Raw genomic sequence first — 115,343 nt, 5'->3', positions numbered from 1 at the left:
GAGGCTGTGAGGCGCGTCCCGGGCCGGACGGACCCGTGAGGACGCCGGACCCGGCCGGGACGGACCCGTGAGGACCGGACCGCGACGAGCCGTTCACCTGGCGGTTCGCGCGACGGCATAAACGTCTGCGAGAATTTGTTCCGCTGACTTACATATGGCATATGGCATATGGCGAGAGCCGTTGCCGGGCGCCCCGTGGGCCCGGCAACGGCTCCCTGCCGTGCGCCCTCCCCGCGTCACGCGCACGCACCGCGTCCCCGCACCGCCACCGTCCCCGCACCACCGCGAAAGGTTCCTCCCCATGCCCCTGGCCCTGCTCGCCCTGGCCGTGAGCGCCTTCGGCATAGGCACGACCGAGTTCGTCATGATGGGCCTGCTGCCCAACGTGGCGGACGACCTCGGCACGTCCGTGCCCACCGCCGGATACCTCGTGTCGGCCTACGCGATCGGCGTCGTCCTCGGCGCGCCGCTGCTGACCGGCCTCGGCTCACGGATCCCGCGCAAGCGGATGCTCCTGCTCCTGATGGCCGTCTTCACCGTCGGCAACCTCGCCTCCGCGCTCGCCCCCGACTTCGGCTGGCTGCTCGCCGGCCGGTTCCTCGCCGGACTGCCGCACGGCGCGTTCTTCGGCGTCGGCGCGGTCGTCGCCGCCCGGCTCGTCGCCGAGAACCGCCAGGCGCGGGCCGTCGCGACGATGTTCCTCGGCCTCACCGTCGCCAACATCATCGGCGTCCCCGCCGCGACGCTGCTCGGCCAGCACCTCGGCTGGCGCGCGACCTTCCTGGTCGTCGCGGCGATCGGACTCGGCGCGATGGCCGCCCTGGCCCGCCTGGTGCCCCGCATCCCCCTCGAGGCGCACCAGGACGTCCGCCGCGAACTGCGCGCCCTCGGCGACCGACAGGTCCTCCTCGGCCTGCTCACCGCCGTCTTCGGCTTCGCCGGGGTCTTCGCGGTGTACTCCTACCTCTCGGCCATGACCACGAAGGCGATGGGCTTCGGCGAATCCTCCGTCACCCTCGTCCTGGCCCTCTTCGGCATCGGGATGACCGCCGGCGCCCTGGCCGCCGGGCCCCTCACGGACCGGGCGCTGCGCCCGACGCTGTACGGATCGCTCGGCGCGCTCGCCGTGGTCCTGGCGGCCTTCCCGCTCACCGTGCACGTGCAGTGGGCGGCGCTGGTGATGGTGGTGCTGCTGGGCGCGGTCGGCTTCATGACGACGACCCCGCTCCAGATGCTCGTGATGAACAAGGCGAAGGACGCCCCGACCCTGGCCTCCGCCTCCAACCACTCGGCGTTCAACCTCGCCAACGCGGGCGGCGCCTGGCTCGGCGGCGTCGCCATCGCGGCCGGCTGGGGCTGGACCTCGCCGGCGCTCGTCGGTGCGGTGCTCGCGGTGATCGGCTTGGCGACAGCGGTCACGGCGGGCTTCCTGGACCGCGGCCCGACGAAGGCGTCCCGGGTGGTGGCGGGGGCCGGTCCGGCCCGTCCGGCGCAGGCGGACGAAGACGGCCACCGGACGCCTCCGGTGGCCGCACACCCCGCTACGACGACTCGCGCCACCGGTTCGTGATCGGCAGCCGCCGGTCCTTCCCGAACCCCTTGGGCGAGATCTTCGTCCCCGGCGGGTACTGCCGCCGCTTGTACTCGGCGGTGTCCACCATCCGCAGCGTCTTCGCCACCAGCTCGGCGTCGAAGCCGGCCGCCACGATCGCGTCGAGACCCTGGTCCCGGTCCACGTACAGCTCCAGGATCGCGTCCAGGACCTCGTAGTCCGGCAGCGAATCCGTGTCGACCTGGCCGGGCCGCAGCTCCGCGCTGGGCGGCTTGGAGATGGACGCCTCCGGGATGGGCGGGGTCTGGCCGCGCTCCTCGGCGGCGCGGTTGCGCCACTTCGCGAGCCGGAAGACGGACGACTTGTAGACGTCCTTGATCGGCCCGTACGCGCCGACCGCGTCCCCGTACAGCGTGGAGTAACCGACCGCCAGCTCCGACTTGTTGCCGGGCGCCAGGACGATCTGGCCCTCCTGGTTGGACAGGGCCATCAGCAGGGTGCCGCGCAGCCGCGCCTGGAGGTTCTCCTCGGCCAGTCCGGTGAGCTCCAGCGACCCCATGTACGCGTCGAACATCGGCTCGATGGAGACGGTACGGAAGTTGAGCCCGGTGCGCCGCGCCAGCTCGGCCGCGTCGCCCTTGGAGTGGTCCGAGGAGTACTTCGACGGCATCGAGACCCCGTACACGTTCCGCGCGCCGAGCGCGTCGCAGGCGATGGCCGCGCAGAGCGCCGAGTCGATGCCGCCGGACAGGCCGATCAGCACGCTGCTGAAGCCGTTCTTCGCCGCGTACGCGCGCAGTCCGACGACGAGGGCCGAGTAGACCTCCTCGTCGTCGTCCAGCCGCTCGGCGTAGCCGCCCGCCAGCTCCGGTTCGTACGGGGGCACGGGCCCGTCGGAGAGGACCACGTGGTCGATGCGCAGCCCGTCGTCCACGACGCCCGACGGGGCCTCGGGAGCGGCGGCCGGCAGGTCCAGGTCGAGGATGACGCTGCCCTCGGAGAACTGCGGGGCACGCGCGATGACCTCGCCCTCCTGGTCGACGACGATCGAGTCGCCGTCGAAGACCAGCTCGTCCTGCCCGCCGATCATCGCCAGGTAGGCGGTGGTGCAGCCGGCCTCCCGCGCCCGCTTGCGGACCAGTTCGAGCCGGGTGTCGTCCTTGTCCCGCTCGTACGGCGAGGCGTTGACCGACAGCAGCAGCCCGGCTCCCGCGGACCGGGCGGCGGGCACCCGTCCGCCGTCCTGCCACAGGTCCTCGCAGATGGCGAGGGCCACGTCGACGCCGCGGACCCGCACGACGGGCATCGAGTCGCCGGGCACGAAGTACCGGAACTCGTCGAACACGCCGTAGTTCGGCAGGTGGTGCTTGGCGAAGTTCAGCGCGATCTGGCCGCCGTGCAGCACGGCCGCCGCGTTGCGCGGCGAACCGGCCGGCTGCCCGTAACGCGCCGCCCCGTGCTCGGAGCGGTCCAGGTAGCCGACGACGACCGGCACCTCGCCGAAGCCCTCCGCGTCGAGCCGGGCGGCGAGCGCGCGCAGCGCCTGACGCGAGGCCTCGACGAAGGACGACCGCAGGGCCAGGTCCTCGACGGGATAGCCGGTCAGCACCATCTCGGGGAACGCCACCAGGTGGGCGCCCTGCTCGACGGCGTGCCGGGTCCAGTGGACGATCGCCTCGGAGTTGCCGGCGAGGTCGCCGACGGTCGAGTCGATCTGATTCAGTGCGAGGCGTAGTTGAGGCACGCGGCCAGTGTAATCGTCTTTCTGACGCGATGTCCCGGCGGGCCGGACGCGAACCGGTCCGGCCCGCCGAAGACGCAGGTCAGGACCGGTGCCGAGGCCGTCATCCACCAAAGCCCGCGCGGCCGGAGCCGGCCGCGCGGGCGGCCCCGAGCCACCCGGGGCGCGGGGCGCGGGGCGCGGGCGGGAGCCGGGCGCGGGGCCGGGCGGCGGTCCGGGCGGCCGAGGCGGGGCGACGGGAGCGACGGGGGCGGGGCGACCGGCGCGCGGGACGGGTCAGCTGCGGGAGTAGACCTTCTCCGCCCAGCCCGCGATCTGCTCCTCGGTGAGGTGCTGGGCGAGATCGGCCTCGCTGATCATGCCGACCAGCTTCTTGTTCTCGACGACCGGGAGCCGGCGGATCCGGTGGTTCTGCATCTCCTCCAGGACCGCGTTCACATCCGCTCCCGCCTCGATCCAGCGCGGCGTGCCCTGGGCGAGGTCGCCGGCCGTCACCTGCGACGGATCGTGGCCCATGGCCACACAGCCCACGACGATGTCGCGGTCGGTCAGGATGCCCACCATCTTGTCCTGGTCGCCGTTCTCCGAGATGGGCAGCGCGCCCACGTTGTGCTCGCGCATCAGCTGCGCCGCACGGTCGAGCGTCTCGTGGGCCGGTATCCAGCGGGCCCCGCTGTGCATGATGTCTTTGGCGGTCGTCATGGCGGATTTCCTCCTGCGTGCCGATGGCACTGCCGTACGGCCCCGAGCGGAACCATCGTCCGGGGCCCGCCCGGCGCGCGCGACCGCAATCACCCGTTCGGGTGCGCCCCCGCGCTGACGCGCGGTTGACGCACCCGTCGGTCCGGGGCGCGCGCACGACGGCCCCGCCCGCTCCCCGCTCCCCGTTCTCAGGGCTCAGGCGCGCGGCTCGGCTCCGCGTGCCGCCAGCATGTCGCGCATCAGCCGCATCTCGGACCGCTGGCCCTCCACCATGCCCCGGGCGAGCCGCCGCTCGGCCGGGACCGTGCACAGCGACACACAGCCCTCGGCCATCGCGACGCCGCCCTCGTGGTGGTCGGTCATCAGCTGGAGGAACAGGATCTCGGCCCGCTCACCGCTCAGCGAGCCCAGCCGCGCCAGCTCCTGGCGGCTCGCCATCCCGGGCATCAGCACCCCGTCGGTCTCCGCCGGGGCCTCCGTCCCGGCGGACGCCCCGTGCCCGGAGTGCTCCCCGTGCTCGGACGCCATCCACGCCATGGGCTTCCCGCCGCCCGGAGCGACCTTGGGCAGCTCCCACAGGTCCAGCCAGCCGAGCAGCATGCCGCGCTGGTTGGCCTGCGTGTTGGCGATGTCGTAGGCGAGCCGCCGCACCTCCTCGTCGCCGGTGCGGTCGCGGACGACGAAGGACATCTCCACGGCCTGCTGGTGGTGCACGGCCATGTCCCGGGCGAACCCCGCGTCGGCCGAGTCCGCCGCCGGAGCGCCCGCGACCGCGCCCCGGCCGGGCTCCGCGCCGCCGCGCGCCGAGGCGACCGTGGCCGCTCCCGCGAACAGCAGCGCCAGCGCCACCGCGCCCCCGGCCGCCCACCGCACGCGGCGGGTGCGGCGGCGCTCCTCGTCCGGACCGCGCCCGGCCTCCCGCACCGCCGTCACCGGGGCGCCCTCGCCAGCCCGCCGGTGCAGGGCGCGCCGGGCTCCGGGGTCTGCGCGCCCTGGACGTACTGCGTGAAGAACCGGTCCACGCGCGCGTCCTCGGCGTCGTCCACGGTGAGCTGCTTGCCCCAGGCGGTCAGCACGATCGCGCCCTTCTGGTCCGCGTACGGGCTCATCATCGAGAACGGCGTGCTCCCGACCCGCGCGGCCAGCTTCCTCACATCGGCGTCGGCGGCCCTGCCGCTGTAGGTGACCCAGACCGATCCGTGTTCCAGGGAGTGCACCGCGTTGACGTCCGGGACGGCCCTCTCGTACACGTCGCCGTCGCAGTTCATCCACGTCGGGTTGTGGTCGCCGCCCACCGGGGGCCGCATGGGGTAGTCCACCGGGCCGGACGTGTGGTCGCGGCCGAGCTTCGCCGCGTCCCAGGACTTCAGGCCCTTGATGGCGACGTCCGCGCCGCCCTTCTCCGCGTGCTGGTGCTCACCGGGCCCCTTGGCGTCCTGCGCCGCCACGCCCTCGGGGCCCTTCTCGTTCGCCTCGGACCGCTCCAGCAGCACGTACGAGCCGAAGGCCACCAGACCTGCCACGACGGTGGCGCTCAGCCCTATGGCGAGGGCGCGGTTGCGCGTGCCGCGCGCACGGTCGTCGGGCTGCGGGGCGGGGGTGCCGTACGGGGAGTCGAAACTCATGGCGTCGAGTCCTTCTGCGAAGGGACGGGAGGGGGGTGGACGGTACGGAGACCGATGCGCGCAGGCGGGCGGGAAGGCCGCCGCCGTCCCTGCGTGCCACGGTCGCCGATCGTAGTGGGTGGCCGAGTGCTCTCTCTCACACCGTGTGCGTAATCTGGGGGAAATCCCGGGTCGTGATACTGAAGTGTCCCCCTACCCCGGGCGGTGGTGCACGGACCGTCTGAACTGCAAGGATGTGGCTATGGACAAGCAGCAGGAATTCGTCCTCAGGACCCTTGAGGAGCGCGACATCCGCTTCGTGCGGCTGTGGTTCACCGACGTCCTCGGGTTCCTCAAGTCCGTCGCCGTGGCCCCGGCCGAGCTGGAGCAGGCCTTCGACGAGGGCATCGGGTTCGACGGCTCGGCGATCGAGGGATTCGCCCGGGTGTACGAATCGGACATGATCGCCAAGCCGGATCCGGGCACGTTCCAGATCCTGCCCTGGCGCGCGGAGGCCCCCGGCACCGCCCGGATGTTCTGCGACATCCTCATGCCCGACGGTTCGCCGTCGTTCGCCGACCCCCGCTACGTGCTCAAGCGCATCCTCGCCAAGACGTCGGACCTGGGTTTCACCTTCTACACGCACCCGGAGATCGAGTTCTTCCTGCTGAAGAACAAGCCGGTCGACGGCAGCCGCCCGACCCCGGCCGACAGCTCCGGCTACTTCGACCACACCCCGCAGAACGTCGGCATGGACTTCCGCCGACAGGCCATCACCATGCTCGAATCCATGGGCATCTCGGTCGAGTTCAGCCACCACGAGGGTGCGCCCGGCCAGCAGGAGATCGACCTGCGGTACGCGGACGCGCTCTCCACGGCGGACAACATCATGACGTTCCGGCTGGTGATGAAGCAGGTCGCGCTCGAACAGGGCGTGCAGGCCACGTTCATGCCGAAGCCCTTCTCGGAGTACCCGGGTTCGGGCATGCACACCCACCTCTCCCTCTTCGAGGGCGACCGCAACGCCTTCTACGAGTCGGGCGCGGAGTACCAACTCTCCAAGGTGGGACGCTCCTTCATCGCGGGCCTGCTCCGGCACGCGGCGGAGATCTCCGCCGTCACCAACCAGTGGGTCAACTCCTACAAGCGGATCTGGGGCGGCTCCTCCCGCGCCGCCGGAGCGGGCGGCGAGGCCCCTTCGTACATCTGCTGGGGCCACAACAACCGCTCCGCCCTCATCCGCGTCCCGATGTACAAGCCGGGCAAGACCGGCTCGGCCCGCGTCGAGGTCCGCTCCATCGACTCCGGCGCCAACCCGTACCTCACTTACGCGGTCCTGCTGGCCGCGGGCCTCAAGGGCATCGAGGAGGGCTACGAACTCCCGGCCGGCGCGGACGACGACGTCTGGGCCCTCTCCGACGCGGAACGCCGGGCGATGGGCATCGAACCGCTCCCGCAGAACCTGGGCGAGGCGATCTCGCTGATGGAGAAGAGCGAACTGGTCGCGGAGACGCTGGGCGAGCACGTCTTCGACTTCTTCCTCCGCAACAAGAAGCAGGAGTGGGAGGAGTACCGCAGCGAGGTCACGGCCTTCGAACTGAAGAAGAACCTGCCGGTGCTGTAACTCCGGGCAACGCCAGGCAACTCCCGGCCGGCGGGCGAGTCGGCCCGGTCAGCCTGCCGCCGGGTTCCGGCCGCATTCTCCCCGAGCCGATGCGGCCGGAACGAGCGCAACCGCTTTGGTCGGAATCTTGATGGGCTTCGCGCTGCCGAGTTCCAGCAGCAGGATCTGCCCCGCTGAGCTTCCCAGCGAGAGGTAGGCATCCCGGAAGTCCAGCCGCCCTCCTTCGGACGGAATCTCCTTCGAAGGGACGACGGGGTCGACGCACGTCCACTCCGGCTTGACGCCGAAGTACGGTGGGGCCGCGGTACCTCGCTTCGCGGCAAGCGCGGTCTTCGAAGCCGCTTGTCCGGCTGATTCGGCGGACAGGAAACCGCATCCAATGAGCAACGCTGAGAGCAGTGCCCCGTACAGCATCAGGTTGAACTGGTCTCCCGTTCTCACCAGATGGAAATGGCGAGCGAATCCCCATGCGGCAGGAACGATGAGCAAGAGGACAAGGGTGGACAGCAGCTTGAATGCAGAGATCGCTTGCCAGAGGCCGGGGACCTCCAAGTCCGCGGCGGAGATGGAAAGCTTTTCCGCGTACCAGGCATGAAGGACCGGCGCTGCTCCCACAAATGACGAGAGGAGCAGCGTGACAGCCAAAGGCGCCGCCCAGGCGACCCACTCTCCCCAAGTCCACTGCCTCACGATGAGCCAGACACCGTAGAGAATGAATGGCAACAAGGGGAGGGATATCTGCTGGATCACGGAAAATCGATTGAGGTCGGCGAAAAAGGATACCGCCAGCATGCTGAGGGTTCCCATGAGGAGCAGGGCCGGCATCGCCTTGTCCACATCGTTGCTGCGTACGTCTGCGGAGGCGAACATTCCGAAGACCGACCCGATCGCGGGAAGTATGGCGGCGAGGTCTTGGCGCCCGGCTATCGCTGCCGGAAGGACTCCCAGGGTGAAGCCCATGGCGACCATGAGTGCCCGCCCCCGGGGTACCGTCTCGCCCCAGATCGAGGTATCACTCCACGCTCCTCCCCGCACGGGGCGAATCGAGGCGCCAGGCGAGGGCCCGTCCGGTGCGGTCCGCCTCGCCAGGAGCAGGGCTTCGACGGGACGCCCCGACACATGGGGCCCGGTGTCATGGAGCCCCCAGGCCGTTCGGAGTCGCGTGAGGGCGGATCGTGGGGGCCGAGTCGCATGAGCAGGCACCAACCGCCAGTCGAAGGACGGCTTATGGCTTGACTCGATCAAGTCCGAGCGCCTGACGCTCATGGGCAACCGATACGTCCTGGCCGCTTGTTCGACTTGCCAGGCCGCCCCGGTTTCCGCTCGGTACGCGGCTCCGTAGAGGCGGACTTCGATGCGGTAGACGCGAATGGACGGGTCGACGTCGAGAGTTCCGGCGGTGGGACCTTGCCCCGCGGGGTGATGATCGACAACTGGCCAGCCTTGAGCTTCGAAGACCTTCTCGGCCTCGGCCCAGTCGCGTTCACCACCTGCGACCTCCACCAACGCGAGCACCCGCTGGTCGTAACGAACCCTCCGCACTGGCCACCCCCATGAGGCACTTCCGGTTGTACGTCGAACGCTTGCGTCAGCCTATGTTCGTCGCGTTCCCGGCAGGCGGTCATCCGTCCCGTGACGCCCGCCGTCGGCGTGGTCAGCGCGCCCCGGGCCGTGCGGCGGGGGTGAGGCCGCCGGCCCGCCACAGGTCGCGGAGCAGCGCGATCTCCGCCATGTGGTGGACGAATTCGAGGTTGGCTCCCCACAGCACGGCGACGAAAGGGTCCTCGCCGTGCGAGCCGTACGGATACTGGGAGAGGCCGACCGTGTCGAGCTGGGCCTCGGTGAGGGCGCCGACGTCGGCGCGCCAGCGGTCGATCACCGACCAGAAGCGGTCCAGGGTCACGGCCGCAGAAGGAGAGAAGTCGACCATCTGCTTCGGGTCCTGGCGCCGTTCGCCGAAGGTCCATTCCCAGTCGCCCGCGAACTCGTAGTGCAGATGTCCCAGCCGCCACGCGATGGTCGTGACCGGCACGGCGTCGGGCTCCGGCTCGCCGGTGTGGGCGAGGACCTGTTCGACCCGCTGGACGCTCACGCTCCAGTCCTCGGCGATCCTCTCCACCGACATGCCCTCGGCCGCCTGCCGGGCGACCTCCGCGTACTCGCTCGCCGGGATGTCCGGGGCGCCCAGGTCGAGCACCCACTCGCCCGGCCCGAACGCACGCGGGGTCACGGCCTCGCCCCGGCGCCGGATCGACCAGCAGTCGGCCACCGGCTCCCACAGGTACTCGTCGTCACTGAGCCCCGTCAGCCGCACCTGGGCCGACTCCCTCGCCTTGTCGAACTGGTCGAGCAGTAGGCCCAGACGGTCGGTCCGTGCGCCGTCGGTCTCCATGAACGACTCTCCTTCGCGGTCGCGTGCCGTACCTGATGGTGTTCCGGCGGACGCTAACCGCTCCCGTCGCGGAGAACGACCGATTTCCTCGCCCACGAAGCCGTTGCAGCACCTCCCGCATGGTCGCAGCTGTGCCGGCCGCCGGACCCGTTGTCAGTGCCCGTTCGTATGCTCCTGTCATGACGGAGGCGGAGATTGCGGCACCACGCGCGCAGGGCGGAGCCTGGTCGTTCCTCGTTGCTGGAGACGAGACCCAGTTTCAGGGGAACGCCGGTTACGAGGACGTCGTCGAGGAGTCCTACAGCTACGACTCGACCGTGGGGAACTACCGGCGTGTCGCGGTGGGCGACCTGGTGGTCGTACGGAACGGCAGGGAAGCCCTCGGTGTGGGCTATGTGGAGGCTCTGCAGGTGCTGCCAGACCAGGAGAAGGTGCGTAGCCGCTGCCCCTTCTGCCGGAACACCGGCTTCAAAGAGCGAACCAGAGAACTGCCCCGCTACAAATGCAGCCCCTGCGGAAACGCGTTTGATCGTCCGACCCGTGAAACCGTGGAGGTCACGGCCTTCCGGGCGCACTACGGGGGGACCTGGCAGCCTCTGGACGGGTGCCTGGACAAAGGGCAGTTGAACGAACTCAGCCTGAGCCGGTCCGATCAGCAGTCGATCAAGAAGATGGACCGGACGAGGACCTTGGAGGCGATCACGTCCCGGGGAGTCCGGATGCCGAGTCCGCGTGAATCAACCGGTACGGGAGGACATCGCCCGGCGGAGCTGCCAGGAGGGCATCGGCGGACGTGGGCAGCGCTGCGGCGTGGACAGAGCGGCTTCCGCAGGGCTCTGGTGCGGCAGTACGGACTGATCTGTGCCGTGACCGGCGCGGCTCCGGCGGAGGTCCTGGAGGCAGCTCACCTCCGTCCCTTTGCCGAGACGCAGAGCCATCGCGTGGAAGAGGGGCTGATGCTTCGGTCGGACGTGCATCGCCTTTTCGACAGTGGTCTGCTCGCCATCGATGCCGGCCTCGTTGTCCGTGTGGCGCCGAGCCTGGCAGGTCACGAGCTGTACAGCGCCTTCTCCGGTACGCGTCTGCGGATTCCGTCTGACGCACCGATAGACCGACGTGTCCTCGCGGACCATCACGCGGCAACCGTCGCCACTTGGTGACGCCTTCGGTGGCACTCCACCAGCGCCCCCGCCGCCGGACCCGGCGCTCGTCCGTGACGGTGCGGGCCCGGCGGCGGAGGTGGGGTGCGGTCAGACGGGCGGTGTTCCCGGTGGGGAGGGAGGCGGGGGCGGGGTGGGGAGTGGTGGGCCCGGGTCGGGCGGGGTGCGGGGCGGGCCGCTGCCGTGCCTGCCGTCGTTCAGGACCTTGCCGTCGTTCAGGACGTTGTCATCGTCAGGGACCCCGTCGTCGGCAGGGGACTTGACGTGGTCCAGGACCTTGCGGGCCGTCAGGCCGTAGACGCCGAAGGGCGGGAAGAGGTCCACGCGGCGCGGGTAGTCGCCCTGTGCGCACTCCTCGCAGAGCAGGTCGCGGCCGGCCGCCGTGTGCCGGGCCGCGGTGGCAGGGGCGTTCCAGCACGCCTCGCACGTACGGACGTCCGTCGCGGAGAGGGCGATCATCCGGGCCTCCCCGGTGGTGCCGGTAAGGGCTGGCGGGTGGTGCGCATGCGGTGCCTCCTTCGCTGGTGGATGGGTGGCGGCCGGGCCCGGCCGCTGTCCTGCCGGAGGGGTGGGCGGTCGGGCCGGGGGTCGGGGGCGACGGCCCGGGTTCGCCTCGGGGTGCGTCGATCCGGGGTTCGCCTCGGGGTGTCGGGCCGGGGCCGTCCGTCTCAGGGGGCGCGTCGGTCCGGCGGCTCCGGGCCGTCGTCGAGGGGGAGCCACCGGCCGTGGGCCCGGTCGACCCAGGTGATCGGCGGGCCGTTCCAGAGGAAGACCGGGCCGTGCTCCGCCTCGTACGCGGTGGAACCGAGTTCGCCCGGCCCGGCGTCGCCACGGGCGGACGGGCCGTCCTCGGCCGGAGCGTCCCGGTCGGGCCGGCAGCCGGCCGTCATCGGCGGGCCTCCCGCCAGGCGCGGACGAGCCTGGTCGCCGTCGGGCAGGCGTCGCCGGTCCGGCAGGCGTCGCAGGTCATCGTGTGGCTCAGCAGATCGCGGTAGGCCACGTCGGGGGAGTCGGTCGCTGTCATGGTCGCCTCTCTGCTGATCTCGGCCCAGACGTACTCGGTGGTGCGCGTGAGGGTGTGTCCGAAGTGGTCGGCCGTGGCCAGCGCCGCGAGGACCGCTGCGTGATCGGCCTCGGTCAGCTCGGTGGGGAGGTCCGCCTCGACGCGGACGAGGGTCCCGGTGTCGGCGACGCGCGGTTCGGTGCCGGTCACGGCGGCGAGCATCCCGGTCAGCGCCGCCGCCCGCGCTTGTGCTGAGCGCACACTTCTCCCCTGGTGAAGCCGATGTCACTCCATGTAATGCTGAGTATTCAGCTTCAACCTGATGGGTTAGCTTTGTCAATATCGAGCCCGGACCGACTCATCACTCACGGAGCCGCCCCAATGCCACGCGATACGCCGTACTTGCAGGTGGCCGACGCACTGCGCGCCCGCGTGCAGGCGGGCGAGTGGGCCGTGGGAGACAAGCTGCCGTCCCGGGCCCGGTTCGCCGAGGAGTACGGCGTCGGTCAGTCCGTGGCCCAGCGGGCGATGGAACGCCTGATCATCGAGGGCATTCTCGAAGGCCGCGCCGGATCGGGCACGTACGTCCGCCGGGCGCGGGAGCGCCGGCGCATGGTCCGTTCGCGCCACCGGGAGGCACGCGGCGGCAGCCCGTTCCGCGCCGACATGCGTGAGCACGACTGGTCCGGCACATGGGAGTGCGACAGCGAGGCCCGTGTTCCGGCGCCGCGCAACATCGCCGAACGGCTGGCGATCGAGCCCGGCGACCTCTGCGTCATGACGGACTACGAGTACCTGGCGGACGGGTTGCCCGTGCAACTCGCCAGGAGCTGGGAACCGATGGCGGTCACGGACGGCACGCCCGTCCTGCTTCCCGAGATGGGGCCGATGGGCAAGGTCGGCGTGGTCGAGCGCATGCGGTCGATCGGAGTGCGCATCTCCGGCGGCATCGAAGTGCCGCGCCCGGCCCGCGCCACGCAGGAGCAGGCGAATCTGCTCGGCATCTCCGTGGGCGACCTGGTGACCGAGGTGGAGCGCACGTACTTCGACGCCGACGGCCGCCCGGTGGAGACGGCCGACATCGTGGTGCCGGACATCCGGTGGGAGATCGCGTACGAGATCGTCGTCGACGACTCGGGGTTCTGAGCCCGGCCGGGCTCCGCGGTCGCGCTCGCGCCGGTCCGGCCGGACCGGCGCGAGCGCGACGGGCTCTCCGTCTTTTCGTCCGTCTGCCGGTGTGCCGGTGTGTCGGTGTCCGGGGGCGTCCCGGGTCATGCGTTCATTGGTCCGTGAGCACCCGAATGCGACTGGCGGGGTGGTACACAGGGCTGTGCGGGGTGGCTCTCGCTCCTCTGGCGCTCTGCCTCATCAATCTGGACCCGGGCCGTGGCTTCTGGGTCAACCTGTCCGTCGCCGCCGGCTTCGTCGCGTTGTCGCTCCTGGGTCTGCAATTTCTGCTGGCGGCTCGGTGGCCGCGGGCGACGACGCCGTTCGGAGCGGACGTCGTCCTGCAGTTCCACCGGCAGATGACCGCACTCATCGTCCTGCTGGCGCTCGGACATCCGATCGTGCTGTTCCTCTGGGACTCCCGCTTCCTTCACCTGCTCGACCTCGTCGACGCGCCGGTGCGCGCGAGACTGGCGGTGCTGTCGATCGTGGCGCTGCTCGCTCTGGTGGTCACGTCCCGGTGGCGGCGCGTGTTTCGCCTCAGCTACTCGACATGGCAGGCGCTGCACGCGGGTCTCGCCCTGATCGTGGTCGGCGCCGCGCTGGCCCATGTCCTGCTCATCGGCTACTACGTGGACCAGGTGTGGGAGAAGGCCCTCTGGGTCTTCTACACGGCGGCGTTCGTCTGGATCGGGTTCTGGGTCCGCGTGGTGAAGCCGTTCCAGCGCCACCGACGCCGGCTCACCGTCGTCGCCGTGCACGAGGAGGCGGGCGGAAGCCTCCGGCTGGAACTGCGGCCGGCCACGACGGCCGCACGGAAGGCCATGACGTTCTCGCCGGGGCAGTTCGCGTGGATCATGGTCGGCCGGTCGCCGTTCGCCATCACCTACCACCCCTTCTCCTACGCCTCCAGCGCGCTGCACACCGAGCGCCTGACCTTCATCGTGAGGGCGTTCGGGTCCTTCACCTCGGCCCTGGCCGATGTACGGCCCGGCGAGCCGGTCTACATCGACGGGCCGTGGGGGCACTTCAGCCCCGACCGGGTGGCGGCGAAGGGGTGGGTGCTGATCGCCGGCGGAGTGGGCATCACGCCGATGCTGTCGATTCTGCTCACCCGCCGGGACCGCGGCGACACCCGGCCGGCCTGGCTCTTCTACGGCGCCCGCGACCAGGAGTCACTCATCGCCTGGGAGCAGCTGCGCGCCCTCGCCGACGATCCTGCCGTCACCCTCGTGCCGGTGCTCAGCCGAGCGGGCGAGGGCTGGACGGGTGAACGCGGCCGTGTCGACGCCGGCCTGCTGCGCCGCCATCTGCCGGACGACCTGACGGGGCTTCACGCCTACGTGTGCGGCCCTCCGGCGATGATGGACGCGTCGTGCGAGGCGGCGGTCGACGTGGGCCTCGCGGAGCGGTCGGTGCACAGCGAACGATTCGCGATGGTCTGATGAGCCCGTCCCGCCCGCCGCGGTCCTCGCGAGAGCGCAGCACCACCCGCGCCATGCTCCTGTTCGGTCTCATCGTCCTGCTGGCGTGTGCGGGATGGGCCGTGCTCGTGCAGCACGCGGTACCCGACGCCTGCGAGGTGAGTCCTCCGCCGCCCCGTGCGCAGTATCTGCACTGCCCCCACTGATGAGGTCCGATGTCCGACGTGCAGCCGAACCCCGCCCGGCCGGAGAGGCTTTTCAGCCACGGTGAGCGGGTGGGCCTCATCGCAGCCGCTCTCGCCACTCTGGTGATCCAGTTGGACTACCTGACCGTCGGTGTGGCGCTGCCGACTACGGCTCACCACTTCCACCGTTCGTCCACGGATCTCCAGTGGGTGGTGAGCGCGTTCACACTGGCCTTCGGCGCCGCCCTCACGGTTTCGGGATGGCTGACCGACACCTACGGCCCTCGGCGGGTGACCGCGTACGGACTGGCGTTCTTCTCGGCCAGCTCGCTCGTGTGCGCGTTCGCTCCGAGCGTGCCCTGGCTGGTGGCGGGGCGCGCCCTGCAGGGCATCGGCGGGGCGATCGTGGTTCCGGGGGCGGTGGCCATGATCAGCAGTGCGTTCGAGGGGCGCAGGAAGCGGATCGGGCTCGCGTTCATGTGGGGGGTGGCCGGGGGAGGCGGAGCCCTGGGCCCGTTCATCGGCGGTCTGCTCGTGGCCGGATTCGGCTGGCGGTCCGTGTTCCTCTTCAATCTGCCGCTGTGCCTCGCGGCGGCGTTGCTGATCCGTCTGGACAGGACCGCCCGGCACCGGGCAGGTGCGGCGGCGCAACGTCCTCCGTACGTCAACGCCATCTGCGTGGTGGCGGGTTGGGTGACGCTGACGCTGGTGGTGGACCGGGGCACCGCGTGGGGCTGGTTCTCCGCCGGAACGATCGTGGCCGGCGTGGGCGGGGTCGCGCTGCTGGCCGCTTTCGCCTACAGGGAACGGCGCGGCCCGTCCCTGTACAGCCGGGCCCTCTACGGAGACCGGGTCGTCCGGCTGCTGACCGTCGTCGGCTCGCTGGCCGTCGTGGGATTCACCCTGCTGACGGTGTTCTCCATGTTCCTGCTCCAGGAGGCGCGGGGTCTCTCGCCGTTCGCGGCCGGCTGCGTGACCCTCGCCCTGCTGGCTCCCTACGCGGCGACCACCTACGCGGCGGGCCGCCTGGCCGAGGTGAAGCGCGTCCTCCTCCTGCTGGTGTGTTCCATGGTGTTCGCGGGTGCGGCCGTCCTGGGGCTCACCTTCGTCTCGACGCCCCCCGCGTACGCGGGGATGTTCGCGCTCTGCGGGATCGGCATGGGCCTCGGCAACGGGCTGACGAACCTTCTGGTCCAGCAGCGGGTCGCCGCCGGGATGTCGGGAGCGGCGATGAGCCTGACGCTCAGCGCGAAGACCTTCGTGGCCTCGGTCGCCGTGGCGCTGGCCGCCACGGGGGCGGAGTCGCTCAACGGCCGGGTGGCGGGCGCCGCGTACAACGCGTCCGCACTCGACGCCGTCCTGCGCGCGTGCGCCGCCGCGCTGTTCCTCGGCGCCCTCTGCCTCGCGCCTCGCGCGATCCGCCGCCCGGGACCGGTGACGGGCTCCGCGCCGGACCGGGACTGACCGGCTGTCCTGTCCGGCGGCCCAGTCCCGGCGACGGCTCCGGCTCTCAGGTGAAGGCCCGGCCCATCTCGTCCAGGATCTCGTCGATGACCTCGGCCGGTTCCCGGGCCAGGTCCTCCTCGATCCACATCCGCATCGCGATCCGCAGCGAGGCGAGGAAGCCCGCCGCGAGGACGATCGGGCGGACCTGGCCCGAGGCCGGGCGGGCGGCCACCGCGTCGGCCAGGTCGCGCTCCATCGCCGCGTGATTGGCCAGCTGGCGTGCCAGCAGCGACGGGTGACGCATCGCCAGCCGCGTACGCACCGCCCACTCGCGCTCCGGCGGTGCGACGCGCTCCGAGAAGCGGGCCACCGCCGCGCGCAGGGCCGGCCAGGCGGGCTCGTCGGCGGGGCGGTCGCGCACCGCGCCGACCAGTGCCCGTATCTGCTGCTCCTCGCCGTGGAGGAGGGCGTCCTCCTTGTTCGTGAAGTAGTTGGAGAACGTCCTGCGGGAGATCCCGGCCGCGTCCGCCACGGCCTCGACCGTCACGTGGTCGAAGCCCAGCTCCACGGTCAGGCGCAGGGTCGCCTCGTGCACGGCCTGCCGGGTGGCTTCCTTCTTGCGTTCCCGCAGTCCCACCGAGCTGCTTTCCATGGGGCTTTCCATGGGGTCATTATCCACCGGGCGCAAGATTATTGCGCAGTGTGCAAAATTGCTCAATGTGCATGTATGGTGAAGCCTTCTGCCAGCAGTCCGAACCTCCCGGAGGTTGCGCGTGAGCGCAGCACAAACGGCCGCCGCACCGACCGAGGCCGCCGCACCGATGGACCACCGCCACGTCCTGCGCGCCCTCAGCGGGCTGCTCATCGTGCTGTTCGTGGCGATGATCAGCACCACCGTGGTCTCGGTCGCGCTCCCGCAGATCATCGGCTCGCTCAACGGCACGCAGTCGCAGTACACCTGGGTCGTCACCGCGAGCCTGCTCGCCTCGACCGCCTCCACCCCCATCTGGGGCAAGCTCGCCGACCTGTTCAGCAAGAAGACGCTGCTCCAGGCAGCCATCGGCATCTTCGTCGTCTCCTCCGTCGCCTGCGGCTTCGCCCAGTCCACCGAGCAGCTGATCGCCTTCCGCGCCCTCCAGGGCCTCGGCATGGGCGCGCTCCAGGTGCTCGTCCAGGTGATCATCGCCGCGATGATCAGCCCCAAGGAGCGCGGTCGCTACAACGGCTACCTCGGCGGCGTCATGGCGGTGGCCACCGTCGGCGGCCCGCTGCTCGGCGGATTCATCACGGACGCCTCCTGGCTCGGCTGGCGCTGGTGCTTCTTCATCGCCGTGCCCTTCACGCTCCTCGCCTCCGTGATACTCGCCCGTACGCTCCACCTCGCCGAGGTCCGCCGCCCCGGGGCCAGAGTGGACTACCTCGGCGCCACGCTCATCGCCGCCGGGGTCAGCCTGCTGCTCCTCTGGGTCACCTTCGTCGGCGGCGACTTCGCCTGGATCTCCTGGCAGAGCGCCCTCATGGTCGGCGGCAGCGTCGTCGTCCTGGGCGCCGCCGTCATGGTCGAGGCCCGGGTCCAGGAGCCCGTCGTCCCGCTGCACGTCGTCCGCCGCCGCGACCCCGCCCTCGCCATCGTCGCGAGCCTCGCGGTCGGCATGGCGATGTTCGGCGGCGCGGTCTTCCTCGGCCAGTACTTCCAGATTGGCCGCGGCTACTCGCCCACCGAGGCCGGGCTGCTCACCATCCCGCTGATGGCCGGCGTGCTGGTCTCCTCGACGGTCGCCGGACGGCTCGTGTCGAAGACCGGCAAGGTCAAGCCGTACATCGTCGCGGGCGTCGTCGTGCTGGCCCTCGGCTTCCTCGGACTCTCCGCCATCGACCACGAAACCTCTCTGGTCCTCGTCTCGACGGGGATGCTCGCCGTCGGCATCGGGGTCGGCATGTCGATGCAGAACCTCGTGCTCGTCCTCCAGAACACCGTCCCGCTCAGCGAACTCGGCGCGGCCAGCGGAGCCATCACCTTCTTCCGCTCCCTCGGCGGCACCATGGGCGTCTCGGTGCTCGGCGCGGTCCTGGCCCACCAGGTCTCCGTGAAGATCGCCGACGGGCTGACGAAGCTCGGCGTCGACCCGGCCGCGTCCGGCTCCGGCGGCTCGACCCTGAACATCGCCGCCATGCCGCCGCAGATCCAGGAAGTGGTCCGGGCCGCCTACGGGGACGCGACCGGGGACATCTTCCTCATCTCGGCCGGCATCGCCGTCATCGGCGTCATCGCCTCGCTGTTCCTCACCCCGACGAAGCTGCGCGACAGCGTGGATCTGTGACCCCCGCCCGACCGGAGGTCTTTCGCCGCCCCGTGCCCTCGTGCCCCGCGCCCCGTCGCGTCGGCCACGGGGCGCGGGGCGCACCGTGTTGTAGTGTTGCCAGCCCCCGCACAGGGGCCGCCCGTACGGGGCCGCCCCGTACGGGAGCCGACCGAGGAGGTGAGACCCCTGACCGCTGGATCAGGCCGGGTGCTCACCCCGTACGACCGCGTCGAACGACCGGCATGAACGACCGCTGAGCGCCCATCGGCTTCCCGAAAGGCTTCGCTCGCATGCCGGTTCACCCCTCCGTCCCCCTCTCCGCCACCGCCGCCACGCTGCGCCGCGCCGGCTGCGTCTTCGCCGAGGACGAGGCCCGCCTCCTGCACGAGGCGGCCCGCTCCCCGCGCGAACTCGACACCCTGACCGAGCGCCGCGCCTCGGGCCTCCCGCTCGAACACGTCCTGGGCTGGGCCGAGTTCCTCGGCCACCGCTACGCCGTGGACACCGGCGTCTTCGTGCCCCGCCGCCGGAGCGAACTCCTGGTGCGGCAGGCCGCCGCACTCGGCCCCGGCCGGGCCGTCGTCGTCGACCTCTGCTGCGGTTCGGGCGCGCTCGGCGTCGCGCTGGCCGCCGCCCTGGACGGCGTGGAACTCCACTCCTGCGACATCGAACCCGCCGCCGTACGCTGCGCCCGCCGCAACCTCGGCGGCCTCGGACACGTCTACGAGGGCGACCTGTTCGCCCCGCTGCCCGCCGCTCTGCGCGGTCGCGTCGACCTCCTGCTCGCCAACGTGCCCTACGTGCCGACCGGCGACGTCGACCTGCTGCCGGCCGAGGCCCGCGTCCACGAACCGCGGGTCGCCCTCGACGGCGGCGACGACGGACTCGACGTGATGCGCCGGGTCGCCGCCGACGCCCCGAACTGGCTCGCCCCGGGCGGCAGCCTGCTGGTGGAGACCGGCGAACACCAGACGCCCGCCGCCGTGGAGGTCGTCGCCGCCGCCGGGCTGATCCCGCGCGTGGTCGTCTCCCCGGAGCTCTACGCCACCGTCGTCACCGGGACCGCTCCGGGAACCGGTACCGGGTCTGGCTGAACGGCTCGCCCTTGCCGAAGCCGAAGACCGTACGGGGCGACACGGCGAACACCAGGGCCCGGCCCGTCCCGCGGCTGTGCGTGAAGGCCCCGTCCTCGACCCCGAAGCGCCAGTCGCCGCCGTACTTCGCCTCCCACTCCCGCGCCAGCCCGGTCAGCCGTCCGTGCTCCGTCACCCGCTCCGCCCGGCCCTCGACCACCACGTCGAGTCCGGCGTCGAGGGTGTTCGCCCCGGTCGTCAGGACCGCCTCCGGGTTGGCCCGCAGATTGTGCGCCTTGCGCTCCTCCGGTCCGGTGGAGAAGTGCAGCGCGCCGTGCGACCAGACGCCGATCAGCGGTGTGACGTGCGGGCGGCCGTCGGGGCGGACCGTGGACAGCCAGTACAGCGGGGCCGAGGCCAGGACGGCGGCGGTCTCCGGCCACGGGCCCGGCCGGGCGTCCTCGCCGCTGTAGCGCGCGTCCAGCTCGACGACCGGGTCCTGCTCGTACGTGGGCATGGTTCCTCCCGGGATGCGGTGGTGCGATGACGGTGGGTGGACTCCGCGACCGTGCCGAATTCATCGCCGCGGCGGCGGGATCGCGGACCCGGGTGCGTACCGGCACCCTCCAGAACCTTCCCGCGATCCCTCCGGATCCGCGCGCGATGCCGTACGCGGTGCGTCGCGTGGCGGGGCCGCGCCCGCATACTGGGCGTACGCGGGTGCTCCGACGCGGCTGCGCGGTGAAGCGGCCGATCTCGCGCGCCCGGCAGGGAGCGCGGGACAGCCCTCGGGCCGGACGGGCTGTGGCGCACGCGCGTGCACGGAAATGGGTCGGCGGGCAGGGGAGCGCGGAATGACGACGGTGCCGGGGCGCAGGAGCAGTACGTTCACCAGGCTGCTGCGGCACGGGTTCACCGATCCGTCCGCCGCCGAGGACCTGCTGGAGATCGACGCCCTGTCCTCCGTCCGGTCCGATCCGGTCCTGCTGGAAGCCCTCGGCGCCACCGCCGACCCCGATCTCGCGCTGCGCGGCCTGGTCCGGATCGTCGAGGCCGAGGAGGAGGGCGAGCGGCAGGTACTGCTCGACACGCTCGTCACCGCCAAACCGCTGCGCGACCGGCTGCTCGGCGTCCTCGGCGCCTCGGAGGCGCTGGGCGACCACCTGGCCCGCCATCCGCGCGACTGGCAGGCCCTCGTCACCTACGAGGCCGCCGACCTGCACCCCGGGGTAGCGGACTTCGAGCGGGGCCTCGCCGAAGCCGTCGACCCGGACTCCCTGCGCGTCGCCTACCGCCGCTGCCTGCTCACCCTGGCCGCCCGGGACGTCTGCGGGACGACCGACCTGGCCCAGACGGCCGCCGAACTGGCCGACCTCGCCACCGCCACCCTGCGCGCCGCGCTCGCCATCGCCCGCACCGCCGCCCCCGAGGACGCGGCGCAGTGCCGGCTCGCCGTCGTCGCGATGGGCAAGTGCGGCGGGCACGAGCTGAACTACGTCTCCGACGTCGACGTGATCTTCGTCGGGGAGGCGGCGGCCGGGGCGGAGGAGACGGCGGCGATGCAGGCCGCCACCCGGCTCGCCGCGCACCTGATGCGGATCTGCTCCGACACCACCGTCGAGGGGTCCATCTGGCCGGTCGACGCCAACCTGCGCCCCGAGGGCCGCAACGGGCCGCTGGTGCGGACCCTGTCCTCGCACCTCGCCTACTACCAGCGGTGGGCCAAGACCTGGGAGTTCCAGGCCCTGCTGAAGGCCCGTGCGGTCGCCGGCGACCCGGAGCTCGGCGCGGAGTACGTGGAGGCCGTCTCACCGCTCGTGTGGCAGGCGGCCGACCGGGAGAACTTCGTCTCCGACGTGCAGAAGATGCGCCGCCGGGTCGTCGACAACATCCCCGCCGACCGGGTCGAGCGCGAGCTCAAGCTCGGCCCCGGCGGCCTGCGGGACGTCGAGTTCGCCGTACAGCTCCTCCAGTTGGTGCACGGCCGCAGCGACGCCTCGCTGCACAGCGGGACGACCCTGGAGGCGCTGCGGGCGCTCGCCGAAGGCGGGTACGTGGGCCGCGCGGACGCCGCGCAGCTCGACGAGGCGTACCGCTTCCTGCGCTCCATGGAGCACCGCATCCAGCTCTTCCGGCTGCGCCGCACCCATCTGGTGCCCGACGACGAGGCGGACCTGCGGCGGCTCGGGCGGTCGCTCGGCATGCGCACCGATCCGGTGGCGGAGCTGAACAAGGCGTGGCGGCGGCACGCCTCCGTCGTACGGCGGCTGCACGAGAAGATCTTCTACCGCCCGCTGCTCGACGCCGTCGCCCAGCTGGCCCCCGCGGAGTCCCGGCTCAGCGCGAAGGCGGCGGCGCTGCGGCTGGAGGCCCTCGGTTACGCCGATCCGGGCGCGGCCCTGCGCCATCTGGAGGCCCTGTCCTCCGGGGTCTCGCGCAAGGCCGCCATCCAGCGGACCCTGCTGCCGGTGCTGCTCGGCTGGTTCGCGGACTCCGCCGACCCGGACGCCGGGCTGCTCGGTTTCCGCAAGGTGTCCGACGCGCTGGGCAAGACCCCGTGGTACCTCCGGCTGCTGCGCGACGAGGGCGCCGCCGCCGAGAACCTGGCCCGGGTCCTCTCCGCCGGCCGCCTCGCCCCGGACCTGCTGCTGCGGGCCCCGGAGGCGGTGGCGATCCTGGGCGATCCGGAGGGGCTGAGGCCGCGCACCCGGGAGCACCTGGAGCAGGAGGTGCTGGCCGCCGTGGGGCGGGCGGACGGCGCGGAGTCGGCGGTCGCGGTGGTGCGCGGCGTGCGGCGCAGGGAGCTGTTCCGTACGACCGCCGCGGACATCATCGGCTCGTACGGCACCGAGGAGAACCCGGCCGAGCAGGACCACGGGGCCCTCGTGGACCGGGTCGGCTCCGCCGTCACCGACCTCAACGCCGCCACCGTCGCGGGCGCGCTGCGGGCCGCCGTGCGCGAGCGGTGGGGCGACACCCTGCCGACCCGGTTCGCGGTCATCGGCATGGGCCGCTTCGGCGGGCACGAGCTGAGCTACGGGTCCGACGCGGACGTGCTCTTCGTGCACCGGCCGCGGGACGGCGTGAGCGACGAGGAGGCGAGCCGCGCGGCCAACGCGGTCATCGCCGAGATGCGGCGGCTGCTCCAGCTGCCGACCGCGGACCCGCCGCTGCTGATCGACGCCGACCTGCGTCCGGAGGGCAAGAGCGGGCCGCTGGTGCGGACGCTGAAGTCGTACGCCGCGTACTACCGGCGGTGGTCGCTGGCCTGGGAGAGCCAGGCGCTGCTGCGGGCGGAGCCGATCGCGGGCGACGCGGAGCTGGGCCGGGACTTCGTCGAGCTGATCGATCCTCTGCGGTACCCGGCGGACGGGCTGGACGACGACGCGGTCCGCGAGATCCGGCGGCTCAAGGCGCGGATGGAGTCCGAGCGGATGCCGCGCGGAGCCGATCCGACGCTCCACGCGAAGCTGGGCCGGGGCGGGCTGAGCGATGTCGAGTGGACCGTGCAGCTGATGCAGATGCGGCACGGATCGGCGGAGCCGGGGCTGCGCACCACGCGGACCCGCCGGGCCCTGGCCGCGGCGTGCGCGGCCGGGCTGATCCCGGCGGAGGACGCCCGGACGCTGGACGACGCCTGGGTGCTGGCCTCCCGGGTGCGCAACGCGGTGATGCTGGTGCGCGGGAGGCCCGGCGACACGTTCCCGTCGAACCCGCGCGAGACGACGGCGGTGGGCCGGTACCTGGGCTACGAGCCGGGGCACGTCGGCGACATGCTGGACGACTACCGGCGGATCACGCGGCGGGCGCGGGCGGTGGTGGAGGAGCGGTTCTACGGCGCGGCGGGGTGAGCGCGGCGGCCGGGTCCCGGACGGACCCGCCGCCACGACCGTCCTGTCCGGAGGCCGGGTCCCGGACGCCGGGTCCCGGACGGGACCGCGCCGCTACGGGCGGCGGGCCGCCGCGTCCGCCTCCGCGGCCCGCACCCGCGAGGCCGCAAGGGGCCGTGGCCGGAGCTTCCGGCGGATACCGGTGAGGCGGTTCCGCCGTCCGTCGGAGGGGATCTGTTTCGGTAGATGGTGCGGGAGCGAGCCGTACCAGAGGCGGGAGACCGCGTAGCCGAAGGCGAGGCAGGCCATGCCGCCCGCCGCGTCCAGCCAGAAGTGGTTGGCGGTCGCCACGATCACGACCAGCGTGACCGTCGGGTAGAGCAGGCCCAGGATCTTCGCCCACGGCGCCGAGGCCAGCGTGAAGATCGTCAGACCGCACCAGAGGGACCAGCCGATGTGCATCGACGGCATCGCCGCGTACTGGTTCGACACGTTCTTGAAGTTGCCCGAGGCCATCGAGCCCCAGGTCTGGTGCAGCAGCACCGTGTCGATGAAGTTCCCGCCGCGCATCAGGCGGGGCGGGGCCAACGGGTAGAGGTAGTAGCCGAGCAGGGCCACGGCCGTCGTCGCGAAGAGGACGAGCCGGGTCGCCGCGTAGCGGCCAGGGTGGCGGCGGAAGAGCCAGACCAGCACCCCGATGGTCACCACGAAGTGCAGGGTCGCGTAGTAGTAGTTCATCGAGATGACCAGCCATGTCACGGAATTGACCGCGTGGTTGACCGTTTCCTCGAATGCCAGGCCCATCGTCTTCTCGGCCGACCAGATCCAGTCGGCGTTGCGCAGGGCCTCGGCCTTCTGCTCCGGGACGGCGTTGCGCACCAGTGAGTACAGCCAGTAACTGACCGCGATGAGCAGGATTTCGAACCAGAGCCGCGGGCGCCGGGGCGCTCGCATCGACCGGATCCTGTTCATCACGCGGTTCTCGCGCCGGGCCTCGGGGGCCGCCTCGTCCACGATGGGTGACGGGCTGGTCGCCGACCGGCCTTCGTGTTCTCTCACGTATGTCTCACCCATAGGCACAGAGTCTGCCAGATACGTCCCCCTCCGCTCGATCATCCTCCGGTCGGGTGCGGGCCGCACGTCCTGCGTCTCAGGGACGACTGTGCGACCCTGACGCGTGTCCGGGTCCGGAAGCCGTTGAACCGCGTACCACCAGCTCAGGCATGAAGACGAACTCGCTGTGCGGGGCCGGGGTTCCGCCGATCTCCTCCAGGAGCGTGCGGACGGCGGCCTGGCCCATCGCCGTGACCGGCTGGCGGATGGTGGTCAGCGGCGGGTCGGTGAACGCTATGAGGGGCGAGTCGTCGTAACCGACGACCGACAGGTCGCGCGGCACCTCGCGCGCGAGCCGGCGGGCCGCCCGGATCGCGCCGAGCGCCATCATGTCGCTCGCGCACACCACCGCCGTGCAGCCGCGCTCCATCAGGGCCGAGGCGGCGGCCTGACCGCCCTCCAGGGTGTACAGAGAGTGCTGGATCAGCTCCTCCACCTCCTCGGTGGAGAGCCCCAGCTGCTCGCGCATCGTGAGGTGGAACCCCTCGATCTTGCGCAGCACCGGCACGAAGCGCTTGGGGCCGACCGCGAGTCCGATCCGCTGGTGCCCGAGCGCCACCAGGTGCGTGACCGCCAGTCGCATCGCCGCCCGGTCGTCCGGCGAGATGAACGGCGCCCGCACTTGCGACGAGAAGCCGTTCACCAGGACGAAGGGGACTCCCTGTCCGCGCAGTTGCTCGTACCGCTGCATGTCGGCCGAGGTGTCGGCGTGCAGCCCGGAGACGAAGATGATGCCGGAGACGCCCCGGTCCACCAGCATCTCCGTCAGCTCGTCCTCGGTGGAGCCGCCGGGGGTCTGGGTCGCCAGCACGGGGGTGTATCCCTGCCGGGTCAGCGCCTGGCCGATGACCTGGGCCAGCGCCGGGAAGATCGGGTTCTCCAGCTCCGGCGTGATCAGACCGACCAGCCCCGCGCTGCGCCTGCGCAGCCGTACCGGACGTTCGTAGCCCAGCACGTCGAGTGCCGCGAGGACGGATTCGCGGGTGGCCGCCGCTACTCCGGGCTTGCCGTTCAGGACCCGGCTGACCGTTGCTTCGCTGACCCCCGCCTGAGTTGCGATATCGGCAAGCCGTGCGGTCATGGAAGGCGACTGTACCGGGCCGGTGTCGGATTGCCCACTGTGCCGGGGGCGGGGCGCGGGCCCGTCGCGGACGGCCCGGACGGCCCCGCCGCGAGGCCGCTCACCGTGGCTGGAAGCCGCCGTCGGAACGGTCTTCGCCGGGCCGGCTCCGGCAAACTCTTGCAAGCTCTTGCGGCCCCGGATCGCGGACCGAAGTCGGATCGTCGCACTGCGGATATGCCCAGCCCCGCCGGGCTCTGCCAGGGGGTGGCGGTTCTCGTCAAGGGGCTTGACGGCAACCTTGAGGACACGCGAATGTAACGATCGCCAGGGCTTGCAGAAATCTTCCGCAAGCTCTTTCGGTCGTCTTTCATCCTTGTTACGTTCACGTCGACCCGGCGCCGCGACGGAGCGGTACGGCAGTTGAAGGAGTTCAGATGCGACGTGGCATAACGGCCACCGCCCTGGTCGCGGCCCTGGCGCTCGCGGCGACCGCCTGCGGCAGCGACGACGAGGCCGGCGGCGGCAAGAGCTCGGGCGAGCTCTCGGGCACCGTGACCTGGTGGGACACCTCGAACGTCGGCAGCGAGGACAAGGTCTTCAAGAAGCTGGCCGAAGGCTTCGAGAAGCAGCACCCGAAGGTCGACGTCAAGTACGTCAACGTGCCGTTCGGCGAGGCGCAGAACAAGTTCAAGAACGCTGCCCAGGCCGGCGACGGCGCCCCCGACGTGATCCGCTCCGAGGTCGCCTGGACGCCGGAGTTCGCCGACCTCGGCTACCTGGCCCCGCTCGACGGCACCGCCGCGCTGAAGGACCAGGACGACTTCCTCAAGCAGGCCGTCGCCTCCACGAAGTACCAGGACAAGACCTTCGCCGTTCCGCAGGTCATCGACTCCATGGGCGTCTTCTACAACAAGAAGATGTTCGAGAAGGCCGGCGTCGAGCCGCCCAAGGACCTGGGCGAGCTGAAGACCGTCGCCGAGAAGATCAAGGCGAAGACCGGCAAGACCGGCCTCTACCTGCGCGGCGACGACCCGTACTACTTCCTCTCCTTCCTGTACGGCGAGGGCGGCGACCTGGTCGACGCCGCCGGCAAGACCGTCACCGTCGACAACGCCCAGGGCGTCAAGGCGTTCAAGGCCGTCAAGGACCTGGTCGACTCCGGCACCGCGAAGACGGACGCGTCGGACGGCTGGGAGAACATGATGCAGTCGTTCAAGGACGGCGACGTCGCCATGATGATCAACGGCCCCTGGGCCGTCGCCGACACCCTGACCGGCAAGGAGTTCGCCGACAAGGCGAACCTGGGCGTCGCCACGGTGCCGTCCGGTTCCGCCGCGCAGGGCGCCGCGCAGGGCGGCCACAACCTCGCCGTCTACGCGGGCTCCAAGAACCTCGACGCCTCCTACGCCTTCGTCGAGTACATGACGTCCGTGGACGCGCAGACCACCGCCGCCGGCGAGCTGAACCTGCTGCCGACCCGCACCTCCGTGTACGCCAAGAAGGAGGCCGTGAACAGCGAGATCGTCGGCTTCTTCAAGCCCGTCGTCGAGACCGCGGTCGAGCGCCCCTGGATCCCCGAGGGCGGCAGCCTCTTCGCCCCGCTCGGTGTCGAGTACACCAAGGTCCTCACCGGCCAGACCACGCCGGAGAAGGCCGCCAAGGCGACCGGCGACTCCTACCGCAAGCTCCTCAAGGGCTGGAAGTAACAGGAAGGTTGGCCGACTGATGGCTGTCCACACCAGCCAGTCGGTGGTGAAGGCCGCGGACGACGACGTCGTCCGCGGCCCGAGCCGCGGTACTGGCACCCCCCGGCCGCCGGGCAAGGTCCGGCGCTCCATGTCGACCCACTGGTACGCCTGGGCCATGGTCGCCCCGGTCGTCCTCGTGATCGGCGTGATCATCGGCTACCCGCTGGTGCGCGGCATCTACCTGTCGCTGACGGACGCCAACGAGCGCAACGTCGCGCGCTCCATCGGCGTCAACGAACTGCCCGCCACCTACGAGTTCGTCGGCGTGGACAACTACGTCGACGCGCTGACCGGCTCGCAGTTCCTCGGCACCCTCGGCTGGACGCTGGTGTGGACGGTCTCCTGCGTGACCATCACCTTCTGCCTCGGCATGGCGCTGGCGAACATCCTCAACCGCCGCATCGCCGGACGCTCCGCCTACCGCATGGCCCTCATCCTGCCCTGGGCCATCCCCGGCTTCGTCTCCGTCTTCGCCTGGCGCTTCCTCTACAACGAGGACCGCGGACTGCTCAACAAGCTCCTCGGCGGCGCGGGCATCGACGGCATCCCGTGGCTGAACGACCCCACCTGGGCGAAGTTCTCCGTCATCGCCGTCAACGTCTGGCTCGGCATCCCGTTCATGATGGTCGCCCTCCTCGGCGGCCTCCAGTCCATACCGTCCGAGCAGTACGAGGCCGCGGAGATGGACGGCGCCACCGCCTGGCAGCGCTTCCGCCACATCACGCTCCCCGGACTGCGGCCGGTCTCCACCACGGTGATCCTGCTCTCCACCATCTGGACCTTCAACATGTTCCCGGTGATCTTCCTGCTGACCCGCGGCGGACCCGGCGAAGCCACCCAGATCCTCGTCACCCAGGCGTACAAGTTCTCCTTCGAGATCAGCCCGCGCGACTTCGCGCAGTCCTCCACCTGGGGCGTGCTGATCCTCGTACTCCTGATGCTCTTCGCCGTGGTCTACCGGCGAGTCCTGCGCACCCAGGGAGACAACTGGTGAGCACCGTCACCGAAACACCCGGCCGGACCGCCGTCCGCAAGCCCCGGCTGCGCGGCCACCGCTCCCCGCTCGCCTCCGTCGGCCTGCACCTCACCCTGATCGTCGCCTCGGTGATCGCCGTCTTCCCGGTGCTGTGGGTCCTGCTGACCTCGCTCAAGCCCGCCAAGTTCGCCACCACCACGGACTTCTTCCGCGAGACGACGTTCGTCAACTACACCGACCTGATCCGGGACACCGAGTTCCTGAGCTGGTTCGGCAACTCCGTGGTCATCGCGGGGCTCTCCACCGTCATCGGCGTCTTCGTCTCCGCCACCACCGGCTACGCCGTCAGCCGCTTCCGCTTCCCCGGCAAGCGCGGGCTGATGTGGACGCTGCTGGTCACCCAGATGTTCCCGGTCGCCGTCCTCATCGTGCCGATCTACAACATCATGTCGACCATGGGCCTGCTCAACCAGCCGGCCGGCCTCGTCATCACCTACCTCACCATCTCGGTGCCGTTCTGCGCCTGGATGATGAAGGGCTTCTTCGACACCATCCCGCGCGAGATCGACGAGTCCGGCCAGGTCGACGGCCTCACCCCGTTCGGCACCTTCTGGCGGCTCATCCTGCCGCTGGCCAAGCCCGGCCTCGCGGTCACCGCGTTCTACTCCTTCATCACCGCCTGGGGCGAGGTCGCGTACGCCTCCGCCTTCATGGTCGGCGACGAGAACCTCACGCTCGCCGGCGGACTGCAGAAGTTCGTCAACCAGTACGGCGCCCAGTGGGGCCCCATGACCGCCGCCTCGGTGCTCATCGCCATCCCGGCCGCCCTGGTCTTCCTGTTCGCACAGAAGCACCTGGTCACCGGCATGTCCGCCGGAGCCGTCAAGGGCTGAGACACCCGCACCCACGACCGCACCCGTCACGGCGGCGCCGGCACCCCGACCCGGTCACCGGCGCCGCTCCCCACCCAGACACCCCAGGGACGACATGACCCAGCACCTCGCTGCCCCCTCCACCGGCACGTCCGACGACGGCCCGGGCCACCGCACCGGCTGGTGGCAGGACGCGGTGATCTACCAGGTCTATCCGCGGAGTTTCGCCGACGGCAACGGCGACGGCATGGGCGACCTCGCCGGCGTCACCGCCCGCCTCCCCTACCTCCGGGACCTCGGCGTCGACGCGGTCTGGCTCAGCCCGTTCTACGCCTCCCCGCAGGCCGACGCGGGCTACGACGTCTCCGACTACCGGGCCATCGACCCGATGTTCGGCAGCCTGCTGGACGCCGACGCCCTCATCCGCGAGGCGCACGGCCTGGGGCTGCGCATCATCGTGGACCTGGTCCCCAACCACTCGTCCGACCAGCACGAGTGGTTCAAGCGCGCCCTGGCCGAGGGCCCCGGGTCAGCCCTGCGCGAGCGCTACCACTTCCGCCCCGGCAAGGGCGCGGACGGCGAACTGCCGCCCAACGACTGGGAGTCCATCTTCGGCGGCCCCGCCTGGACCCGCACCGTGAACCCGGACGGCACCCCGGGCGACTGGTACCTCCACCTCTTCGCTCCCGAGCAGCCCGACTTCAACTGGGAGCACCCGGCCGTCGCCGACGAGTTCCGCTCGATCCTGCGCTTCTGGCTGGACATGGGCGTCGACGGCTTCCGCGTCGACGTCGCCCACGGCCTCGTCAAGGCGGAGGGACTTCCCGACCTCGGCGGCCACGACCAGCTCAAGCTGCTCGGCAACGACGTCATGCCCTTCTTCGACCAGGACGGCGTGCACGCGATCTACCGCAGCTGGCGCGCCATCCTCGACGAGTACCCCGAGAACAGGGGGCCCGAAGAGGCTTCGTCCAACGGGCGGTGGTGGGCGACGGGCGGGCGCGTCCTCGTCGCCGAGGCGTGGACGCCCACCGTCGAGCGCACCGCCAACTACGTGCGGCCCGACGAGATGCACCAGGCGTTCAACTTCCAGTACCTGACGACCGCCTGGGACGCGGCCGAGCTGCGCGAGGTGATCGACTCCTCGCTCGACGCGATGCGCCCGGTCGGCGCTCCGACCACCTGGGTGCTCTCCAACCACGACGTCACCCGGCACGCCACCCGGTTCGCCAACCCCGCGGGCCTCGGCACCCAGATCCGCACCCCCGGCGACCGCGGACTCGGCCTGCGCCGGGCCCGCGCCGCCACCCTGCTGATGCTGGCCCTGCCCGGCTCCGCCTACGTCTACCAGGGCGAGGAGCTGGGCCTGCCCGACGTCACCGACCTGCCCGACGAGGCCCGCCAGGACCCGTCCTTCTTCCGCGCCGAGGGCCAGGACGGCTTCCGCGACGGCTGCCGGGTGCCCATCCCGTGGACCCGGCAGGGCAGCAGTTACGGGTTCGGCGACGGCGGCAGCTGGCTTCCGCAGCCCGCCGGCTGGGGCGAGCTGTCCGTCGAGGCGCAGGCCGGAGTCGAAGGCTCCACGCTGGAGATGTACCGGTCCGCCCTCGCCGCCCGCCGCGAGCTGCCGGGCCTCGGCGCGGGCACCGGCGTCGAGTGGCTGGAGAGCGCCGAAGGCGTCCTGGCCTTCGCCCGCCCCGGATTCGTCTGCACCGTCAACACCACCGGCGCCCCGGTCCGGCTGCCGGTCCCCGGCCGGGTGCTGCTGTCCAGCTCGCCGGTCACGGTGGACGGGGCCGAGGCCGAGGTGCCCGCCGACACCACGGTGTGGTGGGCGGTGTGACGCTGCCCGCTCCCAGGACCGGCGCCGGGCCCCGGCTCTCCGACATCGCCGGACAGGCGGCGGTCAGCGAGGCGACGGTCAGCCGGGTCCTGAACGGGAAACAGGGCGTCGCGGACACCACGCGTCAGCGGGTGCTCGCGGCGCTCGACATCCTCGGCTACGAGCGGCCGGTCCGGCTGCGGCAGCGCAGCGCCGGACTGATCGGGCTGATGACGCCCGAACTCATCAACCCGATCTTCCCGGCGTTCGCCCAGTCCGTCGAGCAGGTCCTGGCCGGGCACGGCTACACCCCCGTGCTCTGCACCCAACTGCCCGGCGGCGCGACGGAGGACGAGCTGGTCGAGCAGCTCGTCGAACGCGGCGTCAGCGGCATCGTCTTCCTCTCCGGGCTGCACGCCGACACCTCGGCCGACCCGTCGCGGTACGCCGCGCTCACCGAGCGCGGCGTACCGTTCGTCCTGATCAACGGCTACAACGAACGGATCAGCGCGCCGTTCGTCTCGCCCGACGACAGCGCCGCGGTACGAATGGCGCTGAGCCACCTCGCCGAACTCGGCCACCGCCGGATCGGCCTGGCCATCGGGCCCCAGCGCTACGTGCCGGCCCGCCGCAAGCGCGACGGGTTCCTGGAGGCCGCCGTCTCGGTGCTCGGCATGGACCGGGCCGAGGCCGAACGCCTCGTGTGCTCCACGCTGTTCAGCGTCGAGGGCGGCCAGGTGGCGGCGGGCGCGCTGCTGGACGCCGGCTGCACGGGCATCGTCTGCGGCAGCGACCTGATGGCCCTCGGCGTGGTCCGGGCCGCGCGGGGCAGGGGCCTGCGGGTGCCGCGCGACGTGTCGGTCGTGGGCTTCGACGACTCGCAGCTCATCGCCTTCACCGACCCGCCGCTGACCACGGTGCGCCAGCCCGTGCAGGCGATGGCGGCGGCGGCGGTGGGCGCGCTGCTGGAGGAGATCGGCGGCAGCCCGGTGCAGCGCACGGAGTACGTCTTCCAGCCGGAGCTGGTGGTGCGGGGCTCGACGGCGGCGGTGCGCACCGGCTGAGCGCCGGAAGACGGGCAGCGCGCGGGCGCGCGCACGTACGGGAACACGTACAGGAGAGGCACCGGGAGTCGGCCCAGGACGGGCCGGCGGGGAGTTGAACGACTCCCGGGTGCCTCTCTTGTCGTGACCGGCCCGGCCGGCCGGGCGCGTGGGGTCCGGAACCGCGAGACGGGACCGGAACCCCCGGCCGACCGGACCGGAGTCGGATGCAACGTAACAGGCTCGCAATATCTTGCGAAAGACCTTGCAGAAAGAAATCTGCATCGTTTCGTGGATGTGAGCGGGAGATGTCCAAAGGGTTGACCGGCGACGGGCGGACTCGTACGGTCTGCTCCGCGGCAAGGTTGCATTCTTGCTGCAAGAACCTTCAGGAGCCTTGAGGGCATGGCGCGTTGCCGGCTGAGGCTGCACCGTCACCCGCGTTTCCCCCACCCGCAGGAGGAAAGACATGGCACGCAGACCCCTGTCTGCCGCGCTCGCCCTCGTGGCCGGCGCCGCCGCCCTCGTCGTCCCCACCGGATTCGGCGCCGGCGCCGCGCAGGCCGCCGCTCCGGGCGACAAGGACGTCACCGCCGTGATGTTCGAATGGAAGTTCAACTCCATAGCCAAGGCCTGCACCGACACCCTCGGTCCGGCCGGCTACGGATACGTCCAGGTCTCACCGCCCCAGGAGCACATCCAGGGTCCCCAGTGGTGGACCTCCTACCAGCCCGTGAGCTACAAGATCGCCGGCCGCCTCGGCGACCGGGCCGCCTTCTCGGCCATGGTGAACACGTGTCACTCGGCCGGAGTGAAGGTCGTCGTGGACTCCGTCATCAACCACATGTCCGCCGGTTCGGGCACCGGTACCGGAGGCTCCGCGTACACCAAGTACGACTACCCGGGCACCTATTCCGGGTTCGACCTGAACGACTGCCAGAGCGAGATCGTCAACTACGGCGACCGCGGCAACGTCCAGAACTGCGAACTGGTCGGCCTCGCCGACCTGGACACCGGCGAGGACTACGTGCGCGGCCGGATCGCCGGCTACCTCAACGACCTGCTCTCGCTGGGCGTCGACGGATTCCGCATCGACGCCGCCAAGCACATGCCGGCCGCCGACCTCGCCAACATCAAGTCCCGGCTGACCAAGCCGAACGTCTACTGGAAGCAGGAGGTGATCTACGGAGCGGGCGAGGCCGTCTCACCCTCCGAGTACCTCGGCAACGGCGACGTCCAGGAGTTCCGTTACGCGCGGAGCCTCAAGCAGGTCTTCCTCAACGAGAACCTGGCCTACCTGAAGAACTTCGGCGAGGGCTGGGGCTTCATGGAGTCGGGGAAGACGGGCGTCTTCGTCGACAACCACGACACCGAGCGCAACGGCGAGACCCTCAGCTACAAGAACGGCTCCGCCTACACGCTGGCCAACGTCTTCATGCTGGCCTGGCCCTACGGCTCCCCGGACGTGCACTCCGGCTACGAGTTCAGCGACCACAACGCCGGACCGCCGGCCGGCGGCCAGGTGAACGCCTGCTACAGCGACGGCTGGAAGTGCCAGCACGCCTGGCGCGAGATCTCCTCCATGGTCGGCTTCCGCAACGCCGCCCGCGGCCAGGCGGTCACCGGCTGGTGGGACAACGGCGGCGACCAGATCGCGTTCGGCCGGGGCTCCAAGGCGTACGTCGCCATCAACCACGAGGGCTCCGCGCTCACCCGCACCTTCCAGACCTCGCTGCCCGCCGGCGCCTACTGCGACGTGCAGAGCGGCAGGAGCGTGAACGTCGACGGCTCCGGCAGGTTCACCGCGACGCTCGGTTCGGGCACCGCCGTCGCCCTGCACGCGAACGCCCGCACCTGCGCCTGACCTCACCCTCATCACCCGGCGGGCCGGTGGCACAGCCACCGGCCCGCTCTCTGCCAGCCCGAGTCGAGGAGCACCCTCCCGTGTCCCGAACCATCCTCCGGCGGGGAGCCGTGGCCGCGCTGTGCGCGGCGCTGCTGCCCGTCGTCCCGGCGGCCTCCGCCGCAGCGTCGGCCGGACCTCCGGCCCCGCCCTCGGACGCCGCGCTCGCCCGCGAGGCGGCCCGGCACGACCTCACCCGCGAGCAGTTCTACTTCGTGCTGCCCGACCGGTTCGCCAACGGCGACGCCTCCAACGACCGCGGCGGGCTGACCGGCTCCCGGACGCAGACCGGCCACGACCCCGGCGACAAGGGGTTCTACCAGGGCGGCGACCTCAAGGGCCTGACCGGGAAGCTCGACTACATCAAGGGCCTCGGCACCACCGCGATCTGGCTGGCCCCGATCTTCAAGAACCGCCCCGTGCAGGGCTCCGGCAAGGACGCCTCCGCGGGCTACCACGGCTACTGGATCACCGACTTCACCCAGGTCGACCCGCACTTCGGCACCAACGCCGACCTGGAGCGGCTGATCGACAAGGCCCACGCCAAGGGCATGAAGGTCTTCTTCGACGTCATCACCAACCACACGGCCGACACCGTCGACCACGCGGAGAAGAAGTACGGCTACAAGCCGAAGGGCGCCTTCCCCTACCTGGACCGGGACGGCCGCCCCTTCGACGACCGCGAGGGCGTCGCGAAGGTCGACCAGGACTCCTTCCCGTACACCCCGGTGAAGACGCCCGGCACGGACCGCAAGGTGCCGTCCTGGCTCAACGACCCGACCATGTACCACAACCGCGGCGACTCGACGTGGGCCGGCGAGTCCAACGAGTACGGGGACTTCTCCGGGCTCGACGACCTGTGGACCGAGCGTCCCGAGGTCGTCGACGGCATGGCGAAGATCTACCAGAAGTGGGTCCGCGACTTCGACATCGACGGCTTCCGCATCGACACCGTCAAACACGTCGACATGGACTTCTGGACGCAGTGGGCCACCGCTCTCGACGCCTACGCGGCGAAGCGCGGCCGGGACGACTTCTTCATGTTCGGCGAGATCTTCTCCTCCGACACCCAGGTCACCTCGCCGTACGTGACGCGGGGCCGCCTCGACGCGACGCTCGACTTCCCGTTCCAGGACGCGGTACGGCAGTTCGCCTCCCAGGGCGCGAGCGCCGAGAAGCTCGCCTCGGTGTACCGCGACGACTACCGCTACACCACCGACAAGGCCAACGCCTACGAGCAGGTCACCTTCCTCGGCAACCACGACATGGGCCGCATCGGGACGTTCCTGAAGCAGGACAACCCGAAGGCGGAGGACGCCGAACTGCTCCGCCGCGCCCGGCTCGCCAACGAGCTGATGTTCTTCGGCCGGGGCAACCCGGTGGTCTACTACGGCGACGAGCAGGGCTTCACCGGCGCGGGCGGCGACAAGGACGCCCGCCAGACCCTCTTCGCCTCGAAGACCGCCGACTACCTGGACGACGACCAGATCGGCACCGACCGCACCCACGCCTCGGACGCCTACGACACCGGGCACCCCGTCTACCGGTCCATCGCGGAGCTGTCCCGGCTCACCAAGCAGCACCCCGCGCTGCGCGACGGCGTGCAGATCGAGCGGTACGCGAAGGGCTCGGTCCACGCCACCTCGCGCATCGACGCCGAGCGGCCCCACGAGTACCTGGTGGCCTCCAACAACGGCACGAGCCCGACCGAGGTCCAGCTCGCCACCGAGTCGGCCGGCATGGACTTCCGTACCCTGTACGGCGGTTCCGGCACCGTCCGCAGCGGCGCGGACAAGAAGCTCACCGTCACCGTGCCCGCCCTCTCCAGCATCGTGCTGCGGGCCGACAAGCCGCTCGGCGCCCCGGCCGCCGCGCCGGAGATCTCGCTGAAGGCCCCGGCCGCCGGAGCCACCGGCACCGTCGAGATCACCGCCGACGTGGACGGCGGACAGCTCAACCGGGTCGTCTTCGCCGCCCGGAGCGGCAACGGGAAGTGGCGCACCCTCGGCTCCGCCGACCACGCCCCGTACAAGGTCACCCAGTACCTCGACGCCTCGGTGAAGGCCGGGACCCCGCTGCGCTACAAGGCCGTCGTCGTCGACCGCACGGGCCGCACCTCCGCCGCGCTCGCCGACACCACCGCCGGCGCGACCCCGCCGCCCGCGAAGCCCGTCGCCGTCGAGCGCGACCGGGCCGTCGTCCACTACCAGCGCCCGGACGGCGACTACGAGGGCTGGCGGCTGCGGTCGGGCGACCGCAGCGCCGAGTTCATCGGCCGCGACGCCTACGGCGCGTTCGCCTGGATCGACCTGGAGAAGGGCGCGACCTCCTTCCCGTACACCGTCGAGAAGGACGGCGCCGCCGACGGGCCGCAGCGCACCGTCGACCTCGCCGCGACCGGACAGGTCTGGATCGAGCAGGGCAAGGACGGGCAGGAGGTGAAGGCCCCGGCCGCCGAGCCGCAGGACACCGGGAAGGCGGTGCTCAACTACCACCGCCCCGACGGGGACTACGACGGCTGGGGCCTGCACGTCTGGGCCGGGGCGAAGGAGCCCACCGACTGGTCCAAGCCGCTGGCGCCGGTCCGCAAGAACGCCTACGGCGTCACCTTCGAGGTGCCGCTCGCCGAAGGCGCCACCACGCTCAGCTACATCCTGCACAAGGGCGACGAGAAGGACCTGCCCACCGACCAGTCCCTGGACTTCGCCACCAGCGGGCACGAGGTCTGGATGGTCGGCGGAAAGCCCGGCTACCTGCTGCCGCAGACCGGCGGCGGCGCGGCGCCGGACCTCGGGAAGGCCGAGGCCCAGTGGATCGACGCCGACACCGTCGTCTGGAAGGTGAAGGCGACCGAGGCCACCAGCCAGCAGCTCGTGTACGCGCGGGACGGCGGCATCTCCGTCGTCGGCGGGGCGCTCTCCGACGAGGGCCGCTGGCTGCGGCTCGCGCCGGGCGCGCTGAGCGACGCCCAGAAGGCGAAGTACCCGCACCTGAAGGACTACCCGGCCTTCACCGTCGACGCCCGTGACCGCGACCGCGTCCGCGACTCCGTGCGCGGCCAGCTCCTCGCCACCCAGCGCGCCGCCAACGGGGCGCTGCTCGCCGCCACGGGCGTGCAGACGGCGGGCGTCCTGGACGACCTGTACGGGAGGAAGGCCGCGTCGGCGGCGCTCGGCCCGGTCTTCCGCGACGGCCGGCCCACCCTCTCCGTATGGGCCCCCACCGCCCGTACCGTCTCCCTCGAACTCGACGGCCGCACCGTCCCGATGCGGCGCGACGACCGCACCGGCGTCTGGTCGGTCACCGGCGGGCGGGACTGGCGCGGCAAGCCCTACCGGTACGCGGTCACCGTCTTCGCGCCGAGCGTGGCCCGGACCGTCACCAACAAGGTCACCGACCCCTACTCCACCGCCCTGACCGCCGACTCGGCCCGCAGCCTCGTCGTCGACCTGCGCGACCCGCAGCTCGCCCCGCGCGGCTGGTCCGCGCTGAAGAAGCCCGCCGCCACCCCGCTGCGCGACGCGCAGATCCAGGAGCTGCACGTCCGCGACTTCTCGATCTCGGACCGCACCTCCCGCCACCCCGGTGAGTACCTCGCCTTCACCGACACCGGGTCGAAGGGCATGCGGCACCTGAAGAAGCTCGCCGACGCCGGCACGAGCTACGTCCACCTGCTGCCCGCCTTCGACATCGGCACCATCCCGGAGAAGAAGTCCGGGCAGCAGAAGCCCGCCTGCGACCTGTCCGTCTACGCGCCGGACTCCGAGGAGCAGCAGGACTGCGTGGCGAAGGCCGCCGCCAAGGACGCGTTCAACTGGGGCTACGACCCGCTGCACTACACCGTCCCCGAGGGCTCCTACGCCTCCGACCCCGACGGCACCGAGCGCACGGTGGAGTTCCGGCGGATGGTCCAGGGCCTCAACGGCGCCGGACTGCGCACCGTGATGGACGTCGTCTACAACCACACCGTCGCCTCCGGCCAGGACGACAAGTCCGTCCTGGACCGGATCGTGCCGGGCTACTACCAGCGGCTCCTGGAGGACGGCTCCGTCGCCACCTCCACCTGCTGCGCCAACACCGCGCCCGAGAACACCATGATGGGCAAGCTCGTCGTCGACTCCGTCGTCACCTGGGCGAAGGAGTACAAGGTCGACGGGTTCCGCTTCGACCTGATGGGCCACCACCCCAAGGCCAACATCCTGGCCGTGCGCAAGGCCCTGGACGCGCTGACGCCCGCGCGGGACGGCGTCGACGGGAAGAAGATCATCCTGTACGGCGAGGGCTGGAACTTCGGCGAGGTCGCCGACGACGCCCGCTTCGTCCAGGCCACGCAGAAGAACATGGCCGGCACCGATGTGGCCACCTTCTCCGACCGGGCCCGCGACGCCCTGCGCGGCGGCACCCCCTTCGACGAGGACCCGGGCGTCCAGGGCTTCGCCTCCGGCCTGTACACCGACCCCAACGCCTCCCCGGCCAACGGCACCCCCGCCGAGCAGAAGGCGCGGCTGCTGCACTACCAGGACCTGATCAAGGTCGGCCTCACCGGCAGCCTCGCCGGCTACACCTTCACCGACACCTCCGGGCGCACGGTCAAGGGCTCGGACGTCGACTACAACGGCGTGCCCGCCGGATACGCGGCGGCTCCCGGCGACGCCCTCGCCTACTCCGACGCCCACGACAACGAGACGCTGTTCGACACCCTCGCCTTCAAGCTCCCGGCCTCCACCACGGCCGCCGAGCGGGCCAGGATGCAGGTGGTCGCGATGGCCGTCTCCACCCTGTCGCAGGGCCCCTCGCTCTCCCAGGCGGGCACCGACCTGCTGCGCTCCAAGTCGCTGGACCGCAACTCCTACGACAGCGGCGACTGGTTCAACGCCCTGCTCTGGGACTGCCGCGACGGCAACGGCTTCGGCCGGGGCCTGCCGCCGGCCGCCGACAACCAGGACAAGTGGCGTTACGCGAAGCCGCTCCTGGCCGCCTCCCCGGCCATCGCGCCCCGGTGCGGGGAGATCGACGGGGCCGCCGCGGCCTACCGCGACCTGCTCACCATCCGGACGACCGAGAAGGAGTTCTCCCTCGCCACCGCGGGGCAGGTCCAGTCGGCCCTCTCCTTCCCGCTCTCCGGAAAGGACGAGACCCCCGGTGTGATCACCATGCGCCTGGGCGGCCTCGTCGTCGTCCTCAACGCCACCCCGGACACCGCCGACCAGCGGCTCGCCGCACCGGCCGGGAAGACGTACGCCCTGCACCGGGTCCAGGCCGAGGGCGCGGACCTTACGGTCAAACGAGCCAGGTACGACGGGAAATCAGCCACTTTCACGGTCCCGGGACGGACGGTGGCCGTCTTCTCGCTGCGCTGACGCCGACCGGGGCTACGGTGTCCGCAGACGTCGGCGAACGCGCCGCGAAAGCCGGACACCGCGCACAGCCGCCCTGGTCACCACGGCCGCTCCCGGTCCCCTCCCCGTCACGGGGAGCGGGGCCGGGAGCGGGTGTGTTCGAGCGGCGGGAGGCCCTGTGCCCGTGGCCGCCGGGCCGCCGGCGTCAACTGCCCCAGCGTGCCGGACGGTGATGATGACCAAGGTGGGAAACCTTCCCGAGGAGACGAGCAGCTTCGTCGGGAGGCGGGCCGAACTGGCCCGGCTGGGAACCGCGTTGACCACCCGGCGGATGACCACACTGATCGGGCCCGGCGGCGTCGGCAAGACCCGGCTCGCCGTCCGGTCCGCCCGGAAGGCCGCCGACCGCTTCCCGGACGGGGCCTGGTGGGCCGACCTCTCCCCGCTCTACGACGAGGGGCTGCTGCTGCCCACCGTCTCGGACGCGGTCGGGCTCGCCGACCACAGCCTGCGGATGCCGGTCGAGGCGCTGTGCGAATGGGTCGCGGACAAGCGCATGCTGCTGGTCCTCGACTCCTGCGAGCACCTGCGCGCCGCCTGCTCGCACCTGCTGGCGGAGCTCCTGACCACCTCTCCTGGCCTCACCGTGCTGGTGACCAGCAGACAGCCCCTGGGCACGCGCGGCGAACACGTCGTGGAGGTGCCGCCGCTGCCGGTCGACGGAGCCGACGACGCCCTCCGGCTCTTCGGCGACCGGCTGCACGCCGCCGACCCGGAGACGGGCCTGCACGCTCCCGGCGACCGGGCCGCCGCCGCCGAGATCTGCCGCCGCCTCGAAGGCATCCCGCTCGCCATCGAACTGGCCGCCGCGGGCATCGGCCGGCACACCGTCGCCCAGCTCGCCGCCCGCATCGGCAGCCGCTTCGACGCCGGTACCCCGCCCCGCGCCGACGGGCGGACGCCCGCGTCCCTCCACGAGGGCCCGGTCACCTCGCGCCTCGACCTGCTGAGCGACCACGCGCTCTGGCCCCGGCGCCACCGCACGCTGCGCACCACCATCGGCTGGAGCCACGAGCTGTGCACGCCGCTCGAACGCCTCCTGTGGGCCCGCCTCACCGTCCTGCGCACGGACTTCGACGAGGAGACGGCCATCGAGGTCTGCGCCGGCGGCCCGCTGGGCGCGCACGACGTGGACCGGGCGCTCCAGGGGCTGGTGGCCCAGAGCGTGGTCCAGCGCGACGGCGACCGCTACCGGATGCTGGACACCCTGCGCGAGTACGGCCGCATGTGGCTCCGGGAGCTGGGCGAGGAGCGTGCCGCCGCCGACCGGCACGCCGCCAGCTTCCTCGGCCTGGCCCGCCGCGCCCACGACGGCTGGACCGGTCCCGGCCAGGTGTCGTGGTACCACCGGGTCGCCGACGCCCACCTCGACCTGTGCGCGGCCCTGGACCACCTGACCGCCCACGACATCGTGGGGGCGCAGGAGATGGCGGGCCGGGTCGGCTTCTTCTGGGCCTGCTGCGGCCATCTGTCGGAGGCCCGCGGCTACGCGCAGCGCACCCTGGACGCGGCCCCCGTGGACGGGCCGCACCGGACCCGGTTGCAGTGGGTGCTCGGCGTCGCGGCCCTGCTCCAGGGCGACTTCGCGACCGCCGAGAAGTACGGCGCGCTGTGCACGGCCGTCGCCCTGTACGACCGCGACGACGAAGGGATGCTCAGCGCCACCTACCTCTCCGGCCTCACCCAGCTGATGACCGGGCAGCCCGCCGCCGCGCTCGAAGCGGCCGAGCGGGTGCTGCGGATGACGGCGCAGACGGCTCCGGTCGAGTCGGCCCACCTGCTGCGCTGCCGCCTCATCACCGTCTTCGCCCTCACCGCGCTGGGCCGGCTCGGCGACTCCGCGCGGGCCGCCGCCGCCCTGCGCCGGTCTTGCGAGGCGCAGGGCGAGTACTGGACCCGCTCGTACGTGGACTACCAGCTCGCCCTGATCACCCTGCTCCAGGGCCGCCCGGCGGCCTCCGCCGCGCACGCCCGCTCCATGCTCGCGGGAAAGCACCTGCTGCGGGACAGCTTCGGCATCGCCCTCGGGCTCGACCTGCTGGCCGCCGCGATCGCCGCCCAGGGCGCGGGGGCCCAGGCCGCCCGGGTCTACGGCACCGGCCACGCGTACTGGCGGATGGTGGGCCACCCGCAGCGCGGCACGCCCGAGCTGGGTCCGGTCCGCGAGACCTGCGAGCTCCAGGCACGGGCGGCCGTCGGCGACGACGCCTACCAGCGGGCCTTCGAGCGCGGGCAGTCGGACAACGCGGAGGTCGGGCTCGCCGCCGCGCTCCGCGACGACCTCCAGCTCTGACCGGCCGCCTCCGCGAGGCCGCTGCCGGACGGGCCCGTTCCGGACGTGCCGGGCCCCGGGCTATCCGAACCTCCGCCCAGTGAGTTAGGTTAGGCATGCCTAAGTAACCGCTTGGGTCCTGTCTCCCCGACCGCTCCTGGAGAACTCGGATGCGTCCTTTCAGCGCCCGTGTCACACAGCCGACCCGCGCCGAGCGCGTCCGGTCGATCCTCACCGTCGCCCACTCGATGACGGTGGTGAGCGAGGGGGTGCGCACCGAAGTGCGCCGGCTCGACGGCACGGGGGCGATGGGCCACATCCATCTGCACGCCCCCACCGAGACCGGCCACGCGCCGACCGGCGAGCGGGTCCCGGCCCGGCTGGAGTTCACCGACATCGCCCCCACGCCCGTACGCGACCGGCTGCGGGCCCGCGTCACCGTGACCGGGCTGCTGACCGCCCCGTACAGCACGGACACCGAGCGCAGCACCTGCATGGAGTTCGGCCAGGCCGTCCTCCAGGACGCCGAGGGGCGTACGTTCGTCACGCTGGAGGAACTGGAGGAGACCGCGCCCGATCCGGTCGCCCCGTGCGAGGCGGGCATGCTGACGCACCTTATGGACGACCACGGCGAACTCGTCCCGCTGCTGCTCCGCCTCGTCCGCCCGCACCCGGACCGCGGGATGGTCCGCGCCGTGCCCGTGGCGATGGACCGCTACGGCGTCACGCTGCGCCTCGAATACCCGCGCGACCACCGCGACGTGCGGCTGCCGTTCCCGAAGCCGGTGACCGACATCGACCAGGCGGGCCCCCAGATCCACGCCCTGCTCAGCGCGGCCCGCCGCGTCTCCCACCGCAACGGCCTGCCGGCCTGACGCACCGCCGCCCCGAACCGCCCGGCACGTCCCGGGACAGCGCGGAGCGCCGGACCAGCAGCTCCCCGAACGGGCCGTCCGCCGGCTCCCGCGCGAGCACCCGCAGCACGATGCCCCGGCCCCCGCGCGAACGACGGCCGGGGCGGGGAGGGCCGGATCAGGGGGTGTACTTGTACCCCACCCGGCGCACCGTCTGGATCGAACGGCGGTGCTCCGCACCGAGCTTGCGGCGCAGCCGGGCCACATGGACGTCGACCGTCCGCCCGTCGCCCACATGCCCGTAGCCCCACACCGTCGTCACCAACTGGTCGCGCGTGTGCACCCGGTGCGGGTGGGCCACCAGGTGGGCCAGCAGCTCGAATTCGAGGTACGTGAGATCCATCGCGACGCCGTCCACCGAGGCGGTGCGCCGGGTGGTGTCGATCCGGACGGGGCCGACCGGCGGCTCCTCGACCGGCTCCGGCTCCGGGTGCCGGGCGAACGGCGTACGGTCCTGCCGGTCGGGCCGGGGCTGCTGCGAGGCGGCCACCGCCCCGGCGAGCGCCGGCTGCTGGTCGGCCGGTACGAGCACCAGGTAGCCGATCATCGGCGGCCGGCCGGGCAGGGCCGGCAGGGTGTGCTGGGGCGCGGGCAGCCAGGTCGCGCCCGGCGGCAGGAAGTCGGCCACGTCCGTCGGCCGCGCCACCTCGTCGCGGTCGACGGCGCGCAGGCGGTGGCGGTTGGCGGACGCGGGGCGGGCGGCCGTGTCGGCCGGGGCGGACGCCGCGGCGCCGGTCGACGCGGCGGAGAAGGTACGGGTGTTCGCCATGGTGGGTCAGCTCTTTCGCGCGAGGAGTCGTCAGGGACGGACTTGCGTCGTGCGCGCGGACCGAACGCCGGGTGAGCGGCTTTAGAGGGCCTGCGCGTTCCACGCGCGGCAACACACCCGGTCGAAGTCATGGTGCTGACGGGAAGGCCAGAACGGTTCGAGGTCGCTGCGACCCGACGCGAGGTGCTGGTGGCTGGCCATGGCTCCATTGAAGCAGACATCGCGGCCGTGCAGCAGGGCCCTCTCACCCGTCGATACGGACGCTGCCCGTCGGCCTCGTCACGGCCCCGCCCCGGCCGGCCCGCCGTGCCCCGGCCGCCGAACGAGCTTGCGGGGCCCACCGGTTCCCCGGGCGGGCCCCGCACGCGCCTCCGGCCCCGGTCGGGCCTGGCCCGCCTTCTCCAGCGCGGTGCAGCAGGTGTCCACGATCAGGCGCGTGACGACGTACGGATCGACGTTGGCGTTCGGGTGGCGGTCCTCGATGTAGCCCTTGCGGTCCTGCTCGACCTGCCAGGGGACGCGGACCGAGGCGCCGCGGTCGGAGACGCCGTAGCTGTACTCGTTCCACGGGGCGGTCTCGTGCAGGCCGGTGAGCCGGTCGTCGATGCCCGCGCCGTAGTTCTTGACGTGGTCCATCGGCTTGGAGCCCTCGCCCAGCGACTCGCACGCCGTGATGATCGGGTCGTAGTCCTCGCGCATCGCCCGGGTGGAGAAGTTGGTGTGCGCGCCCGCGCCGTTCCAGTCGCCCTTCACCGGCTTCGGGTCCAGCGTCGCGGAGACGCCGAAGTCCTCGGCCGTGCGGTAGAGCAGCCAGCGGGCCACCCACAGCTGGTCGGAGACCTCCAGCGGGGAGAGCGGGCCCACCTGGAACTCCCACTGGCCGGGCATCACCTCGGCGTTGATGCCGCAGATGCCCAGGCCCGCCGCCAGGCAGTCGTCCAGGTGCTTCTCCACGATCTCGCGGCCGAAGACCTCGTCCGCGCCGACACCGCAGTAGTAGCCGCCCTGCGCCGCCGGGAAGCCGCCCTCCCCGGGCAGCCTCGCAAGGGGCGGTTTCCCGTCCGTTGCCCGAGTGTGAACCCCGTGTTACCGAGGTTTCCGGCGCGCCCCGGGCGCCTTGTCCGGCCCTGTCCCGGGTTGCCCCGGCGCCTCGGAGAACCGGAACGCGGCCACCGCCCTCGCTCCGCGGCCCGTTCCGGGGACCGGGCACACTGGGCCCATGACCACTACCTCCACCCCCCTGCGCGTCGGCCTCCTCGGAACGGGCCCCTGGGCGCGCCACACCCAGGCCCCCGCGCTCGCCGCCCACCCCGGCGTCGAGCTGAGCGGCGTGTGGGGCCGCCGCGCCGACGCGGCACAGGCCCTCGCCGACACCCACCACACCCGTGCCCACACCGGCGACGAGGGGATCGACGCCCTCCTGGAAGCCAGCGACGCGGTGGCCTTCGCGCTGCCGCCGGACGTCCAGGCGCCGCTGGCGGTGCGGGCCGCGGAGGCCGGATGCCACCTGCTGATGGACAAGCCGGTCGCCACGACGGTGGAGGGCGCCCGCGCGGTCGCCGACGCGGCGGCGCGCGCCCAGGTCGCCTCGATCGTCTTCTGCACCCTGCGCTTCGCCCCGGAGACGTCCGCCTGGATCGCCGAACAGAGCGCACGCGACGGCTGGTTCACCGCCCGCGCCCTGTGGCTCGGCTCGCTGTACGCCCCCGGCTCCACCAGCGAGTACGCCGACTCGCCCTGGCGGCGGGACAAGGGCGGCCTGTGGGACGTGGGCCCGCACGCCCTCTCGGTGCTGATCCCGGTGCTCGGCGACGTCACCGGGCTGACCGCCGATCGCGGCCCCGCCGACACCACCCACCTCATCCTGCGCCACGCCTCCGGCGCGTCCAGCACGGTGACCCTGGGCCTGAGCGCCCCGGAGGCCGCGGGGGGCGTGGACATCGAGTTCCGGGGCGAGCACGGGACGGTCGCCGTCCCCGGCTGGGACGGGGCGGAGCCCGCGTTCCGGGCCGCCGTCGACGCGCTGGCCGAGGCGGCCCGCACGGGCGAGCCGCACCCGTGCGACGTCCGTTTCGGGCTGCGCCTGACCGAGCTGCTGGCCGACGCCGAGGCGCAGGCGACGTAGCGGCCGTCCCGTGGCCCCCGGCGGCCTGGGACTGCGTCACATCCCTTCTGGCCAGGGGCGATTGTCAGTGGGAGGCGGTAAAATGGAGGCAGTTCGTGAGGGTTCCACCACCGCGCCAGGAGGTTGCCGATGGCCGTTGCCGCAGTCACGACCGAGCCGCTCGAAGAGCCGCACCCGATGTCCTTCCACCCACCGCTCGCGACCCCGCCGCACCGCAGGCGGCTGCCCGCAGGCCGCCCCCGCGAGTGGTACGTCTCCCACAACCGCCGCCTCAAGGCGATGCGGCTGGCGATCGCCCTGCTGGACAGCGGCGTCTACCAGCCCTCCAGTGCCGGCAACCGCCGGATACGCCTCACCGCCGAGCGCCTCGGCGTCCACCCGCCGTCCGACACCACCTGCCGCATGGTCCGCGCCCTGATCCGCTACGGCCGCTGACCCGTCCCGCTCCGTCGCACCGCGTGTGCCCCCGGCCGGGCCGGGGGCACGCTCAGCGTCCGCGCGCGTTGCGGGGCTCGCGGGTCTGGTGGCCGTGGTGGTAGGTGAGCAGCCAGGGCGGTGGTTTGGGCAGGAAGGACGTGGTCTTCTCCGGGACGCGCACGCCCTGGGCGGCCAGCCGCCAGATGTCGTCCTCGGCGGGCGGGGCCAGCAGGACGAGGGTGCCGCGGGACGGGGTGGAGCCGGGCCCCTCGCCGTCGTGCGGGTGGCCGTCGCCGTCGTGCAGATAGCGGACCGGCCGCGGGCCGGAGGGCGGACGCCAGACCCCGTCGACGAACAGGCAGTGCAGCACGGCCGCGTCCAGCCGCCGCCAGGCTTCGGGGCGGCCGTCCAGGGCCCGCAGCAGCGGCTCCGGGCGCGGACGGGTCACGGAGTAGCGGCCGTCGCCGCCGACGAGGATCAGCTCCCCGGGGCGCGGCGGCCGGCGCGCGTCCGGGTCCAGCTCCTCGACGTCCGCCACGGCGGCGGCCCGCGCGGCGGCCTCGCGCGCCCCCAGGTCCGGCAGATGGCGGTGGATGGCCCGCAGCCCGAGCGGGGTGCGGGCGCTGTCGACGACCAGCGCCGGCAGCCGGTCCCAGGGCCCCGGGCGGCCGTCACGGCGGCGGCGCAGCTCCCACGCCGCCGCGTAGCGGTGGTGGCCGTCCGCGATCAGGACGCTGCGGGCGGCCAGGTCCGCGGCGAGCACCCGCTGCTGCCCCGGGTCGATCAACCGCCACAGGGCGTGCCGGGTGCCGTCGGGAGCGGTCACCACGGTGTCCGGCGCCGCCCGGGTCACCCGCCGCAGCACCGCGCCGGCGGCGGGGGCGTCGCGGCAGGCCAGCAGGACCGGTTCGGGGTTGCCGCCGACGAGCCGGGTGATCCGGTGCTGGGCCCGCACCTTGGCGGCGAGGACGTGCTCGTGCGGCAGGACCGCGCCGCGTGACGCGTCCAGGTCCAGCGCGCCGATCACCCCGCGCTGGAGCAGCGCGCCGCCCCGGCGCTGCTCCAGCACGTAGAAGGCGGGCGTACGGTCGCGGGACAGGGCGGAGGCGGAGCGCCGGATGCCCCGGAAGGGGTGCAGGACCGTGCCGGGCGGAGTCGTCCCGGCGGGGCGCTCGCCGGGGCCGCCGCGACCGGCCAGGAGAGCGGGCGGGCTCGGGTGCGTACTCACGTGTCGGACCCCCGCATCGCTATCCGCGCAGGGCGGTGAAGGCGTCTTCGACGCGTTTGAGCACATCCGCCACGTACGGCAGGCCCAGCGGGTCCGGTGACGCCAGCGCCTCTTCCTGCTGCTCGGCGGTCTCCCCGTACAGCATGCTGGTGGCCGCCTTGAAGCGCAGCGCGCCCTCGTCGTCGCCGAGGTGGTGGCCGGCCAGGACCAGCACGCCGTGGGCGTCGAAGAGGTGGCGCTGGAGGGTGGCGGAGTCGGTGACGCCGAGCGCGGCCAGGCGGTCCCGGAGCGGTTCGAAGTCCGGGTAGACGTAGAAGCCGCCGGTGGGCGGGCGGCAGAGCGCTCCGGCTCCGGTGACGATCCGGTGGACCTCGCGGGCCAGTACGCCGTGCAGGCGGGCGCTCGCGGCCAGCCGGGCGCGGATCTCCGGGGGCTCGTCGAAGGCGTACGCGGCGACCTCCTGCATGGGCCCGGCCAGCGTCGACCAGACCTCGCTGGCGACCGAGACCACGCCGTCGCGGACCCGCTCGCCCCACGCGTTGCCGGGCAGCCGGCAGGCGCCGATCCGCCAGCCGCCGAGCGCCAGGGTCTTGGAGAGGCCGGTGGTGACGACCGTGCGGTGCGGGGCCACCTCGGCCGGGCTCAGGAACGGGGTGGCCGGGTCGTGCACGATGTCGCGGTAGATCTCGTCGGAGACGATGACGAGGTCCAACTCCTCGGCGATTGCACAGAGTTCGCGTATCAGGTCCGGCGGGGCGAGCGTGCCGGTCGGGTTGTCCGGCAGCGTCAGGACCACGGTGCGCGGGTCGCCGCCCGCCGCGCGCGCGGTGCGGACCGTCTCGCGCAGGGCCGCCGGGTCCGGGACGCCGCCGCAGACGGTGGGGATCGGGACGCCGTACGCCTTCCGGCCCGCGAGCCGGGCCTGCGGCGCGTAGGAGTTCCAGGCCGGGCGGGGCAGCAGCACATCGCCGGGCAGGACGTGCTGAAGGGCCATCAGCAGCGGCTTGCTGCCGGGGCCGACGACGATCTGGTCGGCGGTGGTGGGCAGGGCCCGCCGCTCGAAGTAGCCGGCGACGGCCCGGCGGACGTCGGGGCCGCCGGCCACCGGACCGTAGGCGTTGCGGTGCGCGCCGCGCGCGAGCCGCTCGGCGAGCGGGCCGAAGGCGGGCAGCCGCGACTCGCCGAAGCCCAGGTGCACGATGTCCTCGCCGGCCGCCCGGCGTTCGGCCACGAGCTGGTTGAGCGCCAGGTTGGGCGAGGTGTGCCAGACCGGTGTCTCAGGCATGGGCCAGCTCCTCCTGGAGCTCCTGGTCCAGGAGCCGGTCGTCCAGGTGCGCGGGGAAGGTGGGCAGCGAGCCCTTGACGGCCGCCGCGATGTCGGCCGGGGTGTCGGCGGCGAGCCGGAGGTCGTCCAGCCAGGCCGCGGTCTCCGAGTAGTGCGCGCGGAACGGGCGGCCCACCAGGCGCGGGTCGCGGGCCTGGAGCATCCGCAGCTGGAAGAAGCGGCCCTGCGCGGTCTCCTCGATCCCGTCGACGAGGACCTTGCCGGGCGTCGCGGACATGACCGGCCCGCGGACGGTGCGCGCCAGGCCGGGGAGCGTGCGGTAGGCGGTGCGGAAGATCTCGTGCGCGCGGGCCAGCGGCACCTTGAAGTAGTCGTACGGGCCGGTGTCGCGCTCCACGAACACGTAGTAGGGCACCGCGCCGGCGGCCAGTTCGGCGCGCCACAGCGTGCTCCACGCCTCGGCGTCGTCGTTGACGTGCGCCACCATCGGGGCCTGGCAGTAGGCGAGCGCGCCGGTGGAGCGGATCCGGGCCACGGCGCGGCGCGCGAGGTCGGTCTCCAGCTCGCGCGGGTGGGTGAAGTGCATCATGACGGCGAGGTTGCGGCCGGAGGCGACGACCTGCTCGAACAGCCGCAGGACGTCGTCGGCGTCCGCGTCGGTGGTGAAGCGCTGCGGCCAGTAGGCGACGGACTTCGTGCCGATCCGGATGGTGCGCACGGTGGGCACGCCGAGGATCGGTTCCAGGTGGCCGCGGAGCCGGTCCGTGGACATGATCATCGGGTCGCCGCCGGTGACCAGGACGTCGTCCACCTCGGGGTGGCGGCCCAGGTACTCGACGAGGCCGCTGGGCTCCGGGGCGGCGAAGCGCAGGTCGGCGTCGCCGACGAACTGGGCCCAGCGGAAGCAGTAGGTGCAGTAGGAGTGGCAGGTCTGGCCCTGGCCGGGGAAGTAGAGGACCGTCTCGCGGTACTTGTGCTGGAGGCCGGGGACCTGGTCGCCGTCCAGGGTGGGGACGTTCAGCTGCTTCTGGCCCGAGGGGTGCGGGTTGAGCCCGCTGCGGATCTGCTGCACGGCCAGGCGCAGTTCCTTCTTGCGCGAGGGGTCGTCGACGAGGGGCGCGAGCCGCTGCTCGTCGTCGTGCGTCAGCATGCCGCTCTGCGGGAAGACCATCTGGAAAATCGGGTCCTGCGGAATATTGTCCCAGTCGACGAGCTGGGACAGGACGTATTCATTGACGCGGAAGGGCAGAACGCTCGACAGGGTGCGAATCGACCGGGCGATGTGATCGGGGATCTCGAACCGGTCGGCTATTTCGTCGACATGGCGCGGACCGTAGGCGCGGAATCGTTCTTTTTCCCATACGGTGGGGGATATCGAGGGCATGCGACTTCCTCCTGCTGGGTGGTGAGAAGGCCGGTGATTTCCCCACCCTAGAAGCCGGCGGCCGACCGCGGAAAGAGAATCCGGCGGTCGGCCGATAGGCGCTCGCAATGCCCGTATAGCCAGTCGTGCGGGGGAGCGAGAGCGGGCTCCGGTACGGGCGGCAGGTCAGTCCCGCACCGGACGGCGGTCCACCTCGGCCAGCGCCCCGGGGGTGACGGTGCGCAGGAACGGGACGATGATCGCCAGGGTGGCGAGGGTGAAGACCGCGAAGGCGACGCGGATGCCGAACCACTCGGCGAGCACGCCCACCAGACCGGCCCCGACCGGCATGGCGCCCCAGCTGAAGAGGCGGGCGGCGGCGTTGTAGCGGCCGAGCATGCCGCCGTCGACGAGCCGCTGGCTGATGGTGCGGGAGTTGACCGTCCACAGGATGCCGCCCATGCCGCCGAGGAAGGCGCCGGTGGCCACGACCCACAGGTCGGTGGAGAAGACCGGCGCGGCCACCATGGCGGCGGTGCCGAGCAGGTCGGCGAACATCGACCACCGGCGGCCCAGCAGCCGGTTGACGGTGGTGACGGTGAGCGCGCCGAGCAGGCCGCCCGCGCCCAGGGCGCTGAGCAGGATGCCGTAGCCGCGGGCGTCCAGGCCCATCCGGTCCGTGGCGATCAGCGGCATCAGCGCCAGCCAGGCGCCCCAGCAGGCGGAGAGCACGGTGAGGGAGAGCGCCATCAGCCGCAGCAGGCGCTGCCGCCAGAGGAACCGGACGCCTTCCGCGATGCGCTGGTTGACCGAGCCCGCCGGCTTGGCGTCGTCGCGCTGCGGCTTGAAGCGGCCGACCAGGAAGACCAGGATCACCGTGCCGATCAGATAGCCCACGCCCGTCCAGCCGAGCGCGACACTCGCCCCGGCCGCGACGAGGAGGCCGCCGACGAAGGGGCCGCAGAACTCGTTGCACGCGGTCTCGGCGCCCGCCACCCAGGCGTTGGCCCGCTCCTGGCCGGCGCGGGGCACGGCGGCCGGCACGAGCGTGGCCGCCGAGGTCAGGGCGACCACCTCGGCGACGCCCAGGGCCAGTCCGGCGGCGTACAGCGCGGGGACGGTCACGGCGTCGGAGACGCTGAGGAAGAGCAGCCCGCCCACGACGGCCATCCGGACGCCGTCCGCGAGCCACAGCAGCAACCGCCGGTCGAAGCGGTCGACCAGCACGCCGACGTGCAGGGCCACGAGGAGCCAGGGGAGCGTGAGCGTGAGGCCGACGCCGGCCACCTGGGCGGGCGAGTCGGTGAGCCGGGTCGCCATCAGCGGTAAGACCACCTTGGTGACGCCGTCGGCGAGGTTGGTGATCGCGGTGAAGCCCACCAGGACGGCGGTGTTGCGCCCGCCGAGGTCCCCGCCCCCCGCGCCGTCCTTCCGGGGCTCCTGGCCGGCGGGTGCGCCGCGGACCGCCACGCCGCCGGAATCGGAGGGTGCCAGCGTCTCGTCCATCCGTAACCTCCAAAGGTCTTTAGATGGTCAGTATGGCATTGGTAGGGTGGGCTTGCAGCCAAAATCACCGGTGACCCATCAAGGTGATTCATCGGTCGATAGGGATCATTGATGCCGACAGGGATCACTGACCCGGAAGGTGGCATCCCATGATCGAGACCCCTCCCGCCGCCCGGCTGATCGAGGCGTTCCTCAACACCGTCGACCTGGAGAGCGGCGAGGACGACGTCGCGACGCCGGCCGAGCTCGCCCGCTGGCTGGCCGAGCGGCTGCCGGGCGCGGACGAGCCGCGCCCGACCGCCGCCGAGCACCGGGCCCTCCTCGACCTGCGCGCCGGCTTCCGCGAGGCGCTGGACGACGCGGACCCGGTCGCCCCGCACCGGCTGGCGCTCGCCGACGCCGTGCTGGCCGAGGTGCCGGTCCTGGTCACCCTCACCGGAGCGCGCCCCGGCGGGCCGACCCTGGTCCCCGACCCCGCGCTGCCGCCCGCCCGCCGGGCCATGGCGCTGCTCGCCGTCGCCTGGGCCGAACTCGTGCTGACCGGACAGATCCAGCGCCTCAAGAGGTGCGCGGAGCACACCTGCCGCGGCGCGTTCTGGGACGCCTCCAAGAACCACAGCCGCCGCTGGTGCTCGATGCGGCTGTGCGGCAACCGCACCAAGTCCCGCCGCTACACCGCCCGCCGGCGCGAACAGTGACCGCACACGCCGTCGCCCGCTGTTCCCTTCCACTGTGCGGCCTTCCCGCGCGCCTATGGCCCCATAGGGAATTCGCATAGCCGCTTCGGCCATCGCTCCCGCCAATGAGCGCTCCGCTCTGTTTCGTTGACCGCTCGTGAAGTGCCCTCCATAAAATGGCGTTGCTCGTTCGGCCCGTACATTCAAGCGACCTATGAGGAGCCCGCATGCCGGAACCACTTGCCGTTGTCACCGGCGGAACACGAGGAATCGGACTGGCCCTGAGCCGGCGGCTGATCGGCATGGGCCACCGGGTCGTCGCCTTCTACGCCCACGACCGGGAGTCCGCCGAGAAGGCCGAGGCGAACGACGCCGGGCTCACCGCCCTCCAGGTCGACCTCGCCGACGCCTCGGCCGTGGCCGACGCCGCCGCCCGCGTCCTGGCCGAGCACGGCACGCCCGCCGTCCTGGTCAACAACGCCGGACGCAACATCGACCGGCCGTTCCTGGAGATGAGCGACGAGGACTGGCGCGCCGTCCTCGACACCAACCTCTCCGGCCCGTTCTGGCTGACCCGGGCCCTCGCCCCGGCGATGCTCGCGGCCGGCGGCGGCTCGATCGTCAACATCGGCGCGACCACCGGCATCCGGCCCCGTGTCGACGGCGTCAACTACTGCGCCAGCAAAGCCGGTCTGCTCCAGTTCACCAAGTGCCTGGCCCTGGAGCTGGCCCCCACGATCCGGGTCAACTGCCTGATCCCCGGCATGATCGACACCGAGGAGCTGCGCACCCGCTGGCGCCTGGACGACCCGGAGCGCATGGAGCAGACCCTGGACGAGATCCCCTCCCGCCGCATGGGAACCGTCGAGGACGTCGCCGACGCGCTCGAATTCCTCGTCGGCCCGGCCGCCACCTACCTCAATGGTCAGAAACTGATCATTGACGGTGGCCAGTTCATGTGGTGAACGCCGACATGCCCGAGCAGATACTCAACGAGGCACGCGCGGCCCTCGACGCCGCCCCGCCGACCGGCGACCCCGCCTACACCCGCTACTGCCACGAACTCGCCGCCCACCTCACCGCGCACTGGGCCGACATCCAGGAAGCCAACCGCACCGACCTCGCCCGCGCCGAGGCCCGCGGCCTCCCGCCCACCCTGGTGACCCGGCTGCGCCTGACCGACGCCCATCTCGCGGCCATGGTCCGGCTCACCGAGGCCGTCGCCTCGGAACTGGCCACCGTCCTCGCCGACGCACCGGGAATCCCGGCCGGCGACTGGGGCGTCCTGCGCCGGGTCCCCAAACCGCTCGGCGTCGCGTTCATGATCTACGAGGCGCGGCCCACCGTGACCGTCGACGGCGCGCTCCTCCCGGTCGCGGTCGGCAACGCGGTCCTGCTGCGCGGCGGCAAGGAGAGCGCCGCCACCGACGCCGCCCTCGCCACGGCCGTCAAGGCGGCGCTGCGGGCGGCCGGGCTGCCGCCGGGCCTCGTGACCGTCCTCGACGACCCCGACCGCTCCCTGATGAAGGGCGTACTGGCCCGCCCCGACCAGGTCGACGTCCTCATCCCGCGCGGCAGCCCCTCCCTCATCGACTACTGCCGCAGCTCCAGCTCCATCCCGCTGATCGCCAGCGGCGGCGGGGTCAACCACCTGTACGTGCACCGCAGCGCCGACCTGGAACTGGCCGCCCGCGCCACCCTGAACAGCAAGATCCCCGAACCGGCCGGCTGCACCTCGGTGGAGATGGTCCTGGTCGACGAGGAGATCGCCCAGGAGTACCTGGCGGCCCTGCTCGACGCGTGCGAACGCGAGCGGGCCGACCTCACCGTGCGCCTGGACGCCTCCGTACCGGCCCCCGCGCCCCGCGAGGACAGCCCCTGGCGCACCGAACCGCTGGAACCGCACGACACCGGGCGGGAGTTCCTCGACCCGGTGATCGCCCTGCGCCCGGTCTCCGGCCCGCAGGCCGCCGCCGCGTTCGTCCGGGCCCACGGCTCGCAGCACACCGAGGGCATCGTCGCCCGGGACCGCGAGGTCGCCCGGGAGTTCACCCGCCGGGTCGACGCGGCCATGGTCGTCGTCAACGGATCCCTGCGCCTGCACGACGGACCCAAGCTCGGCCTCGGCTCCGAGATCGCCATCGCCACCGGCCGCCTGCACGTCCGCGGCCCGGTCACCCTCGGGGCGCTGGTCACCAGCTCCTGGGTGATCGAGGCCGACGGCCAGATGCGGGACTGACACCGGCCGGCCCGCACCGCGGTCGCACGGCCACCGCCGAGCCGCGCCCGCACCCGACCGAGCCGCCCACCACGGCAGGCCGCCTCCCCCACGGCAGGCCGCCCCCCCACCCGCCGCCCGCGCACACCCTCCCGCACGTCCGTCACGTCCCGTACCGATCTTCGAGAGGTTGTCATGATCCAGTCCCACCCGACCGAGGCTCCCGCACCGACGGCCCAGCGGCTCGACCGCGCGGCGGTGGCCGACACCGTCAAACGCGTCGTCATCGCGGAGTCCCGCCTGTCCATCGGCCCCGACGCCATCGACGACGCCGAACCGCTCGTCGGCACCCTGCTGCGCGTCAACTCCCTCGGCTTCGTCGGCATGCTGGTCCGCATCGAGGACGAGCTCTCCATCACCCTGCCCGACGACCTGTTCGTCGGCCGGTCCTTCCAGACCGTCGGCGACCTGATCGACGTCGTCGTCTCCGGTGCGGAGGACGTCCGATGACCGCCGCCCTGCCCACCCGCTGGCGCAGCACCCTGCCCCACCTCTCCGTCCCGCTGCCGCCCGACCTCACCCCCGAGACCACCGGCCGCACCGGCGTCGGCGTCAACCTGCCGATGGAGCTGGTCCGGCAGAGCGTGCTGGAGCGCGAGTACTGGGACATCCCCGCCGAAGTCCTCGACGCCTACGCCAGGTTCCGGCCGACGCCGCTGTGGCGCGCCACCGGTTTCGAGCGGGCCATCGGCGCCCGGGTGCCCGTCTACATGAAGTACGAGGGCGGCAACATCTCCGGCAGCCACAAGCTCAACACGGCTCTGGCGCAGGCGTACTACTACAAGAAGGCCGGGGTCAGGGAACTGGTCACCGGGACCGGCGCCGGCCAGTGGGGCACCGCGATGGCGGCTGCCTGCGCGCTGTTCGGGCTGCGCTGCCGGGTGTTCATGGTCGAGTCCAGCCTGCGGCGCAAGCCGTACCGCGGGGTGCTCATGCGCATGCTCGGCGCGGAGATCCACTCCAGCCCCAGCGGCCTCACCCGGGTCTCCGGAACCCGCGCCGACGGCATCGGCAACAGCCTGGCGCTGGCCATCGGCGAAGCGGTCGAGTACGCCTCCGACCACGACGATGTGGCCTTCTGCATCGGCAGCGGCGAGACCTACAGCATCCTCCACCAGTCCGTCATCGGCCTGGAGGCGCAGACGCAGCTCGCGGAGCTGGACGCCGGCATCGACACGGTGGTCGGCGCGGTCGGCGCGGGCTCCAACTTCGGCGGCATAGCCCTGCCCTTCCACGCGGAGGCCGCCGCCACCGGCGCGACGCCGCCCCGCCTGGTCGCGGCCGAGTCCTCGACGGCCCCCAAACTCACCCGGGGCGTGTACGCGTACGACAAGACCGACGCCACCGGCACCGGCCCGCTGGAGGCGATGTACACCATCGGCAGCGACTACCCGATCCCGGACGCGCACTCCGCCGGGCTGCGCTTCCACGGGGCGGCCAAACTCATCTCCGCCATGCGCCACACCGGCGACATCGACGCCACCGCCGTCACCCAGCAGGAGGCACTGGACGCCGGCCGCCTGCTCACCCGGCACGAGACCGTGCTCCCCGCACCGGAGTCCGGCCACGCGCTCGCCGCCGCCGCCAAGCTCGCCACCTCCGGCGCGGACGGCATGCGGGCCGAGAAGGGCGTCCTGGTCTGCGTCAGCGGCAGCGGCTACCTCGACCTGGCCGCCTACGAGCAGCTGCTCAACGACGAGCTGGGCGACGAGGCCCCGAGCGAGCAGGCCCTGCTCGCCGCGGTGTCCGGACTCAGCCCCGCCGCCCCCGGCGCGCACCCCGCCGCCGCCCTCCTCGCGGGAGCCGCGGGAGGACCGCGATGACCGCCGTCACCGAGGCCGCGGCCACACCGACGGCCCCACCGACGGTCCCACCGACGGCCGCCGCGAGTGGCCCGGACACGGCGGCGGTCCTGTCGGCGGAGCGCGCCGGGCGGCTCGACTGCGTCCAGTCGAACCTGGCCCAGCTCGCCGACGACCTGCACGGACCGGACGCCCACCTCGCCCTCGGCGCGGCCCTGCGCTTTCGTCCCCGGCCCGGCCCGCACGGCCTGCCCACGGTCGAACCGGCCCTGGAGGACCAGCTCGCCACGGCGGCCTCGGCCGGCCTCGCCGAGACCGCCCGGTGGACCGCCGTCCAGCCCGACGCCCTGGCCGGACTCGCCCGCGAGCACGGCCGCCTGTACGTCGTCGCGGACTCCTTCGCCATGCCGTGGCTCCCGTACCACGGGCAGCGGCACATGGAACACAGCTACCTGGTGGCCCCGCACGGCGAGCGGGCCCTCGTCGTCGACGCCTACTCCAGCCACACCCCGTGGGGCGTCGCGGCCCCCGTGCGGTGGGTGACGGACTGGTCGACGCTGCCGGTCTCCTCGCTCGTGCTGCGCTTCGACCCGGTCCCGGCCCCCGAGGCGGAGCCGTACGGCGACCACGCGGGGATCGAGGAGTACGTCGCCGCCTACGCCGCCCACCCCGACCGGGTGGCAGCCCTGGACCAGCTCACCACCGAGACCTGGCTGCTGGCCCGCTCCCGCGCCCTGCACGCGGCCTTCCTCGCCACCCGGCCCGGCCCTCTCGACGAGCGGACCGCCGCGCACGTGCTGCGGCTGGGCCGCCTCGCGGAGCAGGCGTTCCTGGCGTTCCGGCGGGTCCAGCGCGGCCGGCCCGAACCCGGGGGACTGCTGCCCGACGTGGCCGCCGCCCTCCACGCCGACCGGGAGCTCTTCGGGACGCCGGACCCCGTCCGCGCCGCCGTGGCCGAGGTGGTCGCCGACGTCGTCGGCGTCCCCGCCGACGAGGTGCGGGCCGCGCCCGCGCTGACCGCGCTGCCCGGCTTCCACTCCTTCGAGGTCGTCGAGGTCGTCGAAGCCCTGGAGGAGAGGTTCGGCGTCGAGTTCGACCCCGACGACCTCCTCCCCGAGAACCTGCACCGGCTCGACGGCCTCTGCGCCCTGGTCACGGCCGCCGGGGCGGCCCGCTGACATCCCGCGCGCCCCCGCGCACCCCTCCCCACCCTTCCCAGCCTCTAGGAGCATCGCGATGGACACCCGATTCACCGAACTGCTGGCGCCCTTCCTCAAGTACCTGCACGGACAGGAGCTCCGCCAGGACTCGGTCCTGCGCGAACTGGGCCTGGACTCCATGCAGTCGATCGAACTGCTCTTCGCCATCGAGGACACCTTCGGCATCGCGCTCGCCGACGACGACCTCAACGACGCGACCTTCGCGACCGCGGGCAGCCTGTGGAGCGCCATCGAGGCCGCGCAGGACGCCGACGCCGCAGCGGCGGAGGCGGCATGACCACCGTGCTCCCGACCGCCCCCGAAACCCTGGCCGCCGACCCCTTCGCGGGGCGGAGCCCCCTCCAGCGGGCCCGGCACGTCGCCGAGGTCACCGCCGTCCACGCGCCCCGGCACGACGACGACGCCGACTTCCCGGTGGAGGCGCTGGCCGCCCTGCGCGAGACCCGACTGCTCGGCCTGACCGTCCCCACCGAGTACGGCGGCCTCGGCGCGAGCACCGGCGAACTCCTCGACGTCTGCGTCGAACTGGGCCGGGCCGACATGTCCGTCGCCATGATCCTCGGCATGCACTGCCAGCAGGTGGCCGCCGTCGTCGCCCACGCCTCGCCCGCCCTGCGCGCCACGCTCCTCCCGGAGATCGCCGCCGGCCGTCGCTACCTGGCCTCCGTCACCACCGAGGCGGGCAAGGGCGGGCACCTGCTGACCGCCGGCTCCCGCACCGACCGCTCCGGCTCCGACCTGGTCGTCGACCGGTTCGCGCCGATCGTCACGGGCGGCGCGCACGCCGACGGCTTCCTCATCACCGTCCAGCCGCCGGACGCCACCTCCCCGAGCCAGGTCTCCCTCGTCTACGCCGACCGCGACCAGCTCTCCATCGAGCAGAGCGGTGACTGGCAGCCGATGGGCATGCGGGCCAGCCACAGCGTCGCCCTGCGCCTCACCGGACAGCTGCCCGAACACCAAGTGATCGGCGAGAGCGGCCAGTTCTCCCGGATCGCCGTCGAGATCTTCGGCCCGCTCGCCCACCTGGCGTGGTCCGCCGCATGGCTCGGCACGGCCGCCGGAGCCCTGTCCCGGGTGGTGACGCTCCTGCGCAGCCCGGCCGGCCGGGGCCGCTTCGACCTCGGCTCCGAACTGCTGCTGGGCCGGCTCTCCGCCGCCCGCCAGAAGATCGACACCGTGCACGCGCTGCTGCGCCACACCGAACAGGCCGTCGCCGCCGCCCCGGACGTCTCCGCCCCGCGCGTGCAACTGCTCCTGAACGCCCTGAAGATCGGGGCCTCCCAGGAGTGCCACGCGGCGGTCGACACGCTCGTCGAAGCCGTCGGACTGCGCCACGGCTACCTCAAGGACTCCGCCACCCGGCTGGAGGCGGCCCTGCGCGATCTGCGCTCCGCCCCGCTGAACTACAGCAACGACCGCCTCCACCAGGCCGACGGCCGCCTCACCCTGATGGACGCGGAGGTGCGCCTTGTCTGAACGGACGCCGGACACCCCGGCCGGAGACGTCGCCGAAGGACCCCCGCGCGACGCGCCCACCGGCCCGCTCCTCACCCTGGCCCGCCCCCTCGCGCCGCCCGGTCCCGCGCCGCGCGCGGCCCACGCCCCGGGCCTGCCCGCCGACACCGACGGCCGGAGCCTGTGGGCCGCGCTCGGCGCGGCCGGCCGGCTCCGCGCCGCCTACACCGGCGCGGACCCGGCCGCCGGCGTCGACGTACCGGCGCTGCGCACCCTGATGGCCGAGGCGGACGCGGTCTCCGGCATCGGCTCCACGCTCGCCCTGTGCGTCCAGATCGCCACCGCCGTACCGCTGCTCACGCTCGGCGGCGAACAGGCCGCACACGTCCTGGACGAGGCGCTGGCCGGCCGGGCGGTCGTCGCCCTCGCCGCCACCGACGAGGGCTCCGGCTCGGACCTCACCGGGCTGGGCACCACCGTGGCGATCGAGGCGGACGGCCTCACGGTGAGCGGCGTCAAGCGCTGGATCACCAACGCCACCCACGCCGACCACTTCCTGGTGCTCGCCCGGCACCGCGAGGGCGGCCACTTCACCAACTTCACCTGGGTCCTGGTGCCCGCCACCGCCCCCGGCGTACACGTCGAACCGGCCGACTCGCAGCTGTTCGACGGCTCCGGCACCGGCCATCTGCGCCTCGACGGCGTACGCCTGGAGCGCACCCACCTCGTCGGCCGCGTAGGGCGCGGCATGACCTCTTTCGCCGCCCACATCGCCGTGGAACGGCTCACCGGAACCCTGTGGGCCGTCGCCCTCTGCCACCGCCAGTTGAAGCACACCCAACAGCACCTCCAGGGAAGGAAGTTCGGCGACGGCACACTCTGGGGCCTGGAGAGCGTCCGGCAGCGCTTCGCCGACTGCCTCGTCCGCGTCCACCAGTTGGACGCGCTGACCGACCGGCTCGCCGAACGCGTCGCCCGCCGCCACGACACCGCCGCCGCCTCCCTGCTGAAGGCCGCCGCCGCCCAGACCGTCGGGCACGTCCTCGGCGCCTGCGCCCAGTTGCAGGGCGCGGAGGGCTTCACCACCGGCGGCGCCCAGTGGACCCGGGCCCAGGCCGCCCTGTGGGGCGTCGGCGGCGGGGCCACCGAAGTCGTCCTGTCCGCGGTGGCCGGATCCGCCGACTCCCTCCTCGCGGAGCTGGCGCCGTGAACGTGACCCGTAACCGCCCCGTCGCGACGGCCGCCACCGAGTTCGAGCCCGGCATCTGGGCCGTCACCCGCCAGGGCCCCACCCTGCCCCGGGGCCACCCCCACGACCTCGCGGACGCCGCCGGACTGGCCGACTGGCGCGCGGCGGAGTTCCTGGCCGGCCGGGCGCTGCTGCGCGAACTGCTCGCCGCCACCGTGCCCGAGGCGGCCGACGGGCGCGTGACGCTGGGCCCCAACGGCAAACCGGGCCTGGCCGACCGCCCCGACCTCGGCATCAGCATCGCCCACGACCGGGGGCACGTCGCCGCCTGCGTCGCGATCGGCCGCGCCGTCGGCATCGACATCCAGCTGCCCGCCGAGGAACTGGGCGACGGAGTGGTGCGCAAGTGCGTGCGCCAGGGCCGCGAACGGCTCGACGCGCTGCCGCCGGCCGAACGCGCCCGCGAGTTCGCCTGGATCTGGACCGTGCAGGAGGCGTGCGTGAAGGCGGAGGGGAGCGGCCTGTCGGGCGGCCCCTGGACCGTGGACGTACCCGTCGGAGAGACGACCGGCCGATGGAAGACCTTCCGGTGGCGCAGCCTGCGCGACCGGTCCGACACCCCCCTGAGCTGCGCATGGGAGCTGATGTGAGCACCGCGACGAACACCGCCGCACGGGCGGAGGGCCCCGACCGGGCCGCAGACGCCGCACCCGAGCTGAGCTGCTACACCGCCAACCTGGTGGCCTACCTGGAGGCGGAGCGGCCCGACGCGGCCGACCGCCTCGCCGACGCGATCGCCCTCGCCGTCCGCACCGACCTGCCGGACGGCCGCCTCGCCTTCCGCCACCACGCCCGTATCGACACGGACGGCCCGGACGGCCCGCTCGTCCACCGGGGGGCCGCCCGCTGGGCGGACGCCCTGGCCGGGCTGCGCCACGAGAGCGCGCTGCGCGGACGGGTCCTGGCCGTCGCCAACACCCGGCACGTGCCCTGGTCGCCAGCCCACGGCCGTTCCGCCGTCTCCCACTGGGTGCTGCTGGAGCGCGCGAGGGGCCACGGCGACCGGTGGCGGGTCACCGACCGGTTCGCCGCCCTGCTCCCGGACGGCGAGCAACTGCCGTACTCCGGCGTCCTGGACGACGACGAGCTGCGCCGACTCCTCACTCCTGTGGGCGAGTTGCCGTACCATAACCGCGCCCGCGACGTCCACGCCCTGGGCGGCGCCCTGGAGCTGCCCGAGCCGGGCCACTACGGCTGGCTGGCCCGCGAGGCGCGGACGGCGGAGCGCCCGCCGGCCGGGCGGTGGCTCACCGACCCGCTCGACGTGCTGCGGTTCCTCGCCGCCCGGCTCGGCGAGGACCCCGCCGCACTGGCCGCCCACGCCGACGACCTCTGGGCCGCCTCCCGCCACCAGCGCCATCGACTGGACTCCCTGGTCCGCCGGGGCCGGACGCCCGCGCCCCCCGCCGACGCCGCAGCCCACTCCTGGGGCGAACTCCCGCGCTCGCTGCGCTTCGCCGCCACCTCCGCCGAACGGGGCCGCCCCCGCCCCGGCGTGGTGGCGAAGGCATTCGAGGACCTGATCGACGCCATGACCGCCCTACAGCGAGAGGCGCCCACCCGATGAGCGTGCACACGACCCTCACCGCGACCGGGGCCGGGCCCCGGACCGGCCCGGAACCGGTGACCGGAAAACGGCTCTACGACTGGTTCGCCGACAGCGCCGCGACGTACGGCGACACCCGCACCGCCCTGGAGGCCGACGGACGGGAGCTGAGCTACCGCGCCCTGGAGACCCTGGCCGGCCACCTCGCCGCCGCGCTCGTCGCCCGGCACGGCGGCCGTCCCGCGCGCGTCGGGCTCCTCGCCTCCCGCACGGTCCTCGCCTACGCCGGCTACCTCGCGGTGGCCCGGCTGGGCGCCACCGTCGTCCCGCTCAACCCGGCCTTCCCCATCGCCCGCAGCGCCGACGTCGCCCGCACCGCCGGCCTGGACCTGGTCATCGCGGACGCCGCCCTGCCCGGACTGGACGGCCTGCCCGTCCCCGTGCTGCGCTGCGACGCGCGGCAGCCCGCCGCACCGGCCGAACCGCCCGCCCGGGGACGGACCGCGCCGGACGACCTCGCCTACATCCTCTTCACCTCCGGCTCGACCGGCCGCCCCAAGGGCGTCCCGGTGACCCAGGCCAACGTCGCCGCCTACCTCGGCCACGTGATCCAGCGGTACGGGACGGGCCCGGGGGACCGGGTCTCGCAGACCTTCGACCTCACCTTCGACCCGTCGGTGTACGACATGTTCTCGGCGTGGGGCACGGGTGCCACGCTCGTCGTGCCCACCCGCGAGGAACTGCTCGCGCCCGTACGGTTCGTCAACCGCGCCCGGATCACCCACTGGAACTCCGTGCCGTCCGTCGCCGCCCTCGCGCAGCGGCTGCGCGCCCTGCGGCCCGGCTCGATGCCCACGCTGCGCTGGAGCCTGTTCTGCGGCGAGGCGCTGAAGCTGCCCCAGGCACGGGCCTGGCGGGCGGCGGCCCCGCACAGCACGGTCGAGAACATCTACGGACCGACCGAGATGACGGTGACCTGGACCGAGTACCGGCTGCCGCCCGAGGAGGAGGACTGGCCGGCCACCGCCAACGGGACCGTCCCGATCGGCGTCCCCTACCCCGGGCAGGAGCACCTGATCCTGGACGAGGCCGGACGCCCGGCGGACGACGGCGAGCTGTGCGTACGCGGCAGCCAGCGCTTCCCCGGCTACCTGGACCCGGCCGACGACACGGGCCGCTTCCGCGCGCCGCTCCCGCCGTACGCCGTGCACGACGGCACCGGGCCGCTGACGCCCGCGCACTGGTACCGCACCGGCGACCGGGTGCGCCGGGCGGACGGGGTCCTGGTCCACCTGGGCCGCCTCGACCACCAGGTCAAGATCCACGGCTACCGGGTCGAGCTGGGCGAGATCGAATCGCTGCTGCTGCGCCAGCGGGACGTCACCGACGCGGTGGTGCTGCCGGTGCCCGGCCGCCGGGGCGAACCGGTCCTGCACGCCGTGTGCGCGGGACCGCCCCGCGATCCGGAGGAACTGCTGGGCGCGCTGCGGCTGCGGCTGCCGGCCTACATGGTTCCGGCGGCGGTGACCTTCACCGGGGCCCTGCCGCTCAACGCCAACGGCAAGGTCGACCGTGCCGTGCTCCTCGCATCCCTGACCCAACCGCAAGCGGCCTGAGGGAGCAGATACACATGACCGTCGACATACAGACCCTGTGCGAGGGACCGGTCAGCGCGTGGCCGGCCGCCGACGGCGCGGGCCACCGGGCCGCGCCGCACGCACCCGCCCCCTACGGGGACCGCCCGGCCACCGCGCCGGGGCACGGTCCGGCCGCGGACGGGACGCCGGAGCCCGGCGTGGACCGGGCCGCCTTCCGGCAGGTGATGGCGCGCTTCCCGAGCTTCGTCACCGTGATCACCTCAGCCACGCCCGACGGCCCCTCCGGCTGCACCGCCACCGCCGTGCTGTCCCTCTCCCTGGAACCGGCGAGCGTCCTGGTCTCGCTGCGCACCGCGGGGCGGACCCTGGCGCACATCCGCGAGTCGGGCGCGTTCGCGGTCAACGTCCTCTCCTGGGAGCAGCGTTCGCTCGCCGGAGCGTTCGCGACGGGTGATCCGCGCCGCCGCTTCGACCGGGTCCGCCACTCCCGTACGCACGGCGTGCCCGTCCTGGACGGATGCGCGGCCACGGTGGTGTGCGACCTGTCGGAGTCGGTCGACCTCCTCGACCACACCCTGCTGATCGGCACGGCGCGCCACGCCTCCAGCCTGCCGCACGCGCCGATGGTGCTGCTCGACGGCGTGGCCGGCCAGGTCGCCGAACCCGTCGATCCCGCGGCCCGCTGACGGACCGCCGGGCGGCCCGCCCGCACCGCCCGCCCAGCCGTCCGCCGAGCCGCCCGCCCGGCCGTCCGCCCGACCCGCCCGAACCGCGACGCCCACCCCGCCGTCGCCCGTCCACGCTTCCGAGAGACCCGAGGAGATCCGCCGTGACCGTCGCCGCCGAACCCGCCGTCCTGCGCCCGCCCGCGCAGAGCGAGTTCCTGCACTCCTTCCTGCTCGCCGCCGCCCGGACCGCCCCGGACAGCCCGGCCGTGGTCGAGTTCATCGCCAACGGCGAGGTACGCGAGGTCAGTTACGGCCGGCTCGCGGAGCTGGCCCGGGACTACGCGGACGCGCTCGACTCCCTGGGCCTCGACATCGGCGACCGGGTCGTCCTGGAGTCCGACACCTCCGCGCAGGCCCTCGCGGTGCTGCTGGCCTGCTCCCGGCTCGGCCTGCCCTTCGTGCCGGTCAGCCCCGAGACGCCCGACGAGCGGCTGCACCGCGTCATCGAGGCCACCGGCGCGGCCCTCCACCTCCAGGCGGACGACGGGAAACGGACCGGACTCCCGCGCAGCACCGGCACCGCCCGGTTCGGCGGCGGCCGGCTCACCGCGGAGCGCCCGCCCGCCCCGCGGGTGCGCCGCCGCCGCGAGCTGTGCCCGACCGACACCGCGTACATGATCTTCACCTCCGGCACCACGGGCCGCCCCAAGGGCGTGGTGATGAGCCACCGCGCGGTCACCTCCTTCTACCGGGGCATGTGCGCCGAGGGCATCGTGGGACCCGGGGACACGGTCGCCTCCACCTCACCGCTCCAGTTCGACTTCTCGCTGCTCGACATCGGCCTCGCGCTCGGCAGCGGCGCGGCCCTGGCCCCCGTTCCGCGTACGCTGATGCGCTGGCCCACCCGCTTCCTGCGGGTCCTGGCCGACACCGGGGCCACCCAGGTCAACGGCGTCCCGTCGATCTGGCGGCAGGCCCTGCGCCACCTCCCGCACGTGCTGGAGACGCTCACCGAGGTGCGCGGGGTGCTCTTCTGCGGGGAGGCGTTCCCGCTCGCCGAACTCCGCGAGCTCCAGCGCCGCCTGCCGAGGGCGCGGCTGGTGAACTGCTACGGCGCGACCGAGTCCATGGCCTGCTCCTTCACCGACGTGCCCGACCCGCTGCCGCGGGACGTCGAACGGCTCTCCATCGGCTACGCCCACCGGGGCGCCGAGATGCTGCTGGTCGACGCGGCGGGCCGACTCGTCGACGGGCCGGGGGAGACGGGCGAGATCCACCTGCGCACCCCGGCGCTCTTCACTGGCTACTGGGACGACCCGGCGGCCTCGGCGGCGGCCCGGGTGCCCGATCCGGCCGAGCCGCGCTCGGGCCAACTGGTCCTGCGCACCGGCGACCTGGCGTACCGGGGGCCGGAGGGCGAGCTGTACTTCTGCGGGCGGGCGGACTCGCAGGTGCAGATCCGGGGCAATCGCGTGGAGCTGGGGGAGGTGGAGCGCCGGCTGCTCGAACACGAGGACGTGGCGGCCGTCGCGGTGCTGGTGCGCGAGCGGGACGGGTCCGATCCGGCGCTCGCCGCCTGCGTGGTGGCGCGGGCGGGAGCCGGCGACGTGGACGACGGGCGCCTCACCGCGTTCTGCGGACGGACGCTGCCCGCCTACATGATTCCGGCCGAGTTCCACTTCCCGGCCGAACTGCCGGTGACCGCCCACGGCAAGACCGACCGCCGGGCGCTGGCCGCCCGCTTCACCGCCGGGGACTGCTGAGTGTTACCACCGGAGGAGAAAACGGCCGGAGAGCACGTGTATCTGGCGTATGCCTATCTCAACGCCACGGAATACGATGCGTTCGGATCACTGCTGGACGAGGACGTCAGTGTGCATCTTCCCGGAGAAGAGTCCGTACGGGGCAAGGACTCGGTAATGTGGCTGGAATTTTCCCGCGACCTGGTGTATTCGCTGGAGTCCGTGTGGACCACGCCGGGAGGGGTTTTCGTCACCGGTGTCGTCCATCCACGAACGGACTCGGCCGGTGCGGTGGGTTTCGTCGATATTCTCACCTTTTCTCCCTGCGGCCTGCTCCTCACACGGAAGCGCTTCCACGCCGAGCCGCCCGGCGTGAACCACCCCTTGACAGTCGGTGAATCGTCTGGATTTCAACAGAAGTTCCGGACGCGAGTAGGCCAGCTTTTTCGGCGATGGACCCCGTGCTAGTTTGGGTGTTTCTGACGGCGATTATGTGCTCGCTGACACGGGGGGCGGAATGCAGGACAGGAAATCCGGTCCGATTTATCGGATTCTCGGACCTCTCCAAGTGACCGGGGCGGACGGCCGTGTGTGTCGCATTCCCCGTGGTCGGCAACAGGTGGTCCTGTGCGCGCTCCTGCTGGAGGCGAACCGGATCGTCAGCACCGAGAGCCTCGTCGACGCGATCTGGGGGACCGTCCCTCCGTCGACCGCCCGCACCCAGATCCAGACCTGCATCTCCGCCCTGCGGACCAATCTCGCGGCCATCAGGGAGCACACGAGCCTGATCACCCAGGAGCCCGGGTACCTCCTGCGGGTCGACGACGAGCAGTTGGACGCGAAGCTGTTCGGCGTCCTGACCCGCCGGGCCCAGACCCTGGCGGAGGCCGGCAGCCCCGCCGAGGCGGCCGACGCGCTCAGAGCCGCGGACGACCTGTGTCGCGGGCCCGCCCTCAGCGGGACCAAGAGCCTGACCCTCCAGGCCGCCGCCGCCCACCTGGACGAACGCCGGCTGGCCGGCCTGGAGGCGCACGCCGCGCTCCGGCTCCAGCTCGGCGGGCACGCGGCCCTCGTGCCCGAACTCTCCGCGCTCGTCGCCCAGCACCCGCTGCGCGAGGGGCTGCGCGGCCAGCTGATGCTCGCGCTCTACCGGTCCGGACGCCAGGCCGAGGCGCTGGAGACCTTCCGCGCCGGCCGGCTGCTGCTGGTCGAACAGCTCGGCATCGAACCCGGCGACGAACTGCGCCGGCTGGAGGCGGCCATCCTGGCCGGCGACGGCGCGCTGCACATCGCCGACCCCGCGACGCCGCCCGCACCCGCGACGCCGCCTTCGCGGGCCCCGCAGCCCGCCGCCGCCCGGCCGGAACCGGCCATCACCGCCGTCCCGTGCCAACTTCCTTCCGACATCGGCGACTTCACCGGACAGGCCGCCGTCGTCAACGCCGCCCGCACCGCACTGGTGGCCGGCGACGCGCGCGCGACGCCCGTGGTGGTCCTCACCGGGCCGCCCGGTGTCGGCAAGAGCACCGTCGCCGTGCACACCGCGCACCGACTGGCCCAGCACTTCTCCGACGGCCAGCTCTACTGCGACCTCGGCGGCACCCGCGACGAACCCGCCACCGCCCTCGACGTACTGGGCCGCTTCCTGCGCGCCCTCGGCATCCCCGGCTCGCAACTGCCCGAGAGCGTCGACGAACGGGCCTCGATGTACCGCGACCTGCTGGCCTCACGCCGCGTCCTGGTCGTGCTCGACAGCGCCGCCGACGCCCGGCAGGTGCGCCGCCTGCTGCCCGGCAGCGGCGGCTCCGCCGTGCTGGTCACCGGGCGCTCGCGGATGACCGGCCTGCCCGGCGCCCGCTTCGTCCCCGTCGGCGTCTTCGAACCCGACGAGGCGATCGCGATGCTCGCGGCCGTCGTCGGCGAGGAACGCGTGGGCGGGGAACCGGAGGCGGCGCGCGCCCTGGTCCGGCTGGTCGGGCAGATGCCGCTGGCGCTGCGGATCATCGCGGCCCGCCTCGTCGCCCGCCCGCACTGGTCCCTGGAATGGATGCTGAATCGTCTCTCCAACGAACGCCGGAGACTCGACGAACTCGCCCACGGCGAGATGGTGATCCGCTCCAGCCTCGCCCTGACCTACGACGGCCTCGGCGAGGAGGCGAGACGCTTGCTGCGGCTGCTCAGCGTGGTGGAAGGCGGTTCCATCGCGACCTGGACGGCCGCGGCGCTCCTGGACATCGATCTCTTCGCGGCGGACGACCTGCTCGAACTCCTGGTGGACGCCCAGATGCTGGAGGTCGTCGACGCCGCCGCCCGGACCGGACCGCAGTACCGCCTGCACTCCCTGGTCCAGCTCTTCGCCCGCGAGCAGCAGGAGCGGCACAGCGCCGAGGACGACACCGACGCGGCCCTGCGCAGGCTCGTCGGCGGCTGGCTGGCCCTCGTCGACGAGGCCCACCGACGGCTGTACGGGGGCGACTTCACCGTCCTGCACGGCGACGCCCCGCGCTGGCAGCCCGCCCTCGCCCAGGCCGACCGGCTGCTCGGCGACCCGCTGGCCTGGCTGGAGGAGGAGCGCGCCAACCTCTGCCGGGCCGTCGACCTGGCCGCCTCCCGGGGCCAGGCCGAGGCGTGCTGGGACCTCGCCGTCACCCTGGTGACCCTCTTCGAGTCCCGCTGCTACTACGACGAGTGGCAGCAGACCCACCAGCGCGCCCTGGACGCGGTGCGCGACGCCGGCCTGTCCCGGGGCTTCGCCGCGGTCATGTGCTCCGTGGGCTCGCTCTGCCTGGGCCGCGCCCACCTCGGAGCCGCCCGCCGGGCGCTCGAACCGGCCCTGGAGGCGTTCCTCGCCCTCGACGACACCCACGGCCTGGCCCTCACCCGGCGCAACCTCGCGCTGCTCGCCGTACGGCAGGGCGACACGGATACCGCGCGCGAGCTGCACGAACGGGCCGCCGCCGACTTCCTCGCCGTCGCCGATCACGTCGGCCGGACGAACGTCCTCGCGCACCTGGCCCGCCTCGCGCTCGGCGACGAACGCCTGGACGACGCGGAGGAGTTGCTGGGCGAGGCGCTGGAGATCTGCCGGACCACCGGCAGCCGCCGCACCGAGGGCCAGGTGCGCCTGGTGCTCAGCGACCTCATGCAGCACCGGGGGCGCTACCAGGAGGCCGAGGAACTGCTGCGCGAGGTCCTGGAGGTGGTGCGATCGCGCGGCGACATCGCCGGCGAGTCCCGCATCCTGCACCAACTGGGGCTGGTGAACGCCCGCCTCGGCCGTCCGGGCGCCGCCCAGGCGCTGCTGCGGGACGTCGTCGCCATCCGCGAGCAGATCATGGACCCGGTGGGCGCGGCCGAAGCCCGCCTGGAGCTGGCCCAGTTGGAGGCCAAGCACCGCGAGCGCCTCACCGGCTTCGAGTTCCCGCTCATCAGCGCCCTCGGCTGACGGCCCCGGACCGGACGTCCCGGAACCGGACGTCCCGGAACCGGACGACCCGGCACCGGACGACCCGGCACCGGACGACCCGAAAGGGGCTCACCGGTCCGGCCGCCGCGGGACTCAGGCCCCGCCGACCGGCCACGGGGTGTCGCCGTCGGCCAGGACGACCGTCTTCCCGCCGATCGGCCACGGGGTGTCGTCCTGGAGCGCGGAGGACTGTCCGGAGTGCGGCCACGGGGTGTCGCCGAGGACCGCCATGACCGTCCGGGCCTCCGTGTGCCCGCCGAGGGCGGCCGGGAGCGGAAGGAGGGCGCCGGCGGCGATCAGTGCGGCTGCGCTGCTGAACAGGATCTTTCGCACGTGAGTCAGTCTCCTCGGTCGGTGGGCGGAAGGTCGCTCCTCCATCTGCCGAGAACGCTAGAAGTGCCCGCTACTCATCTCCTACCGTCCGGCACCTGCCCGCCTCCCACGCGGCCCGCCCCGCCGGTTCCGCCGCAGTAGCGCGCTGGTAGCGGGGGCCCGGAGCATGAGGAGCCGAAAGGCAGTCCCACCCCCGTGCCGGAGGAGGCTGGACCGTGGACACTCCTCAACTCGACGCCTTTGTGGCCGTTGTGGAGATCGGAAGCTTCACCAGGGCCGCCGCACGCCTGAACCTGTCACAGCCGACGGTCACCACCCGGGTGAAGTCGCTGGAGCACGGACTCGGCGTGTCGCTGCTCGAACGCCTGCCCAGCGGAGTGCGACCCACTCCCGCAGGCGTCCAACTGCTCCCGTACGCAAGGGAGATCATCTCGCTGACCGCCCGCGCCCGGCAGGCGATCAGCTCGGACGGCGAGCCGCACGGCTGCGTGGAGGTCGGCACCGTCGAGAGCGTCACCAGCTACCGCCTGCTGCCCATGGTCGAGTACCTCTACCGCCGCTACCCCAAGATGCAGGTCTCCCTGCACGCCGGCGCGGACGCCGACGCCATCACGGCGGTCCGCGACGGCCGCCTCGACTGCGCGTTCGTCGTCGGATCGCCCGAGGAGCACGAGGGACTGGAGACCCAGGTCCTCTGCCCCGAGCCGCTCGTCCTGGTCGGCAGCCCCTCCCACTCCCTGGTCGGACGCGGCCAGGTCGCCGACGCGGACCTGCGCAACACGCCGATCATCCGCGCGGACAGCCGCGCCGGCTACCACAACCAGTTCGAGGAGGCGCTGGGGCCGAGAGGAGAGGCCGACCGCCCCCGCGTCTTCGAGCTGGACTCCGTCGACGCCGCCAAGCGCAGTGTCGCCCTGGGCATCGGCATGGCCCTCATGCCCCTGGTCGCCGTGGAACGCGAACTGGGCGAGGGCGCGCTCGCCGCGATCGACTGGGTGCCGCCCTTCGAGACGTTCACCCAGGTCGTACGCCGCAAGGCGAACGTCTCGCACGCCGCGCTGTCCGCGCTGGTGGCCGCGGCCCTCGACGTCGCCGCCGAACCGATGGACCCGCTCGTCCTCGCCGCGAGCTGAGGCGAGCCCGCGCGACGACCCCGGGCAGCCGTCCCGGCCCCGGCGGCCCCGCCCGGACACGAAGCCCCGGCCGCGCCCGGACACGAAGCCCCGGCCCCGCCCGGACACGAAGCCCAGCCCACGAAGCCCAGCCCACCTCCGCGCCCCAGAAAGGCCCGACATGACAGCGACTCCCGCACCCGCCCCGTCCGAGACCGCCGCCGAACCCGCCGCGGACGCCCCGGCCGCCGAGCGGGTGACCGCCGCCATCGCCCGGCGCGTGGGCACCGGCCACCCGCTCACCCCCACCACGGAGTTGGCGGCCCTCGGGATCGACTCCCTGCTGCTGCTCCGCATCCTGGGCGACCTCGCCGTCGACCCGTCCCAGGAGATCGACCCGTACCGCCTCGCCGACGTCCGTACGGTCGCCGACCTCGCCGACTTCGTGGGGGACTGGGCATGAGCGTGACGACCACCGGCCCCGAGGCGCCGGCCCGCACCGCGACCGCGCCCGACACCGACCTTCCGGTCACCGCCGCCCAGCGCAGCCTCCTCTTCATCCAGGAGGCCATGGAGCGCAAGGACCTCTACAACATCAGCTTCCGCGTCACCTTCGACGGCGTGGTCGACGAGCAGGCGCTGCGCCGCTCCCTGACCAGGCTGCTGCGGGTGCAGCCCGCGCTGCGCACCGAGTTCGCCCTGGACGGCGGCGTGCCCCGGGCCCGGATCACCGAACCCGCCGACGTCGCCCTGGAGATCAGGGACGTCACCGAGCGGGGCGCGGGCTTCGCCGGTCTCGTCGAGACGGAGAGCCGCCGGTTCGCCCAGCTCGTGGTCGACCTGCGACGGGCCCCGCTCTGCCGGTTCGCGCTCGTCCGAGGCCCGGAGCGCAGCGCGCTGCTGTGCAACATCCACCACTCGGTCAGCGACGGCGTGTCCATGACGGCGTTCCTGGACGAACTGCGCGAGGGCTACCGCACGTCCGCGCCGGGACCCGACCCCGCCCGCCGCGAACAGCAGCTCGCCGCCGAACTCGCGGCCCAGGTCCGGGCCACCGACGCCGCCCTCGCCGCCGGAGAGGTGCCCCGGCTCGCCTCGGCCGTCGCCGCCGCACCCGCCACGACGCTCTACCCGACCCCGACGCGCCCCGCCGACACCGCCTTCGCCGGCGGGGACCTCCACGTCCTGCTCACGACCGGGGAACGCCAACGCGTCGAGGCGGCGGCCCGCGAACTGGCCGTCACCCCGTTCGGCTTCCTGCTCGCCTGCTACTCCACCCTGCTGGGCCAGTACGCCGGCCAGGACACCGTCGTCGTCGGCAGCCCCTTCTCCACCCGGCGTACCATCGCCTCGCACGACCTGTGCGGCTTCTTCGTCAACACGCTGCCGCTCGTGCTGCCCGCCGCCGCGGCCACCTTCGACGAGCACTGCACCGCCGTCGCCGGCGTCGTCCGCGAGGCCATGCGCTACCAGGCGGTGCCCTTCGACGCACTGGTGGCCGAGGTCGCGCCCGAGCGCGTGACGAACCGCAACCCGCTCTTCCAGTGCATGTTCGCCATGCAGGACACCCTGCCCACCCGCATCGAACTCGCCCCCGGGCTCACGGGCACGGTGGAGTTCGTCTCGCAGGAGGCGGCCCGCTTCGACCTGTGGCTCGGCGCGACCCCCGTCGACGACGGGCTGCTCATCGAGCTGGAGTACGACACCGACCTGCTCCCCGCCCCGTACGCCGAGCGCTTCCTCGCCGAGTACCGGCAGCTCGTGCTGGCCGCCGCCGACGAGCCGCGCGCCCCGCTCGGCGAGCTGACCCGAGCGCTCGCCACCCGCCGTACGCCCGACTTCCGGCGCGGCCACGAGGCCCGCGCCGAGGCCCGGGGCGGACTCCTCGGCCTGGTGGCCGCCGCCGCCGAGCGCGACCCGGAGCACCCGGCCGTCGCCGGGCCCGACGGCACGGGCCTGACCTACCGCGAGTTGCTGGAGCGCACCCGGCGCGCGGCGGCCGGACTGAGCGAGCGGGGCGTGCGCCGCGGCCACGTCGTCGCGGTGGTGCCCGACAACCTCGCCGACACGGTCGTCTCCATGCTCGCCGTCCTGTGGTGCGGCGCGGCCTACCTGCCGATCGACACCGGACTCCCGGCCGACCGGCTGAGCTACATGCTCGACCACGCCGACTGCACCTTCATGATCGCCGCCGCGTCCGTGGTGCCCGACGAGCCCGAGCGGGCCACCGTGGCGGAGCTGGAAGCGGCCGGAGCGACCACGCGAGCGCCGGAGCCCTGCGACGGCCGCGACCCGGTCTACATCATGTTCACCTCCGGCTCCACCGGCCGGCCCAAGGGCGTCCTGATGGGACAGCCCGCGCTCACCAACCTCCTCCACTGGCAGCTCGACGAGCTGGCGATGGGACCCGCCACCCGCTTCCTCCAGTTCGCGCCGCTCGGCTTCGACGTCTCCTACCAGGAGATCTTCCCGACCCTGGCGGCGGGCGGCACGGTGTACGGGCTGGGCTCCACCGACCGCCGCGACCTCGAAGAGGTGGCCGCGCTGGTCGACCGCGAGCGGCTGACCCACGTCTACCTCCCGGTGGCCGTCCTCGGCGCGTTCGCCGCCGCCGCCGACGAGGCCGGACACACCCTGGCCACCGTCTCCTTCCTCTGCGTGTCGGGTGAACAGCTCCACCTGGACAGCCGCTCGCGCCGACTCCTGGACACCCACGACGGGCTGACGCTGGTCAACCTGTACGGGCCCACCGAGACGCACGCGGTGACCTGGCACGTCCTGCCGGGCGGGCCCGCCGAACGCCCGTCCCACGTGCCGATCGGCCGCACCCTGCCCGGAGTCGACACCTACCTCCTCGGCCCCGACGGCCACGAGGCGCCGCCCGGAGCGGTCGGCGAACTGCACTTCGGCGGCATCTGCCCCGCCCAGGAGTACGTCAACAGCCCCGAGCGCACCGAGGCCGCCTTCCTGCCCGCACCGGGCGGCGCGGGCCGCATGTACCGCACCGGCGACCTGGCCCTGCGCGCCGAGGACGGCACCCTGCTGTTCCTGGGCCGCCGGGACTCCCAGGTCAAGCTGCGCGGGCACCGCGTCGAACTGGGCGAACTGGAGACGGCCGCAGAGCGGCTGCCCGCGGTCAGGGCCGCCGCCGCGGCCGTGCACGGCACCGGAGAGCAGGCCGCCCTCTGCCTCTTCGTCCTGCCCGCCACCGGCGAACCGCTCGACGTGCCCGCTCTGCGCGGCGCGCTCCAGCAGGACCTGCCCACGTACATGATCCCCCGGCACGTCCTGCACATCGACGCGATGCCCCTGACGGCCAACGGCAAGATCGACCGCGTCGCCCTGCTCCGCCGCTTCGAGGCCGGCGAACTCGACACCGCCGAGGAGCGGCCGGCCACCGGCGACTGGACGCCGAGCCCGGCCGAGGCGACGGTCCGCGACCTGTGGACGAAGATCCTCGACAACGAACCCACCCGCCCCGACGACTCGTTCTTCGTGCTCGGCGGCAACTCCTTCGACGTCATGCGCCTGTTGGGCGCGACGGCCGAGGCCACCGGCGTCCGCGTCCCGGTGGCGGACTTCTTCCGCTCGCCCACCGTCCGCGCCCTGGCCGCCCACCTCGACGCCGCTCCACCGTCCCCCGCCGCCCCGCACTGACACCGCCCTCCCCGTCACCCCCTCCGATCCCGCCCTCCGTTCGACCGACCCCGACCACGGAGACGTACATGACCACCGTCATCGACCTCATCGAGGCGAACGTCCTTCGCCACCCCGACAAGAACGCGCTGCTCTGCGGCCAGGACCGCGTGACCTACCGGCAACTGTGGGACGGCGCCCACGCGGTGGCCGAGCGGCTGCTCGCCCTCGGCTGCGAGCGCGGCGACACCGTCGTCCTGGCCGGACCGGGCAACGCGGAGTTCGTGACCGCCGCACTCGGCGCCTGGCTGACCGGCGTCGCCTGGGTGCCCATGGACCCCCAACTGCCCGCCGAACGCGTCCGCTACATCCTCGACGACACCGACGCCCGCCTCGTCCTGCACACCGCGGACAACGGCCCCGAACCCGGCCTGCCCGTCGAACGGATCAGGCCGGCCACCGCCCCCGCCGACCCCGCACCCGCCGCCCGCCTCGCACCGCACCGCGCGACCGGGGACGACACCGCCTACCTCATCTACACCTCCGGCTCCACCGGCCGCCCCAAGGGCGTGCAGGTCGGCCACCACGGACTCGCCGTACACCTGCGGGGCGCCTGCGAGGCGTACGGACTCACCGAGCGGGACGTGCTGCTCTCGTTCTCCTCGGCGAGCTTCGACGCGGCCGTGGAGGAGATCTGGGCGCCGCTGACCCGCGGAGCCACCGTGCTGCTGCGCGGCCCGTCCCTCTGGACCGGCCAGCAGCTCTTCGCCCGGGTGCGGACCCACCAGGTCACCTACATCTCCTGCACCACCGCCTACTTCGAGGCGTTCTTCGGCGAGGAGCTGACGGACGACGACCGCGACGCGCTCGGCTCGCTGCGCGGGATCATCTTCGGCGGCGAGGCGGTGCACCCCGGCGTCGTACGCCGCTGGGCCAACGGCCCGCTCGCCTCGATCCCGCTCTGCAACACCTACGGACCGACCGAGGCGATCGTCACGGCCACGCTCTACTGGATCGCACCCGGCTGGAACGGCGCCCGCGTCCCGATCGGCCACGGCATGCCCGGACACACCACCGTGGTCCTGGACGCCGAGGGCCGCGAGGCCGCCGACGGCGAGAGCGGCGAGCTCCACCTCGGCGGGCCGTGCGTCGCCACCGGCTACCTCGGCCGCCCCGACCTCACCGGACAGCGCTTCGTCGAACTGCCCGGCCGCGACGGCGTCCACTACCGCACGGGCGACCTCGTCGCCGTCGAGGACGGCGAGCTGGTGTTCCTGGGCCGCGCCGACCGGCAGGTCAAGATCCGCGGTTTCCGCATCGAACTGGAGGAGGTCGAGATCGCGCTCCGGGACCTCGAAGAGGTCCGCACCGCCGTCGTCGGCGTCGAGGAGCGCCCCGGCGGCGGCGAACAGCTCGTCGCCCACGTCGTCCCCCAGAACCCGGCCGACCGCGAGGACCCCGACGCCTTCCGCACCGCCCTGCGCACCGCCCTCGGCACGACGCTGCCCGCCTACATGGTGCCCGCCGAGATCAGGACGCACGAGCGGATGCCGCTCGGCGTCACCGGCAAGGTCGACCGGGCCAAGGTCCTCGCGGGCGCGGGCGAGTGACATGCCGCTGAGCCTGGCCCCGGCGCCCGGCGTCTGGGTGCTCCTGTCGAGCACCCGCGACCCCGCCGCCGGCCGGCTCACCGCACAGGACCGGGCCCACGCACGCCGGTTGACCGGGCCGGCCCGGCGGAGGGCGCACCTGGCCGGCCGGCGCACGCTGCGCGCCCTGCTGGCCGAGCGCTTCCCCGAGGCCGCCGCCGCAACCGTCGGATACGGGCCCACCGGCCGCCCCGTACTGCCGGACCTGCCCCGCGTCGGCGTCAGTGTCAGCCACAGCGGCACGGCGGTCGCCGTCTGCGCCGCGTACGACCGCGAGGTCGGCGTCGACGTGCAGCAGCCGCCGCAGGAGGTCGCCGCCTCCCTCCTGCGGTGGTGCGCGCCGCACCACCGCACGACCCTCCTGGCGCTGCCCGAGCACGCGCGGGCGACGGAGTTCGCCTGGCTGTGGACGGTGAAGGAGGCCCTCGGCAAGGCCGCCGGGACCGGCGTGGCCGGAGCGGCCTTCCACGCCGAACCCGCACCCGGCGACACACACGGCGCCTGGGACGGCCTGAACTGGACCAGCCTGCGCAACTCCTCACCACTTCCGCTGAGTTGCGCGTACGGCCCGATCAGGGAACCGACCTGAGACCGAGGGAAGAACACCCGCCGAGGCACGCCGTCCCGCTCCCCGCCCACGGCTCCGAGGAACCGTACTCCCCGAAAGGAAAGACCAGTTGACCGCCGACCAGGAGTGGCTGCACCCCTTCGCCACCGCCGCCCGCCCGCCCGGAGCCGAACCCCGGGCCCGCCTCGTCTGCCTGCCGCACGCCGGCGGCTCGCCGTCCTTCTTCCGCGACTGGCCGCGCCACCTGGACCCGGCCATCGAACTGAGCGCCGTCTGCTACCCGGGCCGCCAGACCCGCTTCGCGGAGCCCGTCATCACCGACCCGCACGTCATGGCCCGCCGGATCGCCGCCGTGCTGGCCGCCGCGGGCGACCTCCCGCTGTGGTTGTTCGGCCACAGCATGGGCGCGCTCCTCGCCTACGAGACGGCCCTCGCCCTGCGCGAGGAGCACGGCCGCCCCGTGGCCGGCCTGGTGGTGTCCGGGGCCGTCCCGCCGCACCGCAACGAGTCCCGCGGCATCCACGCACGGGGCGACGATGCGATCGTCGAGGACGTCCTGGACATGGGCGCCGCGGAGAGCGAACTGCTCGCCGACCCGGAATTCCGCGCCTTCCTGCTGCCCGCCTTCCGCGCCGACTACGAACTGATCGAGAGCTACCGCCCGACACCCGGCGCCGCCCCGCTCGACGCACCGCTGACGGCCTGCTTCGGCGCCGAGGACGAGGACGCGCGACGCTGGGCCGACGAATGGCGCGCGTACGGCGCGGGCCCCACCGCCGTGGTCCCGTACCCGGGCGACCACTTCTACCTCCAGGACGCCGCACCGGAGCTGGTCCCGGACCTGTCCCGGCGCGTCCTCGCGGCCCGTCGGGCATGAAGCCCACGGCGACGGCCCGCCCCTGGCTGCTCACCCCGCCCGGCTCCACGGGCACGCTGGACCTGTACTGCTTCCCGCACGCCGGAGGGAACCCGGCCGAGTACGCGCGCTGGGCCGACGCCCTGCCCGGCGTCGCCCTGCACACGGTCCAGCTGCCCGGCCGCGGCGGACGCCACCGCGAGCCCTACGCCGGGAGCATGCCCGAACTGGTCGCGGGCTTCCTGGCCGACGTACCCCTGGGCGAGGGCCCGTTCGCGTTCTTCGGGCACAGCCTGGGGGCCCTGGTGGCGTACGAGATCACCAGGGCCCTGCACATCCAGGACCGCCCGCTGCCCCGCCGGCTGATCGCCTCCGCCTTCCCGGCCCCGCACCTGCCGCGCCCCGGCCCGCCCCTGCACACCCTGCCCGACGACGCGTTCCTCGAAGCGGTCTCGGCCCGGCACGGCGGCATCCCCGAACCGGTCCTCGCCTCCCGCCACCTGCGCGCGATGATCACCGGTCCGCTCCGCGCGGACCTGCGCCTGGCCGAAACCCACTACCACCGGCCGGGCCCACCGCTGCCCGTCCCCCTCACGGTCTTCACCGGAACCACCGACCCGATGTCCGCCACCGCCCCCACCGCCTGGCAGCCGCACACCGCCCTGCCGCTCACGGTGCGGACCTTCCCCGGCGGCCATTTCCCCTTCCGCGACGACGAACCCCGATTCCTGAGGGCCCTGAGCGAAACGCTGGCCTGAGGGCTGCCCGACACGCGCACCGACCGACCGCTGGGCCACCGGAGGCGGGTGGACACGCAGGGAAGGCGAGACGCCGGGGCGACGCCGGAAAAAAGCAGGCGCGCGCCTCCCCGCAAGTCCCTAGGATCACAAGAATGTCCAGCACTGAACAGCCCTCCATCGAGCCGCCGACGCCCTGGGGTCTGCGGGGTCCGCACCACGAGATCGCGTGTTGGTCCGCCGGCGACCCGGCGGGGCCGGCGGTGGTCCTGCTCATGGGGAACACGATGCCCGGGTCGTTCTGGCCCGCCGACTTCCGCGCCCGACTCGTCGCGAGCGGACTGCACACCACGCACTTCGACTACCGCGACATCGGCGCCTCGACCCACGGCGTCTTCACCGAGCACCCCTACGACCTGCTCGACCTCACCGACGACGTCATCGCCCTGGCCGATGCGCTCGGGCGGGAGCGGGTCCACCTGGTCGGCCTCTCCATGGGCGGCTTCATCGGACTGCTCGCCGCGCTGCGCCACCCCGACCGCGTGGCCGGGCTGACCACGATGATGTCGACGGGCGACTACACCGTACTGCTCGACGCCACGCTGCACGGCCGCGAGCCCCGCCACACGACTCCACCGCCCCCGCGCGAGGACTGGGCCCGAGCCGTGGCCGGGATCCCGACCGACCAGCCGTACGCGGAACTGCTGGCCGAATCCTTCGCGCTGGCCTGCGGGAGCCGAGGCGACACGGACCGGTCGTACTGGCGGGAGCAGCTCACGGCGAACGCGCCGGACCCCGCCCGCACCATGGCGTTCGACCACAAACAGGCCGCGGACCGAACCTCCGAGAACTGGCTGAACCTGCTGCCGTCCCTCACCCGGGTCGAAGCCCCGACCCTCGTCGTCCAGGGCGAGGACGACCCCATCTTCCCTCCGCCCAACGGACGCCTGATCGCGGACGCCGTACCGGGCGCGCACCTGCTGACCGTGCCCGGCATGGGCCACATGCTGGAGCCCGCCTTCCACGACCGACTGGCGACCGCCATCGCCACGCACATCCAGGAGGCGGAGGACAAGCACCCGGGACACACCTGAGCGCGAGCTCGTCGACCGCGTCGACGTGATCGGGCTCCGCTACTGAGAACACCTCGGAGCCACGAGGCGACAAGGCGGCTGGTGAAGCCGTCGCGGATGGGGGGCGTATGCAGGCATGCACGTCCTCCGGGACTATCTGCTCGATGGCGAATCCGAGCTTCGGATCGAGGACGTGCAGCCCATCATCCCGGGTCGCCGCGTCGGAGAGCAGGATGTGGCCATGGGCGGTGTCCAGTCGCACGCGTTGCGTCGGTGAGTCGGGCACCCGCGCCCGCGGCCGCCGAGTGGCGGAGCCAAGACGTCAACGCGTGGGAGCGGTTGTGCGAGCAGGCGTACCACCGCACAGCCGAACAAGCCTGCAAGCAACATGCACGCGAAGCAGCACGAGTGCCAAGCCCATCGGTTCCGCACTTCAGCCTGCGCCCACAGCAGTGTGTGAGCGGAGCGCTGATCACAGCCCGCCGCCGGCGTGGGCGGGGCAAGCGTGGGCCGGATCTGTCAGTGCTCGGTGATGACGAGCACTGAGTGGGACTACTTCAGACCTGTCTGTGCCTGACCGTGAACAGTGCCCCCACGAGCGCGTCCAGGTCCCGGGTGTAGACCATGACTGCTTCGTCGTCGGCCGGGCGGTCGAATCGGGCGAAGAAGTCGTCGAGGGCTTCGGGGGTGACGGTGAGGGCGTTGGCGTCCTCACGCTGGTTGCGCTCGGCAAGGCGTCCAAGCAGCTCTTCCCGCCCGACAGGGAGATAGACCACGACCGGGTGGCCGCCTGCATCGCGGGCGACCTGCCGCCAGGCGTCGCGCTCGGCGCGCCGCCATAGCCCGTGGTCCAGGACGACGTCGTTCCCGGCCTCCAGCTCCTTGAAGAACCGCTGCCGGATTGCCTCGACCACGGGTCGTTCGCGCTCGAAGTAGGTGTGCTCGGGGTAGTCCACCCCGTATCGGCCGTGGAGGCGGTGTACCTCCTCGTCGACGGACAGGCGTGTGTAGCCGTGGCCGGCCAGGGCTTGGGCGACTGTGGTCTTCCCGGAGCCGGTGATGCCGGCCAGGAGAACGGCGAGGGGCACGCGGTCATCCCTTCCGCGAGGAGCTGTGCCTGGGCGCCTTCATTGTCTCCCATCCTGGTCGGCGCGCGGTGTGCGGTTGCCAGGTCGTGACGATGCGGCGGGCCTCGCTGGGCCAGGTGAACGGAATGCGGTCCAGGCTCACCCGGCGGAAGGCGAACTGCGGGTCGCTGATGTTGATCTTGGCCCCGTGCTGGTCGACGTGCGACAGAAGTCGGCTCGCCTCGTCGCGTACGGCTGGGGTCTGTTCCTGCCATGTGCCGGTCGAGAAGTGCTGGATCCGGCGGCGGAGGTCGTCGAGAACGCCCGAACGCCACTTGAAGTGGTGAACCGCGCAGATGCGGTCGGCATCCGGATGCTGTCCGGGGGCCCGGTGGTTACCGCCCGAAACGGTGACATCGTGGCGGGCGAGAACGATCTTCCTAGGGTCCCCGTGCAGGAGCCGGTGGGTGAGGTGCCCGCCGAGGGGATAGGCGAGATCCAGTCCGCCTCCGGGCCTCCAGCCGGTCAGGTGCCCGCTCGCGGCGATCCGGTCGAGCATCAGGCCGCCCACCACGCGGTGCCCCGAGTCTTCTGCCTGGGCGATCACCTCTCTCAGCGGGGCGGGGTACTGCTGGAACTCGTCGGCGTCGGCGAGCAGATGCCAGCCCTGGCCGGCCCGGTGCCGCAGGGCGTCCCTGAGCTGGGTGTTGGTGTGCTCGTGCCACGGGCCGTTGCTGATGCCGGTGGGGATGATGCCCAGTTCGTGGCTGGCGGCCTGGAGTTCGTGCCGCTGCTGGTCGGGCACGTGCTCGGGGAAGTGGAAGGCGATCAGGAACCGCTCGACGCCCAGCCACCGGTAGTGGCGGACCCAGCTGGCCAGCAGCGGTGGTTCGACCGGGCCGACGACGGCGATCAGCGGGGGAGGGGTGCTCAGCATCGGGACTCCTTCGTACACAGTGAGGCGAAGGCGCGGGTGAGGAAGTTGGCCTGCCCGGCCGCCGACCACATCCCCAACAGTTGGGGCGCCTCGGGGCCGGGCCGCTCAGGCGGCTGACGGATGATGCTGTGCAGGGCCTCGACGAGGGCGTCCGGCGCGCTGGCGGCGAAGGGCAGGACCCAGGGCCGTCCACGCAGGCGGGCGGTGAGACCGGGGTCGTGGTCGGAGACGACCAGGGGGACGCCGAGGCGGGCGGCGTCCATCACGAGCCCGGACTCCTTGCCGACGCCGGGGCGGCGGGTGACCAGGGCAGCGTCGGCGGCGGCGTATACCAGCCGCAGCACCGATTCGCTCACTGGTCCGGGCACCGTGTGGAGGCGGACGTTCGGCAGGTCACGCCATCGGGCGAGCACGGCTTCGTCGAGAGGTATGCCGGTGACCACCAGGTGCAGCGGATCCTTCAGCAGGGGCAGAGCGGCGTCAATGACACCGATGTCCTTGTAGGGCCACCAGCCGCCGACCAGGCACACCGCGGCTTCACCGATGGGGATGTCGAAGGCGGTACGGCCGCCGTCGCGTTCGGCGTCGGTGAGGCGGCGACCATCATCGACAGCGAAGGCCCGCACCACCGAGGGCAGGTCCGGGAAGGCTGCCGTGAGCTGATCGCCTACAGCCAGGGTCGGGCACACTGCCAGAACCTGCCTTTCGCCCCGGCGGGCGAGCCGGCCGAGGAACCGCACAGCGGCGTCCTCGGCAGTGACTTGTTCGTGGACGAACCGCAGGTGCGGCAGCCCGCCTAGGAGAGCAGCGGCCCCGTGCAGGGCTTCGCTCGCGCTCAGGATCACCACCGCCTCAGCGCCGGGCTCCAGTCGGCGGGCGGTCCTCAGGGCCGATGCCTCCGCAAAGCACCGGGCGATGAGGGTGATCTGGTGCGGAAGCCGCCGCAGGAAGCGCGGCCGGCGGCGCGAGCGGAAAACCTGCAGTCCAGCCTTGGAGAGCCCGGCCGCAAGGCGGGAGGCGGCCAGCAGCACGGCCGCGGGGTGCCCGGCCGGTCCGGTCATCCGGCGAGCCTTGGCCTCGCGCAGGGCCGCCACCGCCTCGCGGGCGATCCCGTGCGGGGCGATCACGAGGCTGCCGGGCCGGGCCCGGGCGAGGGCCACCAGCGTGCGCTGGTGGTGCCCGCCCCGACGGCCGGCGTACGGCTCGATCAGCACCAGGGGGGCGGTCACCCGGCCACCGCCGGGTCCCCGTGGGCGGCAGTGAACCTCTCCCGCAGCCACGTGGGGTCGTTGAGGTGGTCGAACTGTCCGGAGGCGCGAGGGAACTCTTTGGCGAAGGCGACCCCTTCGCGGGCCCCCGCGGCGGCGTACGGGGCGAACTCGGCGTTGCGGCTCATGGTCCATGCCTCCACTCGCTGGCGGGAATCGTCGTCGGCCATGCCGTACTCGCTGCCGCGGGCGAGCATCGCGCACTCGCGGAAACCGGCCTTCCACGCGTGGAAGGGGCTTTGGTTGAACCTCGTGATCCCGGCGGTCTGCTGGGCGAATTCGATCCGTCCAGGCAGGGCAGCGAGCACGTCTACGGCGTTGCCCATCTCACGCAGAGCACTGCGGCGAATGAGCTTGAGCCCGCCGTATCCGTAAGCCAGGCCGTTGACCGGGTTGATCGCCCGCCACACCCGCATGGAGACCGCCTCGTCCAATGGTTCGATCGCAGCCACATCGAAGTCGGCAGCAATGGAAAAATCCCCGTCGGCGAGGAGGAACTGCTCGCGGTCCACGACCTCGGCAGACAGCCGGTAGGCCCTGCGCATCCCCTGCACTCCGTGCAGGCGCTTGACCGAACTCCCGAGGGTCCGTTGCAGCCGCGAGTGCAGAGCGTCGGCCATCGGCTCGTCGTACGACAGGAGAACGGCGTCGAAGTTCGTCACGACAGGGCCTCCAAGTAGCGTGCGGCGACCCGTACAGGCGTGAAGTCGACGGTGGAGGCATACGCACGCTTGGCGTGTGCCGCGTGGAACCCGTCGTCAGTGGCGAGGCGTTCGGCGAGTCCGACGGCTTCAGTCGTGGTGGTGAAGCACAGCTCGGGATCGATGTGCTCGGCGAGCCAGCCCAGCCGGGGCGCGATGACCGGCAAACCCATGCCCTGGCAGTCGATCACGCTCATCGACCAAGGGCAGCCGGGGCGGAAGGGGGCGATGCCGAAGCGCGCGCCGGCCAGGAGGTTCCTGTAGCGGAGACGGTCACCTCGGTCGGACACGAGCTGCACGCGCGGCAGGGCCGCGAGCTGGTCGCGCATCCGTTCAGGGCTGTCGTCCAGGATCTTCCGTTCCGCGCGGCGTGGACCGAAGAGATCCATGACCCGCAGCCGGACCGTCCCGGAAGCGGCGAGGTGCCGTGCGAGATCCACGAACTGCTCCGTGCCGTAGTGCGCGTACAGCCGGTGGTTGTAGACGCCGATCGAACCAGCCCTGTCCTTGGGCTTGGCATGGTCGGGGTCCCGAACGAGGCGTTCGTCACGGGGAGCCGGTACGACCCGTACCTTGTCGTCGAGATCCACCGTCATCCGAGCGGCGGCGGCAGACACCCAGCACGCTGCCAGGCCGGAGTGGACCATCACCCGGTCGCAAGCGGCCAACCCGGCGGCGAAGGCCAGAAGCACCGGCTTGCCCAGTCCGGCGTCGTTCATGGAGGGGTCGAGCAGGAGCTGCCCCTCGGCTGTGAACGAGAACGGAAGGTAGTGGCAATAGCCGACCAGCAGCGCGCTCGATCCGGCCTCCAACAAGGCGATACGTAGCGCGGAAGCTTCCTCGATCTGGTTGGCCACCACCACATCCGGCCGCTCGTCCCGGATCATTTCCACCAACTCGTCGAGGTCGGAGGAGAACCGTGCCCGATACTTCGTTTCCGGCACCCCGGTCAGGTAGAAGCCGCAACGTTCGTCTCCGACCGCTGCCGGTGCGGCTACGGTCACGCTGGCTCCGGCGTCCACCAGGGCCGGAGCGAGCAGGTCCGCGAAGATCCATCCCGAATCAGCCGACAGGCGGTCAGGGTTGGAGATATTGAGCAGATACAAGATGTGCATCGAGTTTCGCCTTTCTCAGTTGCCCGGACAGGTCGATCCGGGGTGATGAGGGAAGGAAACCCGTGGCGCAAGCCGTGACGGGATGATGAACTGGGATCACTCACGGTTCATTCATGCTCACTGACCATCACGCGGGGGCGGGTCTTCCGATGGACGCGCAGGGCGAAGAGATCACCGGCGACCAGACGGCCGAGGACTTCGCGGCGGAAGTGGCGCGCTGGCGCGAGGTGCGCGGCATGTCCAAACGGGCGCTGGCCAGGGCGATGGGGTTCGACCCGTCCTACGTCAGCCATGTGGAGTCGGGCCGGCACAAACCCAGCGAAGACTTCGCCCGGCTCGCCGACGAGGCTTTGAGGGCAGGGAAGGCCATCTGGCGACGATGGCGCGAGTACGAGAAGGCACGGGCGCGCAGCGGCGTCCCGTCTCCAGCTCCGCTGGCTTTCCGCCGCTCCGAGCAGCCGTACGCCACCGATTCGGCTCTCGTGGTCGAACACGACGCGGCCCTTCTCCACTACGACGGCCGCTCCTACCGGCTCACCATGCGCCGACTACTGCGCAACACCGGCACTGAGCCGGTGACCCGCTACCTGATCCGTATCTCAGTCGATCGTTACCCCGGCAACCCCGAGCAATCCAACGCCCACTACCGAGCACACCCCCTGACCTGGGACGAACTCGACCTCACAGCCATCTGCCGAGGGGAGTCGATGCGATGGCAGGCGAAGCACGACCGTGACGCCTTCAAAGAAGTCTGGCTGCTCTTCGACAACGAGCACGGCCGCTTCCCCCTCTACCCGGGCGAGTCCGTCTGGATCGAATACGCGTACACCGTGGGCCATGAGAAGTGGGGCAACTGGTTCCAGCGAGCCGTACGTCTGCCCACCGAGCAACTCGAAGTCCAACTGGTCTTCCCGGCTGCTCTCGACCCCGTCGTCTGGGGCACCGAGACATCCATGACCGCCGAGGCCTCGCCGCTGCGCACCCCACCCATTCGCAGGGACGACGGTGACCAGCGGACTTTCACGTGGATCACGACCACGCCCGCACTGCACGCTCGGTACCGTCTGGAATGGCGGTTCCGGTTACAGCCCGAACCCGAGACGGAACAAGGAGAGTTCAGGTGACGGACATGCGGCCCAGCCAGCGGATGCGAGACCTAGGAGTCGTTCAGCAGGGTGCCGCCATCCTCACCGAACCGGCCCGCGCCTTCGACCTGCCTGCTGAGAAGGATGAAGCAGAGCGTGTCGTGGACGAGCTGTTCGCCGCCATCGACCGCATCAGCCAGGTCCATCCCTTCGCCAAAGGCGTGGGCCTCGCTGCCCCACAGATCGGCATCAGCCGCGCCGCCGCCGTCGTCCAGCCGCCCGGCGACGCACCCGCGATCGTCCTGCTCAACCCAATGGTCACTGCCCGCTCAGGCGAGACGGACGAGCAGTACGAGGGCTGCCTGAGTTTCTTCGACGTGCGCGGCCTCGTGCCCCGCGCTCTGAAGGTCACGGTGGAGACCGCGGCCCTGACCGGCGAGCCCCTAACCACCGTGTACGAACACGGCCTCGCCCGCCTCATCCACCATGAGGTCGATCACCTCGATGGCCTTCTCTACGCCGCCCGCATGCGAACTGGCGTCGAACCGATCCCGGTGGAGGAATACCGCCAGACCGGCCGGGCCTGGGTTTATGCCGGCAATGCCCGGCCGGAAGCGTGATGGCAGTTCTTCGTTCTTCAAGAAGACGCCTTGACATCCGCGGCGCTCGCACTTCACCGGCTACACACTCCTCTGCTGGTGGCGCCCCAAGAAGAGCATCACAGTGATATTGATCAGAAACGGTTTGGTTTCTGGGTCGTTGGGCGGGTGTGAGTGATCTGGTGGGGGACGCGCGGCATCTGTCGCCGTCGGCGCAGGAGGCCCTGCGGCTGCGGGCGGTGGCCGCGCTGGTAGCGGGACGGGACCGCGAGGACGTGGCGGCGGTGTTCGGGGTGTCGTTGAAGGCGGTCGGCACGTGGTGGGCGAAGTGGCAGGCCGGCGGGCGGAGGCGCTGGTCATGCGTCCGCGTGGCAAGCCGGTCGGGTGCGCCAGGTGCTCGGGGAGGCCGAGCAGGCCGTGGTGCGGCAGGCGGTACTCGATCACCGGCCCTGTGAGGTGGGGCTTTGCGGTCAGCTGTGGACGCGGCGGTGGGTGGGGGAGCTGATCGCGGAGCTGTACCGGGTGCGGCTGACCGAGGTGGGGGTGGGCGAGTACCTGAAGCGTTGGGGGCTGTCCTTCCAGCGTCCGGACAAGCGGGCCGTCGAGCAGGGCCCGGATGCTGTCCGGCGCCGGCATCAGGAGACCTGGCCGGGGATCCGCGCGAAGGCGAGGGCCGACGGGGGGATCCTCTTCGCCGATCAGGTCGGCATCCGCTCGGACCAGGTCACCGGCCGTACCTGGGGTGAGAGGGGTAGGACACCTGTGGTGCGGCGGAGCGGGAACCGGTTCTCGGTGAACGCGATTTCGGCGATCAGCACCAAGGGCCGGATGCACTTCATGGTCTTCGCCGAGAGCTTCACCGCCGAGGTGATGTGCCGCTTCCTGGACCGGCTCGCCGGCCACTTCGACCACAAGGTCCACCTCGTGGTCGACGGGCACTCCGCCCACCGCTCCAAGAGGGTCCGCGACTGGCTCGCCGCCCACTCCGACGACTTCGAACTGCACTTCCTGCCCCCGTACTCGCCCGAGCTGAACCCCGACGAGTTGGTCAACGCGGACCTCGAGCACAGCCTGCCCAAGCAGCACCGGGCTCGCGATCAGGCCGAACTCGCCGCCGAGACCCGCCGCTTCTTCCGCAGACGCCAGCGTCAGCCGCACATCGTCCGCGGCTACTTCGGCGGCCCGCACGTCCGCTACGTCCTGGACGAGAACCCCATGAGTTTCTGATCAATAGCACGATGCGGCCTTGTGCAGCTACCTACGTAGCCGCGATGTTGCTGTCGTAGTGTTTGTCGCCCAGTAAAACGGCGCGTGTGGGGCTGCCCGGCCCGGTCGGCGACCTGGAGGAAGGAACGCTGCCGACCGTGATGACGGTCTGCGTAGACGTTGGCCGCGTAGTGATCAGGCGTCCGGGAGTATGCGGTGCGGGCCTCGCCCCCCAGTCTCCTGCTTGCAGTGAAGCCTTTGCCAGTCCGGATCCGAAGCCCAAACTTCGGCGGCAACCACTGCCAGGTAATGGCGTGTACGCGTCAAGTAGCCTGGAAGAGTCAGCGAGGGCTGCCACTCTGAATGGGTGGCAGCCCTCGTGGCACCTGACATCACGTCGAAGAGGTGGCTGGCCGGTGCACACGTGGGCACAAGGCGGCGAAAAACAAGCACTGGCAGCGAAAAGAGCTGATTTCGTAGGTCACAGCAGGTTTTCGAGATGCGCCTTCAGGCAAGCCAACCCCAGCCTCTTAGATGTCGAAGTACAGCTCGAACTCGTGCGGGTGCGGGCGCAGCTGGATCGGGGCGATCTCGTTCGTGCGCTTGTAGTCGATCCACGTCTCGATCAGGTCGGACGTGAAGACGCCGCCCGCCTGGAGGTACTCGTTGTCCGCCTCCAGGGCGTCGAGCACGGCCGGGAGGGACGTCGGGACCTGCTGGACGTTGGCGTGCTCCTCGGGAGCCAGCTCGTACAGGTCCTTGTCGATCGGCTCGGCCGGCTCGATCTTGTTCTTGACGCCGTCCAGGCCCGCCATCAGCAGCGCGGAGAACGCGAGGTACGGGTTGGACGACGGGTCCGGGGCGCGGAACTCGACGCGCTTGGCCTTCGGGTTCGAGCCGGTGATCGGGATGCGCATCGCGGCGGAGCGGTTGCGCTGCGAGTACACCATGTTGACCGGGGCCTCGAAGCCGGGGACCAGGCGGTGGTACGAGTTCACCGTCGGGTTGGTGAACGCCAGCAGCGACGGGGCGTGCTTGAGGATGCCGCCGATGTAGTAGCGCGCCATGTCCGACAGGCCGGCGTAGCCCTGCTCGTCGTAGAAGAGCGGCGAGCCGCCCTGCCACAGCGACTGGTGCACGTGCATGCCCGAGCCGTTGTCGCCGAAGATCGGCTTCGGCATGAAGGTCGCGGTCTTGCCGTTGCGCCAGGCGACGTTCTTCACGATGTACTTGAAGAGCATCAGGTCGTCGGCCGCGGCGAGCAGCGTGTTGAACTTGTAGTTGATCTCGGCCTGGCCGGCGGTGCCGACCTCGTGGTGCTGGCGCTCGACCTGGAGGCCGTTCTTGTCCAGCTCCAGGGAGATCTCGGCCCGCAGGTCGGCGAAGTGGTCCACCGGCGGGGCCGGGAAGTAGCCGCCCTTGTAGCGGACCTTGTAGCCGCGGTTGTTCTCCAGCGCACCGGTGTTCCAGGCGCCGGCCTCGGAGTCGATGTGGTAGAAGCTCTCGTTCGCCGACGTCTGGAAGCGGACGTTGTCGAAGACGTAGAACTCGGCCTCCGGGCCGAAGTACGCGGTGTCCGCGATGCCGGTCGAGGCCAGGTACGCCTCGGCCTTCTTGGCGATGTTGCGCGGGTCGCGGCTGTACTGCTCGCCCGTGATCGGGTCGTGGATGAAGAAGTTGATGTTGACGGTCTTGTCCCGGCGGAACGGGTCCACCCGAGCCGTCGACAGGTCCGCGCGCAGCGCCATGTCGGACTCGTGGATGGCCTGGAAGCCACGGATCGACGAACCGTCGAAGGCCAGTTCCTCGGCCGGGTCGAAGGTCGCTGCCGGGATCGTGAAGTGCTGCATCACCCCGGGCAGGTCGCAGAACCGGACATCGATGAACTTGACGTCGTTGTCCGCGATGTACTTCTGCACTTCGTCGGCGTTCTGGAACATCCAACTCCTCCTACTCCCGGCCCGGGAGGGACGGGGTTGTAGCTCGTGGTGCGGCCAGTGCGGTGGCACACGCTGGACCCGACCATAGGCAGGCGGGATTTCTCAAGCATGACCCATTTGTTTCGCCCAAGTTAACCGGGGCGAGGGCGGGCGGCATCTCCGCGGCTGTTTCCGTGCCCCGCCCGGCAGGGCGCAAACATGGGCGCAGTACCGTGGACGGGTGGACAACAGGCAAGCAATCGGATCGTGGCTCTCGGGGCCCCGCGCGGCGGCCGAGGAGATGGGCGCCGACTTCGGCTACCGGGGCAAGAGGCTCGGGCTGCCCGAGGAGGGGCCGGGATCGATGGCGCCGCTCGGCCGCCGGTTCGGGGCGGTCTTCATCGACTGGACGCTCTGCATGCTCATCGCCTACGGGCTGCTCGCCCGCGGTGACCAGCAGATGGCGGGCAACTGGGCGCTCGGCGTCTTCCTCGTCCTGAGCGCCCTGACCGTCGGGACCATCGGCTGCACCCCGGGCAAACGCCTGCTGGGGCTGCGGGTGGCCGCCGAGAACGGCGGACGGCTCGGTTTCGTCCGGGTGCTCCTGCGCACCGTCCTGCTGCTGCTCGTCATCCCCGCCCTCGTCTGGGACCGCGACGGCCGCGGACTGCACGACCGGCTGGCGCGCGCCGTGCAGATCCGCATGTGAAGAGCGAAGCGAAGTGGGGTGGTCCCGGACCTGTTCGGTCCGGGACCACCCCACTTCGCGTTCACCGCGTCCTGCGTACGCCCGGGCTCAGCGCATCTTTCCGCCGCGCGGCATCCGCATGCCCTTGGGCATCGGCCCCTTCGGCAGCGGCATGTTGCTCATCAGGTCGCCCATGGCGCGCAGCCGGTCGTTGGTGCTGGTCACCTGCGGGCCGGTGAGCACCCGGGGGAGCTTGAGCATCTTGGTGCGGACCTTCTTCAGCGGCGTCTGGCCCTCGCCGTTGCCCACGATGATGTCGTGCACCGGCACGTCCACCACGATGCGGGCCATCTTCTTCTTCTCGGCCGCCAGCAGGCTCTTCACGCGGTTCGGGTTGCCCTCGGCGACCAGGACGATGCCGGCCTTGCCGACGGCCCGGTGGACGACGTCCTGGCTGCGGTTCATCGCGACCGCGGGAGTCGTGGTCCAGCCGCGGCCGATCCGGTCCAGGACGGCGGCAGCCGCGCCGGGCTGCCCCTCCATCTGTCCGAAGGCCGCCCGCTCGGCGCGTCGCCCGAAGACGATCGCCATCGCGAGGACGGCCAGTACGAAGCCCAGGATGCCCAGGTACACGGGGTGGCCGATCGCGAAGCCGATGCCGAGGAGGACACCGAACGTGACGATTCCCACACCCGCGACGACGAGACCGATCTTGCTGTCGGTCCGCTTGGTCATCTTGTAGGTCAGGGCGATCTGCTTGAGCCGCCCTGCGTTCTCGGCGCTGTCCGCGCCTTCAGTGTTTGCCTTCCTCGCCATGATGCGAAGTTTACGTGGCCCGGGGGAGGGCTCGACGTCCAGGGCGGATCGGCGAGTGCGTGTGCCGGGGGCCACGAGTCCGAGTCCGCCGCCAGGGCGTACCCCGGGCCTCCGGGACCCCGTCGCGAGGGCGGCGGGACTTCCTAGGCGTGACCCTCGCCCACGGCTTCCAGGACGTACTGGGCCTCCACCCGGTCCTCGGCGCGGCGGCGGTCCTCCAGGACGGCTGTCCAGGCGTTGCGGCGGGCGGTGCGCTGGCCGCTGCTCAGCAGCAGCGACTCGACGGCGCGCAGGGCGGTGGTGACGGACGGAAGGGCGTGCGCGCGGACCGGTGCGGCCTGCATGGTGTTCCCCCTCGGAACGGATGCGCCCCCGGGGCGCGGACTGAGAACGGGAAGCGGTGACGGTGACGGCGGCGGCCAGGCCGACGCCGTACGTGTACGTGTACGTGTACCTAGGGTCACCGCTCGGTGTTACCAGCGCATGACCGGTCGGTCAAACACTAATGAATCCTTGATTCCGGCACCGCGCACGCCGGGGCGGCCCATACGCGTCCCTCACCTGCGGAGAGTGCGCGGGCCGCCGTCGACATGCGGTTACCGGTCAGTAGCGCCGGGTGAGCGGATTCACACGGCCCGCGCGGTGGGCGGGCTCCCGGCCGCGGCGGCGCCGCGCGCCTCCATCGCCTGCTGGAACAGGCGGCCGGCGCGGTACGAGGAACGCACCAGCGGGCCCGACATCACGCCGGAGTAGCCGATCGCGTCGGCCTCGTCCTTCAGCTCGACGAACTCGTGCGGCTTGACCCAGCGCTCGACCGGGTGGTGGCGCACGGAGGGGCGCAGGTACTGCGTGATGGTGATCAGCTCGCAGCCCGCGTCGTACAGGTCCTGAAGCGCCTCGCTGACCTCCTCGCGGGTCTCGCCCATGCCGAGGATCAGGTTGGACTTGGTCACCAGGCCGGCTTCCCGGGCCCGCGTGATGACCTCCAGGGAGCGCTCGTAGCGGAAGCCGGGGCGGATCCGCTTGAAGATCCGCGGCACCGTCTCCACGTTGTGCGCGAGCACCTCGGGGCGTGAGGAGAAGACCTCGGCGAGCTGCTCGGGCTCCGCGTTGAAGTCGGGGATCAGCAGCTCGACCTTGGTCGCGCCCGCCTCCCGCTGCGCGGTCAGGGCGTGGATCTGGCGCACGGTCTCCGCGTACAGCCAGGCGCCGCCGTCCTCCAGGTCGTCGCGCGCGACGCCCGTGATGGTGGCGTAGTTCAGGTCCATGGTGACGACGGACTCGCCGACGCGGCGCGGCTCGTCGCGGTCCAGCGCCTGCGGCTTGCCCGTGTCGATCTGGCAGAAGTCGCAGCGCCGGGTGCACTGGTCGCCGCCGATGAGGAAGGTGGCCTCACGGTCCTCCCAGCATTCGAAGATGTTGGGGCAGCCCGCCTCCTGGCAGACCGTGTGCAGCCCCTCGCCCTTCACGAGCTTCTGCAGCTGCTGGTACTCGGGGCCCATCTTCGCCCGCGTTTTGATCCACTCGGGCTTGCGCTCGATGGGGGTCTGGCTGTTCCGGACCTCCAGGCGCAGCATCTTGCGCCCGTCGGGTGCGACAGCGGACACTCCGGCACTCCCCTTTGCTTTCGCTGCATTGGATTCTTCGGCGAACACCAGGGTACGCCCGTAATTCAAACGGCCTTACGTCCGGCCAACCTGCGGCCGAAGGGGCCTATTCCCCGGACGGCTGTACCGGTGGGTAACGCCACGGATGCCCGCCGGTACCGCCGACGGTGTCAGGCGGACGCCGCCGCCTTCGGCGGCTCGACCGCCCGGGGCGCGAGGTCCGCGTTCTCCAGGATCTCGCGCAGGTGCTTCTCCACCACCGGCAGCACCTCGCCGATGGTGATCTCCCGGCCCAGCTCGGCCGAGAGCGAGGTGACCCCCGCGTCGCGGATGCCGCAGGGCACGATGCGGTCGAACCAGGTGTTGTCCGGGTTCACGTTGAGGGCGAACCCGTGCATCGTCACGCCCTTGGCGACCCGGATGCCGATCGCGGCCAGCTTGCGGTCCTCGCGGCGCTGGCCGGCGTTGGACGGGGCGTACTCGGGGCCGTTGAGCCGCGGGTCGAACTCCTCGTCGTTGAGCCGCGGGTCGAAGTCCAGCGCGAGCCCGCCCGGCGACGGACGCCGCTCGACCGGGTCGCCGAGCACCCAGACGCCGCTGCGCCCCTCGACCCGCGAGGTCTCCACGCCGAAGTCGGCGGCCGTGCGGATCAGCGCGTCCTCCAGCCGGCGGACGTGCGCGACCACGTCGACCGGGCGCGGCAGTTTCTGGATCGGGTAGCCGACGAGCTGCCCCGGGCCGTGCCAGGTGATCTTCCCGCCCCGGTCCACGTCGACGACCGGCGTGCCGTCCAGCGGGCGTTCGCTGTCGGCGGTCCGGCGGCCCGCCGTGTAGACCGGCGGATGCTCCAGGAGCAGGCAGGTGTCCGGCGCCAGGTCCGCGAACCGGGCCGCGTGCACCTCGCGCTGCTTCTGCCACGCCTCCTGGTACTCGACGGCCTCCGCGCCGAACCCCAGACGGACGAACCGCAGCTCGCTCACGGCAGATGCCTCCCTACGTGTGGCGCCGCGCGCCCGGAGGGGTGTCCCCGGGATGACGGCGCCCTGCACTGATCGCGCCCGCGACCCACTGTACGACCGTCACCCGGTCGGCCCTCGGGCAGGTCGATTCCGTCAGCTCTGTTCGCAATCCTCACACGATCGGATGAACGTGGAGCAAAGGGTGCCTCCGGACGCCCCGGTGGCCGCTAAATTCACGCCGTTCCCATGTGGGCTGCCCGTCCGGCCCCGAAGGCAGGAGACCGTACAGCTGATGTCGGAGCGACCCCCACAGCGCACGCCCAACCGCCGACTCGCCTCACTGATCGCGGAAGCCGGGTTCTCCCATGCGGGTCTGGCCCGCAGGGTCGACCAACTCGGCCTCGAACACGGCCTCGACCTGCGGTACGACAAGACCTCCGTCACCCGCTGGCTCCGGGGGCAGCAGCCGCGCGGCACCACGCCCGCGCTGATCGCGGAGGTCTTCACCCGGCGGCTCGGACGCAGGCTCTCCGCCCAGGACCTCGGCCTCGACGCCTGTGCCCCCGTCTACGCCGGCCTGGAGTTCGCCGCGACCCCGGCCGAGGCCGTCGACATCGTCAGCGGACTGTGGCGCAAGGACTCCGGCACCCACACCGAGCTGCGCAAGATCGCCTTCACCCCGGCCGGCCTCGTCGTGCCCAGCCGCGACTGGCTGATCGGGCGGCCCGACGACTGGGTCGCCCGCGACGGCGGCCCGGACCGCCAGCCCGCGCCGCCGCGCCGGGCCGGCGCCCCGGTGGCCGGCGGAGCCCCGCTCGCGGGCCGCCCGGACGGCCCGCCGCGCACCGACCTCCGCGGCGCGCTGCGCGCCCCCGCCCCGCAGGCCGTACAGCCGTCGCCGCTCACCGCGCCGCCCGGCGCCGGGCCGCTGCCCGCCGTCCCGCGCCAGCGGCAGCAGACCGACCGCGGGCCCGGCCAGCGGGTGGGCGGCGGGGACGTGGCCGCGCTCCGCTCGGTCGCCGAGCTCTTCCGCGCCCTCGACAACGCCTACGGCGGCGGGCACGCCCGGCAGGCCCTCGTGCGCTACCTGGAGCACGAGGCCGAGCCGATGCTCCGGGGCAGCTACGGCGAGGCCACCGGCCGCCGCCTGTTCGCCGCCGCCGCCGACCTGACCCGGCTGGCCGGCTGGACCTCGTACGACATCGCCGCCCACGGCCTCGCGCAGCGCTACTTCGTCCAGGCGCTGCGTCTCGCCCAGGCCGCGGGGGACCGGGGCTACGGGGCGTACGTCCTCATCACGATGAGCCGGCAGGCCGTCTACCTCGGGCACGGCCGGGAGGCGGTGCAGCTCGCCCGGGTCGCCCAGCAGGGCCTCGGCTCGGCCGCGCCGCCGCTCGTCCAGGCCCTGCTGCACTCGGTCGAGGCGCGCGGCCACGGCGTCCTCGGCGAGGTCCGGGCCTGCACCGCAGCGCTGACCCGGGCCGAGCACGCCCTGGAGGCGGCGCGGCCCGGCGACGACGTGCCGCACTGGGCCCGCCACTTCGACGAGGCGCAGCTCGCCGACGAGCTCGGCCACTGCCACCGCGACCTCCAGCAGTACCGGGCCGCCGCCCAGCACGCGGAACGCTCGCTCCAGCTGCGCGCCCCGGCCTACGCCCGCAGCAGGCTCTTCTGCCGGGTCGTGCTGGCCTCGGCCCGGCTCGGCCTCGGCGAGCTGGACCAGGCGTGCCTGCTGGGCGCCGAGGCGGCCCAGCAGGCGTCGGAGATGCGCTCCGTACGGGCCACCGAGTACGTGCGCGCCTTCGAGCGGAGCCTGGAGCCCTACCGGGACGCCGCCGCCGTCCGCGGCTACCGCGACCGGGTCGCCGCCCTCGGCTGACCCGGACGCGGCCACCGGCGCGCGAGGGGGCAGCCCTTACGCCGCCTCGGCGAGCCGCGCGTCCCCTTCGTGCGCCGCCGGGAGGCCCAGGTCGGCCAGGATCGCCCGCGCCGCGCGGCGGCCCGACTGGAGCGCGCCCTGGACGGTGCTCGTGTCGCGGTGGTCGCCGCACACGTACAGCCCGGCCAGCACCCGCACCGGGCGGCGCGGATCGTGCGGGGCCTCCATCGCGGGCACCGCCTCCGGATCGTGATGGGCGGCCAGCAGCTCCCAGTCGTGCGTCGGCGTGCCGTACAGGGCCGCGAGATGCCCGCGCACGGAGCGGTCCAGATCCGGCGGCGGGGTCCCCAGCACCGTCGAGGTGATCAGCGTCCGGCCCGCCGGGGCGCGCGAGGGATCCACCTCGCTCATCACCGCCGTGTGCGCCACCGGGCCCGACCGGTCGGCGTCCAGCACCAGCGAGCCCCCGGTCGGCGGCGGCGCGGGAGCGGTGTGGTGCAGGACCGTCACGGGATGGAACGCGGGCAGGCGCAGACCGGGCAGCAGCTCGGCCGCCGCACCCGCACCGGTGGCCAGCAGCAGCGAGCGGCAGCCCAGTTCGCCGTGCTCCTTGGTGCGTACGGAGGTGATGTCGGCGGCCGTCACGTGCACGCCGGTGCGCACCGTCCCCGGCGGCAGCGCGGCGGCCAGCAGATCGGGCAGAGCCGCCGAGCCCCCGGCCGGGACGCAGAGCCCGCCGCGCGCGTAGTCCCGCAGGACCAGCTCGGCGTACCGGCTCGACGTCGTCAGCGCGGGATCGCCCAGCAGGGCCGAGAGCAGCGGACGCAGGACGCCGTCGACCGTGCGGGCGGGCAGACCGCCCACGAGCGGCGAGTCGGCCGCGGTCCGTTCCGGGCGGGCCAGGATGCGGGCCGCGGGCACGGCGGCCAGCCGGGAGAGCGCCGCGCTCAGCCGGGCCCGGTCGATCGCGCCCGTCACCACGCCGCTCCTGCCGCCGCGCGGGGCGATCCGCGGACCGCCCCCGTACGTTCGGGGCGGCGAACTGTGGGGGGCGCTCGTACGGGAGCGCACCGCTTTCAATGCGCCCCTCGCGCTCCGGAGGTCGGCCGTGAGGTGGCGTCGGCCCTCGCTGTGCACCAGCACTCCGGGCGCGAACCCGGCGAGCTTCGGGCCCCCGAGCCCGGGAGCGCCCGCCAGCTCGGGCCAGGAGCCGCAGAGCAGCGGGCCCAGATGGTCCAGGCGGAAGCCGTCCAGGTCGTCGGTGACCAGTCGGCCGCCCACCCGGGACGCGGCCTCCAGGACGCTGACGCCGAGCCCTGCCCGGGTCAGCAGGTGGGCCGCTGACAGGCCGGCGATTCCGGCTCCGATGATGACCACGTCTGCGTGGTGTGCCGTGCTGCGCACATGCCCCTCCCGAGTCGGTGCGACTGGTGGAGGGCTATTGCCCTCGACAGCTCCCCGGAATACCGGAGTTCGCATCGAGGCTAGGAGGACGGCCGGGAACGGGTCAGTCGCGCGCGACGGGGAGCACCGGGGCACGGGGTCGCACACGCCGGGGCCCGCACCCGCCGGACGTACGCCCGCACCGGACGGTACGGCCGGACCTGCGCCCGCCACCGGCCGTCCGTACACGAGCGGTCAGCGCAGTGCCGCGCGGATCGCCTCGTCGATGCCGGGGAAGGCGAAGGCGAACCCGGAGTCCAGCAGCCTGCCCGGCAGCACCCGCTGACTGCCCAGCACGTCCTCCGCGAACTCGCCGAGCGCGGCCCGGAGCGCGGGCGCGGGCGCGGTGAAGAGAGTCGGGCGGCGCAGGACGCGGCCCATGGCCGCGGTCACCTCGGCGTTGGTGACCGGATCGGGCCCGGTGAGGTTCACCGGGCCGGTGAGGGTCTCGGTGTCCAGGATGTGCCGCAGCGCGGCGACGTGGTCGTGCAGCGCGATGAAGCTCCAGTACTGGCGACCACTGCCCATCCGGCCGCCGAGCCCGGCCCGGAACAGCGGGAACAGCCGCCCCCACGCACCGCCCTCGCGCGCCACCACCAGCCCCGTGCGGGCGTGGACCGTGCGGATGCCCGCCTCCTCGGCGGCGGCGGTGGCCGCCTCCCACTCCTCGCACACGGACGGCAGGAACCCGTCGCCGGGCGGCGCGCCCTCGTCCACCGCGCGAACGCCCGTGTCGCCGTAGAAGCCGATCGCCGACCCGGAGAGCAGCACGCGCGGCGGAGTGTCGAGCGAGGCGACGGCGTCGGCGATCGCGGCCGTGCCCAGCACCCGGCTGTCGCGGATCTCCCGCTTGTACGCGTCCGTCCACCGGCGGTCGCCCACCCCGGCCCCCGCCAGGTGCACCACGGCGTCGCAGCCCACCAGCCCGGCCACGTCCACCCGACCGCGCTTCGGATCCCACTCCACCTCGTCGCCGGACGCGGCGGGCCGCCGCACCAGGCGGGCCACCTCGTGCCCGTCGGCTCGCAGCGAGCGCACCAGCGCCGCTCCGATGAGTCCGGTCGATCCGCTGACGGCGATACGGGAGCTCGGCATGCGTCCATCCTGCCCCATGGACCCCGTCGGACACCGCATGGCACAGTGACGCCATGCCTCCGCCCGCCCTGCGTCCCGTCCGCCGCGCCGTGCCCTCCGACGCCGCCGCCCTGGGCGAGCTGGACCGGGCGACCTGGTCGACGCTGCACGCGGTGCAGCCCCGCCCGCAGCCGCCGTACGCCCCGTTCTTCGACGAACGGCACCTGCCGCAGTACTACCTGGTGGCGGAGGCCGAGGCGGCGGAGGAGCCAGGCCGCCACCGCCTCGCCGGATACATCGCGCTGCGTCCGCCGACCGCGCTCGCCTGCAACGCCCACGTCCGGCAGATACAGGGGCTCGCCGTGGCCGTCTGGGCGCGCGGGGCCGGAGTCGGGCGGATCCTGCTGCGGGCCGCCGTCGCCGAGGCGCGCCGCCAGGGCGCCGCCCGGATCACCCTGCGGGTCCTCGGCCACAACACCCCGGCCCGCGCGCTCTACGCCTCGGAGGGGTTCGCCGTGGAAGGCGTGCTGGGCGGGGAGTTCTTCCTGGACGGGCGCTACGCCGACGACGTCCTGATGGGCCGCTCCCTCACGCCGTGACCCGTCCCGGCCCGGCGGCTCAGCCCGGTCCGAACCGGTCCCGCAGCCCGGGGTAGCGGGCGGCCAGGGCCTCCTCGTCCTCGAAGTCGAACGGCGTGCCCAGCGGGTCGGCGCTCTGCGGCGGCAGCCCCAGGTCCGGGGCGACCACGCCGGTCAACTGCTCGTACGCCTCGTCGGCCGCGTACCCCAGGTCCTCGCCGTCGCCGTCGATCTCCTCGTCGAAGTCGTCCAGCAGCTCCGCCAGGCTGTCCGGGTCGTGCAGCGCGCCCTCGAAGACCTCCCGGCCCTGGCCGATCAGCCAGCACCGGAAGTAGTCGAACGCGTCGTCGCTCGCGCCGCCCAGCAGTACGGCCGCCGCGCCCCACACGTCCCAGCGGTAGGCGCGGTTGTAGCGGGCCTCGAAGTGCCGGGCGAAATCCAGCACGGATTCCGGATCGAGCTGCACCAGCCGCTCCACGAGCAGATCGGCCTGTTCCTCGGGGTCCCCCTCGGCGGCCTCGCGGGTGCTGTCGACGATCTCCCAGAACTCCGTCTCGTCCATCACGGGTCCAGCATCCAGCCTGCCGGGTGGGCCCGCACGCCCAGACGGCGAAAAGAAGCCCTTCAGCGATACAGCTCGCGCAGGCGTTCGGCCGCCTCGGCGAACCGGCTCCGCAGGGCCGGCGGAGCCAGGACCTCCAACTCGGGGCCGAGCGCCAGCAGCTGGCTGTACGCCACCTCCAGTGATTCCACGGGCAGCGTGACCGTGCGCAGCCCGTCCGGACCGGCCGGCGCCGCCTCGGCGAGCGCCGCCTCGGCCGCCGCCCGGTCGCCCGCGCGCGCCAGTTGCCGCGCTCCGCTTTCGCTCACCCGTACGGTCACCTCGGTACGCAGCAGGGACCGGGCGAAGTCGGCGGCACGCTCCGCCCAGAACCCGGGCAGGTCGAAGGCCGCGTCCCGCTCGAAGCGCTCCTCGCCCGCCGTCACCGCCGTGAAGCGGTCGATCCGGTAGACCCGGAAGTCGTCCGCGACCCGGGCGCACAGGTACCAGACCCCTGCTTTCAGGACGAGCCCGTACGGAGCGAGCTCCCGCTCCACCTCCGTACCGTCGCGACCGCCCCTGCGGTACCGGGCGCGCAGCAGCCGGTCGTCCCATACCGCGTCCGCCACGACGGGCAGCAGATCGGGAGTGGCCGGTTCGTGGTACCAGGACGGGGCGTCGAGGTGGAAGCGCCGGGCGGCGGAGGCGGAGGCGTCGCGCAGCGAGGGCAGCAGCGCCGCCGACACCTTGAGCCGCGCGGCCGACGCCGCGTCCTCCAGACCCATCTCGCGCAGCGCCGAGGGCAGCCCCGACAGGAACAGCGCCTCCGCCTCGTCGCGGGCCAGGCCCGTCAGCCGGGTGCGGTAGCCGCCGACCAGCCGGTAGCCGCCCGCCCGGCCCCGCTCGGCGTAGACCGGGACGCCCGCCTCGGACAGGGCCTGGGCGTCCCGGGTCACGGTCCGCTCCGACACCTCCAGCTCCGCCGCGAGTTCGGCGGCGGTCATGGCGGGGCGGGACTGCAGGAGCAGCACCATCTTGATCAGCCGGGCAGCGCGCATGCGTCCATTGTGGCCGCCGCGTCCACGGCGGCCCCGGCCCGAGACGGCCCGAGACGGCCCGTGACGGGCGCTGCGGGCGCTGCGGGCGCGACGGCATGCGCGAACCCCCGGCCGCCGGGGCGGGGCGCTGTCGGACGCGCCCGCCCCGGCGGCCGGGGGTTCGGGGACCTGCGGTGGAGCCGGGCGTCAGAGCCCGTAACGCTCCCGGGCCTCCTTGACGGCGGAGGCCGGGACCTCGCCGCGCCGGGCCAGCTGCGCCAGCGCGGCGACCGCGATCGACCGCGCGTCGACGCCGAAGTGGCGGCGGGCCGCGTCACGGGTGTCGGAGAGGCCGAAACCGTCCGTGCCGAGCGAGGACCAGTCCTGCTCCACCCACTGGCTGATCTGGTCCGGCACCTGGCGCATCCAGTCGCTGACCGCGAGCACCGGGCCCGGGGCCCCGGAGAGCGCCTGCGTCACGTACGGAAGACGCATCTCGCCGCGGAGCAGCGCCTCGTCGGCCGCCAGCGCGTCCCGGCGCAGCTCGCCCCAGGAGGTGGCGGACCAGACGTCGGTGGTGATGCCCCAGTCGGCGGCCAGCAGCTCCTGGGCCTCCAGCGCCCAGTGGATCGCCGTGCCGGAGGCCAGCAGTTGCAGGCGCGGCGCGTCCGCCGCCGCGGGCGTGCCCTCCTTGAAGCGGTACAGGCCCTTGAGGATGCCCTCCTCGACGCCCGCGGGCATCGCGGGCTGGGGCTTCGGCTCGTTGTAGACCGTCAGGTAGTAGAAGACGTCCTCGGCCTGGGGCCCGTACATCCGGCGCAGACCGTCCTTGACGATCACCGCGATCTCGTACGCGAACGCCGGGTCGTAGTTGAGCGAGGCCGGGTTGGTGGCCGCGATCAGGTGCGAGTGGCCGTCCGCGTGCTGGAGGCCCTCACCCGTCAGGGTCGTACGGCCCGCCGTCGCGCCGACGATGAAGCCCTTGCCGAGCTGGTCGGCGAGCTGCCACATCTGGTCGCCGGTCCGCTGCCAGCCGAACATCGAGTAGAAGATGTAGAACGGGATCATCGTCTCGCCGTGCGTCGCGTACGACGTGGCGGCGGCGATGAAGTCGGCCATGGCCCCGGCCTCGGTGATCCCCTCGTTGAGGATCTGGCCGTCCTTGGCCTCCTTGTAGTACATCAGCTGGTCGCGGTCGACCGGCTCGTACGTCTGGCCCAGCGGCGAGTAGATGCCGGCGGACGGGAAGAGGGACTCCATACCGAAGGTACGGGCCTCGTCCGGGACGATCGGCACCCAGCGCCTGCCGGTCTGCTTGTCCCGCATCAGGTCCTTCACCAGGCGGACGAACGCCATGGTGGTGGCCATCTCCTGCTTGCCGGACCCCTTGTACAGGGCCGTGAACGCGCGCTCCTCCGGCTCCGGCAGCGCCACCGCGTGCACCCGGCGGGCGGGGGCGGGGCCGCCGAGGGCGGCGCGGCGCTCCTGGAGGTAGCGGACCTCGGGGGAGTCGGCGCCCGGGTGGCCGTAGGGGACCAGGCCGTCGGCGAAGGCGCTGTCCGGGATCGGGAGGCCGAGCAGCTCGCGCATGCCCTTGAACTCGTCGATCGACAGCTTCTTCATCTGGTGGTTGGCGTTCTTGGACTCGAAGCCCTTGCCGAGCGTGTAGCCCTTGACCGTCTGGGCGAGGATGACGGTCGGCGCGCCCTTGTGCTCGACGGCCGCCCGGTACGCCGCGTACACCTTGCGGGCCTCGTGGCCGCCGCGCGAGGTGTAGAAGCACTCGGCGATCTTCGCGTCGCTGAGCAGCTTCGCCAGCTCGGCGAGCGCGGGCTCGGCGCCGAAGAAGTGCTCGCGGATGTAGGCGACGTCGCGGGTGGCGTACGTCTGGAACTGGGCGTCCGGCACCGCGCGCAGCCGCCGCACCAGCGCACCCGTGGTGTCCAGCTGGAACAGCTCGTCCCAGGCGCTGCCCCAGAGCGTCTTGACGACGTTCCAGCCGGCCCCGCGGAACGCGCCCTCCAGCTCCTGGACCACGCGGAAGTTGGCGCGGACCGGCCCGTCGAGGCGCTGGAGGTTGCAGTTGATGACGAAGGTGAGGTTGTCCAGCCCCTCCCGCGCCGCCAGTGCCAGGGCCGCGGTCGACTCGGGCTCGTCCATCTCGCCGTCGCCCAGGAAGGCCCAGACGTGCGAGTTCGAGGTGTCCTTGATGCCGCGGTTGGCCAGATAGCGGTTGAAGCGCGCCTGGTAGATGGCCGAGAGCGGGCCGAGGCCCATCGACACGGTGGGGAACTCCCACAGCCAGGGCAGCCGCCGCGGGTGCGGGTAGGAGGGCAGGCCCTCGCCGCCCGCCTCCTGGCGGAAGTTGTCGAGCTGCTGCTCGCTGATCCGGCCGTCCAGGAAGGCGCGGGCGTAGATGCCGGGGGAGGCGTGGCCCTGGATGTAGAGCTGGTCGCCGCTGCCGTCCCCCTCCTTGCCGCGGAAGAAGTGGTTGAAGCCGGTCTCGTAGAGCCAGGCCGCCGAGGCGAAGGTGGCGATGTGGCCGCCGACCCCGTAGCGGGCGCCCCGGGTCACCATCGCCGCCGCGTTCCAGCGGTTCCACGCGGTGATCCTCGACTCCATCTCCAGGTCGCCGTCGAACGCGGGCTCGGCGGCGGTCGGGATGGTGTTGACGTAATCGGTCTCCAGCAGCTTGGGCAGCGCGAGACCGGCGCCCTCGGCGTGCTGGAGCGAGCGGCGCATCAGGTACGCGGCGCGGTGCGGGCCGGCGGCCTTGGTGACGGCGTCCAGGGAGGCCGCCCATTCGGCGGTCTCCTCGGGGTCGCGGTCCGGGAGCTGGTCGAGCTCGCTCGGAAGCTTTCCTACGGGGTCGGTCATGATCGCCGCCTTCCGGAGAGGAGGGGGGTGGAGAAGTCCCTGACGGGCAGGACAGGGCGATGGGGCCGGTGGGCCCGCGAAGTGAACTGTAGGACGCTGATCGATGATCGATCAAAGATTTGAAGGCAAAACTTCTCGATCTGAAGAAAAGTGGCATTCCGTGCCTCGAAACGGGGCACGCAGTGACGCCTCAAAGGCGGCAAAAAGGGCGCTGACCTGCACGGAAGAGCGAGCCGGCCGCCAGATGACGCGGCCGTCAGGCGCGCGGCGCGCAGCCCAGGACATGCGCCTTCACCAGCTCGCCGATCTGCGGGTCGTGCCGCAGGAACGCGTCGATCAGCGCCTCGTGCTCCTCCGCGTACGACTTCTGCACCGTGCCCAGCCAGCGGATCGACAGGGCCGTGAACACCTCGATGCCCAGCCCCTCCCAGGTGTGCAGCAGGACCGCGTTCCCCGCGGCCCGCACCAGCTCCCGGTGGAAGCCCACCGTGTGCCGCACCTGCGCCTCGCCGTCCGCCCGCCGGTCCGCCTCGTACAGGGCGGCCACGTGCGGCGCCAGCGCCGAGCAGTCCCGGCCGAGCCGGGAGGCCGCCAGCTCGGCCGCGATCTGCTCCAGACCGGCCCGGACCGGATAGCTCTCCTCCAGGTCCGCGGCGGTCAGACTGCGCACCCGCACGCCCTTGTTGGGAGCCGACTCGATCAGCCGGAGCGTCTCCAGCTCGCGCAGGGCCTCGCGCACCGGCGTCTGGCTGACCTCCAGCTCGGTGGCGATCCGGCGCTCCACGATCCGCTCGCCCGGCTTCCAGCGCCCGCTGACGATCCCCTCCACGATGTGCTCGCGGATCTGTTCGCGCAGCGAGTGGACGACGGGCGGGGTCATGGAGCGCTCCTTCGGGGCAGACCGGTGCGGCCTACGTCATCACGGTGGCGGCGGGCCGCCCGCGGTGTCAGACCGAGCGGCGCGTGGCGGGCGGCGGCGCGGGGCAGGCCCGCTCCCTCCTCCACCCTCCGTGCGTCGCTCGGTCTTAGACAATACGGCGGCGCCCCCGCCCGGAAGGGTTCCGGACGGGGGCGCCGCTGGTGAGGCTGGTTACAGGCGGTGGTTCAGAGGCCGAGCTCGACCTCGAACTCGCCGGCCTCCAGGATCGCCTTGACCGAGGTCAGGTAACGGGCGGCGTCCGCGCCGTCGACCAGACGGTGGTCGTAGGAGAGCGCGAGGTAGGTCATGTCGCGCACCGCGATGGTCTCGCCGAGGTCCGGGTGGTCGATGACCACCGGACGGCGGACCGTCGCGCCGATGCCCAGGATGGCGGCCTGGTTCGGCGGGACGATGACGGTGTCGAACAGCGCACCGCGCGAACCGGTGTTGCTGATGGTGAAGGTGGCGCCGGACATGTCGTCCGGGGTCAGGCCGCCACCGCGGGCCTTGCCGGCCAGCTCGGCGGTCTTCTTCGAGATGCCGGCGATGTTCAGGTCGCCCGCACCCTTGATGACCGGGGTCATCAGACCCTTCTCGGCGTCCACGGCGATGCCGATGTTCTCCGAGTCGAAGTACGTGATGGTGCCCTCGTCCTCGTTGATCCGGGCGTTGACGACCGGGTGGGCCTTCAGCGCCTGGGCCGCCGCCTTCACGAAGAACGGCATCGGGGACAGCTTGACGCCCTCGCGGGCGGCGAAGGCGGCCTTCGCCTGGTTGCGCAGCTTCATCAGCTTGGTGATGTCGACCTCGACGACCGAGGTCAGCTGGGCCTGCGAGTGCAGCGCCTTCATCATGTTGTCGCCGATGACCTTGCGCATGCGGGTCATCTTGACCGTCTGACCGCGCAGCGGGGACGCCTCCAGCTTCGGCGCCTTGGCGGCGGCGGCCGGAGCGGCGGAGGGCGCCGGAGCGGCGGCGGCCTTGGCGGCCTCCGCGGCGGCGACGACGTCCTGCTTGCGGATACGGCCGCCGACGCCGGTGCCCTTGACCGCGCCCAGGTCCACGTTGTTCTCGGACGCGAGCTTGCGGACCAGCGGCGTGACGTACGCGCCGTCGTCGCCGGAGGGCGCGGCGGGGGCCGGGGCGGCCGGGGCCGGGGTGACCGGAGCCGGAGCGGCGGGGGCCGGGGCCGACGGAGCCTGGGCCTGGGCCGGGGCGGCGGGCTGCGGCGGGGCGGCGGGCGCGGCGGCCGGAGCGGCCGGAGCGGCCGGAGCGGCCGGGGCCTCCTGCTTCGGAGCCTCCTGCCGGGGGGCTTCCTCCTGCTTCGGGGCCTCCTGCTGCGGAGCCTCCTGGGCCGGGGCGGCGGGCTGCGCCGGAGCGGCGGCCGGAGCCGAGCCCGGGGCGCCGATGACGGCGAGCTTGGCGCCGACCTCGGCGGTCTCGTCCTCGCCGACCACGATCTCCAGCAGCACGCCGGCGACCGGGGCGGGGATCTCGGTGTCGACCTTGTCCGTGGAGACCTCCAGCAGAGGCTCGTCCTCGGCCACCTCCTCGCCGACCTCCTTCAGCCAGCGGGTGACGGTGCCCTCGGTGACGCTCTCGCCGAGCGCGGGGAGGGTGACGTCGGTGCCCTCGGCGGACGAAGCGCCGGTGGCCGCCTCGGCGGTCGGGGCCTCGGCCGGAGCCTCGGTCTCGGTCGACGGCGCGGTGGGCGCCTCCTCGGCGGCCGGGGCCGGGGTGGCGGCCGGCTCGGTGGACGGGGCCTCGGCGGCAGGCGCCTCGGCGGCGGCCGGAGCGCCCGAGCCGTCGTCGATGACGGCCAGCTCGGCGCCGACCTCGACGGTCTCGTCCTCGGCGACCTTGATGGAGGCCAGAACGCCGGAAGCGGGGGCCGGGATCTCGGTGTCGACCTTGTCGGTCGAGACCTCCAGCAGCGGCTCGTCGGCCTCGACGCGCTCGCCCTCGGCCTTCAGCCAACGGGTGACAGTGCCCTCGGTGACGCTCTCGCCGAGCGCCGGAAGGGTTACGGAAACCGACATGGTTTCAGTTGCTCCTTACGAAAATGCGGAAGTGGTCGGTCGTCGCGCCCGGAACCGGGGGATCAGTCGTGTGAGTGGAGGGGCTTGCCGGCCAGCGCCAGGTGAGCCTCGCCCATCGCCTCGTTCTGGGTCGGGTGGGCGTGGATGAGCTGCGCGACCTCGGCGGGCAGCGCCTCCCAGTTGTAGATCAGCTGGGCTTCGCCGACCTGCTCGCCCATGCGGTCGCCCACCATGTGGACGCCGACCACGGCACCGTCCTTGACCTGGACGAGCTTGATCTCGCCCGCGGTCTTCAGGATCTTGCTCTTGCCGTTGCCCGCGAGGTTGTACTTGAGGGCGACGACCTTGTCCGCACCGTAGATCTCCTTGGCCTTGGCCTCGGTGATGCCGACGGAGGCGACCTCGGGGTGGCAGTACGTCACCCGCGGCACGCCGTCGTAGTCGATCGGGACGGTCTTGAGGCCGGCGAGGCGCTCCGCCACCAGGATGCCCTCGGCGAAGCCGACGTGGGCGAGCTGGAGGGTCGGGACGAGGTCGCCGACGGCCGAGATCGTCGGGACGTTGGTCTGCATGTACTCGTCGACCAGGACGTAGCCGCGGTCCATCGCGACGCCCTGCTCCTCGTAGCCCAGGCCCTGCGAGACCGGGCCGCGGCCGATCGCGACGAGCAGCAGCTCGGCCTCGAACGTCTTGCCGTCGGCCAGGGTGACGCGGACGCCGTCCTGCGTGTACTCGGCCTTCTCGAAGAACGTGCCGAGGTTGAACTTGATGCCGCGCTTGCGGAACGCGCGCTCCAGAAGCTTCGAGCTGTTCTCGTCCTCGACCGGGACGAGGTGCTTGAGGCCCTCGACGACGGTGACCTCGGTGCCGAAGGACTTCCACGCCGAGGCGAACTCGACGCCGATGACGCCGCCGCCCAGCACGATCGCGGTCTTCGGGACACGGTCCATCTTCAGCGCGTGGTCCGAGGAGATGATCCGGTTGCCGTCGATCTCCAGGCCGGGCAGCGACTTCGGCACGGAGCCGGTCGCCAGCAGCACGTGGCGGCCCTGGACGCGCTGGCCGTTCACATCGACGGAGGTCGGCGACGAGAGCGTGCCCTCACCCTCGATGTAGTGGACCTTGCGCGAGGCGATGAGTCCCTGGAGACCCTTGTACAGGCCCGAGATCACCTCGTCCTTGTACGCGTTGACGGCCTCCATGTCGATGCCCTCGAAGGTCGCCTTCACGCCGAACTGGGCCGACTCGCGGGCCTGGTCGGCGATCTCGCCGGCGTGCAGCAGCGCCTTCGTGGGGATGCAGCCGTTGTGCAGGCAGGTGCCGCCGACCTTGCCCTTCTCGATCAGGGCGACGTCCAGGCCCAGCTGCGCTCCGCGCAGGGCCGCGGCGTAACCGCCACTGCCACCGCCGAGGATCACTAGGTCGAAAACGGTGCTGGCGTCGTTCGCCACGTCACGTCCTCCATGCATGTGCGCCGTACGCCGGGCCCCGTCGCTGGGGTGTGACCGGCCGGTCGGCTGGTGTTCGGCCGCTTTTGTCATTCGGCCCTGTGGTGGGGGCCCTGTCCTGCCGAGAACCCATCTTCGCACTTGTCGAAGGCAGGCGGGACGCGGGGCCCGCCTCCGGGACGGAGGATCGTCCGTCCCGGAGGGTTACTGCTGCGTAGACGGCGGCGGATTCGGCGGTTACGTCGAGAGCGAAACCCTCCCGGACCCGCGAACCCTCCCGGACCCGCGAGATACTCCGGACCCGTGGCACTCCTTACCGCTGCCGCACGGACAACACGTACGGCCCCGGACCTGTGCCCGGGGCCGTGCGCGTCGGCTCGCTCAGCCCAGGTCGCCGTCGGCGGTGCGCTCGGCGAGGCGCACCAGGGTGCGGACCGCGGAGCCGGTGCCGCCCTTGGGCGTGTAACCGTACGGAGCGCCCTCGTGGAAGGCCGGGCCCGCGATGTCCAGGTGCGCCCAGGCGATGCCCTCGCCCACGAACTCCTTCAGGAACAGGCCGGCCACCAGGCCGCCGCCCATCCGCTCGCCCATGTTGGCGATGTCGGCGGTGGGGGAGTCCATGCCCTTGCGCAGGTCGGCGGGGAGCGGCATCGGCCAGGACGCCTCGCCGACCTCCTCGGCGATCTCGTGGATCGAGGTGCGGAAGGCGTCGTCGTTCGCCATGACGCCGAAGGTGCGGTTGCCGAGCGCCAGGACCATCGCGCCGGTCAGGGTCGCCACGTCCACGATCGCGTCCGGCTTCTCCTCCGAGGCGCGGGTCAGCGCGTCGGCCAGCACGAGCCGGCCCTCGGCGTCGGTGTTCAGGACCTCGACGGTCTTGCCGCTGTACATGCGCAGCACGTCACCGGGGCGGGTGGCGTTGCCGGAGGGCATGTTCTCGGCCAGGGCCAGCCAGCCGGTGACGTTGACCCGCAGGCCGAGGCGGGCGGCCGAGACGACGGCGGCGAACACGGCGGCGGCGCCGCTCATGTCGCACTTCATCGTCTCGTTGTGGCCGGCCGGCTTGAGCGAGATGCCGCCCGAGTCGTAGGTGATGCCCTTGCCGACGAGGGCGAGGGTCTTCTCGGCCTTGGGGTGGGTGTAGGCGAGCCGCACCAGGCGCGGGCCGTGGGTGGAGCCCTGGCCGACGCCCAGCAGACCGCCGAAGCCGCCCTTGACGAGCGCCTTCTCGTCGAGGACCTGGACCTTGATGCCGTGCTCCTTGCCGGCGGCGGTGGCCACGGCGGCGAAGGACTCGGGGTAGAGGTCGTTGGGCGGGGTGTTGATCAGGTCGCGGGCGCGGTTGATCTCCTCCGCCACGGCGGCGGCACGCTCGGCGGCGGCCTTGAACGCCTTGTCGCGCGGCTTGCCGCCGAGCAGGGCCACCTCGGCGAGCGGCGGCTTCGGGCCGCTGTTCTTGGCGGACTTGCCGGACTTCGCGTCCTTGGGGGCCAGCTTGTTCTCGCCGCCCTGGTAGGCGGTGAAGGCGTACGCGCCGAGCAGCGCGCCCTCCGCGACGGCCGCCGCGTCCTCGATCGAGCCGGTCGGCAGCGCGAAACCGGCCTTCTTCGCTCCGGTCAGAGCGCGGGCCGCGGTGCCCGCGGCCCGGCGCAGCGCCTCGGCGTCGTACGCGTCCGCCTCGGCGGGGACCGGGCCGAGCCCGACCGCGATGACGACCGGGGCCTTCAGGCCGGACGGCGCGGGCAGCTTGGTCAGTTCGCCCTCGGCGCCCGTGGCGCCCAGGGTCTCCAGAACGGTGGCGAGCTTTCCGTCGAACGCCTTGTCCACGGCCTCGGCGCCCGGCGCGAGGACCAGGTGCCCCGACGAGGATCCGGCGCCCTTCGCGACGCCGACGACGAGGGCGTCGGCGCGCAGCGTCGCCGCACCGGCAGTGCTGAGAGTGAGAGCAGTCACGGTGGTGAAATCTCGCTTCCGTTGAGTTCCAGATCGGTCGAGGGGTGGGCCGACCGTGCCCGGCGCATCGTAGACGGCCCGCAATGTGCCGGGAATGAGCCTACGCGCGCCCTTCCTGTCGGGTCAGGGCGGCGGGCCGTTCCGTCGCCGTACGCGCTCCGGCCGCCGGGGCGACCGCCCGGCGTCGGGCGGCGGGCGGGTCAGGGGCCGAGGGCCAGCACCACCAGCGCCGCCGTCACCGCCGTCTCCTCCACACCGCCGAAGACGTCCCCCGTGACCCCGCCCAGCCGCCGTACGCAGTGCCGCAGCAGCAGGTCGGCCGCGGCCAGGGCGAGCAGCACGGCGATCGCCGCGTGCGCCGACCCGTACCCGCCCGGCAGCGCGCCCGCGCCCGCGCACAGCGCCGCCGTCACCGCCACGGCCGCCGCCGCGCGCCCGGCCGGGACGGTGGCCGCGACCATCGCGCCGAGCCCCTCGGGCCGGGCCGCCGGAACGCCCTGACGGGACGCCAGGGTGAGCGCGAGGCGGCCGGTCACGGCGGCCACCACCGCGCCGAGGGCCCCGCGGGCCCAGCCGTCCCCGTACAGCTCGAAGAGCGCGGCGACCTGGGCCAGCAGCACCAGCAGCAGGGTGATCACACCGAACGGCCCAATGTCGGACTGCTTCATGATCCGCAGCGCGTCCCGGGGCGGCCGGGCGCTGCCGAGGCCGTCGGCGGTGTCGGCCAGACCGTCCAGATGCAGCCCCCGCGTGAGGACGGCGGGCACCGCCGCGGAGGCGACCGCCGCGAGCAGCGGCCCCGAGCCGAGCAGCAGCGACAGCGAGCCCGCCCCGGCGGCGAGCACGCCGACGACGAGCCCGGCGAGCGGGGCGAGCAGCATGCCCGCACGGGCCGTCTCGCGGTCCCAGCGGGTCACACGGACGGGGAGCACGGTCAGGGTGCCGAAGGCGAAACGCACGCCGTGGCTGTTCAGGGAGGTCACCGCGGGCAGGCTAGCCGCTGTCCCGCGCCGATAGATTGGGCGAAGCGTCATCAGCGACGCGGATCGGGACGTATCGGGAGTGGGTGGCATGGGTCACTGGTGGCAGAGCAACATCGTCGAGCCGGGCAAGCTCCCGCTGCTGCTCGCGCTGTCCGCCTTCGTGCTGACCTTCGCCGTCACCCGCACCATCACCCGCATGATCCGCGCGGGGAAGGGCCCGTTCCGCAACATCACCCCGGGCGGGGTGCACATCCACCACGTGGTGCCCGGCGTCGTGCTGTCGGTGGTCGGCGGCTTCGGGGCGGTCGCCAGCGGGCGGCAGGGGGTGACCGCGGGGGTCTGCGCGGTGGTCTTCGGGATCGGGGCCGGTCTGGTGCTCGACGAGTTCGCGCTGATCCTGCACCTGGACGACGTGTACTGGACCGAGGAGGGCCGGCAGAGCGTGGAGGTGGTCGTGCTGACCGCCTCGCTCGTCCTGCTGGTCCTCCTCGGCTTCTCGCCGCTCGGGGTGGACGGCGTGAGCGACGACGAGCAGCAGAGCCGGCTCAGCGTCATCACGACGTACGCGATCAGCTTCTGCTTCGTCCTGATCTCGCTGTTCAAGGGCAAGACCCGGATGGCGGTGGTCGGCACGCTCGTCCCGATCGTCGCGCTGATCGGCGCCATCCGCCTGGCCCGGCCGACCTCGCTCTGGGCGCGGCGCTTCTACCGCAACCGCCACCGCGCCCGCTCCCGGGCGGTGCTGCGCGCCTACCACCACGACGTGCGGTGGGCCGGGCCCCGGCGCAGGTTCCAGGACCTCATCGGGGGCACCCCGGACCGGCCCCCGCTGCCCCCCGCCCGCAAGCCCTGACGGTCCCGGCCCGCAAGCCTGGCGGTCCCGCCCCGCAAGCCCTGACGGTCCCGACGGTCCCGACGCCGGCCGCGCCACGCGCGCGTACGCCGCACAGCGCCGGGAGGCGGCGGCTCATCCGCGGGCGTCCAGGCGCGGGCGGCGCAGCCACGCCGGGAGCGTCGGAGCCGGCAGGAACCCCTCGGCGCGGCCCGCCGCCAGGGAGACGCGCGCCAGGTCGGCGCTCTTCTCGAACAGCATGAAGCGCGGCTCCCAGATCGGCCGGTACTTGGCGTTGGCGCGGTAGAGCGACTCGATCTGCCACCAGCGCGAGAAGAAGGTCAGCAGCGAACGCCACAGCCTCAGCACCGGTCCCGCACCGAGCCGCGATCCCCGTTCGAAGACGGACCGGAACATCGCGAAGTTGAGCGACACCTGGGTGATCCCGATCTCGCCGGAGCGGCGGAGCAGGTCGATGACCATGAACTCCGTCAGGCCGTTCTCCGCGTTCCGGTCGCGGCGCATCAGGTCCAGCGAGAGGCCGTTCGGCCCCCACGGCACGAAGCTCAGGATCGCGCGCAGTTCGCCCGGCCTCCCGTCCTCGCCGGCCTGGCGGCACTCCAGCATCACGCACCGGCCGTCCGCCGGATCGCCGAGCCGCCCCAGCGCCATCGAGAAGCCCCGCTCGGTTGCCCCGTCGCGCCAGTCGTCGGCGCGCCGCACCAACTGGGCCATCTCGTCCCCGGGGATCTCCGCGTGCCGCCGGATCCGCACCGTGTACCCGGCGCGCCCCACCCGGTTGTACGCCTGGCGCACGCCGCGCATCGCCCGCCCGTCCAGCGTGAAGTCCGCCGTCTCCACGATCGCCTCGTCGCCCAGTTCGAGCGCGTCCAGGCCGTGCCGGGCGTAGACGGTGCCCGCCTCCTCGCTCGCACCCATCACGGCCGGGATCCAGCCGTGCTCCCGGGCCTCGGCCAGCCACGGCTCGATCGCCCCCGGCCATGCCTCCGGATCCCCGACCGGGTCGCCCGAGGCCAGCGAGACACCGCCGACCACCCGGTAGACCACGGCGGCCTTGCGGGTCGGCGACCACAGCGCGCTCTTCTCGCGGCGCAGCGCGAAGTAGCCGAGCGAGTCGCGGTCGCCGTACCTGTCGAGCAGCGCGCGGAGCCCCGCCTCGTCCTCCGCAGTGAGCGCGTCGAGCGACCGGCGCGAGCGGAAGGCCGCGTACACGACGGCGATCAGCAGCAGCGTCGACAGGATGTTGATGACCACGTCGACCCAGCCGGGCACGGCGATCCCGGGGAAGCGCGCGTCGTCGGAGGACACCGAGACCAGCCGCAGCGCCCCGTAGCGCCAGCGGTCCCAGAACGTGGAGCGGTACTCGTCGTGGGCGGTGTCCGTGACGGTGACCAGCGCCGCGGCGACCAGCGAGGTGACCAGCAGCCCGACCACCGCGACCAGGGCCGCGAGCCTCGGGTTGGAGCGGTCGCCCTTGGCGTAGAACTCCCGCCGGCCGAGCAGCAGGGCCGAGACGAACGCGGCGGTCAGCCCCAGCGAGACCCAGTTCTGCGGGTACTGCCGGACCTCCGCGAAGACGAGGGCGAGGACGAACGCGAGCAGCAGCAGGCCGCTCAGCACCAGGTTGACGATCCAGGCGGCCCGTTTGCGCCGGCGCATGGTGATCGCCAGGAACAGCGCGATCACGCCGGAGGAGAACCCGGCCGTCAGCAGATACGGCGTGAAGTGGTCCTCGGTGTCGTGACGCCGCAGGTCCTGACCGAGGGTGACCCAGACGGCGCTCAGGAAATCGATGAACGAGACGACGCGCAGGTACCAGACGGCGAAGGCCGCGGAGCGCCGCGACCGGGCGCTGCCGCGTCCGGTCGCCACGTTCGCGCCGGCCGATCGAACCTCTCCCATGAGAATCGATCATATGGCGCTTGACGGACATATGGGCGGTGGGGTCGTTCCTGAGGTCCGCAGGGGCCGACCGCTCCTGAGATCCGCAGAGGCCGGCCGCTCCTGAGGTCCGCACGGCTCGCGGAGCGCCCCGGATCCGGCCCGCGTCCACGGTGCCGGCTCAGCGGTGCGGCTGCGGCTCAGCCTCCGTCGGCGGCCCCGGCTCCCACTCCGCCGGCGGGCTCGGCCGCCCGGCTGTCCGGCCCGTCCGGCGTCCCGTCCTCCCGCACCGGCTCCCGCTCCTGCTGGGGCTCCGGCTCGGGCTCGGGGCGCTCCGGCAGCTCGGCGGCGAGCGCCGCCGCGGCCTGCACCAGCGGCAGCGCCAGCAGCGCCCCGCTGCCCTCGCCGACCGTCACACCGTGGTCCAGCAGCGGGGTGAGGGCCATCCGGTCCAGCGCCTTCGTCTGCGCGGGCTCCCCGCTCACCTGCCCGGCCAGCCACCAGTCCGGAGCCCGGAACGCCGCCCGCTGCGCCACCAGCGCACAGGCGGCCGAGACGACCCCGTCCAGGATCACCGGCATCCGGCGCACCGCCGACTGGAGCAGGAACCCCGTCATCGCCGCCAGATCCGCGCCGCCCACCGCGGCCAGCAGCTCCACCTGGTCGCCGAGCACCGGCCGCGCCCGCCGCAGCGCGTCCCGCACCGCGGCGCACTTGCGCATCCACGCCAGGTCGTCGATGCCCGCCCCGCCGCGCCCCGTCACCACGGAGGCGTCCGTACCGCACAGCGCCGCGATGAGCGTCGCCGCGGCCGTGGTCCCGCCGACGCTCAGATCGCCGAGGACCACGAGATCCGTCCCGGAGTCCGCCTCCTCGTCCGCGATGGCCATCCCCAGGCGGACCGCCCGCTCGGCCTCCTCGGCGCTCAGCGCGTCCTCGACGTCGATCCGGCCCGAACCGCGCCGCACCCGGTGGCGCACGACCGACTCCGGCAGCAGCTCCGGGTCGCAATCGATGCCGGCGTCCACGATCCGCATCGGCACCGCGAAGCGGCGGGCCAGCACCGCCACCGGGCTGGAACCGTCGAGCGCGGCCCGGACCAGCTCATGGGTGGTGCCCGCCGCTCGGCCCGAGACGCCCAGCTCCGCCACGCCGTGGTCGCCCGCGAAGATCACCAGACGCGGCTGTGCGACGGCCCTGACCGGTACGGACTGCTGCGCGGCGCTCAGCCACTCGGCCAGTTCGTCGAGCCGGCCCAGCGCCCCCGGCGGAACGATCAGCCGCTCCCGCCGTTCCTCGGCATCGCGCCGGACACCCCCGTCGGGGCGTTCGATCAGGTCGGAGAAGTCGTCCAGGTTCACGGAGTCTGCCTCGCGGGTCGTCACGTCGGGGTCCGGGAGCCCGCCGGGGACTCCTGCCCGGAACAGTACCGCCCGCCCTCCGCGGCCGACCCGCGCCCGAAGGCCGCTCCGGCCCGGGGCCCGCGCGCCCTGAGCCTCCGCAACCGGCACGGTCCCGCGCGCCCGGCAGTCCCCGGCCCCGGGGCGCGCTCAGCCGCGCGGGACGGCCCCGGGACCCGCGCTCAGCCGCGCAGGACCACCACCTGGCCCGCCACCACCAGCAGGACCTCTTCGCACTCGGCGGCCACCGCCGCGTTCAGCCGCCCCAGCTCGTCCCGGAACCGGCGCCCCGACGCCGTCGCCGGAACCACCCCGGAACCCACCTCGTTGGTCACCAGCACCACGCTCCGCCGCGTCCCGCGCACCGCGCCGACCAGCTCCGCGACCCGGGCCCGCAACGCCGCCTCGCCGCCCCGCGCCCACCGCTCGTCCTCCCAGGCCCCCACCCGGTCCATCGCGTCCGTCAGCCACAGCGACAGGCAGTCGATCAGCAGCGGCGGCCCGTCGGCGGCCAGCAGCTCCGCGGGCTCGCAGGTCTCCTCGGTCCGCCAGCCGCCGGGCCTGCGCTCGCGGTGCGCCCCCACCCGGGCCGCCCACTCCGCGTCCCCGTCCCGCCGCCCGCCCGTTGCCACGTACACCACCCCGGGGAACGTCTCCAGCCGCCGCTCGGCCACCAGCGACTTGCCCGACCGCGCGCCGCCCGTCACCAGCACCCGCCGCGGCACGTCCGGCACCGCCCGGTAGTCGCCGACCACCAGCGTCGTACCGTCCGGCACCGCCCGCGCCCCGGCCGCCGCGAGCCGCCGCTCCAGCGCCGCGCCGGGCTGCGCGTCATGGTCCAGATGGACCGCGATCACCTCGGTCGCCGGGCCGATCGCGCCCGCCGCCCGCAGCCGCGCCACCGCGTCGGGCCGCCCGACCACATCGCAGACGACCATGTCGTACGGCCGCTCCACCCGCTCGGCCAGCCCGGCGGGCGCGCCGCCCGGCGGCAGGTACAGCAGCCGTTCGCCCTCCGGGGCGCTCACCTCGTACCCGGTGCCCGGCGCGTCCATCGGCACCGCCCGCACCCGGTGCCCGCTGATCAGCGTCAGCACCTGGCCGTCCGGCACCCGTCCGGCCGGGGGCAGCACCGCGGGCAGCTCGACGGCGGGCCCGTCGTGCGGATGGGTCAGCAGCACCTGGCGCACCGCGCTCAGCGAACGCCCCGCGCGGGCGGCGGCGAAGACCGCCCCCGGGGTCAGGTCGAGCAGCAGCGCCTCGTCGACCAGCAGGGCCGTCGCGGCCCGCGCCCACGGACCGCGGGCGGTCGCGCAGGCGGCACAGGGGCAGGAGGGGCGCGGCAGCCCGTCGGGGGCTCCGGTGCCGAGCAGAGTCAGTTCCACACGTTGATCCTCCCGTGTCCCCGCTCCGGGTGCGCGCCCGGCTAGGCTTCGGGCAGCAACGTGACCCAGGAGGCGGACATGGCGTGGACGTGGCGGTTCGAGAAGTCCGACGGTACGGAGACGGAGCCGGCGTTGCAGCCGGAGGAGTTCACCACCCAGGGCGACGCGGAGTCCTGGATCGGCGAGTTCTGGAAGGAACTGCTGGAGGGCGGCGCTCAGCAGGTGACGCTCTTCGAGGACTCGACCAAGATCTACGGCCCGATGAGCCTGCAGGCCGACGGCGCCTGACCCGGCGCCGGGGACCCGGTGCGAAGGCGAGGGGACCCGGTCACGGACGAGGGGCAGGACCCCGTTACCCGCGACGCGGGGCGGGCGGTACGGGAGCCTCCCGTAC

Annotated in this window: 93 protein-coding genes and 3 pseudogenes (1 of these 96 cut by a window edge); 53 read left to right on the top strand and 43 right to left on the bottom strand. The window is 72.7% G+C overall.

Annotated elements, in window-relative coordinates; translation table 11 throughout:
* Window positions 1-10, top strand: the end of a protein-coding gene (locus EES43_RS07315; protein WP_124267963.1) for an endonuclease/exonuclease/phosphatase family protein. 1,028 nt of this gene lie to the left of the window's left edge; the window shows 10 of its 1,038 coding nt (coding positions 1,029-1,038); the start codon falls outside the window, past its left edge; it ends in the stop codon at window positions 8-10.
* 291 nt (window positions 11-301) lie between these two features.
* Window positions 302-1,570 (top strand): MFS transporter, encoded by a 1,269-nt coding sequence (locus EES43_RS07310; protein ID WP_124267962.1) that lies wholly within the window; start codon window positions 302-304, stop codon window positions 1,568-1,570.
* Here EES43_RS07310 and EES43_RS07305 read toward each other — a convergent pair.
* From EES43_RS07305 to EES43_RS07290, 4 genes are all read right to left on the bottom strand, one after another.
* A complete protein-coding gene (locus EES43_RS07305) occupies window positions 1,542-3,296 on the bottom strand; it encodes an NAD+ synthase (RefSeq protein WP_124267961.1) in 1,755 nt (584 codons plus the stop codon). The genes EES43_RS07310 and EES43_RS07305 overlap by 29 nt on opposite strands.
* A 273-nt stretch (window positions 3,297-3,569) precedes the next feature.
* A complete protein-coding gene (locus EES43_RS07300) occupies window positions 3,570-3,995 on the bottom strand; it encodes a CBS domain-containing protein (RefSeq protein WP_124267960.1) in 426 nt (141 codons plus the stop codon).
* 195 nt (window positions 3,996-4,190) lie between these two features.
* Window positions 4,191-4,928 (bottom strand): DUF305 domain-containing protein, encoded by a 738-nt coding sequence (locus EES43_RS07295; RefSeq protein WP_241192340.1) that lies wholly within the window; start codon window positions 4,926-4,928, stop codon window positions 4,191-4,193.
* Window positions 4,925-5,620: a DUF3105 domain-containing protein gene (locus EES43_RS07290; RefSeq protein ID WP_124267959.1), complete on the bottom strand. Its 696-nt coding sequence runs from the start codon at window positions 5,618-5,620 to the stop codon at window positions 4,925-4,927. The genes EES43_RS07295 and EES43_RS07290 overlap by 4 nt, the downstream gene beginning before the upstream one ends.
* A 241-nt stretch (window positions 5,621-5,861) precedes the next feature.
* Here EES43_RS07290 and EES43_RS07285 point away from each other — a divergent pair, with 241 nt between their 5' ends.
* Window positions 5,862-7,223, top strand: coding sequence for a glutamine synthetase family protein (locus EES43_RS07285; RefSeq protein ID WP_124267958.1), 1,362 nt, complete (start codon window positions 5,862-5,864; stop codon window positions 7,221-7,223).
* Window positions 7,224-7,271: 48 nt separating this feature from the next.
* Here the strand turns inward: EES43_RS07285 and EES43_RS07280 are convergent, their stop codons facing one another.
* Together EES43_RS07280 and EES43_RS07275 are read right to left on the bottom strand one after the other, a co-directional pair.
* A complete protein-coding gene (locus tag EES43_RS07280; RefSeq protein ID WP_124267957.1) occupies window positions 7,272-8,183 on the bottom strand; it encodes a hypothetical protein in 912 nt (303 codons plus the stop codon).
* Window positions 8,184-8,877: 694 nt separating this feature from the next.
* Window positions 8,878-9,615, bottom strand: a complete 738-nt coding sequence (locus tag EES43_RS07275; protein WP_124267956.1) for a DinB family protein — start codon at window positions 9,613-9,615, stop codon at window positions 8,878-8,880.
* 179 nt (window positions 9,616-9,794) lie between these two features.
* Here EES43_RS07275 and EES43_RS07270 point away from each other — a divergent pair, with 179 nt between their 5' ends.
* Complete coding sequence (locus EES43_RS07270) at window positions 9,795-10,775, top strand: HNH endonuclease (protein ID WP_124267955.1); 981 nt, start codon at window positions 9,795-9,797, stop codon at window positions 10,773-10,775.
* A 90-nt stretch (window positions 10,776-10,865) separates the two neighbouring features.
* Here EES43_RS07270 and EES43_RS07265 read toward each other — a convergent pair whose 3' ends face one another.
* The 3 genes from EES43_RS07265 to EES43_RS07255 all read right to left on the bottom strand — a co-directional run bounded on the left by EES43_RS07265 (window position 10,866) and on the right by EES43_RS07255 (window position 12,000).
* Window positions 10,866-11,234, bottom strand: coding sequence for a hypothetical protein (locus EES43_RS07265; RefSeq protein ID WP_124267954.1), 369 nt, complete (start codon window positions 11,232-11,234; stop codon window positions 10,866-10,868).
* A 209-nt stretch (window positions 11,235-11,443) separates the two neighbouring features.
* Window positions 11,444-11,665: a hypothetical protein gene (locus EES43_RS07260; protein WP_124267953.1), complete on the bottom strand. Its 222-nt coding sequence runs from the start codon at window positions 11,663-11,665 to the stop codon at window positions 11,444-11,446.
* A complete protein-coding gene (locus tag EES43_RS07255; protein WP_124271831.1) occupies window positions 11,662-12,000 on the bottom strand; it encodes a hypothetical protein in 339 nt (112 codons plus the stop codon). The genes EES43_RS07260 and EES43_RS07255 overlap by 4 nt, the downstream gene beginning before the upstream one ends.
* 159 nt (window positions 12,001-12,159) lie before the next feature.
* Here EES43_RS07255 and EES43_RS07250 point away from each other — a divergent pair, with 159 nt between their 5' ends.
* The 3 genes from EES43_RS07250 to EES43_RS07235 all read left to right on the top strand — a co-directional run bounded on the left by EES43_RS07250 (window position 12,160) and on the right by EES43_RS07235 (window position 16,018).
* Window positions 12,160-12,924: a GntR family transcriptional regulator gene (locus EES43_RS07250; RefSeq protein ID WP_124267952.1), complete on the top strand. Its 765-nt coding sequence runs from the start codon at window positions 12,160-12,162 to the stop codon at window positions 12,922-12,924.
* Window positions 12,925-13,067: 143 nt separating this feature from the next.
* Window positions 13,068-14,390, top strand: a complete 1,323-nt coding sequence (locus tag EES43_RS07245; protein ID WP_124267951.1) for a ferredoxin reductase family protein — start codon at window positions 13,068-13,070, stop codon at window positions 14,388-14,390.
* A 254-nt stretch (window positions 14,391-14,644) separates the two neighbouring features.
* Window positions 14,645-16,018, top strand: a complete 1,374-nt coding sequence (locus EES43_RS07235; RefSeq protein WP_164493125.1) for an MFS transporter — start codon at window positions 14,645-14,647, stop codon at window positions 16,016-16,018.
* A 46-nt stretch (window positions 16,019-16,064) separates the two neighbouring features.
* On the opposite strand, the gene EES43_RS07230 is transcribed toward EES43_RS07235, so the two are convergent.
* The gene (locus tag EES43_RS07230; RefSeq protein WP_124271830.1) at window positions 16,065-16,652 is read right to left on the bottom strand and encodes an acyl-CoA-like ligand-binding transcription factor; all 588 of its coding nucleotides are present in this window, start codon (window positions 16,650-16,652) and stop codon (window positions 16,065-16,067) included.
* Window positions 16,653-16,821: 169 nt separating this feature from the next.
* On the opposite strand from EES43_RS07230, the gene EES43_RS07225 reads away from it, so the two are divergent.
* Complete coding sequence (locus tag EES43_RS07225) at window positions 16,822-18,321, top strand: MDR family MFS transporter (protein ID WP_124271829.1); 1,500 nt, start codon at window positions 16,822-16,824, stop codon at window positions 18,319-18,321.
* A 272-nt stretch (window positions 18,322-18,593) separates the two neighbouring features.
* Entirely contained in the window at window positions 18,594-19,397 is an 804-nt protein-coding gene (locus EES43_RS07220) for a putative protein N(5)-glutamine methyltransferase (protein ID WP_124267948.1), read from the top strand.
* Here the strand turns inward: EES43_RS07220 and EES43_RS07215 are convergent.
* Window positions 19,357-19,893 (bottom strand): pyridoxamine 5'-phosphate oxidase family protein, encoded by a 537-nt coding sequence (locus EES43_RS07215; RefSeq protein WP_124267947.1) that lies wholly within the window; start codon window positions 19,891-19,893, stop codon window positions 19,357-19,359. The genes EES43_RS07220 and EES43_RS07215 overlap by 41 nt on opposite strands.
* Window positions 19,894-20,230: 337 nt before the next feature.
* Here EES43_RS07215 and EES43_RS07210 point away from each other — a divergent pair, with 337 nt between their 5' ends.
* On the top strand, window positions 20,231-23,227 hold the full coding sequence (locus EES43_RS07210; protein ID WP_124267946.1) for a bifunctional [glutamine synthetase] adenylyltransferase/[glutamine synthetase]-adenylyl-L-tyrosine phosphorylase: 2,997 nt from the start codon (window positions 20,231-20,233) through the stop codon (window positions 23,225-23,227).
* A 93-nt stretch (window positions 23,228-23,320) separates the two neighbouring features.
* On the opposite strand, the gene EES43_RS07205 is transcribed toward EES43_RS07210, so the two are convergent.
* Together EES43_RS07205 and EES43_RS07200 are read right to left on the bottom strand one after the other, a co-directional pair.
* Entirely contained in the window at window positions 23,321-24,280 is a 960-nt protein-coding gene (locus EES43_RS07205; RefSeq protein WP_124267945.1) for a phosphatase PAP2 family protein, read from the bottom strand.
* A gap of 76 nt (window positions 24,281-24,356) precedes the next feature.
* Window positions 24,357-25,400 carry a LacI family DNA-binding transcriptional regulator gene (locus EES43_RS07200; protein ID WP_124267944.1) on the bottom strand — a complete coding sequence of 348 codons (1,044 nt, stop codon included), beginning with the start codon at window positions 25,398-25,400 and terminating at the stop codon, window positions 24,357-24,359.
* Window positions 25,401-25,816: 416 nt separating this feature from the next.
* Here EES43_RS07200 and EES43_RS07195 point away from each other — a divergent pair, with 416 nt between their 5' ends.
* From EES43_RS07195 to EES43_RS07155, 9 genes and pseudogenes are all read left to right on the top strand, one after another.
* Complete coding sequence (locus EES43_RS07195; RefSeq protein ID WP_124267943.1) at window positions 25,817-27,088, top strand: extracellular solute-binding protein; 1,272 nt, start codon at window positions 25,817-25,819, stop codon at window positions 27,086-27,088.
* A 19-nt stretch (window positions 27,089-27,107) separates the two neighbouring features.
* Window positions 27,108-28,124 (top strand): carbohydrate ABC transporter permease, encoded by a 1,017-nt coding sequence (locus EES43_RS07190; protein WP_124267942.1) that lies wholly within the window; start codon window positions 27,108-27,110, stop codon window positions 28,122-28,124.
* Window positions 28,121-28,999, top strand: a complete 879-nt coding sequence (locus EES43_RS07185) for a sugar ABC transporter permease (protein WP_124267941.1) — start codon at window positions 28,121-28,123, stop codon at window positions 28,997-28,999. Before EES43_RS07190 ends, EES43_RS07185 begins: the two co-directional genes overlap by 4 nt.
* A 94-nt stretch (window positions 29,000-29,093) precedes the next feature.
* Window positions 29,094-30,821 carry a glycoside hydrolase family 13 protein gene (locus tag EES43_RS07180; RefSeq protein WP_124267940.1) on the top strand — a complete coding sequence of 576 codons (1,728 nt, stop codon included), beginning with the start codon at window positions 29,094-29,096 and terminating at the stop codon, window positions 30,819-30,821.
* Complete coding sequence (locus EES43_RS07175) at window positions 30,806-31,864, top strand: LacI family DNA-binding transcriptional regulator (protein ID WP_206430004.1); 1,059 nt, start codon at window positions 30,806-30,808, stop codon at window positions 31,862-31,864. Before EES43_RS07180 ends, EES43_RS07175 begins: the two co-directional genes overlap by 16 nt.
* A gap of 448 nt (window positions 31,865-32,312) precedes the next feature.
* A pseudogene (locus EES43_RS07170) lies at window positions 32,313-33,701 on the top strand (alpha-amylase family protein); the annotation flags it as partial.
* A gap of 86 nt (window positions 33,702-33,787) precedes the next feature.
* A complete protein-coding gene (gene pulA / locus EES43_RS07165; RefSeq protein ID WP_124267938.1) occupies window positions 33,788-39,106 on the top strand; it encodes a pullulanase-type alpha-1,6-glucosidase in 5,319 nt (1,772 codons plus the stop codon).
* Between the two features lie 211 nt (window positions 39,107-39,317).
* The gene (locus tag EES43_RS07160) at window positions 39,318-41,438 is read left to right on the top strand and encodes an ATP-binding protein (protein ID WP_124267937.1); all 2,121 of its coding nucleotides are present in this window, start codon (window positions 39,318-39,320) and stop codon (window positions 41,436-41,438) included.
* Between the two features lie 149 nt (window positions 41,439-41,587).
* Window positions 41,588-42,292 (top strand): DUF2470 domain-containing protein, encoded by a 705-nt coding sequence (locus tag EES43_RS07155; protein WP_124267936.1) that lies wholly within the window; start codon window positions 41,588-41,590, stop codon window positions 42,290-42,292.
* Window positions 42,293-42,449: 157 nt separating this feature from the next.
* Here EES43_RS07155 and EES43_RS07145 read toward each other — a convergent pair whose 3' ends face one another.
* A complete protein-coding gene (locus EES43_RS07145) occupies window positions 42,450-43,100 on the bottom strand; it encodes a winged helix-turn-helix domain-containing protein (RefSeq protein ID WP_124267935.1) in 651 nt (216 codons plus the stop codon).
* 387 nt (window positions 43,101-43,487) lie between these two features.
* Window positions 43,488-44,129, bottom strand: a pseudogene (gene glnII / locus EES43_RS07140) (glutamine synthetase); the annotation flags it as partial.
* Window positions 44,130-44,319: 190 nt separating this feature from the next.
* On the opposite strand from glnII, the gene EES43_RS07135 reads away from it, so the two are divergent.
* Complete coding sequence (locus EES43_RS07135) at window positions 44,320-45,225, top strand: Gfo/Idh/MocA family protein (RefSeq protein WP_124267934.1); 906 nt, start codon at window positions 44,320-44,322, stop codon at window positions 45,223-45,225.
* A gap of 129 nt (window positions 45,226-45,354) precedes the next feature.
* Entirely contained in the window at window positions 45,355-45,660 is a 306-nt protein-coding gene (locus EES43_RS07130) for a hypothetical protein (RefSeq protein WP_124267933.1), read from the top strand.
* Between the two features lie 52 nt (window positions 45,661-45,712).
* Here the strand turns inward: EES43_RS07130 and EES43_RS07125 are convergent, their stop codons facing one another.
* The 4 genes from EES43_RS07125 to EES43_RS07110 form a co-directional block, all read right to left on the bottom strand.
* Entirely contained in the window at window positions 45,713-46,870 is a 1,158-nt protein-coding gene (locus tag EES43_RS07125; RefSeq protein WP_164493124.1) for a DUF1015 family protein, read from the bottom strand.
* A gap of 19 nt (window positions 46,871-46,889) precedes the next feature.
* The gene (locus EES43_RS07120; protein WP_124267931.1) at window positions 46,890-48,155 is read right to left on the bottom strand and encodes a pyridoxal phosphate-dependent aminotransferase; all 1,266 of its coding nucleotides are present in this window, start codon (window positions 48,153-48,155) and stop codon (window positions 46,890-46,892) included.
* Window positions 48,148-49,539: a KamA family radical SAM protein gene (locus tag EES43_RS07115; protein WP_124267930.1), complete on the bottom strand. Its 1,392-nt coding sequence runs from the start codon at window positions 49,537-49,539 to the stop codon at window positions 48,148-48,150. Before EES43_RS07115 ends, EES43_RS07120 begins: the two co-directional genes overlap by 8 nt.
* Window positions 49,540-49,704: 165 nt before the next feature.
* Window positions 49,705-51,024 carry an MFS transporter gene (locus EES43_RS07110; protein ID WP_124267929.1) on the bottom strand — a complete coding sequence of 440 codons (1,320 nt, stop codon included), beginning with the start codon at window positions 51,022-51,024 and terminating at the stop codon, window positions 49,705-49,707.
* Between the two features lie 149 nt (window positions 51,025-51,173).
* Here EES43_RS07110 and EES43_RS07105 point away from each other — a divergent pair, with 149 nt between their 5' ends.
* The 16 genes from EES43_RS07105 to EES43_RS07030 all read left to right on the top strand — a co-directional run bounded on the left by EES43_RS07105 (window position 51,174) and on the right by EES43_RS07030 (window position 68,707).
* On the top strand, window positions 51,174-51,722 hold the full coding sequence (locus tag EES43_RS07105; protein ID WP_124267928.1) for a CGNR zinc finger domain-containing protein: 549 nt from the start codon (window positions 51,174-51,176) through the stop codon (window positions 51,720-51,722).
* Between the two features lie 206 nt (window positions 51,723-51,928).
* Window positions 51,929-52,666 (top strand): SDR family NAD(P)-dependent oxidoreductase, encoded by a 738-nt coding sequence (locus tag EES43_RS07100; RefSeq protein ID WP_124267927.1) that lies wholly within the window; start codon window positions 51,929-51,931, stop codon window positions 52,664-52,666.
* 8 nt (window positions 52,667-52,674) lie between these two features.
* Window positions 52,675-53,940 carry a glutamate-5-semialdehyde dehydrogenase gene (locus EES43_RS07095; RefSeq protein WP_124267926.1) on the top strand — a complete coding sequence of 422 codons (1,266 nt, stop codon included), beginning with the start codon at window positions 52,675-52,677 and terminating at the stop codon, window positions 53,938-53,940.
* Window positions 53,941-54,114: 174 nt separating this feature from the next.
* Window positions 54,115-54,429, top strand: coding sequence for an acyl carrier protein (locus EES43_RS07090; protein WP_124267925.1), 315 nt, complete (start codon window positions 54,115-54,117; stop codon window positions 54,427-54,429).
* Complete coding sequence (locus EES43_RS07085; RefSeq protein ID WP_124267924.1) at window positions 54,426-55,802, top strand: TrpB-like pyridoxal phosphate-dependent enzyme; 1,377 nt, start codon at window positions 54,426-54,428, stop codon at window positions 55,800-55,802. The genes EES43_RS07090 and EES43_RS07085 overlap by 4 nt, the downstream gene beginning before the upstream one ends.
* Window positions 55,799-56,959: a phosphopantetheine-binding protein gene (locus EES43_RS07080; RefSeq protein ID WP_124267923.1), complete on the top strand. Its 1,161-nt coding sequence runs from the start codon at window positions 55,799-55,801 to the stop codon at window positions 56,957-56,959. The genes EES43_RS07085 and EES43_RS07080 overlap by 4 nt, the downstream gene beginning before the upstream one ends.
* 58 nt (window positions 56,960-57,017) lie before the next feature.
* A complete protein-coding gene (locus EES43_RS07075; RefSeq protein ID WP_124267922.1) occupies window positions 57,018-57,278 on the top strand; it encodes a phosphopantetheine-binding protein in 261 nt (86 codons plus the stop codon).
* Window positions 57,275-58,480, top strand: coding sequence for an acyl-CoA dehydrogenase family protein (locus EES43_RS07070; protein ID WP_124267921.1), 1,206 nt, complete (start codon window positions 57,275-57,277; stop codon window positions 58,478-58,480). Before EES43_RS07075 ends, EES43_RS07070 begins: the two co-directional genes overlap by 4 nt.
* On the top strand, window positions 58,473-59,669 hold the full coding sequence (locus EES43_RS07065; protein ID WP_241192338.1) for an acyl-CoA dehydrogenase: 1,197 nt from the start codon (window positions 58,473-58,475) through the stop codon (window positions 59,667-59,669). Before EES43_RS07070 ends, EES43_RS07065 begins: the two co-directional genes overlap by 8 nt.
* On the top strand, window positions 59,666-60,298 hold the full coding sequence (locus tag EES43_RS07060; protein ID WP_241192337.1) for a 4'-phosphopantetheinyl transferase family protein: 633 nt from the start codon (window positions 59,666-59,668) through the stop codon (window positions 60,296-60,298). Before EES43_RS07065 ends, EES43_RS07060 begins: the two co-directional genes overlap by 4 nt.
* On the top strand, window positions 60,295-61,275 hold the full coding sequence (locus EES43_RS07055) for a hypothetical protein (RefSeq protein WP_241192336.1): 981 nt from the start codon (window positions 60,295-60,297) through the stop codon (window positions 61,273-61,275). The genes EES43_RS07060 and EES43_RS07055 overlap by 4 nt, the downstream gene beginning before the upstream one ends.
* Complete coding sequence (locus EES43_RS07050; RefSeq protein WP_124267920.1) at window positions 61,272-62,870, top strand: amino acid adenylation domain-containing protein; 1,599 nt, start codon at window positions 61,272-61,274, stop codon at window positions 62,868-62,870. The genes EES43_RS07055 and EES43_RS07050 overlap by 4 nt, the downstream gene beginning before the upstream one ends.
* Before the next feature lie 14 nt (window positions 62,871-62,884).
* Window positions 62,885-63,538 carry a flavin reductase family protein gene (locus EES43_RS31180; protein WP_124267919.1) on the top strand — a complete coding sequence of 218 codons (654 nt, stop codon included), beginning with the start codon at window positions 62,885-62,887 and terminating at the stop codon, window positions 63,536-63,538.
* 143 nt (window positions 63,539-63,681) lie between these two features.
* Window positions 63,682-65,283, top strand: coding sequence for an AMP-binding protein (locus tag EES43_RS07040; protein WP_241192335.1), 1,602 nt, complete (start codon window positions 63,682-63,684; stop codon window positions 65,281-65,283).
* Window positions 65,284-65,319: 36 nt separating this feature from the next.
* On the top strand, window positions 65,320-65,730 hold the full coding sequence (locus tag EES43_RS07035) for a nuclear transport factor 2 family protein (RefSeq protein ID WP_124267917.1): 411 nt from the start codon (window positions 65,320-65,322) through the stop codon (window positions 65,728-65,730).
* A 121-nt stretch (window positions 65,731-65,851) separates the two neighbouring features.
* Window positions 65,852-68,707: an AfsR/SARP family transcriptional regulator gene (locus tag EES43_RS07030; protein ID WP_206430003.1), complete on the top strand. Its 2,856-nt coding sequence runs from the start codon at window positions 65,852-65,854 to the stop codon at window positions 68,705-68,707.
* Window positions 68,708-68,821: 114 nt separating this feature from the next.
* On the opposite strand, the gene EES43_RS07020 is transcribed toward EES43_RS07030, so the two are convergent.
* Entirely contained in the window at window positions 68,822-69,061 is a 240-nt protein-coding gene (locus tag EES43_RS07020; RefSeq protein ID WP_124267915.1) for a hypothetical protein, read from the bottom strand.
* Window positions 69,062-69,276: 215 nt separating this feature from the next.
* On the opposite strand from EES43_RS07020, the gene EES43_RS07015 reads away from it, so the two are divergent.
* From EES43_RS07015 to EES43_RS06980, 8 genes are all read left to right on the top strand, one after another.
* Window positions 69,277-70,194: a LysR family transcriptional regulator gene (locus EES43_RS07015; RefSeq protein ID WP_124267914.1), complete on the top strand. Its 918-nt coding sequence runs from the start codon at window positions 69,277-69,279 to the stop codon at window positions 70,192-70,194.
* 160 nt (window positions 70,195-70,354) lie between these two features.
* Window positions 70,355-70,636, top strand: coding sequence for a phosphopantetheine-binding protein (locus tag EES43_RS07010; RefSeq protein WP_124267913.1), 282 nt, complete (start codon window positions 70,355-70,357; stop codon window positions 70,634-70,636).
* Window positions 70,633-73,830, top strand: coding sequence for a non-ribosomal peptide synthetase (locus EES43_RS07005; protein WP_124267912.1), 3,198 nt, complete (start codon window positions 70,633-70,635; stop codon window positions 73,828-73,830). The genes EES43_RS07010 and EES43_RS07005 overlap by 4 nt, the downstream gene beginning before the upstream one ends.
* 68 nt (window positions 73,831-73,898) lie before the next feature.
* Window positions 73,899-75,419, top strand: coding sequence for an amino acid adenylation domain-containing protein (locus EES43_RS07000; RefSeq protein ID WP_124267911.1), 1,521 nt, complete (start codon window positions 73,899-73,901; stop codon window positions 75,417-75,419).
* Between the two features lies 1 nt (window position 75,420).
* Window positions 75,421-76,047 carry a 4'-phosphopantetheinyl transferase family protein gene (locus EES43_RS06995; protein WP_124267910.1) on the top strand — a complete coding sequence of 209 codons (627 nt, stop codon included), beginning with the start codon at window positions 75,421-75,423 and terminating at the stop codon, window positions 76,045-76,047.
* Window positions 76,048-76,135: 88 nt separating this feature from the next.
* Entirely contained in the window at window positions 76,136-76,903 is a 768-nt protein-coding gene (locus EES43_RS06990; RefSeq protein ID WP_124267909.1) for a thioesterase II family protein, read from the top strand.
* Window positions 76,900-77,640: a thioesterase II family protein gene (locus EES43_RS06985; RefSeq protein WP_164493123.1), complete on the top strand. Its 741-nt coding sequence runs from the start codon at window positions 76,900-76,902 to the stop codon at window positions 77,638-77,640. Before EES43_RS06990 ends, EES43_RS06985 begins: the two co-directional genes overlap by 4 nt.
* Before the next feature lie 134 nt (window positions 77,641-77,774).
* Entirely contained in the window at window positions 77,775-78,713 is a 939-nt protein-coding gene (locus EES43_RS06980) for an alpha/beta fold hydrolase (protein ID WP_124267907.1), read from the top strand.
* A 536-nt stretch (window positions 78,714-79,249) separates the two neighbouring features.
* Here EES43_RS06980 and EES43_RS06975 read toward each other — a convergent pair.
* The 5 genes from EES43_RS06975 to EES43_RS06955 are packed head-to-tail and all read right to left on the bottom strand — an operon-like array spanning window position 79,250 to window position 83,780.
* Entirely contained in the window at window positions 79,250-79,780 is a 531-nt protein-coding gene (locus EES43_RS06975) for a P-loop nucleotide/nucleoside kinase family protein (RefSeq protein ID WP_124267906.1), read from the bottom strand.
* 4 nt (window positions 79,781-79,784) lie between these two features.
* A complete protein-coding gene (locus tag EES43_RS06970; protein ID WP_124267905.1) occupies window positions 79,785-80,696 on the bottom strand; it encodes a glycosyltransferase family 2 protein in 912 nt (303 codons plus the stop codon).
* A complete protein-coding gene (locus tag EES43_RS06965; protein ID WP_124267904.1) occupies window positions 80,690-81,925 on the bottom strand; it encodes a glycosyltransferase family protein in 1,236 nt (411 codons plus the stop codon). Before EES43_RS06965 ends, EES43_RS06970 begins: the two co-directional genes overlap by 7 nt.
* Entirely contained in the window at window positions 81,922-82,626 is a 705-nt protein-coding gene (locus tag EES43_RS06960) for a hypothetical protein (protein WP_206430002.1), read from the bottom strand. Before EES43_RS06960 ends, EES43_RS06965 begins: the two co-directional genes overlap by 4 nt.
* Entirely contained in the window at window positions 82,623-83,780 is a 1,158-nt protein-coding gene (locus tag EES43_RS06955) for a glycosyltransferase family protein (RefSeq protein ID WP_124267903.1), read from the bottom strand. Before EES43_RS06955 ends, EES43_RS06960 begins: the two co-directional genes overlap by 4 nt.
* 149 nt (window positions 83,781-83,929) lie before the next feature.
* Between EES43_RS06955 and EES43_RS30960 the strand changes: the two genes are divergently transcribed.
* The 3 genes and pseudogenes from EES43_RS30960 to EES43_RS06940 all read left to right on the top strand — a co-directional run bounded on the left by EES43_RS30960 (window position 83,930) and on the right by EES43_RS06940 (window position 86,691).
* A complete protein-coding gene (locus EES43_RS30960; protein WP_124271824.1) occupies window positions 83,930-84,904 on the top strand; it encodes a helix-turn-helix domain-containing protein in 975 nt (324 codons plus the stop codon).
* Window positions 84,905-84,909: 5 nt separating this feature from the next.
* Window positions 84,910-85,485: a peptide deformylase gene (locus tag EES43_RS30955; protein WP_241192619.1), complete on the top strand. Its 576-nt coding sequence runs from the start codon at window positions 84,910-84,912 to the stop codon at window positions 85,483-85,485.
* A 209-nt stretch (window positions 85,486-85,694) separates the two neighbouring features.
* Window positions 85,695-86,691 (top strand): annotated as a pseudogene (locus EES43_RS06940) (IS630 family transposase).
* A gap of 509 nt (window positions 86,692-87,200) precedes the next feature.
* Here the strand turns inward: EES43_RS06940 and glnA are convergent.
* Window positions 87,201-88,610 (bottom strand): type I glutamate--ammonia ligase, encoded by a 1,410-nt coding sequence (gene glnA, locus EES43_RS06935; protein WP_124267901.1) that lies wholly within the window; start codon window positions 88,608-88,610, stop codon window positions 87,201-87,203.
* Window positions 88,611-88,890: 280 nt separating this feature from the next.
* On the opposite strand from glnA, the gene EES43_RS06930 reads away from it, so the two are divergent.
* Entirely contained in the window at window positions 88,891-89,298 is a 408-nt protein-coding gene (locus EES43_RS06930; RefSeq protein ID WP_206430168.1) for an RDD family protein, read from the top strand.
* A gap of 87 nt (window positions 89,299-89,385) precedes the next feature.
* Here EES43_RS06930 and EES43_RS06925 read toward each other — a convergent pair whose 3' ends face one another.
* The 4 genes from EES43_RS06925 to lipB all read right to left on the bottom strand — a co-directional run bounded on the left by EES43_RS06925 (window position 89,386) and on the right by lipB (window position 92,680).
* Window positions 89,386-90,093 carry a DUF4191 domain-containing protein gene (locus EES43_RS06925; RefSeq protein ID WP_124267899.1) on the bottom strand — a complete coding sequence of 236 codons (708 nt, stop codon included), beginning with the start codon at window positions 90,091-90,093 and terminating at the stop codon, window positions 89,386-89,388.
* A 143-nt stretch (window positions 90,094-90,236) separates the two neighbouring features.
* Entirely contained in the window at window positions 90,237-90,437 is a 201-nt protein-coding gene (locus tag EES43_RS06920) for an SCO2195 family GlnR-regulated protein (protein WP_124267898.1), read from the bottom strand.
* Window positions 90,438-90,719: 282 nt separating this feature from the next.
* Entirely contained in the window at window positions 90,720-91,700 is a 981-nt protein-coding gene (gene lipA / locus EES43_RS06915; RefSeq protein ID WP_124267897.1) for a lipoyl synthase, read from the bottom strand.
* Window positions 91,701-91,870: 170 nt separating this feature from the next.
* Complete coding sequence (gene lipB, locus EES43_RS06910; protein ID WP_124267896.1) at window positions 91,871-92,680, bottom strand: lipoyl(octanoyl) transferase LipB; 810 nt, start codon at window positions 92,678-92,680, stop codon at window positions 91,871-91,873.
* Window positions 92,681-92,951: 271 nt separating this feature from the next.
* Between lipB and EES43_RS06905 the strand changes: the two genes are divergently transcribed.
* The gene (locus EES43_RS06905) at window positions 92,952-94,538 is read left to right on the top strand and encodes a regulator (protein ID WP_124267895.1); all 1,587 of its coding nucleotides are present in this window, start codon (window positions 92,952-92,954) and stop codon (window positions 94,536-94,538) included.
* A 36-nt stretch (window positions 94,539-94,574) separates the two neighbouring features.
* Here EES43_RS06905 and EES43_RS06900 read toward each other — a convergent pair whose 3' ends face one another.
* Window positions 94,575-95,942: an FAD-dependent oxidoreductase gene (locus EES43_RS06900; protein WP_124267894.1), complete on the bottom strand. Its 1,368-nt coding sequence runs from the start codon at window positions 95,940-95,942 to the stop codon at window positions 94,575-94,577.
* Between the two features lie 234 nt (window positions 95,943-96,176).
* Window positions 96,177-97,076 (bottom strand): TIGR01777 family oxidoreductase, encoded by a 900-nt coding sequence (locus tag EES43_RS06895; protein ID WP_124267893.1) that lies wholly within the window; start codon window positions 97,074-97,076, stop codon window positions 96,177-96,179.
* Between the two features lie 53 nt (window positions 97,077-97,129).
* Here EES43_RS06895 and EES43_RS06890 point away from each other — a divergent pair, with 53 nt between their 5' ends.
* Window positions 97,130-97,654, top strand: a complete 525-nt coding sequence (locus EES43_RS06890) for a GNAT family N-acetyltransferase (RefSeq protein WP_124267892.1) — start codon at window positions 97,130-97,132, stop codon at window positions 97,652-97,654.
* Between the two features lie 19 nt (window positions 97,655-97,673).
* Here EES43_RS06890 and EES43_RS06885 read toward each other — a convergent pair whose 3' ends face one another.
* From EES43_RS06885 to EES43_RS06850, 8 genes are all read right to left on the bottom strand, one after another.
* Window positions 97,674-98,195: a DUF4240 domain-containing protein gene (locus EES43_RS06885; protein ID WP_124271823.1), complete on the bottom strand. Its 522-nt coding sequence runs from the start codon at window positions 98,193-98,195 to the stop codon at window positions 97,674-97,676.
* A gap of 62 nt (window positions 98,196-98,257) precedes the next feature.
* Entirely contained in the window at window positions 98,258-99,232 is a 975-nt protein-coding gene (locus EES43_RS06880) for a helix-turn-helix transcriptional regulator (protein WP_124267891.1), read from the bottom strand.
* Window positions 99,233-99,418: 186 nt separating this feature from the next.
* Window positions 99,419-102,088 carry a pyruvate dehydrogenase (acetyl-transferring), homodimeric type gene (aceE, locus tag EES43_RS06875; RefSeq protein WP_124267890.1) on the bottom strand — a complete coding sequence of 890 codons (2,670 nt, stop codon included), beginning with the start codon at window positions 102,086-102,088 and terminating at the stop codon, window positions 99,419-99,421.
* A gap of 256 nt (window positions 102,089-102,344) precedes the next feature.
* Window positions 102,345-102,968 carry a GntR family transcriptional regulator gene (locus tag EES43_RS06870; RefSeq protein WP_124267889.1) on the bottom strand — a complete coding sequence of 208 codons (624 nt, stop codon included), beginning with the start codon at window positions 102,966-102,968 and terminating at the stop codon, window positions 102,345-102,347.
* Between the two features lie 224 nt (window positions 102,969-103,192).
* Window positions 103,193-105,046: a 2-oxoglutarate dehydrogenase, E2 component, dihydrolipoamide succinyltransferase gene (gene sucB, locus EES43_RS06865; RefSeq protein ID WP_124267888.1), complete on the bottom strand. Its 1,854-nt coding sequence runs from the start codon at window positions 105,044-105,046 to the stop codon at window positions 103,193-103,195.
* Window positions 105,047-105,108: 62 nt separating this feature from the next.
* The gene (gene lpdA / locus EES43_RS06860; protein ID WP_124267887.1) at window positions 105,109-106,497 is read right to left on the bottom strand and encodes a dihydrolipoyl dehydrogenase; all 1,389 of its coding nucleotides are present in this window, start codon (window positions 106,495-106,497) and stop codon (window positions 105,109-105,111) included.
* A 378-nt stretch (window positions 106,498-106,875) separates the two neighbouring features.
* Window positions 106,876-108,447 carry a leucyl aminopeptidase gene (locus tag EES43_RS06855; RefSeq protein WP_124267886.1) on the bottom strand — a complete coding sequence of 524 codons (1,572 nt, stop codon included), beginning with the start codon at window positions 108,445-108,447 and terminating at the stop codon, window positions 106,876-106,878.
* A 200-nt stretch (window positions 108,448-108,647) separates the two neighbouring features.
* Window positions 108,648-109,430: an adenosylcobinamide-GDP ribazoletransferase gene (locus tag EES43_RS06850; RefSeq protein ID WP_124267885.1), complete on the bottom strand. Its 783-nt coding sequence runs from the start codon at window positions 109,428-109,430 to the stop codon at window positions 108,648-108,650.
* A gap of 88 nt (window positions 109,431-109,518) precedes the next feature.
* Here EES43_RS06850 and EES43_RS06845 point away from each other — a divergent pair, with 88 nt between their 5' ends.
* Window positions 109,519-110,283, top strand: coding sequence for a hypothetical protein (locus tag EES43_RS06845; protein WP_124267884.1), 765 nt, complete (start codon window positions 109,519-109,521; stop codon window positions 110,281-110,283).
* 114 nt (window positions 110,284-110,397) lie between these two features.
* On the opposite strand, the gene EES43_RS06840 is transcribed toward EES43_RS06845, so the two are convergent.
* The 3 genes from EES43_RS06840 to EES43_RS06830 all read right to left on the bottom strand — a co-directional run bounded on the left by EES43_RS06840 (window position 110,398) and on the right by EES43_RS06830 (window position 114,949).
* A complete protein-coding gene (locus EES43_RS06840) occupies window positions 110,398-112,185 on the bottom strand; it encodes a phosphatidylglycerol lysyltransferase domain-containing protein (RefSeq protein ID WP_124267883.1) in 1,788 nt (595 codons plus the stop codon).
* Window positions 112,186-112,364: 179 nt separating this feature from the next.
* A complete protein-coding gene (gene cobT, locus EES43_RS06835) occupies window positions 112,365-113,525 on the bottom strand; it encodes a nicotinate-nucleotide--dimethylbenzimidazole phosphoribosyltransferase (protein WP_241192614.1) in 1,161 nt (386 codons plus the stop codon).
* 221 nt (window positions 113,526-113,746) lie between these two features.
* Entirely contained in the window at window positions 113,747-114,949 is a 1,203-nt protein-coding gene (locus EES43_RS06830) for a bifunctional adenosylcobinamide kinase/adenosylcobinamide-phosphate guanylyltransferase (protein ID WP_124267882.1), read from the bottom strand.
* Between the two features lie 78 nt (window positions 114,950-115,027).
* Between EES43_RS06830 and EES43_RS06825 the strand changes: the two genes are divergently transcribed.
* Complete coding sequence (locus tag EES43_RS06825) at window positions 115,028-115,237, top strand: hypothetical protein (protein ID WP_124267881.1); 210 nt, start codon at window positions 115,028-115,030, stop codon at window positions 115,235-115,237.
* The last annotated feature ends 106 nt before the right edge of the window (window positions 115,238-115,343 follow it).

It is taken from the genome of Streptomyces sp. ADI96-02, from assembly GCF_003846185.1.
Classification (GTDB): domain Bacteria; phylum Actinomycetota; class Actinomycetes; order Streptomycetales; family Streptomycetaceae; genus Streptomyces.
The sequence above is the reverse complement of the archived record's forward strand: the minus strand, read 5'-3'. Positions and strand labels throughout refer to the sequence as shown.

Coding starts and splice junctions, on each gene's coding strand:
- EES43_RS07310 (WP_124267962.1), top strand. CDS start 302: ATGCCCCTGGCCCTGCTCGCCCTGGCCGTGAGCGCCTTCGGCATAGGC.
- EES43_RS07300 (WP_124267960.1), bottom strand. CDS start 3,995: ATGACGACCGCCAAAGACATCATGCACAGCGGGGCCCGCTGGATACCG.
- EES43_RS07290 (WP_124267959.1), bottom strand. CDS start 5,620: ATGAGTTTCGACTCCCCGTACGGCACCCCCGCCCCGCAGCCCGACGAC.
- EES43_RS07285 (WP_124267958.1), top strand. CDS start 5,862: ATGGACAAGCAGCAGGAATTCGTCCTCAGGACCCTTGAGGAGCGCGAC.
- EES43_RS07280 (WP_124267957.1), bottom strand. CDS start 8,183: ATGGGCTTCACCCTGGGAGTCCTTCCGGCAGCGATAGCCGGGCGCCAA.
- EES43_RS07275 (WP_124267956.1), bottom strand. CDS start 9,615: ATGGAGACCGACGGCGCACGGACCGACCGTCTGGGCCTACTGCTCGAC.
- EES43_RS07270 (WP_124267955.1), top strand. CDS start 9,795: ATGACGGAGGCGGAGATTGCGGCACCACGCGCGCAGGGCGGAGCCTGG.
- EES43_RS07265 (WP_124267954.1), bottom strand. CDS start 11,234: ATGATCGCCCTCTCCGCGACGGACGTCCGTACGTGCGAGGCGTGCTGG.
- EES43_RS07260 (WP_124267953.1), bottom strand. CDS start 11,665: ATGACGGCCGGCTGCCGGCCCGACCGGGACGCTCCGGCCGAGGACGGC.
- EES43_RS07255 (WP_124271831.1), bottom strand. CDS start 12,000: ATGCTCGCCGCCGTGACCGGCACCGAACCGCGCGTCGCCGACACCGGG.
- EES43_RS07250 (WP_124267952.1), top strand. CDS start 12,160: ATGCCACGCGATACGCCGTACTTGCAGGTGGCCGACGCACTGCGCGCC.
- EES43_RS07230 (WP_124271830.1), bottom strand. CDS start 16,652: ATGGAAAGCAGCTCGGTGGGACTGCGGGAACGCAAGAAGGAAGCCACC.
- EES43_RS07225 (WP_124271829.1), top strand. CDS start 16,822: ATGGACCACCGCCACGTCCTGCGCGCCCTCAGCGGGCTGCTCATCGTG.
- EES43_RS07220 (WP_124267948.1), top strand. CDS start 18,594: ATGCCGGTTCACCCCTCCGTCCCCCTCTCCGCCACCGCCGCCACGCTG.
- EES43_RS07215 (WP_124267947.1), bottom strand. CDS start 19,893: ATGCCCACGTACGAGCAGGACCCGGTCGTCGAGCTGGACGCGCGCTAC.
- EES43_RS07210 (WP_124267946.1), top strand. CDS start 20,231: ATGACGACGGTGCCGGGGCGCAGGAGCAGTACGTTCACCAGGCTGCTG.
- EES43_RS07205 (WP_124267945.1), bottom strand. CDS start 24,280: ATGGGTGAGACATACGTGAGAGAACACGAAGGCCGGTCGGCGACCAGC.
- EES43_RS07200 (WP_124267944.1), bottom strand. CDS start 25,400: ATGACCGCACGGCTTGCCGATATCGCAACTCAGGCGGGGGTCAGCGAA.
- EES43_RS07195 (WP_124267943.1), top strand. CDS start 25,817: ATGCGACGTGGCATAACGGCCACCGCCCTGGTCGCGGCCCTGGCGCTC.
- EES43_RS07190 (WP_124267942.1), top strand. CDS start 27,108: ATGGCTGTCCACACCAGCCAGTCGGTGGTGAAGGCCGCGGACGACGAC.
- EES43_RS07180 (WP_124267940.1), top strand. CDS start 29,094: ATGACCCAGCACCTCGCTGCCCCCTCCACCGGCACGTCCGACGACGGC.
- EES43_RS07160 (WP_124267937.1), top strand. CDS start 39,318: ATGATGACCAAGGTGGGAAACCTTCCCGAGGAGACGAGCAGCTTCGTC.
- EES43_RS07155 (WP_124267936.1), top strand. CDS start 41,588: ATGCGTCCTTTCAGCGCCCGTGTCACACAGCCGACCCGCGCCGAGCGC.
- EES43_RS07145 (WP_124267935.1), bottom strand. CDS start 43,100: ATGGCGAACACCCGTACCTTCTCCGCCGCGTCGACCGGCGCCGCGGCG.
- EES43_RS07135 (WP_124267934.1), top strand. CDS start 44,320: ATGACCACTACCTCCACCCCCCTGCGCGTCGGCCTCCTCGGAACGGGC.
- EES43_RS07130 (WP_124267933.1), top strand. CDS start 45,355: ATGGCCGTTGCCGCAGTCACGACCGAGCCGCTCGAAGAGCCGCACCCG.
- EES43_RS07120 (WP_124267931.1), bottom strand. CDS start 48,155: ATGCCTGAGACACCGGTCTGGCACACCTCGCCCAACCTGGCGCTCAAC.
- EES43_RS07115 (WP_124267930.1), bottom strand. CDS start 49,539: ATGCCCTCGATATCCCCCACCGTATGGGAAAAAGAACGATTCCGCGCC.
- EES43_RS07110 (WP_124267929.1), bottom strand. CDS start 51,024: ATGGACGAGACGCTGGCACCCTCCGATTCCGGCGGCGTGGCGGTCCGC.
- EES43_RS07105 (WP_124267928.1), top strand. CDS start 51,174: ATGATCGAGACCCCTCCCGCCGCCCGGCTGATCGAGGCGTTCCTCAAC.
- EES43_RS07100 (WP_124267927.1), top strand. CDS start 51,929: ATGCCGGAACCACTTGCCGTTGTCACCGGCGGAACACGAGGAATCGGA.
- EES43_RS07095 (WP_124267926.1), top strand. CDS start 52,675: ATGCCCGAGCAGATACTCAACGAGGCACGCGCGGCCCTCGACGCCGCC.
- EES43_RS07090 (WP_124267925.1), top strand. CDS start 54,115: ATGATCCAGTCCCACCCGACCGAGGCTCCCGCACCGACGGCCCAGCGG.
- EES43_RS07085 (WP_124267924.1), top strand. CDS start 54,426: ATGACCGCCGCCCTGCCCACCCGCTGGCGCAGCACCCTGCCCCACCTC.
- EES43_RS07080 (WP_124267923.1), top strand. CDS start 55,799: ATGACCGCCGTCACCGAGGCCGCGGCCACACCGACGGCCCCACCGACG.
- EES43_RS07075 (WP_124267922.1), top strand. CDS start 57,018: ATGGACACCCGATTCACCGAACTGCTGGCGCCCTTCCTCAAGTACCTG.
- EES43_RS07070 (WP_124267921.1), top strand. CDS start 57,275: ATGACCACCGTGCTCCCGACCGCCCCCGAAACCCTGGCCGCCGACCCC.
- EES43_RS07050 (WP_124267920.1), top strand. CDS start 61,272: ATGAGCGTGCACACGACCCTCACCGCGACCGGGGCCGGGCCCCGGACC.
- EES43_RS31180 (WP_124267919.1), top strand. CDS start 62,885: ATGACCGTCGACATACAGACCCTGTGCGAGGGACCGGTCAGCGCGTGG.
- EES43_RS07010 (WP_124267913.1), top strand. CDS start 70,355: ATGACAGCGACTCCCGCACCCGCCCCGTCCGAGACCGCCGCCGAACCC.
- EES43_RS07005 (WP_124267912.1), top strand. CDS start 70,633: ATGAGCGTGACGACCACCGGCCCCGAGGCGCCGGCCCGCACCGCGACC.
- EES43_RS07000 (WP_124267911.1), top strand. CDS start 73,899: ATGACCACCGTCATCGACCTCATCGAGGCGAACGTCCTTCGCCACCCC.
- EES43_RS06995 (WP_124267910.1), top strand. CDS start 75,421: ATGCCGCTGAGCCTGGCCCCGGCGCCCGGCGTCTGGGTGCTCCTGTCG.
- EES43_RS06985 (WP_164493123.1), top strand. CDS start 76,900: ATGAAGCCCACGGCGACGGCCCGCCCCTGGCTGCTCACCCCGCCCGGC.
- EES43_RS06980 (WP_124267907.1), top strand. CDS start 77,775: ATGTCCAGCACTGAACAGCCCTCCATCGAGCCGCCGACGCCCTGGGGT.
- EES43_RS06970 (WP_124267905.1), bottom strand. CDS start 80,696: ATGCTGAGCACCCCTCCCCCGCTGATCGCCGTCGTCGGCCCGGTCGAA.
- EES43_RS06955 (WP_124267903.1), bottom strand. CDS start 83,780: ATGCACATCTTGTATCTGCTCAATATCTCCAACCCTGACCGCCTGTCG.
- EES43_RS30960 (WP_124271824.1), top strand. CDS start 83,930: ATGGACGCGCAGGGCGAAGAGATCACCGGCGACCAGACGGCCGAGGAC.
- EES43_RS30955 (WP_241192619.1), top strand. CDS start 84,910: ATGCGGCCCAGCCAGCGGATGCGAGACCTAGGAGTCGTTCAGCAGGGT.
- glnA (WP_124267901.1), bottom strand. CDS start 88,610: ATGTTCCAGAACGCCGACGAAGTGCAGAAGTACATCGCGGACAACGAC.
- EES43_RS06930 (WP_206430168.1), top strand. CDS start 88,891: ATGGGCGCCGACTTCGGCTACCGGGGCAAGAGGCTCGGGCTGCCCGAG.
- EES43_RS06925 (WP_124267899.1), bottom strand. CDS start 90,093: ATGGCGAGGAAGGCAAACACTGAAGGCGCGGACAGCGCCGAGAACGCA.
- EES43_RS06920 (WP_124267898.1), bottom strand. CDS start 90,437: ATGCAGGCCGCACCGGTCCGCGCGCACGCCCTTCCGTCCGTCACCACC.
- EES43_RS06905 (WP_124267895.1), top strand. CDS start 92,952: ATGTCGGAGCGACCCCCACAGCGCACGCCCAACCGCCGACTCGCCTCA.
- EES43_RS06895 (WP_124267893.1), bottom strand. CDS start 97,076: ATGCCGAGCTCCCGTATCGCCGTCAGCGGATCGACCGGACTCATCGGA.
- EES43_RS06890 (WP_124267892.1), top strand. CDS start 97,130: ATGCCTCCGCCCGCCCTGCGTCCCGTCCGCCGCGCCGTGCCCTCCGAC.
- EES43_RS06885 (WP_124271823.1), bottom strand. CDS start 98,195: ATGGACGAGACGGAGTTCTGGGAGATCGTCGACAGCACCCGCGAGGCC.
- EES43_RS06880 (WP_124267891.1), bottom strand. CDS start 99,232: ATGCGCGCTGCCCGGCTGATCAAGATGGTGCTGCTCCTGCAGTCCCGC.
- aceE (WP_124267890.1), bottom strand. CDS start 102,088: ATGACCGACCCCGTAGGAAAGCTTCCGAGCGAGCTCGACCAGCTCCCG.
- EES43_RS06870 (WP_124267889.1), bottom strand. CDS start 102,968: ATGACCCCGCCCGTCGTCCACTCGCTGCGCGAACAGATCCGCGAGCAC.
- sucB (WP_124267888.1), bottom strand. CDS start 105,046: ATGTCGGTTTCCGTAACCCTTCCGGCGCTCGGCGAGAGCGTCACCGAG.
- EES43_RS06845 (WP_124267884.1), top strand. CDS start 109,519: ATGGGTCACTGGTGGCAGAGCAACATCGTCGAGCCGGGCAAGCTCCCG.
- EES43_RS06840 (WP_124267883.1), bottom strand. CDS start 112,185: ATGGGAGAGGTTCGATCGGCCGGCGCGAACGTGGCGACCGGACGCGGC.
- EES43_RS06825 (WP_124267881.1), top strand. CDS start 115,028: ATGGCGTGGACGTGGCGGTTCGAGAAGTCCGACGGTACGGAGACGGAG.